The sequence below is a fragment of the Paenibacillus sp. FSL H7-0716 genome (assembly GCF_038002705.1).
GTDB lineage: Bacteria > Bacillota > Bacilli > Paenibacillales > Paenibacillaceae > Paenibacillus_AQ > Paenibacillus_AQ odorifer.
Window position 1 is genome coordinate 1 of the sequence record NZ_JBBODA010000026.1, and the last position, 80,876, is coordinate 80,876.

65 protein-coding genes, 1 riboswitch and 1 other annotated feature are annotated in these 80,876 nt (G+C 45.1%); of the genes, 52 read left to right on the forward strand and 13 right to left on the reverse strand.

What is annotated here, in order from left to right:
- The first annotated feature begins 425 nt into the window (after positions 1-425).
- The 7 genes from MHH60_RS24920 (at position 426) to pulA (ending at position 11,024) form a co-directional block, all read left to right on the forward strand.
- Positions 426-962 (forward strand): protease, encoded by a 537-nt coding sequence (locus tag MHH60_RS24920; RefSeq protein ID WP_076135919.1) that lies wholly within the window; start codon positions 426-428, stop codon positions 960-962.
- Positions 962-2,554, forward strand: coding sequence for a flotillin family protein (locus tag MHH60_RS24925; protein WP_269473484.1), 1,593 nt, complete (start codon positions 962-964; stop codon positions 2,552-2,554). The genes MHH60_RS24920 and MHH60_RS24925 overlap by 1 nt, the downstream gene beginning before the upstream one ends.
- Positions 2,555-2,964: 410 nt before the next feature.
- Complete coding sequence (gene glcT / locus MHH60_RS24930) at positions 2,965-3,843, forward strand: glucose PTS transporter transcription antiterminator GlcT (protein WP_076126370.1); 879 nt, start codon at positions 2,965-2,967, stop codon at positions 3,841-3,843.
- A 265-nt stretch (positions 3,844-4,108) separates the two neighbouring features.
- Entirely contained in the window at positions 4,109-6,178 is a 2,070-nt protein-coding gene (ptsG, locus tag MHH60_RS24935) for a glucose-specific PTS transporter subunit IIBC (protein ID WP_076135917.1), read from the forward strand.
- Positions 6,179-6,276: 98 nt separating this feature from the next.
- On the forward strand, positions 6,277-6,552 hold the full coding sequence (locus tag MHH60_RS24940) for an HPr family phosphocarrier protein (RefSeq protein ID WP_036683569.1): 276 nt from the start codon (positions 6,277-6,279) through the stop codon (positions 6,550-6,552).
- Positions 6,545-8,257 (forward strand): phosphoenolpyruvate--protein phosphotransferase, encoded by a 1,713-nt coding sequence (gene ptsP / locus MHH60_RS24945; protein WP_076126376.1) that lies wholly within the window; start codon positions 6,545-6,547, stop codon positions 8,255-8,257. The genes MHH60_RS24940 and ptsP overlap by 8 nt, the downstream gene beginning before the upstream one ends.
- Positions 8,258-8,636: 379 nt before the next feature.
- Entirely contained in the window at positions 8,637-11,024 is a 2,388-nt protein-coding gene (pulA, locus tag MHH60_RS24950; protein WP_076135915.1) for a type I pullulanase, read from the forward strand.
- A gap of 61 nt (positions 11,025-11,085) precedes the next feature.
- Here the strand turns inward: pulA and MHH60_RS24955 are convergent, their stop codons facing one another.
- The 5 genes from MHH60_RS24955 to MHH60_RS24975 form a co-directional block, all read right to left on the reverse strand.
- Positions 11,086-12,699, reverse strand: coding sequence for a sensor domain-containing diguanylate cyclase (locus MHH60_RS24955; protein WP_076135913.1), 1,614 nt, complete (start codon positions 12,697-12,699; stop codon positions 11,086-11,088).
- A gap of 414 nt (positions 12,700-13,113) precedes the next feature.
- Positions 13,114-14,286, reverse strand: coding sequence for an ABC transporter permease (locus tag MHH60_RS24960; RefSeq protein ID WP_111503141.1), 1,173 nt, complete (start codon positions 14,284-14,286; stop codon positions 13,114-13,116).
- Positions 14,283-14,981 carry an ABC transporter ATP-binding protein gene (locus tag MHH60_RS24965; protein WP_076135911.1) on the reverse strand — a complete coding sequence of 233 codons (699 nt, stop codon included), beginning with the start codon at positions 14,979-14,981 and terminating at the stop codon, positions 14,283-14,285. The genes MHH60_RS24960 and MHH60_RS24965 overlap by 4 nt, the downstream gene beginning before the upstream one ends.
- On the reverse strand, positions 14,978-16,366 hold the full coding sequence (locus MHH60_RS24970; RefSeq protein ID WP_076135909.1) for an efflux RND transporter periplasmic adaptor subunit: 1,389 nt from the start codon (positions 16,364-16,366) through the stop codon (positions 14,978-14,980). Before MHH60_RS24970 ends, MHH60_RS24965 begins: the two co-directional genes overlap by 4 nt.
- Positions 16,367-16,390: 24 nt before the next feature.
- Entirely contained in the window at positions 16,391-18,952 is a 2,562-nt protein-coding gene (locus MHH60_RS24975; protein WP_076135907.1) for a hypothetical protein, read from the reverse strand.
- Positions 18,953-19,217: 265 nt separating this feature from the next.
- Positions 19,218-19,503 (forward strand) — a binding site (T-box leader).
- 60 nt (positions 19,504-19,563) lie between these two features.
- On the opposite strand from MHH60_RS24975, the gene pheS reads away from it, so the two are divergent.
- The 3 genes from pheS (at position 19,564) to zapA (ending at position 25,452) form a co-directional block, all read left to right on the forward strand.
- Positions 19,564-20,598: a phenylalanine--tRNA ligase subunit alpha gene (pheS, locus tag MHH60_RS24980; RefSeq protein WP_076126387.1), complete on the forward strand. Its 1,035-nt coding sequence runs from the start codon at positions 19,564-19,566 to the stop codon at positions 20,596-20,598.
- A gap of 119 nt (positions 20,599-20,717) precedes the next feature.
- Positions 20,718-23,162, forward strand: a complete 2,445-nt coding sequence (pheT, locus tag MHH60_RS24985; protein ID WP_076135905.1) for a phenylalanine--tRNA ligase subunit beta — start codon at positions 20,718-20,720, stop codon at positions 23,160-23,162.
- Between the two features lie 199 nt (positions 23,163-23,361).
- Positions 23,362-25,452: a cell division protein ZapA gene (gene zapA / locus MHH60_RS24990; protein WP_076135903.1), complete on the forward strand. Its 2,091-nt coding sequence runs from the start codon at positions 23,362-23,364 to the stop codon at positions 25,450-25,452.
- 138 nt (positions 25,453-25,590) lie between these two features.
- Here zapA and MHH60_RS24995 read toward each other — a convergent pair whose 3' ends face one another.
- Complete coding sequence (locus tag MHH60_RS24995) at positions 25,591-25,944, reverse strand: cupredoxin domain-containing protein (protein WP_256715140.1); 354 nt, start codon at positions 25,942-25,944, stop codon at positions 25,591-25,593.
- 315 nt (positions 25,945-26,259) lie between these two features.
- Between MHH60_RS24995 and MHH60_RS25000 the strand changes: the two genes are divergently transcribed.
- Positions 26,260-27,327, forward strand: a complete 1,068-nt coding sequence (locus MHH60_RS25000; RefSeq protein ID WP_076135899.1) for a GGDEF domain-containing protein — start codon at positions 26,260-26,262, stop codon at positions 27,325-27,327.
- 70 nt (positions 27,328-27,397) lie between these two features.
- Here the strand turns inward: MHH60_RS25000 and MHH60_RS25005 are convergent, their stop codons facing one another.
- A complete protein-coding gene (locus tag MHH60_RS25005; protein WP_036683548.1) occupies positions 27,398-27,745 on the reverse strand; it encodes a phage holin family protein in 348 nt (115 codons plus the stop codon).
- A gap of 152 nt (positions 27,746-27,897) precedes the next feature.
- Between MHH60_RS25005 and MHH60_RS25010 the strand changes: the two genes are divergently transcribed.
- The 3 genes from MHH60_RS25010 to MHH60_RS25020 all read left to right on the forward strand — a co-directional run bounded on the left by MHH60_RS25010 (position 27,898) and on the right by MHH60_RS25020 (position 31,473).
- Positions 27,898-30,264 carry an endonuclease MutS2 gene (locus MHH60_RS25010; protein ID WP_076135897.1) on the forward strand — a complete coding sequence of 789 codons (2,367 nt, stop codon included), beginning with the start codon at positions 27,898-27,900 and terminating at the stop codon, positions 30,262-30,264.
- Positions 30,265-30,295: 31 nt separating this feature from the next.
- The gene (locus tag MHH60_RS25015; RefSeq protein WP_036683543.1) at positions 30,296-30,715 is read left to right on the forward strand and encodes a DUF350 domain-containing protein; all 420 of its coding nucleotides are present in this window, start codon (positions 30,296-30,298) and stop codon (positions 30,713-30,715) included.
- A gap of 212 nt (positions 30,716-30,927) precedes the next feature.
- Positions 30,928-31,473 (forward strand): hypothetical protein, encoded by a 546-nt coding sequence (locus MHH60_RS25020; protein ID WP_051491295.1) that lies wholly within the window; start codon positions 30,928-30,930, stop codon positions 31,471-31,473.
- A 441-nt stretch (positions 31,474-31,914) separates the two neighbouring features.
- Here the strand turns inward: MHH60_RS25020 and MHH60_RS25025 are convergent, their stop codons facing one another.
- Complete coding sequence (locus tag MHH60_RS25025; RefSeq protein WP_076135895.1) at positions 31,915-33,165, reverse strand: NAD(P)/FAD-dependent oxidoreductase; 1,251 nt, start codon at positions 33,163-33,165, stop codon at positions 31,915-31,917.
- A 176-nt stretch (positions 33,166-33,341) separates the two neighbouring features.
- Here MHH60_RS25025 and MHH60_RS25030 point away from each other — a divergent pair, with 176 nt between their 5' ends.
- The 11 genes from MHH60_RS25030 (at position 33,342) to MHH60_RS25080 (ending at position 41,939) form a co-directional block, all read left to right on the forward strand.
- The gene (locus MHH60_RS25030; RefSeq protein ID WP_036683535.1) at positions 33,342-33,575 is read left to right on the forward strand and encodes a spore coat protein; all 234 of its coding nucleotides are present in this window, start codon (positions 33,342-33,344) and stop codon (positions 33,573-33,575) included.
- Positions 33,576-33,605: 30 nt separating this feature from the next.
- On the forward strand, positions 33,606-33,989 hold the full coding sequence (locus MHH60_RS25035) for a spore coat protein (protein WP_076126401.1): 384 nt from the start codon (positions 33,606-33,608) through the stop codon (positions 33,987-33,989).
- A gap of 259 nt (positions 33,990-34,248) precedes the next feature.
- Positions 34,249-34,749, forward strand: coding sequence for an Lrp/AsnC family transcriptional regulator (locus MHH60_RS25040; RefSeq protein WP_036683529.1), 501 nt, complete (start codon positions 34,249-34,251; stop codon positions 34,747-34,749).
- 13 nt (positions 34,750-34,762) lie between these two features.
- Positions 34,763-35,983, forward strand: a complete 1,221-nt coding sequence (locus MHH60_RS25045) for an aminotransferase class I/II-fold pyridoxal phosphate-dependent enzyme (RefSeq protein ID WP_036683526.1) — start codon at positions 34,763-34,765, stop codon at positions 35,981-35,983.
- Between the two features lie 250 nt (positions 35,984-36,233).
- On the forward strand, positions 36,234-36,422 hold the full coding sequence (locus tag MHH60_RS25050; protein WP_232061510.1) for an aspartyl-phosphate phosphatase Spo0E family protein: 189 nt from the start codon (positions 36,234-36,236) through the stop codon (positions 36,420-36,422).
- Positions 36,423-36,593: 171 nt separating this feature from the next.
- Entirely contained in the window at positions 36,594-37,160 is a 567-nt protein-coding gene (locus MHH60_RS25055) for a cob(I)yrinic acid a,c-diamide adenosyltransferase (protein ID WP_076126402.1), read from the forward strand.
- 1 nt (position 37,161) lies between these two features.
- Complete coding sequence (locus MHH60_RS25060) at positions 37,162-38,148, forward strand: RluA family pseudouridine synthase (protein WP_076135893.1); 987 nt, start codon at positions 37,162-37,164, stop codon at positions 38,146-38,148.
- A gap of 193 nt (positions 38,149-38,341) precedes the next feature.
- A complete protein-coding gene (locus MHH60_RS25065; RefSeq protein WP_038569540.1) occupies positions 38,342-38,707 on the forward strand; it encodes an arsenate reductase family protein in 366 nt (121 codons plus the stop codon).
- 60 nt (positions 38,708-38,767) lie between these two features.
- Entirely contained in the window at positions 38,768-39,667 is a 900-nt protein-coding gene (locus tag MHH60_RS25070; protein ID WP_076135939.1) for a 5'-3' exonuclease, read from the forward strand.
- 163 nt (positions 39,668-39,830) lie between these two features.
- Positions 39,831-40,712: an ROK family protein gene (locus MHH60_RS25075; RefSeq protein ID WP_051491338.1), complete on the forward strand. Its 882-nt coding sequence runs from the start codon at positions 39,831-39,833 to the stop codon at positions 40,710-40,712.
- Between the two features lie 210 nt (positions 40,713-40,922).
- On the forward strand, positions 40,923-41,939 hold the full coding sequence (locus tag MHH60_RS25080; protein WP_076135937.1) for an HRDC domain-containing protein: 1,017 nt from the start codon (positions 40,923-40,925) through the stop codon (positions 41,937-41,939).
- Positions 41,940-42,025: 86 nt separating this feature from the next.
- On the opposite strand, the gene corA is transcribed toward MHH60_RS25080, so the two are convergent.
- Positions 42,026-42,961, reverse strand: coding sequence for a magnesium/cobalt transporter CorA (gene corA / locus MHH60_RS25085; protein ID WP_036684479.1), 936 nt, complete (start codon positions 42,959-42,961; stop codon positions 42,026-42,028).
- 397 nt (positions 42,962-43,358) lie between these two features.
- Positions 43,359-43,488, forward strand: a riboswitch (SAM riboswitch).
- A gap of 115 nt (positions 43,489-43,603) precedes the next feature.
- Here corA and metA point away from each other — a divergent pair.
- From metA to glnA, 17 genes are all read left to right on the forward strand, one after another.
- Positions 43,604-44,524: a homoserine O-acetyltransferase MetA gene (gene metA / locus MHH60_RS25090; RefSeq protein ID WP_076126410.1), complete on the forward strand. Its 921-nt coding sequence runs from the start codon at positions 43,604-43,606 to the stop codon at positions 44,522-44,524.
- Positions 44,525-44,560: 36 nt separating this feature from the next.
- Positions 44,561-45,733, forward strand: coding sequence for a PLP-dependent transferase (locus MHH60_RS25095; RefSeq protein ID WP_076103991.1), 1,173 nt, complete (start codon positions 44,561-44,563; stop codon positions 45,731-45,733).
- 627 nt (positions 45,734-46,360) lie between these two features.
- On the forward strand, positions 46,361-47,497 hold the full coding sequence (mqnC, locus tag MHH60_RS25100) for a cyclic dehypoxanthinyl futalosine synthase (protein ID WP_036684474.1): 1,137 nt from the start codon (positions 46,361-46,363) through the stop codon (positions 47,495-47,497).
- A gap of 527 nt (positions 47,498-48,024) precedes the next feature.
- On the forward strand, positions 48,025-48,867 hold the full coding sequence (locus MHH60_RS25105; protein ID WP_076135891.1) for an SPFH domain-containing protein: 843 nt from the start codon (positions 48,025-48,027) through the stop codon (positions 48,865-48,867).
- An 11-nt stretch (positions 48,868-48,878) separates the two neighbouring features.
- The gene (locus MHH60_RS25110) at positions 48,879-49,049 is read left to right on the forward strand and encodes a toxin-antitoxin system HicB family antitoxin (RefSeq protein ID WP_036684471.1); all 171 of its coding nucleotides are present in this window, start codon (positions 48,879-48,881) and stop codon (positions 49,047-49,049) included.
- A gap of 507 nt (positions 49,050-49,556) precedes the next feature.
- Positions 49,557-51,497, forward strand: a complete 1,941-nt coding sequence (thrS, locus tag MHH60_RS25115; RefSeq protein ID WP_076135889.1) for a threonine--tRNA ligase — start codon at positions 49,557-49,559, stop codon at positions 51,495-51,497.
- A 385-nt stretch (positions 51,498-51,882) separates the two neighbouring features.
- On the forward strand, positions 51,883-52,482 hold the full coding sequence (locus MHH60_RS25120) for a 3D domain-containing protein (protein ID WP_172628885.1): 600 nt from the start codon (positions 51,883-51,885) through the stop codon (positions 52,480-52,482).
- Positions 52,483-52,628: 146 nt separating this feature from the next.
- Positions 52,629-52,772 (forward strand): hypothetical protein, encoded by a 144-nt coding sequence (locus tag MHH60_RS25125; protein WP_156113077.1) that lies wholly within the window; start codon positions 52,629-52,631, stop codon positions 52,770-52,772.
- 239 nt (positions 52,773-53,011) lie between these two features.
- The gene (liaF, locus tag MHH60_RS25130) at positions 53,012-54,085 is read left to right on the forward strand and encodes a cell wall-active antibiotics response protein LiaF (RefSeq protein WP_076135888.1); all 1,074 of its coding nucleotides are present in this window, start codon (positions 53,012-53,014) and stop codon (positions 54,083-54,085) included.
- On the forward strand, positions 54,086-55,162 hold the full coding sequence (locus MHH60_RS25135; RefSeq protein WP_076126420.1) for a HAMP domain-containing sensor histidine kinase: 1,077 nt from the start codon (positions 54,086-54,088) through the stop codon (positions 55,160-55,162). It begins immediately after the preceding gene.
- A gap of 3 nt (positions 55,163-55,165) precedes the next feature.
- Positions 55,166-55,819, forward strand: coding sequence for a response regulator (locus MHH60_RS25140; protein ID WP_076135886.1), 654 nt, complete (start codon positions 55,166-55,168; stop codon positions 55,817-55,819).
- 236 nt (positions 55,820-56,055) lie between these two features.
- Complete coding sequence (locus tag MHH60_RS25145; protein ID WP_076135884.1) at positions 56,056-57,729, forward strand: S1C family serine protease; 1,674 nt, start codon at positions 56,056-56,058, stop codon at positions 57,727-57,729.
- Positions 57,730-57,834: 105 nt separating this feature from the next.
- Entirely contained in the window at positions 57,835-58,524 is a 690-nt protein-coding gene (locus MHH60_RS25150) for a response regulator transcription factor (RefSeq protein WP_036684461.1), read from the forward strand.
- Between the two features lies 1 nt (position 58,525).
- A complete protein-coding gene (locus MHH60_RS25155; protein ID WP_076126425.1) occupies positions 58,526-59,992 on the forward strand; it encodes a sensor histidine kinase in 1,467 nt (488 codons plus the stop codon).
- Positions 59,993-60,051: 59 nt separating this feature from the next.
- Positions 60,052-61,008 carry a 4-hydroxy-3-methylbut-2-enyl diphosphate reductase gene (locus tag MHH60_RS25160; RefSeq protein WP_036684457.1) on the forward strand — a complete coding sequence of 319 codons (957 nt, stop codon included), beginning with the start codon at positions 60,052-60,054 and terminating at the stop codon, positions 61,006-61,008.
- A gap of 263 nt (positions 61,009-61,271) precedes the next feature.
- A complete protein-coding gene (gene aroF, locus MHH60_RS25165; protein WP_036684456.1) occupies positions 61,272-62,318 on the forward strand; it encodes a 3-deoxy-7-phosphoheptulonate synthase in 1,047 nt (348 codons plus the stop codon).
- 283 nt (positions 62,319-62,601) lie between these two features.
- The gene (gene glnA / locus MHH60_RS25170) at positions 62,602-64,026 is read left to right on the forward strand and encodes a type I glutamate--ammonia ligase (RefSeq protein ID WP_036684454.1); all 1,425 of its coding nucleotides are present in this window, start codon (positions 62,602-62,604) and stop codon (positions 64,024-64,026) included.
- Positions 64,027-64,721: 695 nt separating this feature from the next.
- On the opposite strand, the gene MHH60_RS25175 is transcribed toward glnA, so the two are convergent.
- Positions 64,722-65,756: a LacI family DNA-binding transcriptional regulator gene (locus tag MHH60_RS25175; RefSeq protein WP_036684452.1), complete on the reverse strand. Its 1,035-nt coding sequence runs from the start codon at positions 65,754-65,756 to the stop codon at positions 64,722-64,724.
- Positions 65,757-66,130: 374 nt separating this feature from the next.
- Here MHH60_RS25175 and MHH60_RS25180 point away from each other — a divergent pair, with 374 nt between their 5' ends.
- From MHH60_RS25180 to MHH60_RS25215, 8 genes are all read left to right on the forward strand, one after another.
- Positions 66,131-67,501 (forward strand): ABC transporter substrate-binding protein, encoded by a 1,371-nt coding sequence (locus MHH60_RS25180; RefSeq protein WP_076135882.1) that lies wholly within the window; start codon positions 66,131-66,133, stop codon positions 67,499-67,501.
- 127 nt (positions 67,502-67,628) lie between these two features.
- Positions 67,629-68,522 carry a carbohydrate ABC transporter permease gene (locus tag MHH60_RS25185; RefSeq protein WP_076126435.1) on the forward strand — a complete coding sequence of 298 codons (894 nt, stop codon included), beginning with the start codon at positions 67,629-67,631 and terminating at the stop codon, positions 68,520-68,522.
- A complete protein-coding gene (locus tag MHH60_RS25190; protein ID WP_036684447.1) occupies positions 68,522-69,358 on the forward strand; it encodes a carbohydrate ABC transporter permease in 837 nt (278 codons plus the stop codon). Before MHH60_RS25185 ends, MHH60_RS25190 begins: the two co-directional genes overlap by 1 nt.
- Positions 69,359-69,387: 29 nt before the next feature.
- Positions 69,388-72,126 (forward strand): GH36-type glycosyl hydrolase domain-containing protein, encoded by a 2,739-nt coding sequence (locus MHH60_RS25195; protein ID WP_076135880.1) that lies wholly within the window; start codon positions 69,388-69,390, stop codon positions 72,124-72,126.
- Between the two features lie 111 nt (positions 72,127-72,237).
- Positions 72,238-73,125, forward strand: a complete 888-nt coding sequence (locus MHH60_RS25200) for a hypothetical protein (protein ID WP_036684443.1) — start codon at positions 72,238-72,240, stop codon at positions 73,123-73,125.
- 106 nt (positions 73,126-73,231) lie between these two features.
- Positions 73,232-74,320 carry a 3-phosphoserine/phosphohydroxythreonine transaminase gene (serC, locus tag MHH60_RS25205; RefSeq protein WP_036684441.1) on the forward strand — a complete coding sequence of 363 codons (1,089 nt, stop codon included), beginning with the start codon at positions 73,232-73,234 and terminating at the stop codon, positions 74,318-74,320.
- A 124-nt stretch (positions 74,321-74,444) separates the two neighbouring features.
- The gene (gene trmL / locus MHH60_RS25210) at positions 74,445-74,909 is read left to right on the forward strand and encodes a tRNA (uridine(34)/cytosine(34)/5-carboxymethylaminomethyluridine(34)-2'-O)-methyltransferase TrmL (RefSeq protein WP_076135879.1); all 465 of its coding nucleotides are present in this window, start codon (positions 74,445-74,447) and stop codon (positions 74,907-74,909) included.
- 126 nt (positions 74,910-75,035) lie between these two features.
- On the forward strand, positions 75,036-75,290 hold the full coding sequence (locus tag MHH60_RS25215; protein ID WP_036684437.1) for an AbrB/MazE/SpoVT family DNA-binding domain-containing protein: 255 nt from the start codon (positions 75,036-75,038) through the stop codon (positions 75,288-75,290).
- Between the two features lie 349 nt (positions 75,291-75,639).
- On the opposite strand, the gene MHH60_RS25220 is transcribed toward MHH60_RS25215, so the two are convergent.
- Positions 75,640-76,704: a phosphodiester glycosidase family protein gene (locus MHH60_RS25220; protein WP_143766718.1), complete on the reverse strand. Its 1,065-nt coding sequence runs from the start codon at positions 76,702-76,704 to the stop codon at positions 75,640-75,642.
- Positions 76,701-77,108 (reverse strand): hypothetical protein, encoded by a 408-nt coding sequence (locus MHH60_RS25225; RefSeq protein ID WP_036684435.1) that lies wholly within the window; start codon positions 77,106-77,108, stop codon positions 76,701-76,703. Before MHH60_RS25225 ends, MHH60_RS25220 begins: the two co-directional genes overlap by 4 nt.
- Positions 77,109-77,392: 284 nt before the next feature.
- Here MHH60_RS25225 and MHH60_RS25230 point away from each other — a divergent pair, with 284 nt between their 5' ends.
- Together MHH60_RS25230 and MHH60_RS25235 are read left to right on the forward strand one after the other, a co-directional pair.
- Positions 77,393-78,049: a response regulator transcription factor gene (locus tag MHH60_RS25230; protein WP_036684433.1), complete on the forward strand. Its 657-nt coding sequence runs from the start codon at positions 77,393-77,395 to the stop codon at positions 78,047-78,049.
- Positions 78,050-78,193: 144 nt separating this feature from the next.
- Positions 78,194-79,411 (forward strand): aminotransferase-like domain-containing protein, encoded by a 1,218-nt coding sequence (locus MHH60_RS25235; RefSeq protein WP_076103987.1) that lies wholly within the window; start codon positions 78,194-78,196, stop codon positions 79,409-79,411.
- Between the two features lie 1,264 nt (positions 79,412-80,675).
- Here the strand turns inward: MHH60_RS25235 and MHH60_RS25240 are convergent.
- Positions 80,676-80,870: a DUF2161 family putative PD-(D/E)XK-type phosphodiesterase gene (locus MHH60_RS25240; RefSeq protein WP_445667987.1), complete on the reverse strand. Its 195-nt coding sequence runs from the start codon at positions 80,868-80,870 to the stop codon at positions 80,676-80,678.
- Positions 80,871-80,876: the final 6 nt, after the last annotated feature.

The window sequence follows — 80,876 nt, forward strand, 5'->3', positions numbered from 1 at the left end:
ACTGACGTTATATGCGAATTTTCAGTCTTTTGAGCAAGTTTTCGGACACCAGAGACACTATTGCTTGGAAATGCTCTTATATTTGCTGGTTTCAATGCCAATAGTGGCTATGCGGTCCGATAGCATACCAAATGTCGGATAAAACGGCAAATAGGGTCTGTTGAGTCCGATGGGCCGAAGGCGCGTAAACAGCATAACCCCTTCATACGCGCGAGAGTGTTACCAACAAAAATCAGCGCCTCAGCAACTATTGGACGTCCTTTAGGACAACCCCAGCACATGTAATAAAATAGTGCCAATGTGAGCATGCTTATCCTCTGAATGGAACTTATTTGGGTGAATATCCAAAGATTGTGAAACCAAGGACCTACTTTGTACGTTTAATGTAATATGACAGTCCTGATTGAAGACAGGAGGAAATAAAAATGCAAACGCTGTATTTAGGCTGCTTGGCGCTAGGCGTCATATTTGCCATAGTCAGCGTCCTGGTGGGTGATGTGATCGGAGATGCCTTGCATGGGGTCTTTGATTTCGTATCCGTAGATTTTCTGAATCCCACCGTATTGGCAGGAGGAATAACCGTGTTCGGCGGAGCGGGCATTCTTCTAACCCGGTACAGCGCTCTGGAAGCTGGGGCGATCATTGCTTTGTCTTTGTTAGCCGCCGCTTTTTTGGGAGTACTTATGTATCTAGGGGTGGTTAAGCCCATGGAAAAAAGCGAAATGTCCAATGGTTTCTCAATGAGTGATCTGCCTGGCAAGATTGGGGAAATCACAATTCCTGTTCCCCCCACTGGTTATGGTGAGATTATGGTAAAGTTTGGCGCCGGCAATAGCCTGCATACGGCAGCAAGCTTTGATCATGAGCTGCTTCCAGCAGGGATTAAAGTTGTTGTAGTGGAGGTTAGAGAAGGCGTTGCATTGGTATCAGAATTCGAAAAGAGAAGAGGAGTGGATCTTTAATGTTCGGTATTCCTGAGTATTTGTTAGTCCCTGCTGTTGTCGTTGCTGTTTTGTTTGTGCTAGGTATCGCATTCTGGGCACGTTACAAAACGGTTGGACCCGATGAAGGGATGATCGTAACGGGGTCGTTCTTGGGGAAAAATCATATTTCAGACGATGGTTCTGGTCGTAAAATAAAGATTGTACGCGGGGGCGGGGCCTTTATACTCCCAGTCTTTCAGAAGGCTGAATTTATGTCGCTTCTTTCTCATAAACTTGATGTGACGACCCCGGAGGTATACACCGAACAAGGGGTTCCGGTTATTGCCGACGGTGTAGCGATCATTAAAGTGGGTAGCTCAACGGAAGATGTGGCGACAGCTGCTGAGCAATTTATGGGCAAACCGATTGAAGCACTGAAGAGCGAAGCACAAGAAGTTCTTGAAGGTCATCTGCGGGCCATTCTCGGTTCGATGACGGTTGAGGAAGTATATCGTAACCGTGACCGCTTTGCGCAAGAGGTTCAAGGCGTGGCGGCACGTGATCTTAAGAAAATGGGTCTGCAAATTGTTTCCTTTACCATCAAGGATGTGCGAGACAAACATGGATATCTAGAGGCACTAGGTAAACCGCGGATAGCTGCTGTGAAGCGGGATGCAGAGATTGCTGAAGCAGAAGCAGTGCGGGATGCAAGAATTCAAAAGGCAAACGCAGAAGAGCAAGGGCAAAAAGCTGAGCTGCTGCGGGATACGAATATTGCCGAAGCCTCCAAGGAAAACCAGCTTAAGGTGGCTGCGTTTAAACGGGATCAGGATACAGCGAAAGCGGAAGCCGACCAGGCTTATCATATTCAAGAGGCACGTGCAAAGCAGACCGTTGTTGAAGAACAGATGAAAGTTGAGCTGGTACGTAAGGAACGTGAAATCGATTTGCAAGCCAAAGAAATTCAAGTTCGCGAGAAGCAGTATGATGCTGAAGTGAAGAAAAAAGCAGAAGCGGATCGTTATGCAGTAGAGCAAGCGGCGGAAGCCGATAAGGCGAAGAGAATGCGTGAGGCAGATGCCTTGCAATATAGTATTGAGACGCAAGCTAAAGCGACATCTGAGCAGAAGCGCCTTGAAGGTCAAGCGATGGCGGATGCAGAGCTGGCTAAAGGTACAGCGGATGCTGAGGTTATCCGGTTGCGCGGTCTAGCGGAAGCAGAAGCCAAAGAGAAACTGGCGGAAGCTTTCCAGAAATTCGGCGAAGCAGCGGTGCTCGATATCATCGTCAAAATGCTGCCTGATTTGGCTGGCCAAATTGCGAAGCCGCTGGCATCTATTGATAAACTTACCGTTGTAGATACCGGTAACGGGGAAGGTGCAGCCCGGGTCAGCAATTATGTGACTCAGCTAATGTCCACCGCTCCAGAGATGTTGAAGAGCGTCTCAGGGATTGATGTAGAGGCACTGATCAAGGGGTTGACCACTAAAGCTTCCGGAAGCAAAGGAGCCTCAGTTACACCAGTCGCACCTGTTGCACCAGCTACACCTGCAACATATATTCAGCCATCAGTAACATCTAGTACAGCCAGCGACACTTTAACTTCTGTGCCTGAACAAAAGGAAAATTAGTTTAATGCAATTTATATTGATTTAATTTACTTAAGGTATGACTGGCAAAGCTGCTGGTCATACCTTAATCTTTATGTTTTGATCTGTTTTGATCTAAATTAGACAACATGATAAAAAGCTCCTGCGTTTACAGGTGATTTTTGATGAAGCGTATAGCTTATCGGCATCCCGTGGGAATTATTGTATATATAGACATCGACGCTTTCACTGGTGTTTAAAGATTTTTTCAGGTAAAATAAAAGCCTTTAAGGCTGTTCACTCTGATCTACTAGCTTAGTAAGGACACAGAGTGTTCTTCTAATATGCAATTCTTGGTGTTATGATGGTAGCAAAGCTTGTATTCATCGTACGATCTCTTATTGCGTATGCTGCTGGAAGTTAGGTGTTTAGAAATAAAAGAGGTGTCAAAAATGAGTAGCATAACAGTGGCGAAGGTGTTGAATAACAACGTTATCATTGCCCAGCATCCTCAATATTCCGAGGTTGTAGTTATCGGTAAAGGGATAGGGTTTAACCGCAAGCTGCGTGATCAGATTAATCTATCCTCCGTGGAGAAGATGTTTATTCTTCGCAGCCAGGAGGAACAGGAACAATATAAACAGCTTCTTCCCCAAGTGGATGAGAAGTTGATTGAGGTCGTTCAAGAAATAGTATTACATATTATGCATTGTAGCCGTCAGCCGCTTAATGAGCATATTCATATTGCACTTACCGACCATATTTCTTTTGCTATCCGTCGTTTTGAACAAGATATCCCAATTCATAATCCATTTTTGTATGAAACTAAGGAGATTTATCCTGAGGAATATAAGATGGCAGAATATGCGATTGGACGGATCAATGAGGCTATGGGCGTGGAATTGCCGGTGGATGAGATAGGTTTTGTGGCTCTTCATATTGTCAGCGCACTTAGTAATAGGCAAATTTCTGAGGTTAGACAACATTCTCTCTTGATTGGAGAGCTGGTTGGATTAGTCGAAAATTATCTGGACTATCGAATCCCACGTGATTCACTTGATTACTCAAGACTGGTAACCCATCTGCGATTCGTTCTAGAAAGATTACGCCGTGGAGAGGCGGTACAAGAGACCTCAACCCTGGATGGGCTCATGAAACGGGAGTATCCTGAGATGTATTCGTTGGCTTGGAAATTAACAAAAATTATCGAACAGCGTGTGCGAATTCCCGTGTATCAAGCTGAGGTAAGTTATTTGACGATTCACCTGCAGCGTATTGCCCAGAAAAAAGTGGACGAACAAGATATGGATAAGAATGGTGAAGCTCCTTAAAGTGCAAAAGTTGTAACAAATCATGGTTTCAAAAAAAACGCTTGCTACTTAAAAAAAACGATGCTACAATGTTCACTGTCATCAACAAAACAGAATATCGAGCGTGTAACTGATTCGATCAGGCATGAGTGAATTACAGTATTTTGGTTGTTAACCCCCTTCTTGGGGCAATCTAACGATAACGTTAGATTACAACTTCTATACTGTGTTGCTCATGCCTTTTTTGGCATCTGTTTTAGTGAAATTAATGAAAGGAGTAACCTAAATGTTTAAAAAGTTGTTTGGTGTTTTACAAAGAGTTGGTAAAGCTCTGATGCTTCCAGTAGCTATTCTGCCTGCGGCAGGTTTGCTTCTTGGAATAGGTAACATGCTGGTAAACCCAGACTTCCTGCAATATGTTCCAGCACTGGAGAACCATGTTGTTCAGGCTGTTGCCAACGTATTGATGAATTCAGGACAAATTGTATTTGATAATCTAGCCTTACTCTTCGCGGTGGGGGTTGCGATAGGTTTAGCCGGGGGTGAAGGTGTTGCGGGTCTAGCTGCCATTATCGGTTTCCTCGTAATGAACATTACGATGGGTACAGTTATTGGCGTTAATGATTACGTGCTGAGCCAAGGCGACTTCTCGTATGCCAGCGTATTAGGGATTCCAACACTGCAAACAGGGGTGTTTGGAGGTATACTCGTCGGTATATTGGCTTCGGCCATGTACAAGCGATTCTTCAAAATTGAGCTTCCTTCTTACCTAGGTTTCTTCGCAGGTAAACGTTTCGTACCGATCATGACGGCGGTAACAGCTCTAATCTTGGGCTTGTTACTGACAATAGTATGGCCACCCATTCAACATGGTCTGAACTATGTGTCACAAAGTATGATTGATACGAACAAAACGCTTGCAGCGTTTATCTTCGGAACGATCGAACGTTCGCTCATTCCTTTTGGACTGCATCACATTTTCTACTCTCCATTCTGGTATGAATTTGGTACCTACGTTGATAAAGCAGGAGAATTGGTACGTGGTGACCAACGGATCTTCATGCAGCAGCTTCGCGATGGAGTAGACTTCACAGCAGGGACATTTACTACGGGTAAATATCCATTCATGATGTTTGGTCTTCCAGCAGCGGCATTGGCTATCTATCATGAAGCTAAACCTCAGAATAAAAAGATCGTCGGAAGTTTGATGATTTCCGCGGCATTGACATCGTTCTTGACAGGGATTACTGAGCCGCTCGAATTCTCGTTCCTATTCGTGGCTCCATTGCTGTTCGCTGTACATGCTGTGTTTGCAGGTCTGTCCTTTATGACTATGCATATTCTGGATGTTAAAATCGGCATGACATTCTCGGGTGGCTTTATCGATTTTGTGCTCTTCGGTATTATCCCGAACCGCACAGCTTGGTGGCTGGTCATCCCGGTAGGTCTGGTCCTTGCCTTAATTTATTACTTCGGCTTCCGGTTTGTAATTCGCAAATTCAATCTTATGACACCGGGTCGTGAAGAAGATACGAATGAAGAAGAAGAAGTGAATACGGAGTCTGTCTCCAGAGCAGGTGATGATCTGCCGCGGAACATTTTGTCTGCTCTAGGTGGTAAAGAAAACATCACTCATCTAGATGCTTGTATTACCCGCCTTCGTGTTGAAGTTAAAGATAAGGCAGGCGTAGACAAGAACCGTCTTAAGAAACTTGGTGCATCAGGTGTGCTCGAAGTGGGTAATAACGTTCAAGCGATTTTTGGCACACGTTCAGATACGATTAAATCGCAGATCCAAGATGTGATTAACGGAAAGACACCTGCGGCTTCAGCAGCTCCAGTAGTGGTTACTCCAGAGCCAGAAGAAGAACAACAGGCAGGTGAAGCTGGTGAAGCGATTATCAAGGAAGATATCGTATCTCCAGTAAACGGTGAATTGTTGGATATCACAGAGGTACCAGATCCAGTATTCTCCCAAAAAATGACGGGCGACGGCTTCGCGTTCCTATCCGAAGATGGGAAGATTGCTTCACCGGTTTACGGTAAGGTATTTAACGTGTTCCCGAGCAAACATGCCATCGGTATTATGTCTGACGGAGGCAAGGAAGTGCTTGTTCATATTGGGGTTAATACGGTTAAGCTTAAAGGTCAAGGCTTCACAGTATTAGTTGAAGAGGGCGATCTTGTAGCGGCTGGACAACCGATTATGGAAGTGGATTTAGAGTATGTAAAAGCACATGCACCTTCTGTAATCTCACCTGTTATTTTCTCGAATTTACCAGAAGGCTCTTCTGTAACATTGAAAAAGCCGGGTAAGGTTTCTATAGGAGACCAAGACATCATTACGATTCAGTAAAAGTGCAAGGGCCGATGCTTCCTTGTTTATACAAGGAAGCGAAGCTTTCACTATAAATTTAAAATACTTTAATAACAGAAAGCGAGTTGGATAATATTATGCAAAAAACATTCAGAATTGTCGATGAAGATGGAATTCACGCACGTCCAGCAACTGCCTTGGTAAATACAGCAACAAAATTCAAAGGTACAGAAGCATTTGCAGAAGCTAAAGGTAAAAAAGTAACTTTGAAATCCATTCTTGGCGTATTGTCATTGGGTCTTGAAGCTGGAGATACTTTGTCTTTGATTACTGAAGGAAGCGAAGAAGCAGAAGCTTTGAACGCTCTTCAAGAAGTAATGATTAAAGAAGGGCTAGGGGAAATCCATGAATAAGATTTCAGGAATCGCGGCTTCAGCAGGGATTGCAGTAGCCCGTGCTTTTATCCTGAAACATCCGGATTATACGATTACGAAGACAAGTATCAGTGATACTGAAGCAGAAGTCGCTAAGTTGAATGATGCACTCGCCAAATCAAGAGTGGAGCTGCAAACGATTAAAGAGCGTACTTTGGCAGAGCTGGGGGAGAAGAAGGCTGAGATTTTCGAATCACATCTGCTTATTCTTGATGACCCAGAGCTGATCAATCCTGTAATTGATAAAATCCGTGAGGAATCGGTTAACGCGGACTATGCGCTAAACGAAGTGGCTACACAATTCATTGAGATGTTCGAAAATATGAAGAGTGCCTATCTGCAGGAACGTGCAGCTGACATGCGTGATGTTACCAAGCGCTTGCTGAACCACCTGCTGGGCATTCATTATGTAAGTCCTGCAGAAATCAGTGAAGAAGTAATCGTGATTGCTCAAGATCTAACACCATCGGATACAGCACAGCTTAATCGTAAGTTCGTTAAAGGCTTCACAACGAACATTGGTGGACGTACTTCCCACTCTGCGATTATGGCACGTTCTTTGGAAATTCCAGCGGTTGTTGGAACTAAAACGGTTCTGTCAGAAGTAAATTCTGGCGATTTGGTGATTGTCGATGGTCTGAATGGAGACGTTCTGATCAATCCTAGCGAAGCTGAAGTGGCAGAGTACACTCGCAAGCAGGAAGCTTACGACTTGCAAATCGCAGAATGGAAGAAACTTCGCGACGAACCTACAGTATCAGCAGACGGTAAACATGTTGAGCTAGCTGCCAATATTGGTACACCAAATGATGTGAATGGTGTCATTGAGAATGGCGGCGAAGGTGTAGGTCTGTACCGCACTGAGTTCCTTTACATGGGTCGCGATAAGCTGCCTTCTGAGGAAATTCAATATAATGCCTACCGTACTGTACTTGAGAACATGAAGGGTAAGCCGGTAGTCGTACGTACCCTGGATATCGGTGGCGATAAAGAGCTGCCTTATCTTGACCTTCCGAAGGAAATGAATCCTTTCCTTGGTTTCCGTGCGATCCGCCTTTGCCTGGATCGTCAGGATATTTTCCGTACTCAATTACGCGCATTACTAAGAGCGAGTGTTCACGGGGATCTTCGCATTATGTTCCCTATGATAGCTACGCTTGGTGAATTCCGTGCTGCGCGTGATCTTTTGCTCGAAGAAAAAGCTAAGCTTCGGGAAGAAGGTAAGGAAGTATCAGACAACATTCAGCTCGGCATAATGGTTGAGATTCCATCAACTGCTGTACTGGCTGACCAGTTTGCTAAGGAAGTTGATTTCTTCAGTATTGGTACGAATGATCTTATTCAATATACAATGGCTGCGGACCGTATGAATGAACAGGTATCTTACCTGTATCAGCCTTACAATCCAGCCATCCTGCGTTTGGTCAAAAATGTAATTGATGCAGCGCATGCAGAAGGTAAATGGACGGGGATGTGTGGTGAAATGGCTGGTGACGCAACAGCTATTCCGCTGCTACTGGGTCTTGGTCTCGACGAATTCAGCATGAGTGCAACTTCCATTTTGCCAGCGCGTAGTCAAATTTCTAAATTGTCGGCTGCCGACATGAAGGATTTGGCTGCAAAAGCGTTGCAGCTTGGCACGGCTGAAGAAGTCGCTGCGCTTGTTCAAAGTATCGCTAAGTAACTTTTTACGCATGCATTAATCCGTTTTAGCGTTCTACTGTTTTCCAACTACTATTGCCGACTTCCGATGGCTGGAGGTCGGCTTTTTTATGTTTTTTAACCTATAATTTTCTATAATTCGACCTTATTTACTGTTCACTGTTTATTTTCTTTATTGCGCAGATGTCTATACCGATAGTATTAGTAATGAGCATAAAGTCGATAAGGAACCCAAACCTATAAATATGTCGTACATATAATAGTAAGGATCCATAGGAAGTTTATACTCCGTTTGCCGACTTGCAGCGCTGTGCAAGTATTAATATGAAATAAATTGGTAATATATGGACTTATAAGCAACCCCACAGGTTAGGTGGGGAGCCATAGGATGGTGTTAATTCATGAGTAAAAATTATATAAATGCAGAATTGATGATGGAAGTCTACGAGGGCAAGGATTTAGGCTTGACGTATTCAACGGAGTACAGTGTATTTAAAGTCTGGGCCCCTACGGCACTTGCTGTGTCCCTTGTACTGTACGAAACAGGTGGGCATCAACTGAATACGGAGTCACCTAAGAGTGCTATGGACAATGGTCGTATTGTATATATGCAGCGTAGTAATGGTGGAGTGTGGCAGACCAAGTTATCAGGTGATCTAAAAGGCAAATATTATATGTACCGTGCTGTTTTTGCAGATGGCAATGTGACGGAAGCAGTAGATCCTTATGCAACAGCGGTATCTGCAAATGGTTTAAGATCAGCAATCGTTAATTTGCAGGATACGAATCCAGAACATTGGGATCAGGATGTAGCGCCTCCGTTACAGCATCCTGCCGACGCAGTGATTTATGAACTGCATGTTCGTGACTTCTCCTCACATGAGAGCTCAGGTATGCATTATAAGGGTAAATTCAAAGCATTTACCGAGTTTGGATTAAAGGATTCGGCAGGAAATACCGTGGGGATTGATCATCTGGCTGAATTAGGGATTACCCATGTACATCTGATGCCGGTATTTGATTTTCAGACCGTGGATGAGCTGAAGGTGGTCAATCGGGGTTCCTCCATAGCTAATGTGGACTACAATTGGGGGTATGATCCCCAGCATTATAATGTACCTGAAGGATCTTACAGCACAGATCCTGCCAATCCTGGCTTGCGGATTCGTGAATTTAAAGAGATGGTGCAGGCCTTGCACAGCCGCGGGATCGCGGTAATTATGGATGTCGTTTACAACCATACGTATGCTGTGGAGAATGGCCCCTTTGAGCCGCTTGTCCCAGATTATTTCTATCGCCGCGATTTTACGGGACGTTTGTCGAATGGCTCCGGGGTTGGCAATGAGCTGGCTACAGAACGTCCGATGGTCCGTAAATTTATTAAGGACTCCTTATCTTATTGGGCTTCGGAATATCATATGGATGGTTTCCGGTTTGATCTAATGGGACTGATGGACAGTGTTACCATGCGGGAGATTACGGAAGAGCTTCGGCTAGAAGTGAATCCCAATCTGTTGCTTTACGGTGAACCTTGGACGGGTGGAGATTCTCCGCTGGCCACTAAAACGCTAAAAGGTGTACAACGGGGCAAGGGCTATGCTGTCTTCAACGATAACTTCCGTTCAGCGATCAAAGGGGATAGTGATGGCTTCGGAAGAGGGTTCGTGACAGGCGAATACGGCAAAGAAGGTGCTATTGCAGCCGGAATTAAAGGAGCAATTCATGAGTTTACGGACTCGCCTGTGGAATCGGTGAACTATGTAACTGCCCATGATAATTTGAATTTATGGGATAAGATGCTTATCGTTCAAGGAGGGAGCCAGGAAGCTGATTTTCCGGTAATCGCTAACATGAATAACGAAGATCTGGAAGATGCAGTGGCCCTTGCCAATCCATACGTGAATGTAGATCAGGAGAATATTCTCGGTAATGAAACTGTACGTCGATCCTTACTTGCTAACGGAATTATTCTGACATCGCAGGGGATTCCTTTCCTGCATGCTGGAGATGAGCTCCTGCGCAGTAAATTTGGAGATCATAACAGCTACCGCAGCGGTGATGCGGTCAACTCGATCCGTTGGAATATGAAAAGCACATTTAAGCCCGTATTTCAATATTATAAAGGCCTGATTGAGCTACGGCGCACACATCCCGCATTTCGTCTGCATGGCCGCCAGGAAATTGAACGCTCATTAGAATTTCTGCGTTGTGATGGCGGAATAGTATCGTATCTGCTTAGAAGCCATGCAGGAGGCGATCTCTGGAACAATATTACCGTTGTCTTCAATGCTAATAATGACCGGATGCCGGTATCACTTCCTGAGGTTGCTGATAGTTGGAACGTAGTAGTAGACCATACCCGTGCCGGGATAGACGCTATCCGCAGAATCGAAGGCAATGAGGTAGAGGTGGAAGGGTTGTCGATGATGGTCCTTTATGATGAATGTGGTGAGCCAGCCCCACGCTCTAAAATCATCGAAATACACTATGAACGCCCAGATCAGAATTACCAAGGCTGGAATCTTTGGGTTTGGGATACAGGAATCCAGGATGGACAATGCGATTTCCGTTATATGGAGAACGGGCGTGCAGTAGCCCGTATCGAAGTGCTGCCAGATACCCAATCCATCGGATATATTTTGCGGCTTAATGATTGGGAAGAAAAAGATGGAGACGGAGACCGTTTCATAGATTGTTCTACGAATGGAGAGTTAACCAAGGTCTTAGTTCGGGATCGTGATCAGGAGATTGACGAAATTTCAGAAGATCATCTTCGGTTAAGCAGTTAGAGGCCATACAAAAAGAGCTGTTTCAGGGTTGAATTTTCCTGAGACAGCTTTTTATTTGCTCTTATGGTTTTACAATGGTCTGGTTAGCCAACCCTTCATCCACAAGCTCGTAGTAGAGATTGGCTTTATTGCCACCATGGTCTTTAGAGCGATACATCGCCAAATCGGCGGCACGCAGCAGTTCATTAATACTGCTTCCGTGTTCAGGAAATAAAGCGACTCCGATACTCGCGGAGGTGTGGAAGCTGGACCCGTTATCAACAGACCAAGACTTGTTGAACAGTTTAAGTAACCGCTGCAGTGTTTCTTCAAGCATCTCTGGAGAAGTGAATCGATGCAGTACAACGGCGAACTCATCTCCGCCGATCCGGAAGGCCTGACCTATTCCTTTAACCGTATGCATGAGTTCACGGGAGAGCAGCTGAAGAAATTCGTCTCCAGCCAGATGGCCTAAGGTATCATTTAGCTGCTTGAATCTATCACAGTCCAGCAGGGCAAGCGCAATATTTTGCCTCCGTCCTTCGGGTTGGGTGATAAGGTTCTCCATATACATTTTGAAATGAGCCCTGTTAGGAATCGCTGTTAAATGGTCATAGAAAGCTAGCTTATGTAGTCGTTCTTCGTATTGTTTTCGCTGGGTAATTTCCCGAGATAACAGCATAAATTGTGCTGGGAATTTACGGCTGCCGAGAACAGGTGACACCTTAGTTTCAAGCCATACCCATTGGCCTTCTGCTCCGCGCATGCGCAGTTCAGAAATACGCGGAGTTCCCTGAACAACACTTTTTAATTTAGCCCAGGCAATTTCCGGTTCACGTATGTAGTTGGATAACGGATCTCCTTTTTTAGGCACATAGCCTAGAATACTGGAGTGTGAGGGAGAAGCGTATAGAATCAACCCGTTGGGATCCGTCAAAATAATGAAATCAGACATGGTTTCACCGATAAGCTGATAAAGTGTTTGTTCTTCCAGCATTTCATTCTGGAGCCAGATGATTTTGCGTCCAAGGTAAATAATAACTAAGAGAAACACAAATAAGAGGAGTGAATAAAGAGAGAACAAAGCGCTTTTTTTATCCTCAAAACCATCCGTTACTTGCAAAGCGTAGTTGCCAATCAAGTCCTCTGCTTGATCGAGATGTGCTCTAGCTTCATTGAATTGCGAGTTTAGGGTGAGCGCAGAATATGAATCCGGGTTCCAGCTGCTCTTCGTCCGTTCTGTTATTAGCGTATGCCCTGAATTTTTCCATTTGAAAATGGTAGTTTCGAAGGAGCTGAGCTCGTTTTTTAATTCGGAAAGGATAATTCCACTTTGTTTCATATCACTGTAAGGGTTTTTTATAGCGTTGATATTTGATCTTGCTAGACTTATTCGTTCCTGTGCCTGAAGATTATTATCTGTAAATTCCTGAGTGAACTGTTCACCTTCCGCGGCTGTTAGGTTTGGACCTATTGCGATTTGTAAGGCTACAGCAGCTTGATGCAGATCACGATCGGCGCTCAATATGAGCTTAGAGTTCTGATATATATCATCATAAAGAGAATCTGACAATCTATTAATCGTGTAATTTAAATAGAGTAGCGAGGCGACGCTGATCGCAACCAGAAGGACGGAGATTGCAGCGAAGACATAGAATAGTTTGCGTGTTACCTTGAACTCAAAGAATCCTGCCACAGTCATCTTCTCCCTGTATAAGATGATTAAGAAAATCTATTGCTGCTTAAGTAGAACCTGCAGAACGCAATCTATGGTCAGGCGTAATTTATTTCATTCACTGATGTTTGAAGGTGCTTTTGGGATAAAAGAGGTGTTGTATACATAGTGGAAAAACATAGGAAAGTGTACGTGTGAGTAAATGGTAGTTTCTAGTATATCAAGTATATAGGACGTGCTGCTTATAGAGCAATCTTTACTCAGATAATAATCATAAAGACAAAATTTAAAGTTTAGTGTATGGGCCTATTGAATTATCTATATTCAAACCGATGGTTCCTATTACCCAACTCGATCATAAATGATACCTTTTACAGCTGCTGAAAAAAAACTGCCCTCAGTCATCTTAATGACTATAGGACAGCTAATCATACATTATTCGTTACGCAGTGCGTGAATGGGGCGAAGTCGTGCGGCTTTGTTCGCAGGCATCATTCCAAAAATCACGCCGATGAGTAAGGAAAAAATAAAAGAAATCAGTACCATATCCCAAGCAATGGAAACAGTAAGTGCAGAGTATTTACCCAGCAGCCAACTGCCCGCGACACCAATGCCGACCCCGAGCACCCCACCCAAACCGCTGAGCACGATGGATTCAATCATGAATTGAGCGAGGATATCGAATTTTTTGGCACCAATTGCTTTACGGATACCAATCTCACGTGTTCTTTCATTGACAGATACGATCATGATGTTCATGATTCCGATGCCGCCGACAAAAAGTGAGATGCCTGCTATGCCTGCAAGCGCCATGGAAAGTGTATCTGTTGTGGAATTGACAGTTTCCAGCATTTCCTGAGAGTCAAACACGCTAAAAGCATTATCCGCATAATTGAATTTAGCATCAAGCGTACTTTCCAGTTTTGCTTTTGCGGCTGCTACAGTATCTGCTGAAGTTGTCTTAATGGTGATGGAACGTACGCCTTTGCTTTTTAATTGGCGTTCTGCAGTGCTTATAGGAATGAGTATGATATCGTCGTTGGAACCACTTAGACTGGAGCCTTTTGTTTCTAAAAGCCCAACGATTTTATAGCTAATTCCGTTTAACTGGACCTTTTGCCCTACAGGATTGTCTGTACCGAATAAATCTTCGGCCGTACCTGAACCGATCAACGCTACCTTTTGCCGGTATTCGTTATCAATATCAAGTAAGAAGCGGCCCGCCTGTACATGAAAATCCTTAACCTCCTCATAAGAGGGGGTGATTCCTTCTACAGTTACACTAACGTTGTCCGTTTTGTTCTTGGCTGTAGCATTGCCGCTGATTACAGGTGCTACATTTGCTATGCCCTCTATATCCCCTAGAGCAAGGGCTTCCTCATAGGTGAGAGAGGTAGTCGCCCCACGGCCAGTAATGTTTACAGTGAGTTGGTTTGTGCCTAGACCGTTTAGCTGCTCTGTGATCTGTGAAGTAGTTCCTTGCCCAACAGAAACAAGAATAATGACCGAAGAGACTCCAATAATAATCCCAAGCATCGTTAAAAAAGCTCTAACCTTACTGCTGTTGATGCTTTTCAGGGCCATTCGCATGCTTTGGTACAATTTCACCCCGCATTCCTCCGATCTTCCACGAGGTTGCCATCCTGAATACGAATAATCCGCTCCGCTTGTTTAGCTATTTCCAGATCATGTGTGATGAGGATAATGGTATGTCCTTGCTTATTCAACTCACGTATCATTTGCATGACTTCCTGCCCCGTTCGCGTATCCAGTGCCCCGGTTGGTTCATCGGCGAGTAGAATAGGGGGAGATCCCGCCATAGCCCGGGCAATCGCTACCCGCTGTTGCTGTCCTCCCGAAAGCTCAGAAGGGCGGTGATGCATCCGATCCTCCAGCCCTACTTTAATGAGTGCTTCCTGTGCTAGTTGTCTTCTTTCCCGATGGGGGAGGCCACGATAAATCAATGGCAGCTCCACATTTTCAATGGCTGACAGCTTGGGGAGCAGGTTGAAATTCTGAAAGATAAAGCCGATCTTCTCATTGCGGATCGTTGCGAGCTTATTGTCGGATAACTTGCGAACCTCTTGTCCATCTAGAAGATAACTTCCTTCATCGGAGATATCGAGGCAACCAAGCATATTCATGAGTGTTGATTTACCAGAACCGGAGGGACCAATAATAGCTACGAACTCCCCCAGATCAATTGTAAAGGAAAGGCTATTTAGGACCGTCATGGTTTCTCCGGCCATTGTGTAGCCGTGGGACATGTCGTGAACTTCGATCAGAGGTGCTGAAGCACTCATCTGCCGCCACCTCCGCCACCACCTGGTGCGCTGCCCATACCACCAGCGCCACCTCCGGTGAAGCCGCCACCCCCACTAAAGCCACTGCCGCCGAAGCCAGCGCCACCCATACCGCCCATACCGCCTCTAGTTTCCGTTTCCGTGCTGGTTGTTCCGGTTTTCGTAGAGATTACGGTAGGGATGATCACCTGGTCCCCTTCATGGAGTCCGCTGACAATTTCAATGCTGCTCTCATCATGGAGACCCACTTCGACAGTGACCATCTGTCCTGAGCTATTGCCGCGATTTCTTCCACCGGCAGCGCCGCTGCGAGCATCAGGAGCCCCGCTGGGCATAGCGCCGCCGCGAGCATCAGGAGCCCCGCTGGGCATAGCGCTGCCGCGAGCATCAGGAGCACCGCTAGGCATTGGTGCTTGGCCCTCGCCAGTAGTTTTGGAAGTTGCGGCTGAACCCGCTGCTAGAGGAATAGAAACTGTGTATTTTCCGTTTCTTTCTTGTACAGCTTCAATAGGTACTGTTAATACATCCTTTTTCTCAGCAGTGGTTACTGAAACTTCCGCAGACATTCCGACAAGAGCACCTTCGGAGCTTGTTAGACCTATGGTAACATCGAAGAGGGAGACACCGTTTGAGGCGGTGCCCTCATTAGCTATTTTCGTAACCGTTCCCTTAAATTCCGTATCAGGCAGAGCATCCAATGAAATAGTGGCAGGCATCCCTAGCTTTACAGTAGGAATATCAAGCTCATCCACCTGCACAACTACACTTAAATTAGCATAATCGGTAATGTTAATGAGTTCAGAGCCGTCCATGGCTTTTTCACCGCTTGCAATATTAACTGTCGTTACAGTTCCGTCAATAGGAGCCGTTAACGGATCAGGAGGAAGCATATCTTCTTGGACAGAAGCTATTTTTTCCTGTTGCGCCGAAATGTCGGTTTTGGCCTTTTCAATCGAACGTTTGGCATTGGCCAGCTCATCTTCTGCTGCACCTGATACGGCCAGCTTCTTATATTGCTCCTGCTTGTCCTCAAGATCGGTCTCAAGTGAGGCAAGTGAAGTTTGCTCCTGCTTGAGATTGTCACTCAGATCATTGCCTTCAAAGGTAATCAAAGTCTGGCCCTGTTTCACGAGATCGCCCTCTTTGACAAGAACCTCAGCTACGGTCCCGCTGTCCTTCGTTTTTACTTTACCAGTTTCTGTAGCAATCACGGAGCCGGCTCCGGATACACTAACTACGATATCGCCCTTTGTAACGCTAGCTGTATTAACAGGCACTTCAGCGGCTTGACTGTTCTTATCAGGTAACAATGTATAAACCAGCATTCCTGCTGTGGCTACAACTACTACTCCAAGAGTCCAGAACACTATTTTTTTCTTCTTCATTTCTATCCTCCATAGCTCATCATATTAATTGCCGGATGTATTGCTGGTGTCTGGATCTGTGCCAGAAGTAGAGTTGCTGTTCGAAGTCGTTGATGCCGCCTGATAAGTAACAACATAGGTTTGTGTTCCCAGCAGATTTCGATGGCCTTGGAATTCGTCGTATAGATTCAACCGGATTGCGCCGCCACCCAGTGTTTTGTAAAGGCTGCTTGTGAAGGTTGTGGTGTACGACTTGAAGTTACCTAATTGTAGATCTGTGCCAAGCGTTAATGGTTTTTCCATGCTTTGTCCTAAGGGGTCAATCAGCTCCAACACCAGTTTGTGTTCATAGGTGCCTGATTCATAAAGCGTGCTGGCTGACATGTTGTAGGTTAGGACAGTGCTGAGCGTATCTTTACCAGCGGTGACGGTGGCGGTTGCATTTGTAACGGATAGGGTATAAGGAAACATTTCCACGTTCAAAAGATTGCCTTTGGGCTCCACCCCCAGCTGGTTCAGTCCAAGTGATACCGTATTGATGTAACCCGTCGATTGGCCGCCAGGAGCGGTAAGCTTGCCTTCTGAAACACCTTCCCCGATATAAAGGACAAGATTCGCTGGATCTATACCTAGAGGGAGCTTACTCCAGAGGGTGACCAGGCTTTTTCCGTTAGGACTTGTGGAGGTTTTGGACTGGGTGACTTCGGCTTCATAATATTGATTGTCTTGTGTTTTGTAATAGGCTACGAGCTGAGCCTGTTCGGATTTACGCGATTCCTCACTGTTCATTTCCAGTTCTGTGTACAAGATATTTGAATCTGTACCTGGGTACACGAGAGTCCGGCGTACAAGTAATTCCGCTTTTTTACCTTCAAGCTCAAGATGGAAAGAATTTTCTGCTGCAACACTCTGTACTCGGCTGTCCAGTTGGGTAGTACTTAGAGAAAGGAAGTTAAGCTTACTTTCACCTGAAGTTTCTTGCAGGGTGATTTTTAATTGATTGAAAGTATAGCTATAAGGAACATTTGCTACGACATACACATCAGCCGATTCATTTGGACCGAGGATGGTTTGCGTACTTTCTGAGACAACCTGGGAAGTGCTGCTGATGTCACTTTCTCCAGCTTTGATGACACTTGTAAGCGTAGGAAGCTGAACAGAGGTTGATTTAGTGTTGCGGATGTTGATTTTAGCCACGATCTGGTCTTTGTCAGACCAAGGGAGTCTCTGAATGTTTGCAATTTTGACAACAAATGTACCGTGACTGTTCTCTACCGGGTATTCCGTGTCCTGCCAATTGTTAGTTTGCAGCGTGTAAGGAATCTGATAATAGGCGGTAGGAAAAATAATCTTGCCTTCAGCAGCCGGCTCAGTCATTTGCAGCTGCAATGTTCCTTGGTTGAGTGTGAGTGGTACGTCTGCGCTGAGTTCAATAATCTTTTCTTCAAGCGGTTTCAATGTTAGGCTGGCAAAATCCTTCGTATCCACCGGAAAGCTATACCCTTCAGCGGCTTTAATAGCAAGTTCATAGGCAGGCACATTCACCGCTTTGTTGCCGCTATTTTTGATGCGGAACTGTAGAGTCCACTTTGCGTTGCCATTGTCAGCATAGACGTTAGCCGTTTTCAGCTGTGTTTCGACTGTATTATTGCTGATTGTAAGCTTCTTCGTGACATTGCTGGCTACGACAAGATCCGGTGTTGTTGCAGCGGGGAGGTTGTAGGCGACAACCGGCAACGCTATTTTTAATGAGGCATCTTCTCCGGCAAATTGCAGCGCCATGTTGTCTGTCTTCATATAAGAAGGGATTTCCGTCAAATAGTAGATTGTCTTCTTTTCCTGAGGCTGTACTTTATAGCTGGTGCTGGTGTCATCAAGTGCGAGTTCAAATACAGATCCTCCAGCGGAAGCGAGGTATCCTTTAAGTCCAGTATCACTGAGTACCTTGGTTCCTTGATTAGTGAAGCTAACGCCAACCTTGGCATAGACCTTACCGTTATATTTATAAATTTGCAGACTCTCTGCCTTGGTGGTTACAGGGAGATTGTTTAGGGTGATCTTTTTACTCTGCCCTCTGGCGACAGCTTGTGAATATCCTGTTGGTACGGTGAAGTTCCCTAGCTTTTTTTGATAATCGGTGGTGTTGAAGTCCCATCCGTACAATGAAATTTTGACCCCGTTTAAAGAGGTGGATTTGCCGATGTTTACATAGTAGGTGATAGATTGACTGCTTTTCGCGGCAATGGATTGGATGGTTGCACTGCTGGTAATAGGGCTTCCTTGAATAACTGTACCGCCGCTAGTAGTTACTTTGGAGAAAAAGTCCACCAGATTGAGGCTAGCGTTGCTTCCATTAGAGTAGCTGAGTGTGTATGTAAGAATATTTCCGCCATCCTGAGTTAATAAGCTGACATCCGTCAGCTTTGCGCTGATGTTAGTCTTCAAGGCTATGGAGCCTAGTTTATCCAGAGCGGATACGGAAGCTGTTGTTGCAACTTTGCTGGATGTAGTCCCGGCCGAAGCGGCATGAGCTCCATACGCTGCAGACTGGCTAAGCACAGCTGTGCTTAGCAGCACCGCGGCTACTTTTTTTCTCCGTCCATGCATTTGATTTCCTCCCAATAGGATAGTTAATAGTCTGCGAAGGTGCACCTGAGTGGATAAGCAAGCCTTCCTAGTAATGGAAATTATCAAGCTCCGCTGAATGTTAGCTGAAAAAAAGTTCTGAAAATGGCTCTGAAGCTTAAAGCCAGCTTAAAAGAAGATAAAAATTAGCCTAATTTTGTCCAGCTTGTCAAAACGACAGATTTTGCATATAATAAAGAGACATATCTCTTGTAGTAAAGAGATACCTGACAATTAGCATGAATTGTGAAATGCAGTGATGGAGAAGAGTACACAGTGCCTGACTTACAGGGAGGAGACGCCGCGGATTGAGAGCGTTTCTAAGAAGCAGAGCTGTCGAAGTTCACTCCGGAGCAGTTCCCTGAATTCCTTAAGCTGTCTAATAGGGAAGGGTAGGGGATACCGGTCACAGACCGTTATTTCTGTATAAAGTGAGATAGGTATCTGTCCAGCCAAAAGAGGGAATGAAGCTCTTAAGGGGAACAGATCAGCTTGTCTAACAAGGGTGGTACCACGGTCTTTTCGTCCCTTACCGGGAGGAAAGGCCTTTTTTTGTTGAACTAGACAATGATTGAAGGGGGCTGTACACGGCCATGAAAGAGAAGTTGGAAGCATTGAAGGTTGAAGCGCTGGCTAAGCTGCAGGAGGTTATGGATCCGCAGGTATTAAATGATCTAAGAGTGAAGTATCTCGGTAAAAAAGGTGAGCTTACAGAGGTTCTGCGTGGTATGGGAGGACTTAGTGCTGAGGAACGTCCGGTAATCGGGCAAGTAGCGAATCAGGTTCGCAGTGCTATTGAGGAGATTATCGGCGCGAAGCAGGAGGCTTTTCAAGAGCAGGAAACCCAGCAACGTCTGCAGGCTGAAAAAGTAGACGTAACCTTACCGGGTCGCCGTATGCAGCAAGGGGGCATTCACCCGCTTAGCAGAGTCGTACAGGAGATTGAGGATATTTTTATCGGCATGGGCTACCGTGTAGCTGAAGGTCCGGAAGTAGAGACCGATTATTATAACTTTGAAGCTCTAAATCTGCCTAAGAATCACCCGGCACGTGATATGCAGGATTCTTTCTATTTAACGGATGACCTGTTAATGCGCACTCAAACCTCGCCGGTACAGATTCGTACTATGCAGGCTATGAACGGTGAAGCTCCTGTTAAAATCATCTGTCCGGGTAAAGTATTCCGCCGTGATGATGATGATGCAACGCATTCCTTCCAGTTCCACCAAATCGAAGGTTTGGTCATTGGAAGTAACATTCGAATGAGTGATCTGAAGGGCACCCTGCAACAATTTGTGCAGGAGATGTTTGGACCGAATACAGGCATTCGTCTTCGTCCGAGCTTTTTCCCATTCACGGAGCCAAGTGTTGAAGTAGATGTAAGCTGCTTCAAATGTGGCGGCGATGGCTGCAGACTTTGCAAGCAAAGCGGATGGTTAGAAATCCTTGGCGCCGGTATGGTGCATCCAAATGTACTGAAAATGGGTGGCTATGATCCTGCTGAGTACAGCGGCTTCGCCTTCGGAATGGGTGTAGAGCGGATTGCAATGCTTAAATACGGCATCGATGACATCCGTCATTTCTATAGTAATGACATGAGTTTTGTGAAGCAGTTCAAGGGCGTTTAGTTTTTGTGGGCGCGCTGGCTGATAGTGGCTGGAGAATGGCTTTGGAGCGTTCTCCCACAGGAAGCAGCGCGAACAACAGTGAAATAAATACATCTGAAACATAAAGGAAGTGAGCGGATATGAAAGTATCAACCGGATGGTTGGCTGATTATACATCGATTGAAGGAGTAACCGCCGAACAGCTAGCGGAGAAGATTACCGCTGCCGGCATTGAGATTGACGGTGTAGAGCGCCGCAATAAAGGCATTTCCGGCATCGTAACCGGCTATGTGAAATCAAAGGAAAAACATCCCGATGCAGACAAGCTGAACGTATGTATCGTGGATGTGGGCCAAGATGAGGATCTACAAATCGTTTGCGGTGCAAAAAATGTAGCTGCAGGTCAAACTGTACCTGTAGCAATGGTTGGCGCAAAGCTGCCAGGACTGGATATCAAAAAAGCCAAGCTGCGCGGTGTCCTGTCGCAAGGAATGATCTGCTCGGCCAAAGAATTGGGACTGAATGATAAATTGCTTCCAAAAGAGCAACAAGAAGGTATTCTTGTGCTGCCTGAAGGGACAGAGATTGGTCAGGATATTTCCAAGGTCCTCGGCTTAGATGACGAGATTCTGGAATTCGATCTGACTCCGAACCGTTCAGATTGCCTCAGCATGATTGGTGCTGCTTATGAAGTAAGTGCAATTCTTGGGCGTGAAGTTAAATTACCTGATCCAAAAAGCGAAATAATTGAGATCAGTGGTCCTGCTGCGGATTCCATTTCCGTCAAGATTGAAGATGAAGAATACTGCAGCCATTATGCAGTTCGTTATATTGCAGGTGTTAAACCTGCACCATCACCGCTGTGGATTCAGAATCGTCTGATGGCTGCTGGGGTTCGTCCAATTAATAATATCGTGGACATTACCAACTATGTGATGCTGGAATATGGACAGCCGCTGCATGCTTTTGATGCAGATAAAGTACAAGGTGGAGAACTCGGCGTTCGTCTTGCCCATGAAGGTGAAGTTTTGGTTACACTTGACGGTCAAGAGCGTAAGCTAGAGCCGCAAATGCTCGTTATCGCTGATGGAGTAAAAGCTGTAGGTCTGGCCGGAGTAATGGGTGGACGGGATACAGAGGTTACTGCTGAGACGGTAAACCTTGTTCTGGAATCTGCTAAGTTTGATGGAGGAACGATTCGTAAAACCTCGCGTCAATTGGGACTTCGCTCTGAAGCCTCCCTTCGTTTCGAGAAGGAAGTGGATCCAAGTGCAGTTATTCCTGCATTGAACCGTGCAGCAGTACTGATTGCACGTTATGCTGGCGGATCGGTCCATGAAGGCATCGTGCAGGCAGGAACTGACGCTGTCCAAGAGAAGGTTCTCACCTTGTCCTTAGAGAAACTGAATCGTTATCTGGGAACAGATTTGTCTTTGTTGGAAGTGAAGACATTGTTTGGCCGTCTACATTTCAAATGCGGAGATACCGCACAAGGGCTGATTGAAGTTCAAGTTCCAACCAGACGTGGCGATATCAGCTACGATGTTGATCTTATTGAAGAAATTGCCCGCCTGTACGGGTATGACAATATTCCAACGACTCTAATTGAAGGAATTACAACGCCAGGAGCACTAACTCACAAGCAAGCGCTCCGTCGTGAACTGCGTCGCCTATTGTCACATGGCGGTTACCAAGAGGTGATGGGTTACTCCTTCATCCAGCCGCAACAAAGCACAATGTTCCCTGAGTTATCAGAAGGAGCAGTAGCGGTAAAACTGGCTATGCCGATGAGTGAAGAACGCAGCGTACTGCGTACCAGCCTTCTTCCGCAACTCTTGGATATTGCCAGCTACAATACCAATCGTCGTCAAAGCGACTTGGCATTGTTTGAAATCGGCAACGTCTTCTTCACAGATGAAGAACAGTTGACTCGCCAGCCACGCGAACTGCCGGTGCTGGGGCTGCTGCTTAGCGGAAGCTTAACAGTGAAGCAATGGAATGTTTCGGCACAGCCTGTGGACTTCTTTGATTTGAAGGGTGCGCTGGAAACGGTATTTGCTCATTTAGGGCTGACTGACAAAATTATCTACGTGGGAGATAGTCCAGAAGGATATCATCCTGGGCGTTCTGCGTCGGTATATTTACTCGGAAACGAGGGCCGTGTGAAGATCGGAACGATGGGACAGATTCATCCAGATCTGCAAAGACAGCTGGATCTGGTGGATACTTATGCGGCAGAGATTTTATTGCAGCCGTTATATGAAAGTGCGCAAAGCCGTTTGCAATATAATGAGCTTCCGCGTTTCCCGGGAATTGAACGGGATATTGCTGTGGTCGTGGATTCCGCTGTACCAGCGGGCGATCTGCTGGCTTCCATCCGCGATAACGGAGGCACTTTGCTCCAGTCCGTCCAGGTATTTGACGTTTATACTGGCGGTAAGCTGGAAAATGGAAAGAAGAGCATCGCGATCTCACTGCTGTATCGTCATAGTGAACATACACTGACTGATGAGGAAGTAGGAGAGGTGCATGAGAAGGTATTAGCCTCTCTTCAACAAACTTTTGGTGCAGAATTAAGAAAGTAGCAGGAATTGTGTAAAGCCGCAGCGAATCCATTTAGAAACTGAGATTCGCTGCGGCTTTTTCTAGGTAGAGTGCAAAGCGGAGAATATCAGCCATAATCTATTGAATATTAGGGATTTTGCCAAATGCTTACCAAAAAAGCTACAATAGAAGAAGTGAAACTAGCTTAGAATCCGCACACATACAAAGGAGGGCACAACTGTGGCTATGGACCGGACACGTGTCGCCGTGGAGATATACGGAACTTCCTATAAACTCGTCGGAAGCAGTACTGAATATATGAAACAAGTGGCCCGTTATGTTGATGAACATATGCGCACGATTTCTAAATCTCACACCAGACTGGACACACCGCGTATAGCGGTGCTTGCAGCTGTACATATGGCGGAGCAGGCTATTCAGGTTCAGGACTTCAAAAATGAAATTAACATGATGACAGGTGAACGCAGTGAACTGCGATTGGAAGTATCTCGCCTGCTGGAGGTACAGCGGGAGCGGCAGGAAGAATTCGAGCGACTTGAAGCTGCGGCCAAAGAAGAGGCTGGGCGACTGATTGCTGCTGCGGAGGAAGAACGTAAGCGGCATTTGGAGATTCAGGAGAATGAACGCAAGGTACATGCGGAGCAGCTTCAGGAGGCAGTGCAAGCTGTGGAAGCCGCACGCAAGAAGCTGGAAGAAGAGTTGCTTGAACGCGAGATAGAGCTGCAAGCACTGCGGACAAGCTACGAAGAAGAGCAGGCAGCTAATCGTGAACATCAGCGGCAGGAACTGGCGAAGGCGGAAGCCATCCGCTTACAGCAGCTGGAGGAGCAGAAGGCTGCCCATCTGCAAGAGCTGGAGAACATCCGGGAGACGTTGACCAAGGAGAAGGCAGATACGCTGTCTGCTCTGCAGCTTGAGCTGACCGAGACCAAGTCAACACTGGAGGAAGAGCTTGAGGTTACCAAGTCTACATTAGGTAAAGAACTCGAAGATACCAGATTGACGCTGGGTAAAGAGCTTGAGGCTACCAAGTTGACCTTAGGTAAGGAGCTTGAGAGTACCAAAGCGAAGTTGGGCAAAGAGCTGGCGGAAGAACGTGAAGCACTGCAGCGGGAGCAAACCAAGAATAAGGAACTGCGCCAGTCACAAGGCACTCAAGAGCATAGACATAAGCAAAACATTCAAGAGCTGGAGAAACAGCTGGCTGAGCTTCGTGGTGGGACAGGGCAGCTTCAGTCCAGATTACGTGCGGCTGAAGCCAGTCTTAAGAGTGAGCGAGATGCAAGACAGACGCTTCTTGGACAATATGAAGCGATTGTTAAACGTGAAGAACAGCTCAGTGAAGAGCTGCGCACGGCTACTGAGCTGGGCACACTGTTGAATGAGGAGCTGGAAGAGTTACGCCAGCGTTATCAACTGTCACAGAATGAAGCTACAGAGCTAAGAGCGTCACTACAGGAGACGAGTGAGAATCTGCACCGTGTACAGGAAGAGCTTGCGGGATCAGCAGCAGAGGCGGCTAACTGGCAGGAGCTTTCGGATAAACGCATGGAAGATATTGGTGAACTGGAAATGAATCTGCTGGAGTCTGAGGAGAAATCCGTGTTGCTTCAGAAAGAGATCGACATGCTACGTGGGCAAGCCGATGGATTAGTACAGCAGCTGGATCAGGAGGTTCAGCTTCGTACAGATGCAGAACGCGAAACAGCGGTACTTCGGGAGCAAGGTATGCAGGTTCAGAAGGAACTGTCTGCGCTTCGTGTTCGTTATGAGGAATTGATTGCTCAATACGACGATGTACTGCAAGAAGGGGAACGCCTGCAGGAAAGATATCAACTGTTGCAGGAAGAAGGCGAAGAGGCAACACGACGCTTAGAAGAATTATCTGAAGCTAGTCGTGAAGCTGCTGCTGCTGTTGCTGAGCAACAGGAAGTGCTGAAGGAAGCAGAGGCGTACGGAGCTTCCTGGAAGCATAAGTACGAGGAACTATCCGAACAGCAGCTGCAGTGGACGGATCTCGAAGCGAAGCTGCGTGAGGAGATCGACATTTGGCAGCAGGAGGCCGGCGAGGCTGAGATGAAACAGGAAGCTATTGATCGTGAACGTAGCGAGGTGCTTCAGCAGCTAGGTGAAGTTGGTGAAAGCTATGAAATGGTTCAAGGACAGCTTCGTTTGTTGCAGCTCCAGTTTGAAATGCGTCAGGAAGAGCTTGACAAGCTGACAGATGAGCATCGTAACCTTAAAGAGGAATATGCCAAGCTACAAAATGAATATAATGAATGGATTCAACTGATCGAGCAAGACAGTTGAGTGCCGGATGCAAGTAAGAGAGCTGACCTGATGAGTAGAGAGATCTATTTCGGGTCAGCTCTCTTTATTAATAAGCTCAAATTAAAAAAACAGCCGATATCAGGGGGAATCCCTAATAATCGGCTGTTTATGTGTAATCTATTCCACGATGATTGTAGCTCTCATTCCGCTATGTCCGGAGCCACACATAATGGAGCAGGTCATTTCGAAAGTTCCAGCTTCCTCGGGTACGATCACCTTTGAGGATTTTTTTTCATTAAGCTGCAGCTCGAACTCTGGAATAAGGATACCGTGATTGCCGTCATCATTTTTAAAAATAATTTTGACGGGAACACCCTTTTTTAGATGATATTCTTCCTGATCAAAGCTGTAATTTGTAGCTGTAATTATGAGTTCTGTTTCTGCCTCGATTTCCGGCTCCGATGTGTTAGCATTGCCAGCAGCACTATCATTGTTGTTACCACAGGCTGTAAGTGCTATAACGAACACCATTGAAAGTAGAATTGCAAATTTTTTAATAATCTAAATCCCCTCCCAAGAAGTCCAAGCATAGTGAAAATGTGACAATTATGTAGACATCATAACTTAAAATTTAAGTAAGCGCTTTGATGAAATGTGAAAAATATGTGAACAGGTAGACTGTTCAAACTTTGTCGTAAAATGCAAAAAAATGATGAAAATATAACTAAAATTTATTATAATGAAAGCTATTACATTAACGTATAAAAGTAGGGGATACATATTACAAGTATTAACGATGCGCTAAGTACAGAGGTTTGGCACCGTAGAATCTTAAAAGGCTATTGGATGGTAGTCATTCTTTTATTAATCTCACAGTTGCTGTTTTTGTCGAATATTGACCGACTCCAAATAAAAACAACCATGGACACAAATCTATGGCATTTATTCATAGCCTGTAATTTACTAATTGTGGTCCTTATGATTACTGCGGAGCTGTGGCTGCGTTATAGTAAACAGTCCCCTAAATATGGGGTGGTTAGCTGCGGGTTTTTAGTGTCCTACCTTATGTATTTTGTATTAGAGCCTTTTGTTGACGGTGCTCAGATGACACTTATGATGCCGATTATGGTTGCTCTTATTTATTTTGATCGTAAGCTCCTGTACATAATGGGGTTATTTAGTATTGTGTTTTATGCCGGGGTATATTTTGGGTTGGAACGGCCATTCCTACATAAACCGCTGCTTGAATTCTTGATGGTAGAGTGTGTATTTTTGGTATTTGTGCTGATGGCTATTGCAGTAATTATTCGTGCTCGTGAAGCGCGTATTAATTTGGAAAGATTAACCAAGACGGGCCAAGATCTAATGGTGGAGAGGGCTATTTCGGATAAGCTGCTGAAAATAGACGCACTCACTGGACTCTATAATCATAAAACCTTTCATGAATATTTGGATTCATTATTGGAGCAATGTGAAAGCAACAACCTTCAGCTACAGCTGGCCCTTTTCGATATTGATAACTTCAAGCAAGTAAATGATACCTACGGACACAGGGTTGGAGATCTTGTGCTTAAGGTGATAGCGGACAAGGTAGGCGGCATGATTGAGTTAAATGATTTTGCGGCTAGGTATGGCGGAGAAGAGTTCGCTGTGATTTTTACAGACAAAAGTTTCTCGGAGTCCTATGAAGCAGTAGAAAAATTACGGAAAAATATTGCTCAAATTGAACATTTGCAGGCTGGGAATAGGCCGATCACCGTGAGCATTGGAATTTGTGATTATCAGCTTGGGGATGGGAAAGAGCTTCTCTTTCGTAAAACAGACAAAGCGCTCTATACCGCTAAAAAACAAGGCAAGAACAGAGTGGTCAACTGTGCGGAGAGTCATAAAGAGGAGATTGTGTCTTTTGCATAAAAACAACACAGAACCCCTTATTGCCGGAGAAGAACCGGAATAGGGGGTTCTGTGTTGTGAAGAGCTTTTGTTACTTAGCGGCCTCAAATGGAGTGGATACCGGCAGAAACAAGTCGATAATCCCAATGACAAGAGCTGCTAAGATGGCACCCAGAATGGATACGCTGACTCCGCTGACTACGAATTGAGCGACCCAGATAACTACCGCACTGACAATAAAGCCGACGATACCGCGACCGAAAGGCGTTGCTTTTTTGCCGAAGATTCCTTCGACTACCCAGCCGAGTAGCGCAATCACCAGTGCAAGGATTAGAGCGCTCCAGAACCCACCAACCGTGAACTGTGGAACAATCCAGCCAACAACCATCAGAACAAGCGCTGCGACCACAAAACGACCAACATGACTTAAGAAATTCACTGTACTAACCTCCTTTGGCCCATGCTAAGGATATGTGCAGTTCTTATTGTGACCTTATTACGTAATTCTATGCTTAAAAATAAGACCCAAATAGCGAAATTGACCTGAATTCTGTATAATGGAAACATCTATGAAGGGAGCTGTGACTGTAATTGGACGACAAAATTTTGCATACGCTTGAATATCGCAAGATTTTAAATAAATTAATGCAATATACGCAAACCCCCATGGGGAGATTGGCTGCGGAGCAGCTAAGGCCCTCCGGCGATTTCGAAGGCGTGAAGAAGCTGCTTCAAGCTACGGATGAAGCGGCTAATGTGGATCGCCTGAAGGGCATTCCTTCGTTCGGTGGGGTAAGCGATATTCGAGCTGCACTAAAACGTGCCTCTATAGGCGGAATGCTGGGAACAACTGAGCTGCTGGCCGTTGGAAATACCATTGGCGGCGCACGCAGAGTCAAACGTTTCCTGGCAGCTATGCATGAGGAAGAAAAGATTGAGCTCCTGTTCTCACTGAGCGATGTTTTATCGGAGCAAAAACATGTGGAAGATGCCATCCGTTTATGTATAGACGAGAATGCTGATGTACTTGATACAGCAAGTTCTGAGCTGGCTAACATTCGCCGTGAATTGCGCGGAGGAGAGACCAGAATTCGAGAGAAGCTGGATTCGATGATTCGTTCGTCTTCTGTAGCAAAAATGCTGCAGGATCAGCTGGTAACCATTCGTGGTGATCGGTTTGTTATTCCTGTAAAAGCGGAGTACCGTGCCCATTTCGGTGGTATCGTACATGATCAGTCTGGATCAGGAGCGACTTTATTTATCGAGCCAGAGTCTATTGTGGCGATGAATAATAAACTTCGTGAAACACGGCTGCGTGAGGAACGGGAAATCGAGATCATTTTACACAGGCTGACGGCACTTGTAGCCGACATTGCGGAAGAAATGACCTACGATATTGATATTCTGGGTGAACTGGACTTCATCTTCTCCAAGGCGCGTCTTGCTCGTGATATGAAGGCTACTCAGCCGCGTATGAATGACCGCGGTTATCTTAAGCTGCGCAAAGGGCGGCATCCGCTTATTCCAGCTGAGCATGTGGTTCCTTTGGACGTGGAGCTGGGCAATCAATACAGCTCAATTATCGTAACCGGACCGAATACAGGTGGTAAGACCGTTACCCTCAAAACCATCGGCTTGTTAAGCTTAATGTCGATGTCCGGCTTGTTTATTCCAGCAGAGGAAGGCAGCCAGATGTGTGTGTTTGATGCCATTTATGCTGATATTGGCGATGAACAGAGCATCGAGCAAAGTCTGAGTACCTTCTCTAGTCATATGACTAATATTATCTCCATTCTGCGTAGAATGACTCCTAAGAGCCTTATTCTGCTTGATGAGGTGGGTGCTGGAACCGACCCGGCAGAAGGCTCCGCGCTGGCAATTGCCATTCTGGAGCATATACACCGGATCGAATGCCGGATGGTCGCAACAACACATTATAGCGAACTGAAAGCATATGCTTATGAGCGTAAGGGAGTCATCAATGCCAGTATGGAATTTGATGTCCAGACCCTTAGCCCAACCTATCGCTTGTTGATCGGCGTACCCGGACGAAGCAACGCCTTTGCGATTGCCGAGCGTCTAGGGCTGCCTCATGCGATTCTGGAGCATGCCCGCGGTGAAGTGAAGGAAGAAGATCTGCGCGTGGAGCATATGATTGCTTCTCTCGAAGAGAATCGGCTGGGAGCGGAACAGGAGCATGAACGTGCAGAGGGCATCCGCCGCGAAGTGGAAGAGCTGCGCAGCAGACAACAGCAAGAGCTTGAAAAGCTGGAAAGCCAGCGCGAGAAACGCCTCGAGAAGGCAGAGAAGGACGCCAGCGCGATCCTGGACAAAGCGCGTAAGGAAGCTGAAGAAATTATCAGTGATTTGCGCCGCTTGGCTATGGAAGAAGGAGCTTCAGTTAAAGAGCATAAGCTGATTGAAGCGCGGCGACGTTTGGATGAAGCTGAGCCATCACCGCGCAAGAAGGCTGCTACCCGCAAGACTACCAAGGCCACACGGACAATTGGTCCTGGAGATGAAGTGAAAGTCGACAGCTTGAACCAAAAGGGCTTTGTGGTGGAGCTAAGCGGTAGTAAAGAGGCGCTGGTGCAGTTTGGCATTATGAAGATGAAGGTAAGGCTGGATGATTTGGAATTGCTCTCCTCGAAAGCAACAGCTGCGCCAACGGCCCTTCGCCATGCGACAACCGTCAAACGTTCCCGTGATGAGAACATTCGCAGTGAACTGGATTTGCGCGGGACTAACCTGGAGGAAGCTATCATGGAGACAGATCGTTTTATCGATGAAGCCTTTTTAGGTAATCTGGGCCAAATCGCCATCATTCATGGTAAAGGAACGGGTGTGTTGCGCACAGGAATTCAGGAATATTTGCGCAAGCACAAGCATGTGAAGAGTTATCGGCTCGGGAATTATAACGAAGGCGGCGCGGGCGTAACTGTGGCTGAGCTGCAATAGCGGGATTTCCCGGCAGAAAGAAGGGGAAAGCGTGCAAGAAGATATTGATCTTTTGCTGGGTCATCCGCTAGGTGCCTTGCTTGGCTACTTTGCAGTGGCGATTCTTGGGCTGGTTGTATTTCTGTCTTTTTTTGAAATGGTAACGAAATATAATTGCTGGGAAGAAATACGTAAGGGAAACCTAGCAGTGGCAATGGCCACAGGCGGCAAAATCTTCGGAATTTGCAACGTACTGCGTTTCAGTATTGAAGCAGGTGTTTCAATTTACGAGACAATGAAGTGGTCCGTCGTCGGTTTTTTGCTGCTACTGCTTGCCTATTTTTTATTTGAATTTCTGACCCCTGTATTCTCTATTGACGAGGAGATCGCTGCGGATAACCGTGCTGTTGGACTTATTGCCATGCTGATCTCGGTATCGTTGTCTTATGTAATAGGTGCGGCTATTTTTTAAATCCGTCCTTATAAGGACACCCTGCAAAGGATTATGGATCTGGACAAGCTTTGAATTGAGCAGTCCCACTCTTTGTGGGGTATCTTAGGAGGAAATCATGAAGATTCTCACCCGAGTTCTGTTTCTGTCAGCGATTGCTTTTATAGCAGCCGGTATTATTTATTTAATGATGAATTAAATTTAAAAGTGAAAGTATGAAGGAGATTATAAAGATGGAAACAACTGTATGCCCTTGGTGTCATACTGAAATTGTATGGGACGAGGAATTTGGACCTGAGGAGAATTGTCCTCACTGTAACAATGAGCTTAGCGGATACCGTACGGTCACTGTTGGGATTGACGGCATCGAAGAAGAAGAGGTAGAGGAAGTCGTAGAGGAACCCAAACAAGAGGTTGTTAATGACGATGATCTTTGGGGAGAGCCTGATAAAGACAGCGTAGTTCCAATCTATAATACGCTTAATCAATTCGGTGATGATTATGACTTGAACAAGTACGAAGAGAGTGTCTCAGCTATTCTAGCCATTCAGGAGGAAGCTCCGGAATGTACTCAATGTCATGAGCTCACTATTCTTGCGGGTAAGCAGCCTGTGAGCAGCTTTGAGCCGTCTGCTCCAGCTACACTAGGTAAGTCGGTATTAACCGCTCCATTCTCACTCAATGTTTACGTATGTCCTTCCTGCTTCCATGTTCAGCACAGTCTGGCACAGGAAGATCGGATTCAGCTCGTACGCAATTTGAGCAACGCTCAGGCGTAAGAATAAGTATATAAAAAAAGGGGCGGTCCCATAAGCTAATAGCTGCTGGGTTGCGCCCCTTCTTTTTTGGACTTTACTTGACCGTTGTCCATTGTCGGAAGCGTGCGTATATGTAATCACTGTAGGATGCTCATAGTAACCCGCTAACGGACACAGCCGACCTTAATCGCACCATTATCCGATATTTGGAATGCTATCGGACTTTAGTGCAGCTATTGGCTTGAAAAACGCCTATATTTGGGCCTATTTCCAGGAATAGCATCACTGGAGTCCGAACCTTGTTTTAAAGGCTAAAAACATGTAAATAACGTCAACTGAGTCCGTAAGCTCCATGGGATGATGGATTTACGATTGAAGCAGTCAATTTAATAAAAAGCGGGGCTGTCCCAAAAGCCGTGAAGCGGCTACGTGGGCCAGCCCCGTTTTTATTTTCTACAAAAATCAGCTTTGTTTCATCACGTCCAAATTCTTAGAAGGAGAGGGTTTGGCTGACCGGGTGAGTGAGAATAAATCTAACTCAGGCCGATGTTTGCCGGCAATCGTATCCGTTAACAACTCCGCAGCGATCATACTGTACACCGTCCCATTGCCTCCGTAGCCCTCGATGAAGTAACAGTGAGGGAACTTTGGATGTGGGCCGATATATGGAAGTCCATCACGAGTAGAACCGAACACAGCACCCCAGGAGTACTCCAGCTCAATGCCTTTAATTTCTGGAAATAAGGCTTCAAGCTCTTCGAGCAATTTTTGACCTTGAGAAATCACCCGGACCTCACGACGTTCGGGGTCTGTCAGCTGCTCATCCTTACCTCCCGCAATAATCCTGCCTTCAGGGGTTGTCCGAAAATATAAATAAGGGCGGGCTGTCTCCCACAGCAGGCTACGCTCATGCCACTTTGGAAAATCCTTTAGAGGTTTGGTCATCACTGCATACGTGTTGATCAGCTCAGCGCCCCGGTCTTTTTTGAACTCTTGTGTTTCATAACCCATTGCAAAAATAACATCCTTGGCAATAATCCGGCCATTTTCTGTGTGGCAAATCACGCCATCCCTAGTAAACTCATAATGTTTCGCTTCGCTCTGTTCAAAGACGCGGACGCCATTCGAGGCTGCCTTGGCGATTAGGCTATGCACCGTTCGATAAGGATTCGCTTCAGCATCCCCACGTGAATAAAGTCCTGCTGGTTTTGAAAAAGAGTACAGAGCTGCAATCTTATCCTCTTCCCAGAATTCAGAATCGAAGCCGTTAGCCACGAGATTCTCATATTCTTCCCGCAATGCAGGTACATCCTCTGGAGTGCTGGCATATAAAAGACTGCTGCGAGGAATGATCTGCGGATCGATATCGAGCTTGTCCGGCAGGTCCAGAATGTTCCTGACTCCAGCTTGGCATAACTGATAAAAGAGCAGACCGTTCTTTTGCCCAAAGGTGTTCATACATGAGGTTAATGATTTATCGTTGGAAATCTGCAAAAGTCCAGTGTTAGCATGCGAGCTGCCGCTGCCGACACGTCTTTTTTCGATCAGAACAGCATCTGCTCCACTTAAGGACAAGCGATAGGCGGCCATTGCCCCACCCATTCCGGCGCCTACAACCAGGCAATCACAATGAATAGTACCTTCTAAAGAGGGGTAAGTTGGAGGGTTCTGTAAAGTGCTTGACCAAGGTGTATTTCCACTATTTAAATTCATGAATTGTTCGCTCCTTCATTCGTGCCGTGATTTAGTATTGGCGGCATTTTATCGTCTCATTCGCGGTATGTTCTTATTTCTGTCATAACTCTCTAGTGCCTTTCAGTAAATAAATCGCGGGCATAAGCGGCATACTAAAGCCTGTATGAATCAACTACAAGGAGGGACTACAACAAATGCAATCAACGCAAATGCAAGCGCTAAGTGGTAAGGAATTGGAATATATCGCTGACTCCATCTCTAATGAGGACTTGCTTCTTAAGCAATGTGCAGCAACGGCTGCGACAACACAGAATCAACAAGTTCGTCAAATTTGTATGCAGCATATGCAAAATCACACCAAACACATGACTGAGCTCACTCAGTTAATCCAACAACATCAACAATACGCCCCAACAAGCCCACAATAATTGCAATATTAATTCTAAGGAGGTTATTTAATGAACGCGCAAAATACTGGGGCATTTATGCCGGATGAGGATTTACTAAACACCATTTTGTGTGATTTGAAGCGGACCGTACGCGAATATGCTACAGCTGCTACAGAATCAGCATGTCCAGCCGTTCGTAGGGTTTTTAACACTATGACCATGGACACTTTGCAACTCCAAGGTGATTTATACACGCATATGTCTCAACTGAATATGTATCCTGCACCTGCAAAAGCATTGCGCCAAGATGTGGACAAGCAGCTTCAAACCGCACAGCAAATGCAACAGCAAACAGGGCAATTTGTTCAACAAAAAACCGGGCAATTTGGCGCATACGCTCAGAATGCTCATATCCCGGCTAACGGACAACATCAGCCTTCTCATTTAATGTAACCATGATGGTTGGCGAATGAAGCAAATCGCTTCATGTGTGTGGACCTAACGCCCGTTTTTACTGGTTAAATCCGGTAGAACGGGCGTTTTTTCTGTTTTTTTGTGTATGTGCTATGTAAACTCTGCCTTTCATGGGAGCTCCTATGGGGTTATTTTGTTTGCAGAGATGCACATTTCATGTCATATTAGTATTAAACTCTTTTCGCGGGGCGACGCATTAATAGCGTACCGTCATTGGCGAACTATCCGGAGGGAAGGCATGAAGGAAATGAACGAGCTTAAGAGGAAAGTGCTGGAACTGCTTAAGGAAGACGCGAGAAGATCTACTGCACTTTTAGCAACGCTGCTTGGCGCGGAAGAAGAAGATGTGAAGACTGCGATTGAGCAGTTGGAGAAAGATCATGTCATTGTAAAATATGCCGCCGTTGTAAACTGGGATAAAGTGGACGATGAGAAGGTAACCGCACTGATTGAGGTGCAGATTACGCCTGAACGAGGGCGTGGTTTTGAAGGGATTGCCGAGCGAATCTACCTGTACCCACAGGTCAAATCAGTTTATCTGATGTCTGGTGCTTATGATCTTCTGGTGGAAGTGGAAGGCCGGAATTTACGTGAAGTGGCCAATTTTGTATCTGAGAAGCTGTCTCCAATTGATTCAGTACTTTCAACCAAAACGAATTTTACCCTTAAAAAATACAAACAGGACGGGATCATCTTCGAAGAGCATGAGGAAGACAACCGTCTGATGATCTCTCCATAAAGGAAGTAATCATATGATCACGAATAAATCGCAGCTAACTGGAGAAGACAGCAAATCAATGGATTCTTATTTGGCCCCGTTGGTACAGCAAATTCAACCTTCGGGTATCCGCAAGTTTTTTGATCTGGCTGCAGGCAGTAAGGATATCATCTCTTTGGGAGTTGGAGAGCCTGACTTCAAGACCCCCTGGCATGTCAGAGAGGCTTGCGTCTATTCGCTGGAAAGAGGGTTTACAGGGTATACATCCAATGCAGGGATGCCTGAACTGCGGGAAGGGATCGCGAATTACTTACACAGCCGTTTTGCTGTGGAATATGATCCTGCCAATCAAATTATAGCAACCGTTGGCGGAAGTGAGGCCATCGACTTGGCACTACGTGCGCTGATTTCACCGGGGGATGAAATTCTGATTCCGGAGCCTTGTTATATCTCTTATTCGCCGATTACCGCAATTGGTGGAGGGATACCTGTAGGTATTGAAACGGTTGGTGAGAATAACTTTAAACTTACTGCGGAAAGCTTGGAAGCCAAAATCACTCCGCGCTCCAAGGTTCTGATTTTGTGTTACCCAAGTAATCCTACGGGAAGTGTAATGACCCGAGAAGATTGGGAGCCGATTGCTAAGGTAGTAGAGAAACATGATCTTATAGTGATTTCAGATGAGATTTATGCCGAGTTGTCTTATGGTATTAATCACGTCAGCTTTGCCTCTTTACCAGGCATGATAGACCGTACGATTCTGGTTAGCGGCTTCTCCAAAGCTTTTGCAATGACGGGATGGCGGATGGGGTATGCTTGTGGTCACCCGGATCTAATCGCTGCAATGCTTAAGATTCATCAGTATACAGTGATGTGTGCTCCTTCTATGGGACAGGTGGCTGCACTTGAAGCGCTGACCAATGGGATGGAAGAGAAGGACCGGATGGTGGATTCTTATAACCAACGGCGGAGGTTGATCGTCAAAGGCCTACGAGATGCGGGGCTGGAGTGCCATGAGCCGCAGGGCGCCTTCTACGCTTTTCCAAGCGTGCGCAAGACAGGGCTGACCTCTGATCAATTTGCTCAGCGGCTTTTACTTGAATACAAGGTTGCAGCTGTGCCTGGAAGTGTCTTTGGATTAGGTGGAGAAGGATACTTGCGCTGTTCCTACGCCACATCAGTATCCCAACTGAACGAGGCAGTAGAACGCATTGGTGCTTTTGTCACAAAGCTTACACGTGAGAGAACGGATTAGTGAAAATTGAACTATAGCCGATCATACAATCCTATGGTATTATTTTACTTTGAGAGTAATTAGCCCCTATAATAGAACTTACAAGGATCCATTTACTCTGGAACTAAGCGTTGCTTTAAAGTTGCTTTATTTAACTTTTATGCTCTTTTGCAGCACGCGCTCAATAATACTTTTGGGAGGGATGATTGTGCTTAGCGCCGATTATTACTTACCTTCCTATGGCGGGAAATGTTTCTCTGGAAATGGGAAAATACCCCCCAAGGGTGATGCTTCTGCTCGCATACTCTCTCTGGAAGATGAAATTAGAATACTCCGCAGCAAGATGGAGCAGCTTTTCCTGCAGGAAAAATCATTCACTTCGGATAATGTGATTGAAATTAGCAGTTTATTGGACCTCAAAATAAATGAGTACATGAAGGGGCGTCCAGCTGGAAAATAGTGCTGCTGAATGCTCTTGAGAGGACCCTAGGGTCCTCTTTTTGTTGTTCACTCTTACTAATGATGGTGTTTTTGTGTATACTCTTAATTTGCTATCTTTATTGCCTTCCTTATAGCAGAAAGCTTAAACTATCAGTATATGTTTTTTAAGAATGGATAGGAGGCTTAAACCATGGCGATTTACACACGTACAGGTGATGCAGGTCAGACCTCAGTGATTGGCGGCCGGGTCGGCAAGGATGATGTCCGCGTCGAGGCCTACGGAACGATCGATGAGCTGAATTGTTTTGTAGGGCAAGCACGAAGCCTGATGGAAAGTGATAATTTCGACGATGTCCGCGAGCAATTGCTCGAAATACAGCATGAGCTGTTTGATTGCGGCACGGATTTAGCATTTGTTAGACTTGCTGACGGTGGTCAATATATGGTGACAAGTGAGATGGCTCAGCGGCTGGAAGGCTGGATAGATACTCTACAAGAGGAGAATCCGCCACTTGAGAAATTTATCCTGCCAGGAGGTAGTCAGCTGGCTTCGGTTCTACATGTGTGCCGCACGGTTTGCCGTCGTGCAGAACGCCGGGCGGTTACCTTAGGGCGAACTGCGGACATTAACCCAGAAGCGGTGATTTATCTCAATCGATTGTCAGATTATTTTTTTGCTTTGGCTAGAACGGCTAATACACGGTCAGGGATTACTGATGTAGAATACATCCGCAGTAAAAAGGTGTTCCGAGACTAATATGACAAGCTATTATTCACCCATTACTTATATCATACCGCCTGAAGAGGATGACTTCCTGCTGAAGACCATCCTGCACAAACGGATGGATGTCTCACGCAAGCTGCTCTCTCGCCTGAAGCAGACGGAGCAAGGGATTACATTAAACGGTGAACGTGTGTACATTAGTGTACATGTTAAGGCAGGAGATACTGTGCAGATTCGCATGGAAACGGAGACTTCGGATGATATTTTGCCGCAGCCGATTCCATTTGAGATTTTATTTGAAGATGAACATCTGCTAGTGGTTAACAAGGCAGCGGGAATTATAGTTCATCCAACTCATGGACATTACACCGACACGCTTGCCAATGGCGTGGTTTATTATTGGGCGCAGAAGAATGAACGCTTCCGTTTCCGGCCTGTTCACCGTCTGGATCAGGAGACCTCCGGTGTGTTAGTGATCGCCAAAAATCCTTACAGCCATCAGCATATTTCCGAGCAAATGATTGCCGGTACTGTGGATAAGCGTTACGCTGCATTTGTTCATGGGGTTCCTGCGGAGTTATCCGGTGATATCGACGGCCCTATCGACCGTGATCCTGAAGAGCCACATCGGCGTATCGTGACACCGGATGGATATCCTTCTCTAACCCGATATGAGGTTAAGCAGGTGTATTCAGCTGGCTCTAGAGTTGAACTAAAGCTGGAGAGTGGGCGTACGCATCAGATTCGGGTCCATATGACCTCCATCGGCTGTCCGCTGATTGGGGACAGCATGTACCGTCATGAGCTGTACAATCTACCAGAATTGACTTCTACTCAAAGCGAGCAATTGGAGACCGTTGCAGCACTCGATTCTTCCATACCGCGTCAGGCACTGCATGCAGTCCGTCTAACGTTCAAGCACCCGGTGCTTCTGCAAGAAATGATTTTCGAAGCCCCGTTGCCACCTGACATGGCAGACTTGGAGAAAATATTGGAGCAAGGTCCGACAGCGGATTTGTGATAAAATTATGATTCAGGCGATGGAGTGGCGAAGGGGAAGATTGGAACTGTAGGAGCGATAGCGACCGCCTTTTTCCTCGGATTTCAACCGTGTTTAACGGTAAAATTGAAGAAATCTGTAGACAACAGCGGCCGGAAGTCCAGACATTCTCCGTAGTTACGATATTATTAGCCGATTATTAAAGGAGCACAGCATGAGCAAATTAAAAGTATATCAATATCCCAAATGCAGCACCTGCCGCAGCGCAGTGAAATGGTTGCAGGGACAAGGTCATGAGCTGGAGCTTCAGCACATCGCAGAGCAGCCACCTACGGTGGACGAGCTGCGTGAGCTACTCGCGAACAGCGGCCTTGAGCTGAAGAAGTTTTTTAATACAAGCGGTGAAGTATATAAATCATTAGGTTTGAAGGACAAGCTGCCCCAGCTTACGGAACAGGAGAAGTTAGAACTGCTCTCAAGCCACGGGATGCTGATCAAACGTCCGATTGTCACCGATGGAGTTAAAGTTACGGTGGGCTTCAAAGAAGACCAATATGCTGATACTTGGACTAATGTTTAATATCAATACAACGATCAAGGGAGAGGTTTATAAGTGAGAACAGATACAACGGGCCGGGTAATGCTTGTAGATGGAATGGCTCTGCTGTTCCGGGCCTTTTATGCGACCTCTTATGGAGGATATATTCGCAAGACAAAAGAAGGTTTACCGACGAATGCGGTATATGGATTTTTGCAGTATTTTTTTGATGCAGTAAGTGCGTTTGAGCCTTCTCATGTCGTATGCTGCTGGGATATGGGTAAAGGAACGTTCCGTACCGAGAAATATGATGGATATAAATCCAACCGGATCGAAGCTCCGCTGGAATTAATTCCGCAATTCGATCTAGTAAAAGAAGTAGTGGCTGAGCTAGGTGTGCCAAACATCGGTCTTGCCGGCTATGAAGCAGATGATTGCATTGGTACGCTAGCATCCTGTTACAGCGATAATTCTGAGGTTTACATTCTGACGGGTGACCATGATATGCTGCAGCTTATTGATGAGAATGTTAAGGTCGTCATTATGAAAAAAGGACGCTCCAACTATAAAGTTTATGACCTTGCAGAATTGCTTGAGGATAAAGGTCTAACTCCTAGACAGGTTATTGACCTGAAGGGCTTTATGGGCGATACAAGTGATAATTACCCTGGTGTAAAAGGGATTGGTGAGAAAACCGCGCTGAAGCTGTTAACGGAATACGGTACAGTTGAAGGTGTAATTGAGAACCTTCACTTGCTCCCCAAAGGTGTACGGTCCAAAATTGAAGCCGACCTTGATATGCTGCATCTATCAAGAGAGCTGGCTGAAATCCGTTGTGATGTGCCTGTGGTCTGTGAGCTGGCAGAAGCTTTATGGCAATTACAGCGGGAAACAGCCGCGCGTAAATTTCAAGAACTGGAATTTGGCAGCCTGATGCATTTGATCGCTGAGGTGCAGGACGAACGGGGAATTGTACAGATTGAGTTAGGTGATCTGGGTTAACAATAGTCTCCCTTCATGCAAAATAGCATGAAGGGAGTTTTATTATTGTGATAGCGCTTCATCCAACGTATAATAAGGGCTGTTGATTGTTTTATTTTATATTATTTTTTATTTTTACACTGGATGGCGGATTATTGCTTAATGGAGAAGGGAGATAGTTGCTATGAAGTTATTGGGAGCGATTGAAGCAGGTGGAACGAAGTTTGTATGCGGAATTGGTTATGAGGACGGTACCATTCTGGACCGAGTTAGCTTTCCGACAACAACACCGGAAGAAACGATGGGACTCGTAATCGACTATTTTAATGGGAAGAATGTAGAAGCTTTTGGTATTGGATCGTTTGGACCGATTGATCCCGTGCTGGACAGCCCTACTTATGGTTACATAACAACGACACCAAAACCTCATTGGGGACAATATAATTTGGTAGGTACCATGGCTGAGCAATTTAACGTGCCGATCGGTTTTGATACGGATGTGAATGGTGCAGCGCTTGCGGAAAGTAAATGGGGAGCGGCTAAAGGTCTGGACAGCTGCCTTTATATTACGGTTGGGACAGGCATTGGAGCGGGAGCAGTTGTTGGAGGTCAGATGGTGCATGGATTGTCTCATCCTGAGATGGGACATATTCTAGTTCGCAGACATCCAGAGGACACGTTTGAGGGCTACTGCCCTTATCATGGCGATTGCCTTGAAGGGTTAGCCGCAGGTCCGGGGATTGGCAAACGCTGGGGGCAACCAGCAGGCGAGCTGCCTGTAGATCATCCAGCTTGGGACATGGAAGCTCATTATCTTGCACATGCACTTATGAATTACGTGCTGATTCTGTCTCCCGAAAAAATCGTAATGGGCGGTGGTGTCATGAAGCAAAGCCACTTGTTCCCGCTAATCCGTACTAAGCTGCAAGAGCTGCTTAAAGGTTATGTTCAGCATCCAGCGCTCAATACCGATATTGATAATTACGTTGTGCCACCGCAGCTTGGAGATAATGCAGGACTTGCAGGTGCGATTGGACTGGCAACCTTAGCTTTGGCAAGAAACTAGTATAAAAAGATATTGACTGTTAGGAAATATATGGTATTGTAGGATCTAACAGTATAGCATTTAATGAGGGAGCACCTCTTTCACGTTTATCGTGAGAGGGGTGCTTTTTTGCGTTTTCCGAGTCTGACAGTGTGGGATTCACACCAGCGAAGAGTAGCTCAGACCCGGTAGGTATAGTGCTTGCTGAAGACGAGAAAGGCAGGGATGAATATGCAAATTGTATTTATGAATCGCTTATCCAGAGTATCTGGGGTGGATCAAGAGGTGTTCGCTCAGCTATGGATTGGAGAGGAAGAAGGAGTGTGGAGCCTGGGCTGGCGTGATTTTTCAGGCGGTGAGGAGACGCAGGAGCATTTGTGGTACGCGGGGGGGTCATGGAATGAAATGCTTTGTGTTTACAGGCATGAGCTGGCGGTGAAGATGGGGGATGGCTATCGGCCGTTGATTGATGGCGTATTTCATGAAGAAGACTGCCTTGCTGGGCGTAATCAGGAGCAGCTAAGGCTGCAATATTACAGTGAATATAATGGGAACGAAGCTATTTATGAGGAGTTATGTGCTTGGCGCCGCAGCCGAGCTTCTAGTGAACGGAAAGCCCCTTACATTCTTGCCAGCAATCGTTTGTTACGTTTGATAAGCACTTTCTTGCCGCATACACCAGAGGAGCTGCTGCAGATCCCTGGTGTAGGGGAAGGAAAGGTAGCCCAATATGGTACGGATTGGTTGGCTATAACCTCTACGGCTGCAAGGGAACATTCCTTTCCTTTGAATTGGGTACACCAAGAAATTGAGGAGGACTCTTTTGTATCCTGGCTCTATAAACAGAAAGAGGTCAAATATAAGAAACAGCTAGAAAGACTGCGATTACGGCGAATTCTGCTGCAAGGGATCGAGAATGGGTTAGGGTTAGAACAGCTTAAGGTGAACAGTGGAGTGAACCGTCGCGAACTGATTGAAGCGGTAGAGGAGCTGGAAAGAGAAGGTTATTGCGTGGAGAAACTGATCGAGGTAGAACTGGAAAATGTGCCGCAGAATGAGCAGGAGGCGATATGGAATGCCTATGTAGAGGTAGGAGATCTTTTTCTAAAGCCAGTGCTGCATAAGGTGTATGGGGAGGATTTTTCAGCAGCAGAAGGGCTGGATAGCTATTATGAACGTCTACGGCTGATGCGCATTCGTTTCCGGCGGGAGCAAGCTCCTAAAGTGGACATGGAGACCAGTTTCTAGTAGCTTTTTCTCATATCAAAAAGACGAAGGCTTCCTTACACCATAGGGTTAAAGGGCCTTCGTCTTACCTATTCGTCCGTTTATTTTCATAGCCATTCTTTCTTGCGGAATACATACAGCATCCCACAGCCTAACGTCAACATTAGACCTATCACGGCAAAATAACCGTATTTCGTATGCAATTCAGGCATATGATCAAAGTTCATCCCATAGATTCCGGTAATTACGGTCAAAGGCATGAATATCGTTGTAATCGCGGTAAATACTCTCATAATTTCATTGGCGCGGTTGGCGATACTGGATTGGTAGGCCTCACGTAAGTTGCCCATGAGATCGCGGTACGTCTCAAAAGTTTCTGATATTTTAACTGCATTTTCATAAATGTCGCTAAAATATTTCTGCAGCTGATCATCAATCAGACGGAGGTCTTTTTTGTTCAGGGTATTGATAACCTCTTTCTGTGGTCCCAGCATCTTCTTTAACCATAAGATTTCACTTCGAAGACCGATAATCTCACTCAGATGAGATTTCTTGGTATGCATTAGAATATCCTCTTCAAGCTTCTCAATCCGGGCTTCAATTCGGTCACCTACGGAGAAATAATTATCTACGACAAGGTCAATAAGCAGGTAAAGGAATTGGTCAGGTTCGCTAACCTCTTGTTCCCATAACATGGGCTTCAGGACGCGTAGCTCGTGAATCTTTTGTTTCGTTACAGTAATAATATAATGTCTGCCCAAGAATATATTGAGCGCCCGCAGGAAGATCTCCTCATCATCAAAGCGGATGCTGTTTACAACAATAAAGTAATGACTTTCGTATATTTCGATCTTTGGACGTTGATCCTCTTCACTAAGGCAATCCTCAACAGCGAGATCATGCAGGTTGAACAGGGGCTGAAGCAGCTCCAAATCCTCCACATCTGCATCAATCCAATAGAACCCTTCTGTTGGGGGTGTCAATGTTTCATCAATTTCATCAATAGGTGTAAAAACCCCTGCATTCACCAGCCGGATTTTCATCTGATTCCACTCCTTCTATCCCCGGGTCTTCACCAGGGACTGCTAATTAAGCACAGAGAAAAAAATCAGCTTGGCCGGCGTTACAATCAATACAAGAGGCCGAATGACGATTCGAGGGCATGAAGAAGAACTGCTCCCGCCGCCGGCAAGCTGATGATTATCCTGTGTGGTTGCTCATTCTGTACACTTAATTGCGAGCTCGGGTCGCCTTCCATTCTTCTTCTCACCTCTTCTTTTCGTTCAGGTATGAAATACTTGTCTAGTATAACAACGGAGTATGCCTCTTTCAAGCAAATTTATTGTTACTTTGAGGCTACTTCAGCATTGTATGGACTTGACGAAAAGGAGGTTCATGATTTAAAGTGAATTTTAAAGAAATTTAATTGAATACAGCTAAATCTTATCAAGAGCAGGTGGAGGGACTAGCCCTATGAAACCCGGCAACCGGCGTGTGAACGCACGGTGCTAATTCTTGCGGAACTTTGTTGACGACTAAACCCCGTCCAAAAGTTTCTGGCAGATGAGAGAGGCGCATATGACAGTAGATATGACCTTTCTCGTTTTCCGAGAAAGGTCTTTTTATTGTTCAGAAAGCCGCGATTTGACAAGATAACCTAAATACAGTTAAGGAGTGGAAAGACAATGCCAATTAAAATTCCCGACAGTTTACCAGCAAAAGAAATACTATCCGGTGAAAATATTTTTGTGATGGATGATAGTTTGGCTTTCCATCAGGATATCCGTCCACTAAGGATTGCTATTCTGAATCTCATGCCGACTAAAGAAACGACGGAGACTCAATTGCTGCGTTTAATAGGAAATTCACCGCTACAAGTTGACGTTACCTTGCTGCACCCACGCTCACATACTTCTAAGAATACTTCTGCTGAGCATTTGAGAAGCTTTTACAAAACTTTCGACGAGATCAGCCACCGCCGTTTGGATGGTCTAATTGTTACAGGAGCACCTGTAGAGCAAATGGAGTTTGAGGAAGTATCCTATTGGGAAGAGCTAAAAGAGATTTTTGAATGGAGCAAGGATAATGTGACTTCGACCATGCATATCTGTTGGGCGGCACAGGCAGGGTTGTATCATCATTTTGGTGTTCGTAAAGTGGCTTTGCCTGAAAAATGTTTTGGAGTATTCTCCCATACGATTAATCAAAATAACATTAAATTGCTGCGCGGCTTTGACGAGGTATTCCATGTACCGCATTCCCGTCATACCGATGTCTCCCGCGAAGATATTGAGAGCAATCCAGATCTGCAGATTCTGGCGGAATCCGAAGAAGCTGGTATGTATCTAGTAGCTACGACCGACGGCAAACAAATATTTGTGACCGGACATTCCGAATACGATCCGTTATCCTTGAAATGGGAATATGATCGTGATTTGGAGAGAGGCATGGAGATGGCCTTGCCGAAACACTATTTCCCTAAAGATGATCCAGAAAGAACACCTCCTGCAGTGTGGCGTGCACATGCCAACTTATTATTCTCTAATTGGCTCAATTACTATGTATATCAAGAGACACCTTACGATATCGACCCGATTGTTTATTAAGATCAGCGCTACATTACAATTTAGGAGGCATTTATCATGGACGACAAACTTAGGATTGAAAGCAGACTGGCACAAATAGGTTCACAAGAAGATCCGGCTACCGGAGCCATTAATTTTCCTATCTATAATGCTACGGCATTCCGTCACCCGAAGCTTGGGCAGAGCACAGGTTTCGATTATAGCCGTACCAAAAGTCCAACCCGTTCCGTACTGGAGAACGCGGCTGCGGAATTGGAGTCTGGTGATGCAGGTTTTGCCTGTAGTTCTGGGATGGCAGCTATTCAAACCATATTTACCCTGTTTGGGCAAGGCGATCACTTGATCGTTTCGCTGGATCTTTACGGCGGGACCTATCGTTTGTTGGAACGAATTATGTCCAAGTTTGGAATCACTGCTTCCTATGTAGATACGAATGATTTGGATGCGCTTGAGGCTTCACGTCTTCCAAATACGAAGGCAATATTTATTGAAACGCCAACGAATCCTTTGATGATGGTTACGGATATTGCAGCCGTTGCTACTTGGGCCCGCCATCATGGGCTGCTCACAATTGTAGACAATACACTGCTGACTCCATTTTTCCAGCGTCCTCTGGAATTAGGTGCGGACATTGTAGTCCATAGTGCTACCAAATATTTGGGCGGACACAATGATGTACTTGCTGGTCTTATTGTATCTAAAGGAGCTGAATTATCCGCTGAAATAGCGATTCTACATAACTCTATTGGCGCTGTGCTTGGGCCAACAGACAGTTATCAGCTGATGAGAGGCATGAAGACACTGGCCCTGCGTATGGAACGGCACGAGAGTAATGCATTAGCAATTGCCCGCTATCTGCAAGAGCATCCGGCGATTGCGGAAGTGTTTCATCCAGGCCTGCCGGATCATCCGGGATATGAAATCCAGAATCGCCAGTCCTCGGGCAATACCGGAATTTTTTCTTTCAAATTAAAAGATGCCAGATACGTAGAGCCTCTGCTTCGTCATATCCGGCTTATTGCCTTCGCGGAGAGCCTCGGCGGGGTTGAATCGCTAATGACCTATCCTGCAGTACAGACGCATGCGGACATTCCTGTGGAGATTCGGAATGCGGTGGGTGTAGATGATCGATTGCTGCGCTTCTCGGTCGGCATTGAACATGCGGAGGATCTAATTGCTGATCTTGGTCATGCTTTGGAGGCTGCGCGGGCTGAAATCGAAACGAAGTAAAAGTAACGGCAACCCGGATCGGCACTGAATTGCTGGAAAATATCGAGGATCTATCTCACCGTTGATTTAGAGCTGGTGTTAGACGGAGGATGAAATAGAGCTGTCTCATAAGCCGGGAATTGGCTGCTGGGATAGCTCTTCTTTTTGGCCTTTTCGTTATTGGACACAGATGACCTTAGACACAGCATTATTACACATTTGGAATGTTAACGGACTCCACAGCAGCTATTGCGCTAAAAAACCAGCCTTCATGAGTCTTTTGTCAAGGAATAGCGTCGCTGGAGTCCATAACTATGCTCCAAAGGCTAAATACTAACTAATAACGTCATCTGTGTCCGGCAGACTCAAGGAATTTTGATTCACCGGGTGCAGGCAGCAATGTAAGGACTCTTTCTGCTGGATGGTATCTTGCTGAGAAAGTAAAAAGTTTTTCAAGCTGTTCAGATTGTGATACGATGAGGAAATGAACTGTTCATTTATTAAAATATAAGGTATAAGTTACATACTTACTTTATCCTTATGTTACTATGAGAAACGGTTGTTATCTCTAAAGGACGACAACGTTATTTTTCTTGTGATTTTGTGAATCTACCATATCCCTAAGGGTTTAAAAGGAGGATGCGAACGATGAGTGCGATAGATCTTATTTTGGATAAAGCCCTGCGGGGTGACCGTCTCCAATTGGAAGATACCATCCGACTATTCGAGAGCAACGAAATTGAGAAAATGGGTGCTGCTGCAAACACTATTATGGAACGCTGGCATCCGGACCCATTAGCTACATTTGTAATTGGCCGTAATATTAACTATACGAATGTATGTGATGTGTACTGCCGTTTTTGCGCTTTTTACCGCAGACCAGGCTCGGATGAAGGCTATGTGTTGCCAGATGAGGCGATTTATCAAAAAATTGCTGAAACGATTGCTGTTAATGGTACAGAAATTCTTATGCAAGGTGGAACTAATCCTAACCTTCCATTTAGCTACTATACAGATATACTGCGCGGAATTAAGCAACGTTTCCCTGAGATTACAATGCACTCCTTCTCTCCTGCGGAGATTATGAAGATGAAGGAAGTGTCAGGATTACCGCTGGAACAAGTGGTTCGTGAAATTCATGCTGCGGGTCTGGATTCCTTGCCAGGCGGAGGCGCAGAAATTCTTGATGACCGTACACGCCGCAAAATCAGCCGGCTAAAAGGCTCGTGGCGCGAGTGGATGGATGTAATGCAGACGGCACATAAAGTGGGTATGAATACCACAGCGACAATGGTGATTGGGCTTGGAGAAAGTATGGAAGAACGAGCTTTGCACTTACTACGTGTACGTGAGGCTCAGGATGAGTGTATTGCCAACAAATATGATTCTGAAGGTTTCTTGGCCTTTATCTCATGGACATTCCAGCCGGACAATACCAACCTGAAGCTGGACAGACAAACGCCTGAGGAATATCTGAAGACGGTAGCGATCAGCCGCCTTGTGCTGGATAATATTAAGAACTTCCAATCTTCTTGGGTCACTATGGGGCCAGAGGTCGGCAAGCTCTCCCTGCAATATGGCTGCAACGATTTCGGCAGCACAATGATTGAAGAGAACGTAGTATCTTCGGCGGGTGCGACTTACAAGGTAAACATCGAGTCGATCACTCAGCTGATTCGCGAAGCAGGCAAAGTTCCAGCGCAGCGGAATACACGTTATGATATTCTGCGGGTGTTCGATGATCCTAATGCGAAGATTGATAATGATTTTGTAATGCAGAACTAATATATATTAATTAATCAACGCTTGATGCTTGTTAATCCTTCAGTGGATTAATGAGCATCAAGCGTTTTTTTGTAAGATTAGGATTACGATCATTTGCAAGCCTCATTGCAGAACACAACTGAATCTTCGCTTGTTATATCATCCGCTGGGCGTACGGACCCAGTGGACCTTATTCTCAGACTCAGCGCCTTTTGAGTCGGGATTCGGACCCCAGCGACGCTATTCCTTGAAAAAAGCTTCATATAGGCTGGTTTTTAGTGCAATAGCGACTGTGTGGTCCGATAGCATGGGGGATATCGGAAAATGTGGCGTATAAGAGCATTAGTGTCCATAGAGCTGAGGTATACGAACATTATGAACTAAGGTTAACTACACAAACTAAGGTTGGTGTGGAGTACGCCTTTTTAAACGAAACTTTATATAAATGTGAACATAAATTCATTTTTTATTTCTTTTTATCCATTCACATTATTATCCAAAAGTGATATCATAATCATATCAAAAGAATATCTAGTGGGGGTGCTTTTATGAAAGAGAAAACGCTTCGTCCTGTCAGTGGATTTTGGGTTCTCGCCTTAATTGCAGTTTGTTTAGCTGGGGGAATTTATGGTGCGGTTCAAGAGTATGTCGCAGTGCCAGTCATTCTGTTCGTTGTAGCTGGGGTATTATGTACAAGTGTTACGGTTGTGCAGCCCAATAAGTCGGTCGTAGTTACCTTTTTCGGGCAATATGTAGGGACTATCGTGACAAGTGGCTTGTTTGCAGTCATTCCATTTAGTTTGCGCAAGACGGTTTCCCTCCGCGTACGTAACTTTAACAGTGTCAAGCTGAAGGTTAATGATGTGGAAGGTAATCCGATTGAAATTGCTGCAGTTATCGTATTTAAGGTAATTAACTCTGCAAAAGCGCTTTTTGATGTAGATAAATATATGGCGTTTGTGGAAATTCAAAGTGAAACAGCGCTGAGTCATGTGGCCAGTAAATACCCGTATGATAACTTCAATGAATCGGGCATGTCCCTGCGGGCCAATGCAGATGAGATTGCTAAAGAATTGGCAACCGAGCTGCAAGAACGTTTGTCGATATCTGGTGTAGAAGTCATTGAAGCGCGGCTCACACACTTGGCTTATTCCACAGAGATTGCCAGTACAATGTTGCAACGTCAGCAAGCATCTGCAATTCTGTCCGCTCGTCAAATCATTGTTGAAGGCGCCGTGGGTATGGTTGATATGGCGATTAAACAGCTTAAAGAGAGTGGCGTAGTTGAGCTTGATGAGGAACGCAAAGCGGCGATGATTAATAATCTGATGGTTGCGATCGTGTCGGAGCGCGGAGCGAGTCCGGTCATTAACGCCGGCTCGTTGTACTAAGGCGGTGCATCATGGCGGCCAAGAAAAGCTTTCCACTGCGGATTGATCCGGATTTGCATGAGGCGCTGGAACGATGGGCGGGAGAGGAATTTCGCAGCGTAAACGGACATATCGAATACTTGTTGCGTGAGTCTTTGAAACGTGCAGGCCGCTTACCTGAAAAAAAACGGCGAGAAGAATAACCATAGAAGGGCTGTTTCGGCATCCATGTATTGGCTGCCAGAACAGTCCTTATGTGTGTCTTCTGCCTGAGCTTCTATCATTTTGGACCCTTTTCTGACTTGACTGTCAGAGAGGACAGATTTATAATTACTCCATAATTCACGTTAACAGCATTGACGAAGATATGAGTTGATTGTTCTGGACCGTTCAGAGAGAGGAAACTTAGGCTGAAATTTCCTCCGGCATCCTGCTTTCGATTTACCCCTTTGTAGCTGCGGTTTTGAATTCCCTGCAATGGGATAGTAAGAGCTGCCGGTTCATGGTCGTTACTCCATGCTTACGAAGGATTCTATCTTTGCTCCGCTTGAGGTTTCAAGGGAGGCTAGAGAGAATCGAATTTGGGTGGAACCACGGGTGTAATCGCTCGTCCCTTTGCGGGACGGGCGTTTTTTTTGTGTGCGTGGATGTTATTGTTCCGCAAAGGTTAAAGGGCCGTTAGGCTTAATTATATGAAGGAGGAATTAGCAATGTCAGTAAGTATTAAGCTTCCGGACGGTTCTGTCCGTGAATACGCAGAGGGTAGCAGTATTGATGATGTAGCAGCTTCTATTAGCAGTGGCCTGCGCAAAAATGCAGCAGCGGGGAAATTGAACGGTATCGTGGTAGATTTATCTACTCCCCTTGAAGAGGGCGCACTGGTAGAGATCGTAACTTTGGATTCACCTGAAGGTCTGGAGGTTATGCGTCACAGTACAGCTCACTTGATGGCTCAAGCGGTTAGACGTTTGTTCGGAACAAAAGAAGTTAAGCTTGGTGTAGGTCCGGTCATTGAAGATGGCTTCTATTACGATATGGATCTGGAACATCCTCTAAATCCTGAAGATTTGCTCAAAATCGAAAAGGAAATGGACCGCATAATTTCGGAGAACCTGCCGATCGTGCGCAAAGAAGTTAGCCGCAAGGAAGCCCTTGAAATTTTTGGTGAGCTAGGTGATCCTTACAAGCTGGAATTGATCGAGGCATTGCCTGAAGATAGCGTGATTTCTATCTATGAACAAGGTGAATTCTTCGACCTATGCCGTGGACCGCATGTGCCGTCGACTGCCAAGATTAAAGTCTTTAAATTGATGAATGTAGCTGGTGCTTACTGGCGCGGCGACAGCAAGAATAAGATGCTTCAACGCGTATACGGCACAGCTTGGATTAAAAAAGCTCAGCTTGATGAGCATCTTCGTCTGCTTGAAGAAGCGAAGAAACGCGATCACCGGAAGCTTGGTAAAGAGCTTGAAATCTTTACATTTAATCAATTGGTAGGACAAGGCTTGCCAATCTGGTTGCCTAAGGGTGCCAAATTGCGCAGTATTTTGGAGCGTTATATCGTAGATCTGGAAGCAAGTCTTGGCTATCAGCATGTATACACACCAGTTCTGGGTAATGTAGAACTGTACAAAACTTCAGGACACTGGGAGCACTATCAAGAGGACATGTTCCCTAAGATGACTATCGACAATGAAGAATTTGTTCTTCGTCCAATGAACTGCCCGCATCACATGATGATTTATAAGAGCTCGATGCACAGCTACCGTGATCTGCCGATCCGTATTGCTGAGCTTGGTATCCAGCACCGTTATGAAATGTCAGGCGCATTGACTGGCTTACACCGTGTACGTTCGATGACTCTTAATGACTCCCATATTTTCTGCCGTCTGGATCAGATTAAAGGCGAGTTCATTCGTGTAATCGAATTGATTAAACAGGTATACAGTGACTTTGGTATTAATGACTACCGTTTCCGGTTGTCCTATCGTGATCCTAAGGATACTGAGAAATATTATGCGAATGACGAAATGTGGGAAACTGCGCAGCGGATGTTGCGTGAGGTTGTAGAAGAAGCTGGACTGCCGTTCTACGAAGCAGAAGGCGAAGCTGCATTCTATGGTCCTAAACTTGATGTGCAAATTAAAACTGTATTAGGTAAAGAAGAGACTCTGTCTACTGTACAAATCGACTTCTTGCTGCCTGAACGTTTTGAATTGGAATATATCGGCGATGATGGTCAAAAACACCGTCCAGTCGTTCTGCACCGCGGAATCTTGGGTACTATGGAACGTTTCGTTGCCTTCCTGTTAGAGAACTTTGCGGGCTCACTGCCGCTTTGGTTATCTCCACAACAGGTTAAAGTAATTCCTGTATCGACAGCGTTCGACGATTATGCCAAGGAAGTTACAGACAAGCTGCGTCGCCGTGGTATCTCTGCTGAAGCAGATCTCCGCAATGAGAAGCTGGGTTATAAGATTCGCGAAGCTCAGCTTGAGAAACTGCCGTACATGTTCGTAGTTGGCGAGAATGAGATGAACGCTCAGACGGTCTCCATCCGTAAACGCGGGGAAGGCGACATTGGAGCTAAGCCGCTTCAAGAAGTGATTGAGCTCTTGTCTCAGGAGATTGCTGATCGTGTGATCTCCTAATTTTTTGTAGTTAACAACACCAAAATTACGTCTAAATAAGACCTCTGTTATATGCCCGTGAGGATCAACTTCTGATCTTCATGTATAAAATTTTGTGAATCGGGAAACCTTCGCTAATAAGGGGGAGGTTTATCACATGAACAAAATGGGCATATTTCAGAGGTTTTGGTGTCTTTTTGTCACCATCGTTTTGCTATTGACCGCTGCTGGAATCATTCCAGAATCTAAGCAACAGGCAGTAGGGGCCATTGGGACAGGAGACACTTTACAGCACACGGGTATTAACAAAACGCTATCGAACGAGTTGCAATATACCAAGGCTAATTCTGTGTTTATGAGAACCACAGATGATAAGGTCATTCTTGCGACTGGCCGCGCCACACTAATGTCAAACGAGGCGCATTCCGTCGCACCTATATTACCTGCAACAACAAAAAATAAACCAGCAGCGACGAAGGCACCGCAGAGCACCAAAGCTCCAACCACTAAAACAAACGGTGGCAGCGGATCTTCAAAACAGTTACCAAATTCTATTCCTGTAGCCGCACCTGCGGAAGACCAGATTATTACTTCGATGAAAGTGATGGCGACTGGTTATACTGCGGGTTATGAATCTACAGGTAAAACATCTAAGCATCCCGAATATGGAATTACCTATTCAGGGGTAAAAGTGCGCAGAGATAAAAATACAGTCTCAACCATTGCTGCGGACCCTAAGGTTTTGCCGCTGGGAAGTATTCTTTATATACCGGGCTATGGATACGCCATAGTTGCTGATACCGGCTCGGCTATTAAAGGGCGGAAGATTGATCTGTATTTTGCTACTACGAAACAGGTGTATAAGGAATGGGGCAAAAAATCAGTTGTAGTTCAACTTATTAAGCGTGGTAATGGGACTTGTACGGAAGTCATGCTGAAGAAGCTGAGCCAAGCGATTGAGACTTATAAAGCAGTACCGCAATCCCTGCTCGAAGAATCCATTTAAAGGGATTGAACTTATTTTCACTTGGTCATGCATAATAGTGACATCACCTTGCCATAATACGGACTGGGGCAAAGCAATTGCCTCTTCCGAGATGTTCTCTTAGTAAGCATATTCTATGCTGCATAAGAGAAAAGGGGGTGAATTCCGTGGCCAATAACAAGAAATCTAAAGTACAAGAAAATTACAAAACACCAAATGAAAAATACAATGCTGAGTTTGCTGTTGAGAATGACGGCGCTACTAAGCAAAGTGGAAATACTTCTAAACCAGCTCAGAAACCGCAACAATAATGCGCTGACTGAAGCAGAAGACTGCTGAAAAAAAGAGACTGTCCAATTCAGTTAATTACTGAGGGACAGTCTTTTTTCATATATAATGAAGTAAATAGAATTTTATCCCATTCATCTCAGTCTAGAGACTGAGGGGAAGTTCCTTCTCTCGCCGCTGTTTCTCAGCACTTCATTCCTGTAGACTAAGGCTATAAGATTGAAGAAGAGAGCGTTCCACTACTTTAAAGGGGAAATGAATGATGAAAAGAAGGTTCACCAGCCAAGTTTTAGGCGGCCTGATCCTGATAGGGATTGGAGCTATGTTTCTACTGAGACAATTAGGTTACACTGATTTCAGCTTAGGTTACCTGATTTCGAATTATTGGCCGGTAATTTTGATCCTAATGGGAATGAACCGGCTTTTAGGTACAGGGGATGGACAATCCAAAGGTTCTTCTCCTATCGGCGGCTTTTTCTTTCTGGCGATCGGAGTGTTTTTCCTTGGACGGAATTTAGATTGGTTCGATATTTCGGCCGGGGATTTTTTCAAAATGTTCATTCCAGTTATGTTGATCGGCGGCGGACTTTATGTGATTTTTAAACCACGCGGTTCAGTACCACCTGTGCCACCAGCTCCACCGTCACCACCAGACCACTTTCCTTCAGGAAAAAGCTCACTAGATGTGGAGCCGCCCAAACCACTGGATTCCACACTTGATGAACAATTTGAGCAAAAATTCGGCAAGACTTCTGGTCAACGCGACTGGAAGGACTACCTTCAAAAAGATGAAGAAGATGATGAGGACGAAACAGGATCTTACAAGTCCAGCGCTGAAGCACGTTGGCAAGAGAAGCAGGAACGACACGAGCGCAGACGTCAGGAACGTCATGAGCGTCATGCTCATAGACATGGTAAATGGCATGAGGAATTCCATGAATCAAATAATCAAAAGGAATCGACCAATCGTTCTGCTTTTATCGGAGATGTCCACATGGGGCGCGAGCATTTCCAACTGAAGAACACGAATATCTCGCAGTTTATCGGCGATACCGTACTGGATCTGACGAACGCACAGATTGCTTACGGCGAAACGAGGATTAATATTTCGGCTTTTATAGGCGACATTAAAGTGTACATTCCGAATGATATGGATCTTGGCATCTCGGTGAACAGCAGTTCTTTTATCGGGGATATGGAAGTTCTGGATCAGTCTCGCAGTGGGTTTATGAGCAGTGTACAGTGCAAGACTCCTTATTATAAAGAAGCAGGCAAAAAAGTCCGTATAAATGTAAGTGCATTTATAGGTGACATTAAAGTTAAAACGGTGGGTTAGATGGGGACAATCTTCAGTAATACCAAATGGTTGCTGTTGTTTTACTTTTTGCTCACTGGAGCGGTAAGCGCTGGATTGATGTATGCAGGCACTTGCCTTGGTTATATCGAAGTGAAGGATTATCGGATGTGGCTGTACTTATGTCTCGGGATTGTTTTGTTCACTGTAGTTATCGGCTATATGGCAGGCCAGCGGATTCAGCGCCGGATTGATCATCTGGATCTGAATATGCTGCAGGTCGCCAAAGGAAATCTGTCCGTACGGATGCCAGAAAGTGACGATCAGTCTTTTGCCCGAGTGTATCACGAGTTTAATGTTATGATGGATACGGTCGAGAATAAGATGCAGCTTCTACAGCGATTGGGTGAACAAGAGGTTATTGAGAAGGAACAGGCAGCGGAGAGTGCGGTGTTGGAGGAAAGAAGGCGTATGGCCCGGGATCTGCATGATACGGTGAGCCAACAGCTTTTTGCCATCCATATGTCGGCTTCTTCGCTGCCTAAAGTGCTGAAGGTCAATGAAGCTCAAGGTCAAATGGTCATGGACCAGTTGATTACAATGTCTCAGATGGCACAAAAACAAATGAGAGCACTAATTGCACAACTGCGTCCGGTGGAGCTGGAAGGTCGAAATCTGTTCGAGGCGCTGGAAAAATGGTTTCCCGATTATTGCCGCCAGAATGGCTTAAAAGGAATGAAGGAGCTCGAACTTCAGGGCGAGTTATCGGAAGCAATCGAACATCAGCTGTTCCTGATTATTCAAGAGGCGATGGCGAATATTGTGAAGCATGCCGGGGCTAGACTGGTTAGTCTATCTCTTCGTGAAGGATCAAGACAAGTTGTGCTGAGTATTAGTGATGACGGTCAAGGTTTTGAACATGTGCAGCAAAAACAAGGCTCCTACGGTCTAACCACCATGCGCGAACGCGCGGAGAAACTGGGCGGGCAAGTGGAGATTATTAGCCGCAAGGGTGCGGGAACGACGATCCGTGTACATATTCCTAAGTTTGTTCAAGGAAATCCAGAATTAGAGCAGAATAGATCGTTAGGAACAGATACACAGGACGAGGAGGAGTAGAGCATGAGTGTCATAAAAGTGTTGCTCGTAGATGATCATGATATGGTACGGATGGGCCTCAAAACTTATCTAATGCTGGAGCCTACATTCGAGGTCATCGGTGAGGCGGCGAATGGACAAGAGGCGCTGGAGATGCTGCGTGCTGGTGGACATGAAGGTCTGCCTGACCTCGTACTGATGGATTTGATGATGCCTGTGATGAATGGTGCCGAGACCACAAGAGCAGTGCTGGCTGAATTTCCTGGTCTCAAAATCGTGATCCTCACCAGCTTCCTGGAGGATGATCTTGTTGTAGATGCTATAGAGGCTGGTGCAGTCAGCTACGTGCTCAAAACAGTGTCGGCAGAAGAGTTAATCTACGCATTGCAAGGGGCTTACCGCGGCATGCCAGTCATGACGGGGGATGTGTCACAGGCGCTGACCCGTGGTATTCGCCAGCGCACCGTGCAAGGTGATTCCTCCGGTTTAACGGAGCGTGAGAAGGAGGTCCTGCTGCTTATAGCTGAGGGCAAGACCAATAAGGATATCGGTGAGGAGCTGCATATCAGCATCAAGACAGTGAAGACGCATGTCAGCAATCTTTTGATGAAATGCGAGCTTGATGACCGTACCCAGTTGGATATTTACGCTCATCGGAAGGGCTGGGCTCAGGGGTAGGACTTGTAGACTAAGGTGCATTACTATTTGAAATGGTTTTAGAAGCTCGGACCGCGACGTTTTGCGCGCCCGAGCTTCTTTTTTTACTTTCCTGCCTAATCTCCTCCCATTTGCCTATATCTTTTATCTGCGCTTAAATTGTTTTTAATGTGACCTTAAGGTTTAAAGTACAAAATAAGAACATGAAAACAAATTAATCCTTGTCACGGCGACAGGAAGCAGGAGGAAAGATAAACATGGACGATAACAAAAACAACTTCAATCGCGACAATGGACCAGCACCAGATCGGGAATGGGACAATAATAACAATAGCAGCAATAATAATACTACATCTGAAACAGGCTCCTCATCATACTACTATTCTTACGGACCTTTTAAATCTTTGAACAAAGATGAGGATAACGCTGACGGAGGCGCGCAGCACTACAATCGCATGGAGCCAGAACGGGTCGAGGTTACACCTCCACAGCCTGTAAAGCCATTACCATATAATACATCGCTTCGCACCACTGGCTATGATGGCAATGGTGGTGGACGCGGAGGAAATGGCGGTGGCGGTTCTGAAGGTGGCGGCGGCTGGCAATATAATAAAAAACCAAAAAGCTCGTTAAAAACAGTGCTGGTATCGTTCTTAGCCGGTATGGTCGTTCTCTCGGGTTCAATGTATATGGCCGATAGAGGTAACTGGTTTACGGGAGATACAGCTACAACGGTTGCTAGCTCGGGAACGAATGGAACGGCGAAGACAACGGGCGAGAGCGCAGGTGTTACACCTTCTACTTCTACTACATCCTTGGTGACTGGATCTCGTGATGTGACAGGCGTTGTTGATGCGGTAGGACCAGCAGTCGTTAAGATTGAGACATTAGTGAAATCTAATTCGCGTAATGGAAGCTCATCCAGTCCGAATCTGAGTGATCCCTTCTCACAATTTTTCTTCGGGGATCAATACAGTGGAAATGGTTCTTCACAAAATGAACAGGATTCCAAATCAGGATCGAATTCTTCATCACAGCTTATCCCTTATGGAATTGGAACAGGCTTCATTTATGAGAAATCCGGCTATATTTTGACCAATCAGCACGTAATTGACAATGCCGATGTAATCCAAGTCACTGTGGATGGCGTAACCAAGCCTTATGAAGCTAAGCTGTTAGGCTCTAGCAAAGATCTGGATTTGGCTGTGCTTAAAATTGAAGGAGATAGTGATTTCCCTACCGTAGCACTTGGAGATTCGGATAGCATAAAGGTAGGTTCAGAAGTGGTTGCTATCGGTAACCCACAAGGCTTCGACCATACTGTAACTTCCGGTGTGCTTAGTGCAAAAGGACGCAGTATTGATATTAACGAAGAAGATGGCAGTGGAACTCGTAATTACAAAAACCTACTGCAAACCGACGCTTCTATCAACCCGGGTAACTCAGGTGGGCCGTTGCTCAACATGAATGGACAGGTAATCGGGATGAACGTAGCCGTCAGCACGGATTCTCAAGGTATTGGTTTCGCAATCGCTGTGAATACGATTAAAGAAGTCGTAGATAAACTGGAAGCCAACCAAGCCATTCCGAAAGAGCCAGTACCTTTCATTGGTGCAACTCTTATGACGATTACAGATGAGGTTGCTAAGCAAATGGGTACGGATATTAAAGAAGGTTCTGTGGTTGCAGATATTATCTATAAATCCCCAGCGTATACCGCTGATCTGCGCCCTTACGATATCATTACCGGTGCGAATGGAACGAAGTATGCAACCAACCAAGATCTGATTACTTTCATTCAAACGTTAAAAGTTGGTGACAAAGTAACATTAAATGTTGTGCGCGACGGTAAAACCATGGATCTTTCAGTTACCATCGGTAACAAAAATGATTTTGATACAACGACTACACAACAAAGTCAGCAGCAATAATACCGGACGGTAAGTCACACGGAAGGGGCGACCCTTCCGTTTTTGTCTAATTGTGATGTAAACTGCTACAATATATAAAAAGAACTGAACAATGGGGGCTGCTTGATGCGACCGAATATTCTAATTATTGATGATGACGAAAAGATTATTTCTATGCTGCGTAGAGGTTTAGCTTTTGAAGGTTACGATGTGAAAACAGCGGTGAATGGAGCGGATGGATTACGGGCAATCTTGAGCAGTGATCCGGATGTGGTAATTTTGGATGTAATGATGCCTCAGGTGGATGGCTTTGAAGTATGTCGCCGTTTGCGGGAAGGGGGCAGTAATGTTCCTGTTCTCATGCTTACCGCGAAGGATGAAATTGAGCACCGTGTAAAAGGGCTTGATCTGGGTGCGGACGATTATCTGGTTAAACCTTTCGCGCTGGAAGAACTGCTTGCACGTGTACGTGCGCTGCTTCGGCGTAAGAGTGAGCAAAGCGAAGGTGGAGAGCAAGCGGTTTCTTATGAAGATATTACGCTGGATGTGGATTCACGTGAGGTTACCCGCGCCGGTAAAAGACTGGAGCTAACAGCGAAGGAGTTTGAGCTGCTTCATCTTTTTATGCAGAATCCGAAACGTGTGCTTTCACGGGATCTGATCATGGATAAAATATGGGGTTATGATTATAGCGGTGAATCTAATGTGCTTGAGGTATACATAGCTATGCTACGTCAAAAGACGGAGGAGCATGGCGGTAAACGCCTCATTCAAACGATCCGGGGTGCCGGTTACATTCTAAGAGGTGACAACTAACATGTCTATAAGATTGCGGCTGACTGCTTGGTATTCAGGGATTTTGGCCGTTATGCTGCTGGCCTTATCAGCCGCAATTTACGGTTTTGTTTATTTTAATACTTATGGGGACTTGAAGGATCGTATACAAAAACAGGGTGAGCAGCTTGTAACCAACCTCAATCCCAACTGGGCGTATGACGGTTCGTTGCAAAGTGTGAGCATTAACCCCTTCTTCGGCAACAAACTGGAAGAAGCAAATATTCTGGTGCAAACCTACATCTATAATAATGAGAACCTGCAAAAGTCCGAGAACTTGCATTATCTAGATATCCAATTCGATGTTCCGAAACTGGAAGATATTGATAAAGCTCACGGGTTCAAACAGACTACGCTTGGCGGATATCATTTGATGGTTTATCAGATACCGATATATGACTTGAATAAGAGCCCTGTGGCCCTTCTGCAGGTGGCAACACCGTCAAATTCGGAAGACAAGCTCTTGGAGCGTTTAAAAAATATACTACTCGTAGGTTCTTTTGCTACCCTGATCGCGGCATTTACCTTCGGCTTGTTCCTTGCGCGCAAATCCATGAGTCCAATCGGCAAAGTAATTGAAGCTGCGAATGGGATTCAGACGGGGAATGATTTAAGCTCGCGTATTGAATACGATGGGCCGCCAGACGAGATAGGAAGACTTATTGAGACCGTTAACAGTATGCTTGGGCGTATGGAAGGGTTCTACACAGAGCTGGAGGATTCGTATGCGGCTCAGCGCCGTTTCGTTTCAGATGCTTCACACGAGCTTCGGACACCGCTCACTACGATTCGCGGAAATATTGATCTGCTGCAAAAGGTTTGGGAGATGGAACCCGGAGAAGGGAAGATGAGTGAAGCTGAGATTCGCCAGCTATCGCTTGAATCGGTGCAGGATATCGCAGACGAGTCTAAGCGTATGAGCCGCTTGGTAGCGGATATGCTCTCGCTCGCGCGTGCGGATACTGGACGTACTTTTGATATAGAGCCCGTGGCACTGGAACCGATGATGAATGAGATTGCGCGCCGCGCCTCTTTCCTGCCCCGTCAAGCCGAGTGGGTTACAGGTGATATGTCAGTCTTAAATGGCAAATATATAGTTGGGAATAAAGATTATCTACAGCAAATGCTCTTTATTTTTATTGATAATGCCTTTAAGTACACGCCTTCAGGCATCGTGAGTTTGGATACCCTCTTCTATCAGAATCAGATTGGCATTCGGATCACTGATACAGGGATTGGTATGGATAAAGATGAGGTTCCATATATCTTTGACCGTTTCTATCGCGCAGATGAATCGCGTGGAATTACGGAAGGGATTGGGCTTGGCTTATCCATTGCTAAGTGGATTATTGACGAGCATGGTGGGTCTGTGGAGGTTGTTACACGCCAAGGTGAGGGTACCACTTTTGTCATCTGGTTGCCGCTTCTCTTTGCTCCGCCGCTGGAATAGGGTATAATTTAGAAGTGTCCTATTACAGAGGTCAATGAAAGCAGAAAGCTGGTGAACTCATGGAAGTCATTAAAATCTCTCCCCGGGGATATTGTTACGGAGTTGTCGATGCAATGGTTATGGCACGGCAGGCTGCGCAAAATCTCGATCTTCCCCGGCCGATTTATATACTGGGTATGATTGTTCATAACAGTCATGTCACGAATTCGTTCGAAGATGATGGCATTATTACTTTGGACGGACATAATCGTCTGGATATTCTGGATAAAGTGGATAGTGGGACCGTTATATTCACTGCACACGGGGTTTCTCCTGAGGTGCGTAAGATGGCTAGGGACAAGGGTCTGACTACGGTCGACGCCACCTGTCCTGATGTCACGAAGACCCATGATCTTATTCAGGAAAAAGTAGATGACGGTTATGAGGTCATTTATATCGGCAAAAAAGGCCATCCGGAACCGGAGGGTGCTGTCGGTATTGCCCCTGAGCATGTGCATCTGATTGAAAAAGAAGATGAGATTGCTACGTTATCCATCCCTTCTTCACGTATCGTCATTACAAATCAGACTACTATGAGCCAGTGGGATATTAAACATATTATGAAAAAGCTTCTAGAGACCTTCCCAGGTGCTGAAGTGCATAATGAGATATGTATGGCTACCCAGGTACGTCAAGAGGCTGTGGCGGAACAAGCGGGGCAATGTGATCTGGTGATTGTTGTCGGTGATCCGCGAAGCAACAACTCTAATCGTCTGGCACAGGTGTCGGAAGAAATCGCTGGGGTTCCTGCCCATCGTATTTCTGATGTGTCTGAACTCCAAACAGAATGGCTAGAGGGTGTGAATATCGTTGGCGTCACTTCTGGCGCGTCCACACCTACACCTATCACCAAAGAAGTGATTAACTATTTAGATCAGTATGATTCGGCTAATCCGGAGACGTGGGAGATCAAACGTACAGTGAATATGGCGAAGCTGCTTCCACCGGTTAAGAATAAGAGTGCAAGTACTACTTAATGTAATGGGCTAGGCTCGAACTTATATATTATGAACGCTGCAACAAGAGCGCTTAACTTCGTCAGTCGAGGTTAAGTGTTCTTTTTTATCGAAAGAACGCTTCCGACATAGGAATCTAGAATATAGATTGACTATAATCGTTTTTCGAGGTAGAATTACTTTAGTGATTAAAAGCATAAAAGCTTAAAAGCGAACACGCGTCGTAGCGCGATAGTATCTAGCGGAATTATTATAAATTTAAGTGTAGAGAGGGAGTTATAAATATGATCGTCATTACATCAAATCAAACACCGGAAGAGCAGGTTAAAGATATAATTGCTGTAATCGAAAAAGAAGGTTTGCAGGTGCATCTCTCCAGAGGAGCAGATCACACGGTGATAGGTTTAGTGGGAGGCGTCACTCCTAAGCTCGCCGAGCATTTACGGCAAATGAAGGGTGTAGAGAACGTCGTAAAGATCTCCAAATCCTACAAGCTGGCCAGCCGGGATTTCCATCCTGAGGATACGATTATTGATATCAAGGGTGTGAAGATTGGTGGAGAAAACCTGGTGATCATGGGCGGTCCTTGCGCTGTTGAATCTCCAGAGCAGATTGATGAGATCGCCCGGCTTGTTAAAGCGTCTGGTGCTCAGGTACTTCGTGGAGGCGCGTTTAAGCCCCGTACAGGACCGTACAGCTTCCAAGGCGTAGGTGTAGAAGGTTTGACTATGATGGCTGAAGCAGGAAAGCGTCATGGGCTGTTGACCATTACAGAGGTTATGACACCAGAGTATGTTGATATCTGTGCGGAGCATGCGGATATTCTGCAGGTGGGTACACGGAATATGCAGAACTTTGATTTGCTGCGCAAGCTGGGGACCTGTGGCAGACCTGTTCTTTTAAAACGCGGCTTCAGTGCGACCTACGATGAGTTGCTCAATGCAGCGGAGTACATTTTGGCAGGCGGTAATAAGGATGTAATGCTCTGTGAGCGCGGTATTCGCACATTTGAGACCTACACTCGTAACACGCTGGATCTATCGGCTATTCCTGTGTTACAAAGCTTAAGCCATCTTCCAGTAATCTCTGACCCAAGTCACGGAACCGGTCGTCGTGAGTTAGTTGAGCCTATGGCCAAAGCTTCTGTTGCTGCTGGCGCAAATGGGCTAATTATCGAAATGCACACAGATCCGGACAATTCCATGACAGGTGATGGTGTTCAATCGTTATTCCCTGATCAGTTTGATAACCTGCTTAAGGATCTGGAAAAGCTGGCTCCAATTGTTGGACGTAAGTTTTCTACTTCGCCAGAAACGGTTTCGGCTCTATAAAATTTAATCTATTAGCTTCCTCGGAAGCCCTCTTAACCCGCGGCCTAGTGGGAAAAGAGGGTTTTTTTGGAGTTGGATAAAATAAATGTGACATGAAAATATGCGAAAATAACAGATTTCACGAAAGCGTTAGAATATCTTACATTGCTGAAAGAAATACCTGACATAAGCATTGACGATGTTAGGTATGAGATTTATAATTACGACAGCAAAAAAAATTAAAACAAGAACATTTGCATACTGTGAGCGGCCTAATGTTCGGAACTTGGGGGAGGAAAAATTCATGTCGGTTGAAAAAGTGTTGCAAACAATTAAAGAGAACAATATCGAGTGGGTAGATTTTCGATTCGTAGATTTAGGTGGTCGTGCCCACCACATCTCTCTGCCAGCTTCTGAAGTGGAAGATGAAACTTTTGTAAATGGGGTAGCATTCGACGGTTCTTCCATCAAAGGTTTCCGTGGTATTGAAGAATCAGACATGGTTATGATGCCTGATCCGAATAGTGTATTCATAGATCCGTTTACAGCTCATCCAACGCTGAACGTGATGTGCGACATTTTCACTCCTGATGGCGAACGTTATGAGCGTGATCCTCGCGGTATTGCTGTGAAAGCAGAAGAATTCCTGCAAAAAAGCGGAGTAGGTACATCTGCATTCTTTGCACCTGAATCAGAATTCTTTATCTTTGACGATGTTCGTTACGAAAGTGGCATGAACAGATCCTCATTCTTCGTAGATTCTGAAGAAGCGGCTTGGAATACGGGTCGTAAAGAAGAGGGCGGCAACTTAGCATTTAAAGTTGGCGTTAAAGGTGGATATGTTCCTGTAGCACCAGTTGACTCCCAACAGGATATCCGCAGTGAAATGTGCCGTCTGCTTGCTGAAGTTGGACTACGCATTGAACGTCATCACCATGAAGTAGCCACTGCAGGTCAAGCGGAAATTAACTTCCGTTTTGATACCTTGAAGAAAACTGCTGATAATCTCATGACTTATAAATATATTGTACAAAACACTGCACGTCAGTATGGCAAGGTAGCAACCTTCATGCCAAAACCGCTGTTCGGAGATAACGGTAGCGGAATGCACGTGCATCAATCCATTTTTGACGGAGACACTCCTTTGTTCTACGAAAAAGGCGCTTATGCTAACTTGAGCGAAATGGCTCTTCATTATATCGGTGGTATTTTGTACCATGCACCAGCATTGATCGCTTTGACTAACCCAAGCACCAACTCCTTTAAACGTCTGGTTCCTGGCTATGAAGCACCGGTTAACTTGGTTTACTCCAAAGGAAATCGTTCTGCAGCAGTTCGTATCCCAGTAGCAGCTGTGACACCAAAAGGCTGTCGTATCGAATTCCGCACACCGGATTCCACAGCTAACCCTTACTTGGCATTCTCCGCAATGCTGATGGCGGGCCTAGACGGAATTAAGAACAAGATTAACCCGCAGGAACTGGGTTATGGTCCTCTGGATAAGAACATCTATGAATTGTCTGATGCAGATAAAGAAAAAATTCGCAGCGTTCCAGGTAGCCTGAGCGAAGCGCTTGATTCTTTGGAAGCTGATTACGAGTTCCTAACAGAAGGCGACGTATTTACTAAGGACTTCATCGATAACTATATTGCTCTGAAACGTTCTGAAGCACAAGAGGTAGCGATTCGTGTTCATCCACATGAATATGCCCTGTACTTCGACCTATAAGATTCGTGCTATTATAATCTTTATAATAAAAGAAGCTGTCTCAAAAGTAGAGAATTCTACTTGAGGCAGCTTCTTTTTTATGGATTAGGACAAGTAATGGGATTTATTGTGCCCTATGACTGTATGCTACGCGTAGTATTCTAAGCTATGAGTAGTGTTCCGTGCTATGAGTAGTGCTCTATGTTATGAGTAGTGTTCCATGCTATTGGGGTGGTTGGCGGGTGACTGTTATGTGTGATTTTCGTACGGCTAGCAGTAGCTGATTTGGGGTATCTGTGACGCTGGACTATGGGCGGTGAGCGATATGCATTCTGTGTTTGTGCAATGCACAGAGTGGATTTAAACTAATTAGGGAAAAACTCCCTGAAAATAGCCGATATTTGCTCTAAATGAATGAAATCAAGGAATTTCTCCCTAATAATTAGGGTGATTCCTCCATTAGTTACCGAATAGGCCGAAATTCAGGGGAGTTTTCCCTAATTATAAGTACGATGAACAGAAATCTCTGATTTTTAGGGAGTAATTCCCCAATTATTCTATAAGTGCTTCACTTATTGCATCATTCGGAGCAACACTAGGTGCGCCCATAGAATCATTTGGGCATCAAGTTAAGAGCATAAAAGAGGCTGTCACCAAGCCACAAAATGCTGCTTGGGACAGCCCTTTTTTTGCTATTCGTTTACCTCACAGAAAGACTACACTAGCCCCCGTTCAGGAGCGCCGCAGGACTCTCTAATGATAAGCTCTGGCTCCACGCTGAAAGAACTCGTGCCGGATTGGTTGTTTATTAGATCATATAGCATTAGAGCTGCTAGGCGACCGATCTTATCTTTATTTTGGCGGATGGTAGTCAATAGGGGGGTTGTATAATTGCAGGCCTCGATATCATCACAGCCAATAATTGCGACAGTTTCAGGAACAGCGATAGAAGCCTCTTTAAGGGCGCGCATCGCCCCTATAGCAAGCTGATCGGACGCCGCGAAGATCGCTCTAGGTAAATTTCCATTCTCAATCATTCTACGCATCGTCTCATACCCGCTGGCCTCAAAGAAGTTACTTCCGTTTAAGAACCAGCTCTCGTTAATAGGCAGTCCTAAATCTTCAAGAGCTTTGCGATAACCACTTTCGCGCATATTGGAGATGTCTGAATCTGAGGAGCTGCCGATGTAGCCAAGCTCTCGATAGCCCAGTAAGTAAAAGTGTTCCACCACTTTGGAGGACATTTTGAAATTATCCGACATGATAAAACCAGAGTTGTCACCGGTTAGTTTTAAATCTACGCCGATACATGGAATTGCACTGTTGTCTAGTTCGCTGATAGAGGTTTCTAGCTCCTGTCCGGATAGAAGCACACACCCATCTACATTAAAATGCTGGCAACGGGCAAGATAATCGTTAGTATCGCCACTTTGGAATTTTTCATTGGAAAAAAAGATAAGGTCGTAACCTAGTAGTCCCATTTGTTTTTTAAATGAATTTAGCACCTCGATGAAAAAAGGGTGGGTAAAGTCGACATTCAGCATTCCGGCAAAGATCACTCCGATTAGATTAGACGATTTCGTAGCCAATGTTTTAGCTGAATTGGAGGGGGTATATCCAGTTTCTTTTATAATTTGTTGAACCCTTGTCTTGGTATCTTCCGAAATATCACTGTAGTTATTAATGATTTTGGATACTGTCGAAACAGAAACTCCAGCAATTTTCGCTATATCTTTGATGCTGTAGGCCAAATTAAGTCCCCCTTATAGTGAAAAATGTTCCGTAATATATGTTTGAAATCTACTCAAGGCTATTTTTTATGACTTGAATTTATAATTTACGAAATAGTTTCGTTACTTATTTTATAGTTCAATAAGATTATAGTCAATGGAATATTGCTCTTAAACTAGGATTATGCTTGGTTTTAAAGGTTTTTTTGAATAATCGGTTCAAAAAACGTTCAAAAATGAACAAAGAAAAAAGACTTTACAAAGACAAATAACGATGCAATAATAAAAACACCGAAACCGCTTTCTGTGATATCGTCCTTACTGTTTCGTGATTTTCAGAAATTAGCATGTGGTTTCGTTAAAGGGTCATAACAAATTATCTGGGGGGTAACAAAATGGTAAAGAAGCTTTCTGCGGTATTGTTGAGCTCAGCGCTAGTGCTCTCATTAGCAGCATGTGGAAACAGCAATAACAACGCGAATGGTGAGGCTACTCCGGGCAGCGGAACAAACAAGCCTGCATCTGGTGATAAGAAAGTGATTAAGATCTTACACTGGAAACAAGAGAATATTAACAAGGTGATTACAGAAATCAATAAAAAGTTTGAAGAAAAATATCCGGAATACAAAGTGGAGTACACAACCACGGGTCCGGATGATGAATTCAAACAAGCACAAAGAGCAAGAATTACAGCTGGTGACGTAGATGTTCTTGCCGATCTATCCGGTATGAGATTGTCCCCGAAAGATTGGACACCAGGTGCGAAAGTGCCAGACTGGCAACAATGGATTGATTCCGGACTGATTGCTGATCTGAGCAACGAAGCTTTCGTTAAAAACTACAATGCGAATGATATTGCTAAAGCCGGCACTTATAAAGATAAAGTGTATGCAATCCCAACCGGTAAAGTAGCAATGTCAGGATTCTTCTATAATAAAGAAATTTTTGAACAAAACGGTCTGGCTGTACCTACAACTTGGACGGAGTTCATTAGTGTTCTAGATACATTGAAAGCTAAGAGTATTGTTCCAATCGTAGTGGCTGGTAAAGACGTATGGCCATTGAAATTGCCAGTGTTCGGTTTGCAAGCTAAGATTCTGGGTGGCGGCAACCAACAACAATGGATTGAGGGCGTTTGGAAGGGAACTTCGGCATTTAACGATGCTGAGGCTGTAGAAGTATTGGAGAAAATGAAGACGCTTCAAGATAACTACATCATCGACGGTTTCTTGGGTATCGACTATGCAACAGCACCTTCGTTTTTCGCAACAGGAAAAGCAGCTATGATTGCTGACGGAACTTGGGATGCTCCTACGATCGCGGCAGCAAATCCAGATGTGAAATTTGGTTACTTCCCGATCCCAGCTACAGAAGATGCTGCTAAGAATAATTCTCTTGTCGGTAAATATGATGTAACTTGGTATGCAGCAGAAAAAGGCCCGAACAAAGAAGGCGCTTTGAAATGGCTGGAATTCTTCTCTGAACCAGAAAACTACACAGAATATGTTAAAGCAGCAGGATTCTTGCCTACACAAGACAATATTGCCACTGAAAGTGACTTTATTGACAAAGAACTTGCTCCATACATGACTGGAGATTTCGAGCTTGCTTATGAAATTATGATGATTAACCGTGATAACGTTGGTGAGCACATTGCAGCTGAAGGCGTTCACACTGAGTATTTGGCACCAGGCGGCGAGTTTAAAACCGCTAAAGAGCTTGCAGACGTACAACAAAAAGAATGGGAAGCAGCAGCACCTAAATAAGTAGCTATCCCGATAAATAAAAAAGAATCTACAACATACTGTACACCAAACATGTTTTACAGCTTCGGGGTCTGTTTTGTGCAGGCCCCGATCATTTTATTGAATTAGGATTGGGTAGGTGAGAGAAATGTATCCGTTCGGGAAAGGTTTTAAACGATATATACCGCTTCTGCTGCTAATGATTCCATTATCATTGTATGTAATTTTCTATTTTGGCCCATCTATGATGACGGTCATCTATTCATTTACAGATATCACTAACGTTCCTGGAAGCAAGATGAGTTTCGTAGGCCTTGACAATTATTATGATGTATTTTACTCAGGAAATTCAGGCGAGCGTTGGGATTCCATTATACGTACTATTTATTTCATGGTCATTGTAACCATTGTACAGAACGGTGTCGGTCTGCTTATGGCCGTAGTTATCAATCAGAAGCTGAAAGGCGATTATTTCTATCGCGCGGTATTCTTTTTACCGGTTGTGCTTGGTGTGGCGGTAGTTGCACTGGTATGGGGCATGATGTTCGATCCGCTGAGTGGTCCGGTTAACCAACTATATGATTCTTTGTTCGGTTATAAAGATATGTTCTTTGGAAGCTTCACTCATGCGTTCGGTTATATTATATTTACGCAAATTTGGATGTATATGGGATATTCGATGTTGATTTTCCTTGCGGGACTACAATCCGTACCGAAAGATTTGTATGAGGCTGGATATATAGACGGAACTACGAAGTGGCAATCTTTTAAAAATATCACATTCCCACTTATCGCTCCATCCTTTACGATTAACATTATTTTGTCTATTATCGGTGCGATGTCCACCTTTGATATTATTCTCGCAACTACGGACGGTCGCTTTAACACAAGAACGATGGCATATGACGTTTATAAAGAGACGTTCCGTGGTTCTCTACAGATGGGACTTCCTTCCGCGCTTTCCGTGGTTCAGTTCCTTATGATTCTGGTGTTTGTAGTATTTGCAGTGAAACAAATGCGTAAGAGAGAGGTGGAATATTAATGAAGGATTCCAAAACCGCCAAAACTCTCTCTTATATTCTGATTGCAGTGTTGCTTGTTTTGTATATCATGCCGTTGTTATTTGTAATCAATATTTCATTCAAGTCCTTTACAGAATATCTGTTAGATCCTATCGGTCTCGTAAAAAGTATTCAATGGGATAATTATAAAGAAGCTTGGTTACAGGGTAATTTCTCTAATTATTTCTTAAACAGTCTGCTGTATACAGCCGTAGCAACAGTGCTGACCCTAATTGTTTCGTTATTCGGGGCCTTCCCGGTGGCGAGAAATTATGTGAAGTGGAGCGGATTTATTTATTTGTTCTTCTTGATGTCTCAGTTCCTGCCGAATCCAATGGTCGCACAGTTCAAGCTGATGCTTACCATGAAACAGGAGCTAGGATTTGTAGGTTATGACACGAAGCTGGGTTACATTCTCCTTAAAACAGGCGGAACGGGTATCGTGTTCATGATGTTTGTAGGTTACATCAAAGGAATTAGCCGGGAGATGGATGAAGCAGCAGGTATGGATGGCGCTGGATATATGCGTTATTTGTTCCAGATCATCATGCCACTTATGAAACCAGTAATTGCTACAGGTGTTATTCTAACAGCAATTAGTATCTGGAATGACTTCGTGGGGCCGGTCATGTATTTACCGAGTCCAGAAAACTATCCAATCACCTTCGGGCTTAAAGAATTCCGCGGTCAATACGGGAACAACTGGCCTATGTTGGCGTGCGGGATCATGATCGTATCTGCACCGCTTATCATCCTATACACCTTCATTCAAAAGTATATCGTTGACGGTGCATTGGCAGGTGCGGTTAAAGCTTAAGTAGTTGTGTAAATGAGAGGATGGAGAGAATGGATCGTAATAAAATTCATGGCTTCGAATTCACCGGTAATGATGGGGAATTCAGGCTTCAGCAACCGGATCGCAGCAGTTTTCTATATTTCCCTCTAGTGAATGAAGGGGGAATGATGTCGACAGTAACTCCAAAACTTCATGGACAGGTTACCACAGGTCATAATACATTTTTAACACCGCCATTATCTGTTGAAGATTTGCATAATTCGCGGGCTTCTCGCAACTTCTGGGTATACGTAGACGGCAAGGGAGCTTGGTCGGCAGTGGGGAACTCCGCTAAGCAAAATGCCGATTTCTATACATCTTCTACTGATGAAGCAGTACTAGAGGCTGGTTTCCTGTGGCAACGCGTAACGCGTTGTAACGCAGAGATGGGTGTTAAAGCTGAAATCACCAGCTTTGTGCCAAGTGGTAATGATAAAGTCGAATTAATGAAGGTTACGTTGACGAATACAGCAGCAGAGGCTATTACGCTGACACCGACAGCGGTAGTTCCGATCTACGCGCGTTCGGCGGATGATCTGCGCGATCATAGACATGTAACCTCTTTGCTTAACCGGATCTATACTTCACCCTATGGTGTTGAGGTTCAGCCTGCGCTCTCCTTTGATGAGCGGGGACACCGCATCAATCACACTTCTTATGGAGTATTTGGTGCAGAGGGTGACGGCAGTCAACCTGCGGGGTTCTTTCCGGTGCAGGAGGAGTTCATTGGAGAAGGTGGAAGCCTGGATTGGCCGGAAGCTGTTATCCTGAACAACACGCCGGAGATTGGCAAGGGCGGAGGCGTACAAAGAGAGGGATATGAGGCTATCGGGGGTCTTCGTTACGAGACGCTTACTCTGTCTCCTGGTGACAGCCATTCTTATATAGTAGTTATGGCGATCCATAACGAGAGAATTGACGTGGATGCTTTGATGAACAAATATGGTACATCTGAAGCTTTTGATCATTTGCTTGAGGAAACTAAAGCCTTCTGGGCAGATAAAGTGAATATGGTAGAATTTCATACCGGTGATTCAGATGCTGACCAATGGATGAAATGGGTTACGATTCAACCCGTGCTTAGAAGACTTTATGGTAACTCCTTCTTGCCTTATCATGATTATGGAAGAGGTGGACGTGGCTGGCGGGATCTTTGGCAGGATTGTCTAGCACTTCTTATTATGGAACCGGCTGAAGTACGCAGCTTACTGCTGAACAACTACGCTGGGGTAAGAATAGATGGTAGTAATGCCACTATTATCGGTCAACAGCCTGGTGAATTTATTGCCGACCGTAACAACATCCCGCGGGTGTGGATGGATCATGGAGCTTGGCCGTTCTTAACGACTATGTTATATCTGGATCAGAGTGGTGATCTTGATTTCTTATTGCAGGAACAGACGTATTTCCGCGATACCTTTATGAGTCGCTGTAAGGAACGCGATATTTCATGGGATACCTCGCTAGGAAGTGATCTCAGAACAACTTCTGGTGAGGTTTATAAAGGTACGATTCTGGAGCATATCCTGCTGCAAAATCTGGTTCCGTTCTTTAATGTTGGAGAGCACAATAATATCCTGCTGGAGGGCGCAGACTGGAATGATGGTCTTGATATGGGCGCAGACCGGGGTGAGAGTGTAGCTTTTACAGCATTCTACGCAAGTAACTTATTGGATATTTCTCGTGTGCTGCGTACGCTAAAGACTTCTAAAGGGCAAGAGACAGTTGAATTGGCAGAAGAAATGAAACTATTGCTAGATTCGCTTGGTGAGCAAGTGGATTATGAATCTGTATCAGGCAAGCATGAAAGACTTAATCACTATTATGCTGCCGCTCCGAACAAAGTCAGCGGTATTCGTGCAGCACTCGACATAGAGACAGTAGCGGACGATCTGGAACAAAAAGCAGAGTGGATCTTTAATCACTTGCGCCGCAATGAGTGGGTGGAAAGTGAACACGGTGGAGGCTGGTTTAACGGTTATTATAATAATGATGGAGAACAAGTGGAAGGAGAATTTGCAGAAGGCGTTCGAATGACGCTTACAGGTCAAGTATTCCCGCTGATGGGTCATGCAGCTGCGCCAGAGCAAATTCCTCATATCATTGCCGCCGTGGATCGTAACCTACTGGATGACAAAATTGGGTACAGACTTAATTCCCGTTTTGGAGGGATCCAGCAAAATCTGGGTCGCGCCTTTGGCTTTGCTTTTGGACATAAAGAGAACGGTGCTATGTTCAGTCACATGACCATCATGTATGGCAATGCGTTGTATAAACGCGGATATGTGAAAGAAGGACATAAAGTATTGGAATCTCTGTACAGCTTAAGTACTGACTTTGCAAAAGCCCGCATATACCCAGGAATTCCTGAGTATATTAACGAGCAAGGCAGAGGGATGTATACGTATTTAACAGGATCAGCAAGCTGGCTGCTGTTAACTATGGTGACTGAAGTATTTGGTGTAAAGGGTAAGCTAGGTGATCTTTTGTTGGAACCAAAGCTTGTTAAAGAGCAGTTTGATTCCGAGGGAAAAGCCTCTATTAAGACAATCTTTGCGGATCGCGAGTTTGAAGTGGTCTATAAAGCCGCAGGAAGCTTAAACTACGGGGAGTACCAAATACACTCTGTTACCCTGAATGGCAGCGAGGTGACGCTGCAGCGCGGCTCAGGAAGTGCGATTATTCCACGTGAAGAGTTGCTCTCTCTGCAGACAGAGAAATGCCACTTGATTGAAGTGACATTGGCGTAGCTTTATACGATATTTTAAGACGTCTGCACCGTTATTCATAGCGGCTGCAGACGTTTTTTTCAATAATGAATATTTATTCATTGTAACAATGAACGAAAGGGCGCGTTAGGTATGGGTTGCAGACTGTCAAATGGCATATTAACTGTCGATATCGCTGATATCGGAGAGTATAAGGGCACTCGTTTTGACTGGACAGGATTTATTACACAGGTGACATTAGAAGAAGGGAAACATACGTTTTGTGTGCCAGAAAGCTTGAAGCCAGGCGAAGGAACTGGGGGCAAGGGGCTTTGTAATGAGTTTGGCATTTCCCGGGCAATTGGATATGATGAAGCGCCAATCGGAGGCTGGTTTCCAAAAATCGGAGTCGGATTGTTACAAAAAGGAAATTCCCCATTATACAGCTTCAATGAGGAGTTTCCCTTAACCTCTTTTAGTAAGGATGTTGAAGCAGGGAATGATGCGGTCACATATACGATCCACCCAATGGAAAGCAACGGATATGCTGTGCAGCTAACCAAAACGATTTCTTTACAGGGAGATCAATTAACAATTGCATATGAATTGCATAACAAAGGGCAAAAGCCTTTCCATACGGAGGAATATATTCACAACTTCATCGGAATCGATGGGTTGAATATTGGGCAGGATTTTGAACTGCGTCTTCCGAGGGAACTCAAGGTAGTAGAACCAGAATCCTCCTATACGAAAGAATTGCTAGAGGTATCCGGGAATACTCTTACTTGGTCAAAGGAACCGGATAAACCCTTTTATTGCAAGTTGAGCGGTTGGGAAGGTCAGGAAAATGAGTTCACCTGGGAGTTGGTTCATAAGCCTAGTGGAACAGGCGTGCGAGAGAGTGGGGACTTTCCAGTAGAACGTATGGCCCTGTGGGGAGAAGGTCATGTGGTCTCTCCTGAAGTATTTGTGAACATTAGTCTTTTACCGCGTCAAAGCAAGAGCTGGCGCCGATCTTACCGGTTTTTCACTGCGAAATGAGTACCGTCTTAACCTTTTATGTGAATAATTATACTTGCTGGTGCGGGAGAATATTGCTATCATAACCATATCCATATTGATAGGAGAGAAAGGGTGGGGAGCAGTTTTGAATAAGAGAGCATACAATTTTAATGCCGGACCGGCAGCATTGCCGCTTACGGTACTGGAACGCGCACAAGCGGAGTTTGTTGATTTCCGGGAAAGTGGAATGTCTATCATGGAGATGTCGCACCGTGGTGCAATTTACGAATCCGTGCATAATGAAGCGCAGGAACGTCTGCTTTCGCTCCTCGGCAATCCGAAGGGCTATAAGGTATTGTTCGTACAAGGCGGAGCAAGCACACAGTTTGCAATGATCCCTATGAACTTAATTTCCGAAGGCCAAGTAGGTAGCTATGTAATGACAGGTAGCTGGGCAGATAAAGCTTATAAAGAAGCCAAATTGGTAGGAGGCGCTCATGTTGCTGCTTCTTCCGAAGATAAGAAATTCTTGGCTATACCTGAATTAAGTTCGATCAAAGCTGCGGAGAATGCTGCTTACCTTCATGTTACTTCCAACGAGACCATTGAAGGAACGCAATATGCAGAATTTCCGGATGCAGGCTCGATTCCGTTAATCGCAGATATGTCTAGTGATATACTTTGCCGTCCAATCGATGTGAACCAATTCGGAATGATCTATGCCGGAGCACAAAAGAATCTTGGACCTTCAGGCGTGACTGTAGTTATCGCGAAAGAAGAATTGCTTGCAGAATCACCTTCTAACATTCCTACTATCATGCGTTACAGCACTCATTATAAGAATAACTCTCTTTACAATACACCTCCATCTTTCTCTGTATATATGGTGAACGAAGTATTAAAATGGATTGAGGAGCAAGGCGGCTTAGCTGGCATCCATTCCAAGAACCTTGAAAAATCGGGTCTATTATATGATCACATCGATGGAAGTGACGGTTTCTACCGTGGCGTTGCAGAACAAGGCAGCCGCTCTATTATGAACGTTACTTTCCGGATGCAATCAGAAGAACTCGAAAAGCAGTTTGTCAAAGCTGCTGAACTGGAAGGTTTTGTCGGCTTAAAGGGTCACCGCAGTGTTGGGGGCTTGCGTGCTTCCATCTACAATGCAGTTCCTTACGAAAGTGTAAAAGCACTATCCGATTTCATGAACCATTTCCGGCAAACTCAAGGTTAATGAATTCTATCTATAACCTTCCGCCTTCTTGGTGGAAGGTTTTCAGTTTGTTTGGAGAAGCTATGGTTAGGCACTAGAGTAAAACATCTGGCTATTAAGCCTTTAGAGAGGAAGGAACCATATAATGGCACTCCATATCGTATTAGTCGAGCCGGAAATTCCGGCCAATACTGGCAACATTGCGCGTACTTGCGCCGCTACAGGCACTCATCTTCACTTGGTTCGCCCACTCGGATTCCGTACAGACGATGCTACATTAAAAAGAGCAGGATTAGATTATTGGCATGCTGTTACTATTGAATATCACGACTCCTTTGCTGAGGTTTTGGAGAAATATAGCGAGGGGCGTTTCTTTTACGCAACGACGAAAGCAGAGAAAAGATACAGCGACTTTGAGTTCCAAGATGGCGATTTTTTTGTTTTTGGCAAGGAAACGAAGGGGCTTTCTGCAGAGATTCTAGAAGCAGGCAAAGAAACAAAAATGCGCATGCCAATGAGTGATGCTGTGAGATCTCTGAATTTATCAAATTCGGCAGCTATTATTGTGTACGAGGCGCTTCGACAATTGGATTTCCCTAATCTTATTTAAAAAAAGACAAATTTTTTATTTTTTTCAGCAGGATTCGACAATTAGGTAACGAAATATATTGAAAGAGCCGAAATAAGTAGTAGCTACTAAATAATTTTTTTTGAACAGGAGAGGTGTACGTTAGTTATGAAACCTGCTGGTGTAGTTCGCAAAGTGGATCAGTTGGGTAGAATTGTTCTGCCTAAGTCCCTGCGTAAAAGGTATCAGATGAATGAAGGCGACCCGGTTGAAATTTTGGTACAGGGTGACCATATCATCTTGGAGCGTTACCGTCCAAAATGTGTTTTCTGTGGATCAATGGATGGTGTAAGCGAATATAAAGATCGTTATATTTGTTCTGCATGCCTTTCGGAAATGACTCAATTGCCAAGACATGCCTAAGAAGTACATATTTTGAATTTTGACAGCCAAGAGCTTATAAAAAAACTGTCCTCTTTGTAGAACTCTTCTACTTGGAGGGCAGTTTTTTTATGTATACGAAAAAAATGCCCCCGCACCAAATGGCTGCAGGGACATATCGGCTTTATAGGCCTTTTGTTTTGTCGTCGTTGTAAGATGAGGTAAGGATGCCGACCATAAATAACACAAATACGAACATTACGATCCAAAAGGTTAATGAGAACGACATACTGGCACCTCCAATAGCGAATGTATTCGTTATCAAGATTATAACCTGCAATTTAATAAAAATAAACGCAAATGTGATATGTTACATAGACAATTTACTATATTATTTAAAAAATAGGAAATTCGTTGGCACAGCTCTTAGATTTCCATCGGATGGTTTATTGATAACTCTTCCGTTAAAGATCAATGAGGAAGATCCACCACCATCTAAATTATAAGCATCTACGAGACCCATATTCGATAATTTGTTCTGAATCTCCTCCAGCTGTGCACCAGAGCTGCCATACTCATTATATCCATCTGCTACAAAAAGCAGGATCTGATCATCTTTATATTTGCCGATCACGGTACGTGGTGCCCGATTAGGGGATGTTTTCCACTTTTCGGGTATGGGCGTTTTGATGTTGTTTTTAAGGAGGACAGGTACAAAGGTGGCGCCGAATACCGGATCAAGCTGATCTAATTGTGCGCGACTGTAGAATTTCCCGCCGATTAATTGCCCGGATTTGTTCAGCCCAACAAAACTTAGGTCCTTGTACGTGGGCTCAAAACCGTATAAATACTTTCCATCCACTACAGTTGTGCTTAAGGGATAACGTTTTCCGGATTGATCTGCAAAGCCGCCCGCATTAATACCAGCAATGGCCCCATTACGCTGTACGGCATGCATAGTAGTTTCCGCACCGGAGGCTGTCTCCGCCAAGCTCATCTTCATAGCGGTCGGGTCCTTCAATTTGATTTTCAATGCATAAGCTTTGTAGTTTCCTGGATTCAATCGATATAACTCAACTCTTATGCGGTCGCTGGTAACAATCTCTGAAGGTATTCCAAGCTTGGCTGAAATTCTGCGGTTATAGATCAGTTCAGGCCGGTTCGCCTGAGTCTTTGCTGTTTCGACCAGCTTATTCATCGTAGTGGTAGTCTCTTTATATAGCTTGGCACTAGCGCTGACAGCATCAATGGTGTAAGCTGCGGAGGCCTCTGCCAGAGTCAGCTCTTTTTTTAAGGAAGCTGTTTCATTCACTGGCCCAGCGCTTGGTGTGAATTGTCCTACATCAAGGTCTAGCTGTAGCGGTGGTCGATACCACGACATACATATAAACAAGCCTATGAACGGTGCAGTTAGAAGCATGAAGGAGCGATTAACTCTTTTGACTGGCGTCATCATTTGATCAGATCCATTTCTTTCTTCAAAGCTTCTAACTGTTTGCTTACCTCACTCAATTGCGTATATAGCTTGTTGCTGTTATCTGTCTTGGCACTAGCATTATCTTTAGTGAAGGTTAATAGTTCGTTAAAGCTTTGCACTGTATTCTGCAATTCCTTCACTTCTTCAGAGAGAACGGCAATTTTTGCTTCATAGTCGGTCTTCAAAACGGTAAGCTGCTGCTGGCTCTGAGTACTAAGTTCGGTTAGCACTTGTTGTTTCAGATGGTTCGTGTAGCTGTATACAGCATATACGCCGAGTCCGATCATCATAATCCAGAACAGTAAAAACCATTTTACGGAAGGGCCGTTTCTCGCAGTAGTAGAGCGCGAGCGTACCGGGGACGTTTCCGCTAGCGGTTGCATTTTATCACCTCGGGTTGGTCTTTTTTTCAAGTCCCCATTCTATCAGACTTTGACAAGATTCGCAAAAATGTAAGAGAGTATGAAAACTAGAAAAAGTAATTGCATCCTATTAAACTACTGCGATACAATTTCTATAGATTGGAATTCTGATAGACGTACACAAGGTAACCAGCTAGAGATTATACAGACAAGTCATCATACAGCCTTGCTTGCGTTTTAACCGGAAACGCTGCGGCGCTTTCCTTTCTAGATGATTATATATAGAGCAGGGGGTCAGGGCATTAATGATGAAGGTTTGGCAGGTGGTCATTGTGGGGTGTCATCCTACAAGTATGCTGGGGACAAAATTGATTTTGGAAGAGGAAGAGGGGCTTAAGGTTCTGGGAATGTATTCCACTTGGGACGAAGGCGCTACCATCGTAAGGGAAAAAAATCCCGAGCTAGTGCTAGTAGATTATCATATGCCTGAGGGGAATATTGAGAGTGTGCTGTTAAATATGAAAAAAAGCTCACCAAACTCACATTTTGTCGTGATGACAGATGAAGACGGGCGAGAACTGCTTCAGCCCCTCGTAGAACTAGGAGCCAGCGGGATATTCTCAAAGGGAGCTTCTCCCCGTCAGCTTTTACAGCTGATCCTGGGTTTACGGGAGGGTTTTCTTTCAATGCCGTTGGAATGGATTGAAAAAGGAGCTTGGCCGATTTCGACATTTAAAGGATTAGATGATGTTCTGCAACTGACGGAGACAGAGATGTTTATCATGGAGCGAATCGTTCAAGGGATTACCTACGATAAAATTGCGCTTGAAATTGCGGTAAGCCGTCGGTCCATTGATAATTATTTGCGCAAAATCTATGTAAAGCTCGATGTTTCGACCCGGGCACAAGCGATTGAGAAATTCGCGCTCTTCTCAAGACAAAACAGGCAAATCTACGCCTAACCCACGCTTTACGACATAATGACGTATGGGGTGGAATATTCTTGGAGTAGAAGTAAGAATATCATGTTGAATGGGTAACCATCCCATCCTTGGATGAGGATGACGAAGCCGTTTCTACTTGGTAACAGGGAAGGGGGATTTCGCATGATTTACGAATTTTCTGCTCGCGCACACACATTGTTGTCGTCATCGCTTCTTAGTATCCGCACCCAAACACGGAGAAGCTCCATGATATCGCTAGCTGAAGAATTACCAGCGGAAGAACTATTCCCATTGTCACTGCTTGCTGAAGCAGCATCTACGGTGATTTCAGCAGATGCGGGAGCACTGCAATATGGTGATCCTGCAGGGTACGGACCGCTTCGGGAGTGGCTTGCTGGGGATTGGCTTAAAGAAAAAGGGGTAAATGTTGTTGAGGGTGGAGTTCTGCTAACAACGGGTAGCCAGCAAGCCATTGATTTGTTGTCGCGGGTGTATATTGATCCAGGAGATCGTGTATTAGTAGAAAATCCGACCTCTCCAGGATTTTTGCAGACTCTTCGGATGCAGGGGGCCGTTATTATTCCTGTACAGGGTGATTTGGACGGGCTTGATCCGGAGCATTTGCGGAGCCAGATCGAGCTGCATAAGCCGAAAATGCTGTTCGCAACCCCTAGCTTTACTAATCCAAGCGGCATTTTATGGAGTTTGGAGAGACGCCGCGCAGTATTGGATTTATGTATCGCATATAACATCTTGATTGTGGAAGATGATTCTTATGGGGATTTGCACTTCCAGAAGCAGGGTGAACAAAAGGCTAAAAGATATCCGTCTTTGTATGCACTGGAAAATATCAGCGATGGCGGACACGTGCTTTATATCGGTTCGTTCAGCAAGACCGTTGCGCCCGCGCTGCGGACGGGCTGGGCGGCAGGCAGCCGAGTCTTGATCAGAATGATGTCTGCGGCTAAGCAGATGGCCGATTGGCAGTCGAGCGCATTAAATCAGCGGCTGCTGCATCATTTATTGGATGTGTCTGCGTTTGATCTGCGTGAGCATATCGCGCAGCTGAATCGAGAGTATAACACCCGTCTGAAGCTTATGGTGGAATTGCTCAAGCGGCCTGCTTGGAAGGGCAGCTCCTATGATCTTCCATCAGGAGGCATGTTCCTGTGGGTCGCACCACCAGAGGGAATGGATGTTATGGCATTACTCAAATGTGCGCTAGGTAAGGGAGTGGCTTTTTTGCCAGGTCCGTTATGTAGTGTAGATGGAGTCAGCAATCACCTTCGCCTTAACTTTAGCCATCCCGGCCGGGATGAGCTGCTGCTTGGCATGAACCTGATGAGCGAAGCGGTTAAGGAGTTCACAGCCCGGAGTTAGGTAGTGGTATGAAAGTTGTGGATGAAATGATGAAAATGATGAAGTACGAGTGAAATGAATAAAGGGTCAGGACGATTGAGGATTTATCGTAGAGATGAATAGTCGGACTGTGGAAAGATGCATAGGTGGATGAATAGACAGATACGTGGACTGACAGATGAGCTGACGGATGAACAAACATAATACAAGACACTCTTAGAGCTACAACAAGGATAGAATGACACGTTGGGCAAGACGAAGTGCGTGCTGTGAGATTATTTAGGGAAATCCTCCCTAAAACTGGTCGATTTGAACTCTAAAATGGACTGTTTAGGGAATTTCTCCCTAAAAAATCAAGGGATACCCCATTTTAGGGGTAAATCTGGCGAAAATCAGGGAGAAATTCCCTAAAATATGGTTTTTAGCGTGTGAATCGAAGAATATTGGGGAGGATTTCCCTAATAACTTAGTGTGCCCTTTTCGGAAGGGTGTTTTTAAAGCTTATTTTGCTTTGAATGATTTAGTATTAGTGGATGTTGAATGTAGCATAGGGGTACTAATGTGAATGATTGCGTAAGAGTAGCTTGTTAAAGCAAGAGTAGAGAAAATGGTAATTAGTATATAGCGCTCGTGTTCGAAGATTGTAAATAAGTTAGTTAAGTACAGTCATGTAGAGTAGGATGAGGTACGCATGAGATATGAAAACGTGATAAGAGTGAGATGCAAACGTGGTACGTATGAGTTACTAATGTGATGAGAATGATTTACGAACGTGGGAAGAGCGAGTTAAACTCGTGGTAAGAATGTAATACGAATGTGGTATGTATGAGATAGAGCGTGGTACGAACGAGATTCTAGTGTGTTAAGAATGCAATCTGAATGTGATGAGCAAGATACTAATGTGTTAAGAATGCAATCTAAATGTGGTACGTATGAGATACTCATGAGATATGAGTGAAATAAGACATGACACGTATGAGATACTAGGGTGTATTAAAACGTAATCTAAATGTGATATGAGTGTAGATAGAGCGTGGTACGCTCCAGATACTAATATGTTAAGTGTAAGTTAAGAACATGGAATGCACAGAGATAGGATTTAAATAAGATTAGACATACGAAAAAGCATCCCGTAGTTGGGATGCTTTTTGGCGTTATGTACACATGTTATGTGTGCATCAGAATAATAAGTTTAAAGTTTGAGTAAATGATTAGAACCGAGCTAAAAGAGTAAGACCCGACTAAAAAGAAATAATCGATAGAAGGACTGTCCAGGCTAGGTTAGCTAATTAATGGGATGATTGCTGATATTGGGTACGCCGCTTGTTATCGCGGCATATTCCACCAGCGCCGCATGACCGGCTGGGGTCAGGGTGTAACGCCCGCGGCTTACCCGGTGAAACCACCCGTAGTAGTTGTTTTGAAGCATAGCGGCGGCGGTGGGTACGCCGCTACGCTTCCGCAGCTCGGCCGGAGTGATGCCGGC

Excerpts from the sequence above, each read along its gene's own strand:
- MHH60_RS24920 (WP_076135919.1), top strand. The coding sequence starts at position 426 with ATGCAAACGCTGTATTTAGGCTGCTTGGCGCTAGGCGTCATATTTGCC.
- MHH60_RS24925 (WP_269473484.1), top strand. The coding sequence starts at position 962 with ATGTTCGGTATTCCTGAGTATTTGTTAGTCCCTGCTGTTGTCGTTGCT.
- glcT (WP_076126370.1), top strand. The coding sequence starts at position 2,965 with ATGAGTAGCATAACAGTGGCGAAGGTGTTGAATAACAACGTTATCATT.
- ptsG (WP_076135917.1), top strand. The coding sequence starts at position 4,109 with ATGTTTAAAAAGTTGTTTGGTGTTTTACAAAGAGTTGGTAAAGCTCTG.
- MHH60_RS24940 (WP_036683569.1), top strand. The coding sequence starts at position 6,277 with ATGCAAAAAACATTCAGAATTGTCGATGAAGATGGAATTCACGCACGT.
- ptsP (WP_076126376.1), top strand. The coding sequence starts at position 6,545 with ATGAATAAGATTTCAGGAATCGCGGCTTCAGCAGGGATTGCAGTAGCC.
- pulA (WP_076135915.1), top strand. The coding sequence starts at position 8,637 with ATGAGTAAAAATTATATAAATGCAGAATTGATGATGGAAGTCTACGAG.
- MHH60_RS24965 (WP_076135911.1), bottom strand. The coding sequence starts at position 14,981 with ATGAGTGCTTCAGCACCTCTGATCGAAGTTCACGACATGTCCCACGGC.
- MHH60_RS24970 (WP_076135909.1), bottom strand. The coding sequence starts at position 16,366 with ATGAAGAAGAAAAAAATAGTGTTCTGGACTCTTGGAGTAGTAGTTGTA.
- MHH60_RS24975 (WP_076135907.1), bottom strand. The coding sequence starts at position 18,952 with ATGCATGGACGGAGAAAAAAAGTAGCCGCGGTGCTGCTAAGCACAGCT.
- pheS (WP_076126387.1), top strand. The coding sequence starts at position 19,564 with ATGAAAGAGAAGTTGGAAGCATTGAAGGTTGAAGCGCTGGCTAAGCTG.
- pheT (WP_076135905.1), top strand. The coding sequence starts at position 20,718 with ATGAAAGTATCAACCGGATGGTTGGCTGATTATACATCGATTGAAGGA.
- MHH60_RS24995 (WP_256715140.1), bottom strand. The coding sequence starts at position 25,944 with ATGGTGTTCGTTATAGCACTTACAGCCTGTGGTAACAACAATGATAGT.
- MHH60_RS25000 (WP_076135899.1), top strand. The coding sequence starts at position 26,260 with ATGGTAGTCATTCTTTTATTAATCTCACAGTTGCTGTTTTTGTCGAAT.
- MHH60_RS25020 (WP_051491295.1), top strand. The coding sequence starts at position 30,928 with ATGGAAACAACTGTATGCCCTTGGTGTCATACTGAAATTGTATGGGAC.
- MHH60_RS25025 (WP_076135895.1), bottom strand. The coding sequence starts at position 33,165 with ATGAATTTAAATAGTGGAAATACACCTTGGTCAAGCACTTTACAGAAC.
- MHH60_RS25030 (WP_036683535.1), top strand. The coding sequence starts at position 33,342 with ATGCAATCAACGCAAATGCAAGCGCTAAGTGGTAAGGAATTGGAATAT.
- MHH60_RS25035 (WP_076126401.1), top strand. The coding sequence starts at position 33,606 with ATGAACGCGCAAAATACTGGGGCATTTATGCCGGATGAGGATTTACTA.
- MHH60_RS25040 (WP_036683529.1), top strand. The coding sequence starts at position 34,249 with ATGAAGGAAATGAACGAGCTTAAGAGGAAAGTGCTGGAACTGCTTAAG.
- MHH60_RS25045 (WP_036683526.1), top strand. The coding sequence starts at position 34,763 with ATGATCACGAATAAATCGCAGCTAACTGGAGAAGACAGCAAATCAATG.
- MHH60_RS25055 (WP_076126402.1), top strand. The coding sequence starts at position 36,594 with ATGGCGATTTACACACGTACAGGTGATGCAGGTCAGACCTCAGTGATT.
- MHH60_RS25060 (WP_076135893.1), top strand. The coding sequence starts at position 37,162 with ATGACAAGCTATTATTCACCCATTACTTATATCATACCGCCTGAAGAG.
- MHH60_RS25065 (WP_038569540.1), top strand. The coding sequence starts at position 38,342 with ATGAGCAAATTAAAAGTATATCAATATCCCAAATGCAGCACCTGCCGC.
- MHH60_RS25070 (WP_076135939.1), top strand. The coding sequence starts at position 38,768 with ATGCTTGTAGATGGAATGGCTCTGCTGTTCCGGGCCTTTTATGCGACC.
- MHH60_RS25075 (WP_051491338.1), top strand. The coding sequence starts at position 39,831 with ATGAAGTTATTGGGAGCGATTGAAGCAGGTGGAACGAAGTTTGTATGC.
- MHH60_RS25080 (WP_076135937.1), top strand. The coding sequence starts at position 40,923 with ATGCAAATTGTATTTATGAATCGCTTATCCAGAGTATCTGGGGTGGAT.
- corA (WP_036684479.1), bottom strand. The coding sequence starts at position 42,961 with ATGAAAATCCGGCTGGTGAATGCAGGGGTTTTTACACCTATTGATGAA.
- metA (WP_076126410.1), top strand. The coding sequence starts at position 43,604 with ATGCCAATTAAAATTCCCGACAGTTTACCAGCAAAAGAAATACTATCC.
- MHH60_RS25095 (WP_076103991.1), top strand. The coding sequence starts at position 44,561 with ATGGACGACAAACTTAGGATTGAAAGCAGACTGGCACAAATAGGTTCA.
- mqnC (WP_036684474.1), top strand. The coding sequence starts at position 46,361 with ATGAGTGCGATAGATCTTATTTTGGATAAAGCCCTGCGGGGTGACCGT.
- MHH60_RS25105 (WP_076135891.1), top strand. The coding sequence starts at position 48,025 with ATGAAAGAGAAAACGCTTCGTCCTGTCAGTGGATTTTGGGTTCTCGCC.
- MHH60_RS25110 (WP_036684471.1), top strand. The coding sequence starts at position 48,879 with ATGGCGGCCAAGAAAAGCTTTCCACTGCGGATTGATCCGGATTTGCAT.
- thrS (WP_076135889.1), top strand. The coding sequence starts at position 49,557 with ATGTCAGTAAGTATTAAGCTTCCGGACGGTTCTGTCCGTGAATACGCA.
- MHH60_RS25120 (WP_172628885.1), top strand. The coding sequence starts at position 51,883 with ATGTCAAACGAGGCGCATTCCGTCGCACCTATATTACCTGCAACAACA.
- liaF (WP_076135888.1), top strand. The coding sequence starts at position 53,012 with ATGAAAAGAAGGTTCACCAGCCAAGTTTTAGGCGGCCTGATCCTGATA.
- MHH60_RS25135 (WP_076126420.1), top strand. The coding sequence starts at position 54,086 with ATGGGGACAATCTTCAGTAATACCAAATGGTTGCTGTTGTTTTACTTT.
- MHH60_RS25140 (WP_076135886.1), top strand. The coding sequence starts at position 55,166 with ATGAGTGTCATAAAAGTGTTGCTCGTAGATGATCATGATATGGTACGG.
- MHH60_RS25145 (WP_076135884.1), top strand. The coding sequence starts at position 56,056 with ATGGACGATAACAAAAACAACTTCAATCGCGACAATGGACCAGCACCA.
- MHH60_RS25150 (WP_036684461.1), top strand. The coding sequence starts at position 57,835 with ATGCGACCGAATATTCTAATTATTGATGATGACGAAAAGATTATTTCT.
- MHH60_RS25155 (WP_076126425.1), top strand. The coding sequence starts at position 58,526 with ATGTCTATAAGATTGCGGCTGACTGCTTGGTATTCAGGGATTTTGGCC.
- MHH60_RS25160 (WP_036684457.1), top strand. The coding sequence starts at position 60,052 with ATGGAAGTCATTAAAATCTCTCCCCGGGGATATTGTTACGGAGTTGTC.
- aroF (WP_036684456.1), top strand. The coding sequence starts at position 61,272 with ATGATCGTCATTACATCAAATCAAACACCGGAAGAGCAGGTTAAAGAT.
- glnA (WP_036684454.1), top strand. The coding sequence starts at position 62,602 with ATGTCGGTTGAAAAAGTGTTGCAAACAATTAAAGAGAACAATATCGAG.
- MHH60_RS25180 (WP_076135882.1), top strand. The coding sequence starts at position 66,131 with ATGGTAAAGAAGCTTTCTGCGGTATTGTTGAGCTCAGCGCTAGTGCTC.
- MHH60_RS25185 (WP_076126435.1), top strand. The coding sequence starts at position 67,629 with ATGTATCCGTTCGGGAAAGGTTTTAAACGATATATACCGCTTCTGCTG.
- MHH60_RS25190 (WP_036684447.1), top strand. The coding sequence starts at position 68,522 with ATGAAGGATTCCAAAACCGCCAAAACTCTCTCTTATATTCTGATTGCA.
- MHH60_RS25195 (WP_076135880.1), top strand. The coding sequence starts at position 69,388 with ATGGATCGTAATAAAATTCATGGCTTCGAATTCACCGGTAATGATGGG.
- MHH60_RS25200 (WP_036684443.1), top strand. The coding sequence starts at position 72,238 with ATGGGTTGCAGACTGTCAAATGGCATATTAACTGTCGATATCGCTGAT.
- trmL (WP_076135879.1), top strand. The coding sequence starts at position 74,445 with ATGGCACTCCATATCGTATTAGTCGAGCCGGAAATTCCGGCCAATACT.
- MHH60_RS25215 (WP_036684437.1), top strand. The coding sequence starts at position 75,036 with ATGAAACCTGCTGGTGTAGTTCGCAAAGTGGATCAGTTGGGTAGAATT.
- MHH60_RS25220 (WP_143766718.1), bottom strand. The coding sequence starts at position 76,704 with ATGATGACGCCAGTCAAAAGAGTTAATCGCTCCTTCATGCTTCTAACT.
- MHH60_RS25225 (WP_036684435.1), bottom strand. The coding sequence starts at position 77,108 with ATGCAACCGCTAGCGGAAACGTCCCCGGTACGCTCGCGCTCTACTACT.
- MHH60_RS25230 (WP_036684433.1), top strand. The coding sequence starts at position 77,393 with ATGATGAAGGTTTGGCAGGTGGTCATTGTGGGGTGTCATCCTACAAGT.
- MHH60_RS25235 (WP_076103987.1), top strand. The coding sequence starts at position 78,194 with ATGATTTACGAATTTTCTGCTCGCGCACACACATTGTTGTCGTCATCG.